This window comes from Burkholderia sp. RS01, from assembly GCF_039748055.1.
Taxonomy (GTDB): domain Bacteria; phylum Actinomycetota; class Actinomycetes; order Actinomycetales; family Micrococcaceae; genus Arthrobacter.
Map to the genome: position 1 here is coordinate 1 of NZ_JBDLAK010000016.1, position 113,084 is coordinate 113,084.

The following is a 113,084-nucleotide window of genomic DNA, read 5'->3' on the forward strand; positions in this document are numbered from 1 at the left end:
CCGCCTCTTGGTGGCGGAACAGACCGTGGCCCGGCAACCCACGAACCTCTTTGAACCCGAGGTTCCAGTCCTACATCAGGGACCGGCCCGCCACACTTCATATCGTCTAGCGGGCAGCGGCGGGCTCCGGCAGCGGCGCCCCGCCCTTAGTGTCGGGCTCGGCACCGGTACCGGCGTCGGCATTGCCCGGCAGCGGATCCAGGTGGCTGATTCCGGAGGGCGTGATCTGCAGAACCCGGGCCGTGGCGATGTCATAGAACAGGCCGGTGACGTGCACCTGGTCGGCAAGGAGTGCCTTCGCGAGGCCGGCGTGGCGCTGCAGCAGCTCCAGCTGGACGGCCACGTTGACCATGGCCAGCTGGTCCACGGCTCCGTAACCGGCCTCTGCTGCGGCCGCCTGCACCGGGTGGCCAGCGCGGACTGCCGCCAGGCTGGGCCGGCCGTGCTCCAGCCACGCTTCGACGGGGCTGCGGTCCGCCGCCTCGGCGGGGCCGGCCCCGGCCAGCAGTGCGGTCATGGCGCCGCAGCCCGAATGCCCGCAGATGACCACCGATTTGATGGACAGCTCGTCGAGCGCGAAGTCCAGGGCTGCTTCAACGGAGGGGTCAAGGCTTTCGCTTCCCACCACGTTGCCCACGTTCCGCACCGTAAACAGGTCCCCCGGACCGCTGCTCGTGATCAGGTTCGGCACGAGCCGGGAATCAGCGCAGGTGATGAACAAGGTGTCCGGGTCCTGGAACGTGGACAGTTCCTGGACGTGGGGCCGGAGCAGGTGTGCGTGGCGGCGGTGGTAGCTGTCCACGCCGGTGAGCACCGACCGCACCGGTGCCGGAATCCGCTCCCCCGCGGCGCCTGCGGTTTCTGCCACGCCGTCGCCCTGCCAGCTGCGCCAGGGGGCAAACCCGCCGCGGAGCGCGGAGCGTGAGTTGCCCCGCACGGGAGGGCCGGCCTGCGCCTCATGGAGCCTTGCGGTGCCGCTTTCCTCAATCTCCACGGTGCCGCCGTTGCCCACGTGCCGGAGGCGCCAGGCATCCAGGGTGTCGTGGACCGGGTGGTCAAGGAAATCGACGTCCAGTTCGACGGTCACCCGCGAGGCCGGCGGCACCGAGGCCAGCACCTTGCTGAGGCGGGGAAGCGAGAGGAAGCTGCAGGAGCCGTCAATGACCACGCGCCAGCGCTGCCCGTCGGATCCGCCCAGCGGCTCTGCGTGAATCCTGGCGCGGACCACGCGCCAGAGGACCAGCAGCACGGCCAGGCCCAGCCCGGTCAGCACGCCGGCCAGGAGGTTGACGAACACCACGGTGAAAAGTGTCAGCGCATAGACGGTCATGTCACCTGTCAGCCGGGCGGTCTTGAAGTCGGCCACCTTCACCAGCCGCAGGCCGATAATGATGAGCAGGCCCGCCAGCACGGCCTCCGGAACCAGCTGGATCAGCCCGGCGAGCAGCAGCGAGAACACCAGGACCCAGATGCCGTGGAGGACGGCGGATTTGCGGGTCCGCGCCCCGGCTTCGAGGTTCGTCGCGCTGCGCACGATCACGCCGGTGACGGGCAGGCCGCCGAGCAGGCCGGATGTCACGTTGGCGGCGCCCTGGCCGAGGAGTTCACGGTTGAAATCCGTCCGCTCGCCGTGGTGCATCTTGTCCACGGCGACGGCGGAGAGCAGCGACTCGACGCTGGCCACCAGGGCGATGGTGATGACGCCCACGACGACGGCGCCCCACTCCCCTTGCGGAACATGGGGGATGGACAGCGCGTCCAGGAGGGAGCCGTCGAAGGTGATCCGGTCGACGTCGGTATTGAACGGCAGCGAAAGCGCCGTGCCGGCGATCACCGCAACCAGCGGGCCCGGGACGCGGCGGACAGGCGCAGGCATGTGCTTCCAGGCGAGCAGCAGGGCGATGACGACGGCACCGAGGAAGGCTGCCTGCGGGTCAAGGGCGGCGATGCTGGCCGGAAGCGACGCGAGGTTCTGCCATGCCGCCTCGCCGGCCTCGGCACCGAGCATCACGTGCAGCTGCTGCAGGACGATGATGATGCCGATTCCCGCCAGCATGGCGTGCACGACGACGGGGGCGATGGCGAGGGCCACGCGTCCCACCCGGGCCAGGCCGAGGAGCGCCTGCAGGACGCCGGCGGCCGCGGTGATGGCACAAGTGGCGGGCCAGCCGAACTGCTCGATCAGGCCCGCGACGATGACAGTCAGTCCCGCGGCGGGGCCGCTGACCTGCAGTGGCGAGCCGCCGAGGCTGCCGGCCACAATGCCCCCGACCGCCGCCGCGATGAGGCCCGCCATCACCGGCGCGCCGGACGCCGCGGCGATTCCGAGCGACAGCGGAACGGCAACGAGGAAGACCACAAGGGACGCCGGAAGATCCCAGCGAAGTCCGGATTTCAGGAGCGTCAGGAGCGGGGGCCGGCTGTTGGTGGCGGAGCGGGAATCGGGATCCGTGGTGGCTGGGGCAGGCATATCAGTCCTTGGTTCGTTCGAAGGTTCCCCATCCACGCTATGGACGCTCCAAGGACGGCCGCAAGGGTGCCCCACGGTGAGAAGAAACACCGCCTTCAGCCGCAACAAAGCGCTTAACACAGCGCAAATCCATTCGTTTGCATAAAGCGCCCGGACGGGCTGCGCCCGCGGGACATGCCCGAACCGCGGGTGGCGGAAAACCGGGGCCGGTTCAAGTCAAGTCCGCCGCCGGCGTCCCGGCAGGCCGGCCATCCCGAAGATATTTTTCGCGCCATGCCGTGCGCCGGGGACCTTCACCAGGGTGGAGCGGCGGATGTGCTGATGCAACAGGACGGCGTTCGGCAGCGGCGTCAGCCATGCGGTCGACGTCCGCGCTCAGCAGTGCATTCATGGCGGCGGCATTGCCTTCCCCGCGGGTTCCCTCCCGCCGCTCGTTGCCGCAAGGAACAGTGCCTGCAGGCTTTGCGGGTAGTCGATGGCGAGCCACTGGGCGATGCGTCAGGCCGTCGAGTGGCCATAGACGTGTGCGGCCCCGACCCCTGCGGTTTGAGGACTGCGGCAGCATCGGCCGCGAGCAGCCGCTCTGCGCCCGCTCACAATCATGTCAGCGGGCGCAGCGCACGGACGCTGCCTAGCGCTTGACTGCGTCGAGCTTGAGCATTTTGGCGATGACGCCGTCCAGCTCGGAGTCGTCGAAGATCTTCTTCCAGTCGTCCTTGATGATGGTGTTCTTGCCGTACTGGATGGCGATTTCGCAGGCCTCGGAGAACGGGTTGGAGCCGCGGAGGGCATTGGTCAGGGCAATCTGGATGTGACCGAACAGCATGGCCTTGGCGGCTTCCTCCGGGACGCCGGCGGTGTGCACGGTCTCGTGCAGCGCCTCGTTGAGCAGGGTGCCGATCATGCAGGCCACCGTCTCCACCAGGGTGGGCTCGAGGATGGCCAGCTGCTTGACGGTGACCCAGTGCACGTCGATCACGGGGGCGTAGATGGTGCGGATGACGGCCTCGGCCGAATCGCGGGTTACTGCCGGGGTGTTCTCGTCGATCGCGGCAACCACGTTCTGCGGGGCGCCTTCGCCGCCGAAGGTGTCGGCCCATTCTTCCTTGGTGGTGCGCTCCAGGAACACGGACGGGTGGCACGGGTGCGCCACGGCCTGGACCACGTCTGCGCGCTTGGCCAGCAGGCCGGCGTAGGCGGCGGCGGGGTCCAGGGTGAGCAGGATCGCGCCGGACTTCATCTGCGGCACGACGCCTTCGGACACGACGCCCAGGACGGTGTCCGGGACGGCGAGGATCACCACGTCGGCGCCCTTCACGGCGTCATCCGTGCTGGTGATGTCGCGGCCTTCGGCGCGGACGCGATCCTGGCCGGCGGGAGAGTTTTCGCTGTAGAAGACGGTGTGGGCGCTCTTCTGGAGGTTCCGGGAAACGCGCATCCCCATTTTGCCTCCGGCTCCGATGACGGCGACGGTCAAGTTTTCTGCTGACATTTCATTTGCTCCTTAGGAAATCGAGGCTCTGCTGGGTCCACTGGTTTTCGAGGCGGACGGTGTCCGCTTCGGAGTCCTGCCACGGCAGCCAGTGTTCGACGATCTGGTTGATGTTTCTTTCGTGGGGCTGAAACTTTCCGGCCATGTAGTCATAGTCGAGAAGGCCTTCGCCGAGCGGCGCGCCGGAGTATGTGAACCCGACCCACCCCTCCTTGCGGCTGAACGCAAAGTCTTTGATGTGCATGTTCAGGACATAGGGCGCGACGGCGTCAATCACCTCGCGCGGCATCTCCAGTGCCGCGACCGTGTTGGCCGGGTCGCTGCAGATGCCCAGGAACGGGCTGTCCACGCGGCGGACCACGTCCAGGATCCGGGCGGTGGGCACCTGTTCGTAGGTTTCGACGGCGATCTTCACTCCGGCTGCCTCGAACTCCGGCAGGACCTCGGTGAAGATCGCCGCTGCCTCGTCCGCCGTCGGGGTGTGGCCCGGGACGTTGAACATGGTCCGCAGCAGCGGCGCGCCAAGCAGGCCGGCGATGTGCAGGAACTTGCGGAGGTGCTCCGGACGGATGCCCTTGGTGCCCAGTTCGAGTGCGATGCGCAGGCTGTCCGCCGTGGCCCTGATCTCCTTGAGTTCCGCGTCCGTCATCTCCTCCAGCGGTGCATAGTCGCAGATCTGGAAGAGCTCCACGCCCAGGGCCGCGGTTTTCTCCAGGACCTGGTGGATGGTGAGGGGTTCGGCGACCTTGTCCGACAGCTGCCAGAAGAAGGCGTAGGAACTGAGTCCGATGGTTGAGCTCATGCCCTTCCTCCCACGGGTTCCAGCAGGCCGAGCCGTTCGGCGGTCTCGTCCAGGATCTCCCGGAGTGCTGCCGGGTTGTGCGCGAAGCGGCCCAGGAACAGGCCTGCGACGGACATGTCCAACTGGCTGATGAGGCCGGGCCCGGCGCTGCCGCCGTAGATGACCCGGCTTTCGGCCTGGCCCGGCAGGGCGCGCAGGTGCGCATCCAGCCCGGCGATGACGGCGCTGATGTACGGCGGTGTGGCGGGTTCCGGGGCGCCGATGGCCCACTGCGGCTCATAGGCCACGATGGTCCGGCGGGCAGGTCCGAGGGACTGCGCCCCGTTCAGCGCACCGTCGATCTCGGCCGTGCAGCGGGTGATGGCTTCTTCCACCGATCCCTGCTGCAGCTCACCGACGCACAGGACCGGGGTGAGGCCGTTGCGGTAGGCGGCGGCCGTCTTGAGCCCGATGATCCTGTCATCCTCGCCAAAGATCCGGCGGCGCTCGGCGTGGCCGATTTCCGCGTACCGGCCGCCGAGCTCGGCCACGGCCGCGCCGCCGACCTCGCCGGTAAAGGCGCCCTGGTCCTCCCAGAAGATGTCCTGGGCGCCGGCCGCCGCCCCGGCGGCGCCGAGGATCCGGGCCGCTTCTGGGAGGACGGGAAGGATCGGCAGGACGAAGAGTTCGATGTCACCGCTTTGCACTGCGGGGTGGGCCAGCGCGATCGTGGCCACCTCGCGGCAGTAGTCGACCGAGCGCTGGTAGCCGAAGTACATCTTCAGGCTGACGCCGATGATGGCCTTTGGGCCCGTGGTGCCGGCTGCGCACGTCCCGCCGGCGGCGGTGTTAGCAGGAAGTGACACCCTCGTAGTCCTTAATCATGGTGACTTTCTCGGCCGAGGCGGAGCTTTCGTCAAACGTGTAGGTGAGCCATTCGCGGGCGAGCCGGCGGGCCAGTTCCAGGCCGACGACGCGCTGGCCGAAGGTGAGGACCTGGGCGTTGTTGCTCAGCACGGAGCGTTCCACCGAGAAGGAGTCGTGGGCGGTGACGGCGCGGACGCCGGGGACCTTGTTCGCGGCGATGGCCACGCCGAGTCCGGTGCCGCAGACCAGCAGCGCACGGTCGGCCTTGCCGGCGGCGATGAGCTCGGCGGCAGCGATGGCCACGGACGGGTAGGGGGTGTGGCTGGTGGCGTCCACTCCGACGTCGGTCACGGACTCGACCAGGTCGGAGGCCTCCAGGTCAGCCTTCAGGGCTTCCTTGTATTCGAATCCGGCGTCGTCGGCTCCGATGACCAGGCGCAGTTTGGCGCTCATGCGTTTTCCTTAGCTGTGGTGTTTACGGCGGGGGTGTTCACGGTGGGGGTGTTCACGGTGGGGGTGTCCTCGGACAGGGTGTTGTGGATGGCCCGGACGATCAGCGCCATGGAGACGGCGCCTGCGTCGGGGGTGCCGAGGCTCTTCTCGGCGTGCGGGCGGGCGCGGCCCATGAGGGGCAGCAGCTGGGCGGTGTCCTCGGCGGCCTGCTGCGCCACGGAGGCGGCGGTGGCCCAGGCGTCCGTGAGGGACTTCCCGGCGTCCACGCCGGCGGCCAGGGAATCGCGGAACGGGACCAGCACGTCCACGAGGGTCTTGTCCCCGGGCTTGGCCTTTCCGAAGTCCATGATCGCGGCGGCGGCCTGCGCGACTCCGGCGGCGACAGCGCCGGCGTCCGGCGCGTTGCTGTCGCCCACCGCGTCTCCGACGGCCCGAAGGGCCATGCCCCAGAGGGCGCCAGAGGTTCCGCCGGCCTTGTCGGCCCAGGCGTCAGCCGCGAAGTGCAGGGTGGTGCCGGCTCCTGCACCACGGGCGACGGCGTCCGTTGCGGCGCCGACGGCGGCGCGGACGCCGCGTTCCATGCCGATGCCGTGATCGCCGTCGCCGGCAATCGCGTCGATGCGGCCCAGTTCGTCGGCGTTGGCGTCCACCACATCCTTCGCGGCGCCCAGCGCGGCGAGGACCCGGGCGGCACCGGCGCGGGACTCCTCCGTTGCGTCGGGGATGGAAAGTTCGACGTCGGCCAGCGCGCCGTTGTCTGTGCCTCCGGCACCAGCTTCCAGTGCCGCTGCGGTGACGGCGCCGCGGCGGAAAGCCGGGGCGTCGGCGGGAGCGTTCCAGAGCGACTCGAGTTCGTCGTCGAGCCAGAACAGGGTCAGCGAGGTGCCCGCCATGTCGAAGCTGGTGACGAGCTCGCCCACCTGCGGGTCCACGGCTTCCAGGCCGGCGTCGGCCAGGAGCCGGGCGACGCGGCGGTAGACCACGAAGAGCTCCTCGTACTTGACGCTGCCCAGGCCGTTGAGGATGGGGACCACGCGGGTGCCGGCTGCTTCTCCTGCGATGGCGATGCCGTCGGGGATTTCGGTGAGGAGCTTGGCGACCAGCAGTTCGGCGAGTTCGTCCGCCGTCGGGATGTCCGTCTCGCCGATGCCGGGTTCGCCGTGGATGCCCATGCCCACGGCCATCCGGCCCTCGGGGACGGAGAACAGCGGGTGGTCGGCGCCCGGCAGGGTGCAGCCGGTGAAGGCGACGCCGAAGGAGCGGGTGCGGTCGTTGGCGCGCGCGGCGATTTCCACCGTGGCGTCCATGGAGTAGCCGGCCTCCGCGGCGGCGGCGGCCACCTTGAACACGGTCAGGTCGCCGGCGATGCCGCGGCGCTTGCCGCGTTCCTCGGGCGGGGCGGAGGAGACGTCGTCGGTGACGGCGATGCTGCGGCAGTCGATGCCTTCCTTGCGGAGGCGGTCCTGGGCCTGATTGAAGTGCAGGACGTCGCCGGCGTAGTTGCCGTAGCCGAGCAGCACGCCGGCTCCGTTGTTGGCGGCCTTGGCCACGTTGTAGACCTGCTGGGCCGAGGGGGACGCGAACAGGTTCCCCATCGCCGCGCCGTGCGCCAGGCCCTGGCCCACCAGCCCGGCGAACGCCGGATAGTGGCCGGAGCCGCCGCCGATCACGAGGGCAACCGTGTCCGGGGTGCTCTGCGTGTTGCGGACGACGCCGCCGGAAACGCGCCTTACCCAGCGGCCGTGGGAGGCGACGAAGCCTTCGATCATCTCGTCGGCGAAGGCTGCGGGTTCATTGAACAGGCGGGTCATGCGGAGCTCCTGGGCCTAACTGGGGAAGTCGAGATTCGGTGGTTGGTGCGGGGGCGTCCCCTGGTAAAGGGGGACGCCCCCGGGTCGGTTACGGCTCGGCGTGGTGCCCGGCTCCCGCAGGATCCAGGGCCTCGGCCGGGATGCCCTCGCTGACCTTGCCGGAGCGGCTCAGCACCACCATGAGGACGGCGGACAGGAGCATGAAGCCGCCGACGACGAACATCGGGACCGTGTAGCCGCCGGTCCAGTCCTTGAGCCAGCCCGTGACGTACCCGGCGCTGAAGCCTGCCAGGTTGCCCACGGTGTTGATCAGGGCGATGCCGGCCGCGGCTGCTGCTCCGGTGAGGAACTGGGTGGGCACGGTCCAGAAGTTGGGGAGTGCGGCGAAGATCGACATGGCCGTGACGGTGATGACGGCGATCGTTGCGGCCGGTGAGCCGGCGAAGAGCGCCAGGGGGATGCTCAGGCCGCCGATGAGGGCCGGCAGGGCGATGTGCCAGGTCTTGACGCCGCGCTTGGTGGCGTCCTTGGACCAGAAGTACAGGGCGAAGGCCGCGGGCAGGTACGGGATCGCGGTGATCAGGCCTTTCTGGAGCACGTCGAACTTGGTGCCGTAGAGGCCTTCGAAGCCGGCGATGATGGTCGGCAGGAAGAAGCCCAGGGCGTACAGGCCGTAGATGAAGCCGAAGTAGATGGCCGACAGCATCCAGACCCTGCCGTTGCCGAACACGGTGCGGACGCTGACGTGCTTGTTGCTGGCGGCCGTTTCCGACTTTTCCTTCTCCAGGGCGCCGGTCAGCCAGGTCTTTTCCGCGGCGGTGAGCCACTTGGCCTTGGCCGGGGAATCGGCGAGGTAGAACCAGGCAATGATGCCGACGATGATGGCCGGCAGTGCTACGCCAAGGAACATGACACGCCAGCCGGAAAGGCCGAAGAGACCGTGCTGCTGGATGAGGAGGCCGGCCAGCGGGGCGCCGATGACGGTGGTCAGCGGCTGTGCCAGGTAGAACAGGGCGAGGATCTTGCTGCGGTGCCGGGACGGGACCCAGAGGCTGAGGAAGAGGATGGCGCCGGGGAAGAAGCCAGCCTCGGCCACGCCGAGGATGAAGCGGAGGATGTAGAGGTGCTCCACGCTGCCCACCCACGTGAACAGGAGGGAGACGATGCCCCAGCTGACCATGATGCGGGCGAGCCAGCGGCGGGCGCCGAACTTGTGCAGTGCCAGGTTGCTGGGGATCTCCAGCAGGATGTAGCCGATGAAGAAGACGCCGGACGCGAAGCCGAACTGCGCTGCCGAGAGGGCGAGGTCGGTGTTCATGCCGTTGGGGCCTGCGAAGGAGATGGCCGTCCGGTCCAGGTAGTTGATGAAGAACATCAAAGCGACGAACGGCACCAGCCGGATTGCCACTTTCCTGATTGCGGATTTTTCGACCACCGATTGTGTGGTGTCCACGTTGACTCCTAGATGTTGATGTCCCGGCCGCATCCTGCACTGGAGGCGGGGGGTTGGTCTCAATGCCGTCCGCCGACAGAGGACCGGCAGTGGTTTAAGCGTGTGAGATCAACCATAGGTCCGGAACCGCAAATTGGTCAACCGGTTGACGTGTTTTTCCTTTTGCGGCCGTCCGCGCCGGAAAGTGGCCGACCGGTTGCTAGGCTTTGGGGGTGTCCGAAAATTCCGCAGCCGCGACGGCTAAGATCAGTGCCGCCCTCGGTTCAATGGAACAGGGGTCCGTTGTTTCGGAGGTGGCGGAGCGCCTGCTGGCCTATTTCACCAGCGGCGAGATCGCCGTCGGAACCAGGCTGCCCGCCGAACGCCAGCTCGCGGCCTCGTTGGGAGTCGGCCGGTCGGCCGTGCGCGAAGCCCTGGCGGCGCTGGAAATCCTGGGCATCGTGATTGTCCGCCCGGGATCCGGGACGTACCTGCGTGACGGCATTTCCGAGCTGCTGCCGCGCACGCTCAGCTGGGGCCTGATGCTCGGTGCACCCCGGACGCGCGAACTCGTGGAGCTCCGGAGCGGCCTGGAAGTGCAGGCCGCGCAGCTGGCAGCGGAACGCATTGACGACGACGCCCTCGGCCGCATGCGCGCCAACCTCCAGACCATGGCGGACAACCTCGAGGACCTGGCCGCCTTCGTGGAGGCGGATGCCGCGTTCCACCGCGAAATCGCGGTCAGCTCGGGCAATCAGGTGCTCCGGGAGCTGCTCCAGAGCATCCGGTCGCTGTTGCGCATCTGGGTGGACCGCGCACTCACCGACGAAGGCCACGCCGCAGCCGCACTGAAGGAACACGGCGAGATTTTCGCCGCCCTCGAAGCGCACGATCCGGCCGCCGTCACGGAAACGATGCGCTCACACATGGCCACCGCTTCCCGGCGGCTGCTCGCCGGATTCGACGCCGCGCAGTAGCCGGCGGCCCTTCGCCTTCGGCGCCCTAGGCGTCGTCGTGCCACCATCCTGCCCAGGCAGCGGACGTCAACTGGCCACTGGGGAATTCGGAGCCGGCGCCGCCAAATTCGTGGCGGTCACTGCGGTGGGAGTCAAGAAAGAGGGTAAGGCTGTTCCAGATCATCATGGCTGTGTCCTTCCATTCGCCGTCCCGACGACGGTTTCCAAGTAGGCATCAGCGTAGCCATGCAGTGTTTCGCGGCGGCGACGCCACGTTTCGGATGTGTATCTGGAATCTATCGTTGCGTGCAGGGCCTCGTCCGGGCCCGTTGGGGACGGGCGGTTTTCGCCGAATCCCGTGCCGGGGGAAGTGAGGCCCGACCCCGGCTGCTCACCGCACCCACCCGCTCACCGGCCCCGGCTGCTCACCGTACCGGCCCAGAGCACGCGGGAACCGGGGGCGGCGCTGGCAACCGCCCCCGGCTTCAACTCACGAGTCAGGCCGTCACGTGGTCCGCGGCGGCGGACATCCGGCGGCGGACATCCGGCGGCGGCGGGATGGCGTGGCGGCGATGAGCAGGGCAGCGATGGCCACGGCCGCGCTCAGGATGAGGCCGGGACGGTACTGTTCCAGCATCTCCGCCGCGTTCACTACGGCGCCTCCCGTGCCGGCGTCGGCCGCGTTGCCGTGACCGCTGACCATCGCCGTGGTGACGGCAAGCACCAGGGCGGCCCCCACCTGCGTGCTGGTCTGGATCAGGCCGGCCGCGAGACCTTGTTCCGAATTCCGGATGCCGGCGGTGGCCTGGACGTTGATGGACGGGAATGCCAGCGCGAAGCCAACGCCCAGCAGCAGGACCGACGGCAGGATATCCGTCACGTAGTTGGGTGAGGTGCCCACCCGCAGGAACAGTACGTAGCCGAGCGCCAACGCCGCCAGACCGGTCAGAATCAAGCGCGGGGCGCCAAACTTGTCGATGAGCCGGTCCGCGAAGGGAGCGCTTGAGGCCACCAGCAGGCCGGTGGGAAGAAGCGCCAGCGCCATGCCCAGCGGGCTCCATCCCAGCACGGACTGCAGGTAGAGCGTCAGGATGAACTGGAAACTCAAATACGAGCCGAACAGCCCCACGGCACTCAGGTTGGCGCGGGCAACCCAGCCTTCCCTGAGGATGCTGAACCGGATCAGGGGGTGCCTGACGCGGTTTTCGATCACCGCGAACGCTGCCAGCACCGCCGCGGAGGCCACGAATCCGGCGATGGTTGCCACAGATCCCCAGCCGTTCCCGGGTGCCGAAACCAGCGTATAGACCAGCCCCAGCATGCCGGCCGCGAGCGTCACGGCACCCCAAATGTCATGTCCGCTGGTTTGATCCTTGCCTTCGGCCTGGCCGGCGGCGCCGTCCCGCGGGATGTACTTCAGGCCAAGAATCACGACGGCGACCGCCACGGGTACGGAGACGAGGAAAGTCCAGCGCCAGCTCATGGCAGTCATGAGGCCTCCGACGACAAGGCCGAGTGAGAAGCCGCTTGCGCCGAAGGTGGTGAAGATGGAGACAGCGCGGTTGCGTTCACGCCCTTCCGCGAAGTTGGTGGTGATGATGGAGAAGCCGGCAGGAGCCGTGAAGGCGGCGGCCAGTCCTTTGACGAACCGGGTGGCGATCAGCAGGGCGGGGTCATCCACCAGGCCGCCGAGCAGGGAGGCGGCGGCGAACACGCTGAGCGCAATGAGGAAGATGCGCCTCCGGCCGAGCAGGTCCGCCATCCGCCCGCCCAGCAGGAGCAGACTTCCGTAGCCGAGCACATAGGCGGAGACGATCCATTGGAGGGATTCGGTGCCCAGGTGGAGTTCGGTGCCGATCGAGGGCAGCGCCACGCCGACCATGGAGACGTCCAGCGCATCGAGCGCCAGGACGGTGCACAGGACCAGGAGCAGCATCCACTGCGCACGGGTCCAGCGCACGGGTGCCAGCCGTTCGCCGGCAGATCTTTCAAGGGTGGAAGTTGAAGTCATGGCTCCAACTTATATGACACGTCATTGAATGACAAGGAATATTATGACGTGGACTTTTAATTCGTCATCAACTAGAATCGCTGCATGGCAACACCGCAGGACCGCCAGCTGGTTGAGCAATGGCGCAGCATCCAGAGCACCTACTTCCGCACCGCGGGTGCGATCGATCGCGCCCTGGAATCGCGCTTCAGCATCGGGCTGACCGAGTTCGAAATCCTGGACCTGGTGGCCGAGAGCACGGACGCGGCGTGCAGGATGAAGCAGCTCGGCGAGCGGACGCCCATGACCCAGAGCGCGATGTCCAAGGTGGTGGACCGGCTCGAGAAAGCCGGACTCATCTCCCGCCGTTCCTGTGCGGATGACCGGCGTTCACTGTTCCTGGAACTCACCGACGCGGGCCGCGCCCTGCACGGGGAAGCGGCCGTCGCACACCGCGCCCTGCTGAAGGAAAACCTGGCCTGAGCGCATCACAGGCTTTTGCGTCACCCATAAAATCGCAGCCTGACAAACCTGAACGGATGAGCGCATGACGAGATTACTGATCATCGGCCCTCCGGGGTCGGGCAAAGGCACCCAGGCCCACCGCATCAGCAAACAGCTGGGCATCGTGGAGATCTCCACGGGAGACATGTTCCGCACCCACCTGGCCGACCGCTCCCCCTTGGGTGTCGAGGCCCAGAAATACCTCGATGCCGGCGACCTCGTGCCGGACCATCTCACCACGGCCATGGTGCGCGAACGGCTGCAGGAGCCGGACACGAAGGCCGGCTTCCTCCTGGACGGCTACCCCCGCACGCTCAGCCAGCTGGCGGATCTGGACGGCCTCCTCGAGGAGACCGGCGGCGCCCTGGATGCTGTCCTGGAAATCTCGGCGGACGACGACGAGATCGTCCGCCGGCTCCTGCTGCGGGCCGAGGCCGAAGGGCGCAGCGATGACACCGAAAGCGTCATCCGGCACCGCCTGGAGCTTTACCGGAAGGAAACGGAGCCGGTCATCTCGCGCTGCGCCGAGCGCGGCCTGCTGGTCCGGGTGGACGGCACCGCCGACGTCGACCACGTCACCGCGGACGCGCTGGAAGGCATCGAAACCGCCTTGGCGGGCCGGGCCGAGTAGCTGCCTGCACCGCCAGGCGTCACATGCTCTTCCAGGCATACCGGCGTTCGGGGCGCCCGACGCCGTACTTGAGGGTCACGTCCACCATCCCCTCGTCATTGAGGTACTCAAGGTAGCGCCGCGCGCTCACCCGCGACGTGCCGACGACGACGGCCAGTTCTGCGGCCGAAAGATCCCCCGTGGAGGCGAGCAGCGCCCGCTCCACGAGCTGCAGCGTCTCGGCGCTGCAGCCTTTGGGCAGCGGCCGGTCGCCGCGCTCCAGCCCGAAGACCCGGTTGACGTCGGCTTGTTCCGCCACGTCCTTTGAGGAAGCCAGGCTCTGATAGGTGGTCCGGTAGTGCTCCAGGCGCTCCTGCAGGTCCGTCTGGGAGAACGGTTTGATCAGGTAGTGCACGATGCCGCCGCGGAGTGCCCGGCGCACCGTATCCACCTCCCTGGCCGCACTGATCACCAGCACGTCCAGCTCGGGCGCGACGTCCCGCAGCTGATGCATCAGGTCCAGCCCGTTGATGTCGGGGAGGTGGATGTCCAGCAGCACCAGGTCCGGCTGCAGCCGCTGCGTCTCCAGCACTGCCTGCGCGCCGGTATGGGCCACGCCGACGACGGCGAACCCCGGCGTGCGCTGGATGAACCCGGCGTGGACCTTGGCCACCATGAAATCATCATCAACGATCAGGACGCTGATCATGGCCGCTTCCCCTCAGAGATCTGTTTGGCGCTGCCGTGTTGGGCACTGCCGTGTTGGGCCCGCTTGGGGCCCGCACCGGACAGTTCCGCAGTGAACACCGCGCCGCCGTCGTTGTGCACGCTCAGCCGGCCGCCGCGGCGCTGGCAGACCACCCGGGCGAGCGCCAGGCCGTAGCCGCGGCCTCCGTCGGGCGAATTCTTGGTGCTGAACCCCTGGCGGAAGATGTCCTCCATGACGTCCGCCGGGACCCCCGGTCCGGAGTCCCGCACCACAACCTGCACCCCGCCGTCGTCCTCCTCGATGAGCACCTCCACCTCGGCGCCGGCAGCGGTGTTGGTGACCGCGTCGAGCGCGTTGTCCACGAGGTTTCCCACCACGGTGGTCAGGTCCCGGGACAGTTCCTCATCAATCCGGCCGAGCCGGGACTCGTCGGCCAGCTGGAGGGACACGCCGCGCTCCGTGGCAAGGCTCGATTTGGCGATGAGCAGGGCGGCCAGCGCGGGGTCGTGGATCCTGCTGGTGACTTCGTCGTTGAGGCGGGTGCGGTTCGAGGTGGTGCCGTTGACGAACTGCACCACGGCGTCATACTCGCCGATCTGGATCAGCCCGGAAATGGTGTGCAGCTGGTTGGCGAACTCATGGGCCTGGGCGCGGAGGGTGTCCGTGGCTGTCCGGGTGGTGCCCAGTTCCCGCTCCAGGGAAGCCAGTTCCGTCCGGTCACGCAGCGTGGTCACCGAGCCGATGACGCGGCCGTGCGAGCGCATGGGCATCCGGTTCAGGACCACCAGGCTCTCGCCGACCAACACCAGCCGGTCCGGGCCGGGCTGGTCCTGCGTGAGGACTTCCTTGAGCGCGGGCTGCACGGCAAGGCTGCGGAGGTCCTTCCCGACGCAGTCGTCGGGGAGGCCAAGCAGGCGCCGGGCGCTGTCGTTGACCACGGTGATCCGCTGCTGGGGATCCAGTGCCACCACCCCCTCCTTGAGCCCGTGGAGCATGGCTTCCCGGTTCTCGACGAGCCCGGTGATCTCGTCCGGTTCCATGCCGAGCGTCTGGCGCTTGACCCGCCGCGCAAGCAGCAGCGAACCGGCCACGCCCAGGACACTCGCCACCCCCAGGTACGTCAGGAGGTTCGGCACGGCATCGACCAGCCGCTCCAGCACGGACGGGAAGTTCCTGCCGACGGCGGCGATGCCCACCATCTTCCCGCCGTCGTCCAGCACAGGGACGTGGGCCGAGAGCGCTTCGGCGCCGCCGGTGTCCACCAGGCCGGTCCAGGCCCGCCCATCCATCACGACGCTGTCACCGAGCTGCATCTCGCGGCCCTCCTGTGAGGGGTCCGAGGAGGTCACCACCGTCCGGTCGGCGCGGGCCAGGGCGACGTGCGAGGAGCCTGAGATGGTCCGCACGGATTCGGCGACGGCGGGCAGCGCGGACCCGCTTCCCGGTTCGGCGTTTGCCAACAGGCTGCGGACGGCCGGGTGCGCCGCAAGAGTTTCTGCCGCCGACAGCGCGCGGCGGCCTTCGATGCGTTCGAATGCGGCGGCGGACTGCGCCAGCGAGATCGCCACCACAGCCACCAGAACGGCCAGCACGATCAGCAGCTGCAGCCGGAGATACTGCCCCGCAAGGGACATTCCTCGACGTCGAGTCATGTGCTGCTGTCTTTCTGTGCGTGTGGGCCGCCGGAGTGCGGTACGTGGAGTGCGGAGGCTGTCTGCGAGCCTGTTCGCCGTGCCCCGCGATTTCCGCGCCGTTTCCGTGGCGGTGGGGTGAACTATACCGCACCTGTGACGGCGGATTTTTTGCGGGGTGCGGAGGCGAACCTGGCTACTGATCGTGCCGTCGGCGCACCATCTCGGTGATCCAGACGGGCGCGAACGGCGAGGTGCAGTTGGGAGGAGTCGGGTAGTCCTTGAGCACCTCCAGGCGCTCACCGATGCCGATTGCACGGGCGCGGTGCTCGGCGTGCTCGATCCCGATCTGGGCCAGGCACTCGTTCATCGCCCACTGCAGGCGGTCCGGGGCGTCTTTCATCTCCGCCTCAAGGACGTCGAGCAGTCCTGCGAGGTCGAGGCCCTCGGGCTTCTCCGCCACGCGTTCGGTGGTGAGCGCCCAGCCGGCACTCGCAACCACCGGATCCGGGTCGGCGGACCAGGCGAGGCGCAGCTCTTCGGAGTGCGGGGTCTTCTTCACCACGTAATTCACGAGCCAGCCGTGCACCTTGGGCGTGCGCGCCTGGCGCAGCATGACGTCCAACTCGTCACGCCCGAACGCCTTCGGGCGGCAAATCAGGATCGCCAGCAGTCTCGCCGCGGTGTCGCCCGTCTCCCAGAGCCGGCATGCGAGTTCCTGCTGAGTCTTCAAGCGCTTCGCGACCGCGCGCAGCTTGCCGAGGTTCACCCCGTGATCGTCACCGTGTTTCTCGTTCACCTCGCGTGCCCTCGGGTCCTCGAGCGCAGCCAGCTCGGCCATCACCTCGGCCACCATCGGCTCCGTCACCGTCGTCTCTGCCATTGGGCCCTCCTCTCCATCACGTGCGGGATTCAGCCTACGACGGAGGTGGCCCCCCTCGGGTCCGTCCGGGCCTCCGGTGGTGCCCGGGCCCGTGCTTTTTGCAAAGCACGGGCGGTTCACCGGTTCACCGGACCAGCGCGTTTTTCTGGCGGGCGTTGATCACTGACATCTGTCCGCAGTTCGAGCAGGTGATGCGATAGGACCTGGAGGTGGTGAAAACGGGAATGAAGAAGAGCGTGAATTTGGTGGCGCGCTCCTCGAGGTGATGATGGACGAACGACCCGCAGGACTGACATGTGGCTGCCCGTCCAGGCAGGGGGCGCAGAACGGTCTTGAGACCAAAGAGCAGAAGCATCGTTTGTACTTTCTAACGTCGAAGTTGCCGCTCACGCGGTGGTTGAATGGCCCGGCGACGGGAGGCGTGCGGCCAGGCCGGAGAGCAGGATACTCAGGCCCTGGTCCAGTTCGGCCGCTCCGTCGTAGTCGGCGAGGACCGGAGCCAACGCGCGCAGGCGCGGAAACTCCTTCGGCGGCAGGCGGTGCAGGCCAAGACGGAGCAGGGCCTCATTTTCTTCGGGATCGACGATGAATTCCTGCAGTTCATTGAGGATGTGCCCGTACAGGAACCCGTAGTAGGCCCGGTAAACATGGAGCGCTTCGCGGGGTTGGAATCCCGCGTCGATAAGCAACGACAGGATCTGCTCCAGCGGACGCAAGGTCCCCAGCGGCCGCAGGCCCAAGGGCGTGGACAGCGGCCGGGTGACCAGCAGCGGCACGACGTTCGGGTGTCGCAGCGCAAGCAGGCGTAAGTCATGGGCAATGCGCCTTAGCTGCGATTGCCAGTCCGGGTCATCAGGAATGATCGCCAGCTCGTTCAAGACCAGCTCGGACACTCCGTCCAGCAGTGCGGCGCGGTTGGCTGCGTAGCGGTAAAGACTCATCGGGTCCCGGCCGAGTTCCTGCCCCAGTCGGCGCATGGTCAGCGCATCGAGTCCGTCTGCATCCACCAGCTCCAACGCAGCGGAGAGCACCACCTCCCGGCTGAGGCGCTTCTTCGTGCCGGGGGCGGCTGCCACCGGATTCTGTGCGGGCACCATGGGTTCCCTCCTAAAGGACGGGCAGGCGTGCTGCCGATGAAGGTAAGCATGCTTGCTTTACTTGGTAGTCTACGGGTAACGTCTACGTTGTAGAGAATTTGTTATCACCGGTTTTAGAAGCGGGACCCTGGTGGCATGGCCGTTCCGGCCGCTCACACCACCAAGGAGTAACCAATGACATCCCACGCGCAGTCCGCCCACGCTGAAACCACGCGGAACACCAACAACATCAAAGCCTCCGTCAGGACCGTCGAATTCGCCGTCTACGTCGCCGCGGTGCTCGCCACGATCATCACGTCCGCGGTTGTCGGGGACAACGCCAGCGAAAACGGCGTCGATGTCTTCAACGCCAGCCAGGCCATGCAGTACATCACCTGGCTCACCGTCGGATTCATGATCGCCCGCGGACTGGCCAAGGCCGGCAACCGCGCACACACCCACGCATAACCACCGGCGTCACCATGCTCGACCCACCGGCCCCGCAGAAATTGCGGGCCCGGAACCGCTTCAACGCCCCGTGCAGGCCTTGAAGCGTCAGCCGCTGTAGCCTCACGGCGGCACCAGACGCACCCCGCGGAAAAGAGCCACTCTTGGCAACTTCGCAGTACGACCAATTCCTCAACGAAGCCACCGCCGCCGACGGGTCCGGCTCGACACTCGGGCAGGACTGCCTCTACGGCCTGTATACGAGCTGGTGCTTCCTGCATCAGCGGACGCCCCGGCCCGAAGGCGCCTTCTGGTCGGCCATGAAAAAGAAGCACGTCCATCCCCGCCACAACAGGCTCCGCATGAAGGGCCCGGCCGCCGCTGACTACATCCTGGCCAGCTACCCGGGGCTGGTCTGACCAGTGAGTACTTTCGCCAGCACCTACATCCCGCGGGACGCCCAACAGCCCCGGGGAAAGCAGCCCTGGTGCTCGACCTGCGATACGGACTTGCACCTCGTTGTGGACTCCATCGCCGTCATGGACAGCCGGAGGGAAAGCCTCGCCGTTGCCTTCAACTGTGAGAAGTGTGGCGGAACCCGGGTTCTGTCCACCACGGCAGGTTTCGTCGCTGCAGTTTTGGCCCGGTCGACCCACAACGATGACGTCATGCACCTGGGCACCGAGTACATCCACTGCGGCGAACCCATGTCCCCGACCGATCCGGAGCTCAGGAACTCCCGTACGCCGGTCGCCACCCATCCGCGGCCGGCGGATTTCCTCGGCGCCTACCTTCGGACCCGGGTAATTCGGTGCCGGTGCGGCTTCCAAATGGAAATCCCGCACTAATTCCAGATACCCCACCCCGGTCTTTAGCCCCCACGGCTAAAGACTGCATAGGAGAACAATGAAGATCCCTGAACCACGTGGACCCGTCAGCTCCGGGGTGCTGGGCCTCCTTTCCGGACGGCCCGGGGCCGAGCCGGCGGCACAGGCGCACCTGCACGAACTGGTCACAGCGCAGATGCGCGACATCGGGGACATCATCGAGGACGATGACCTCCAACTGGCCCTGTTTTGCCTCTACGAGCTTCACTACGGGGGTTTGGACGGTGTGGATGACCTGTGGGAATGGAATCCCGGATTGCTCGGGATCCGTCAACTGCTCGAGGCACCGTTCGAAAAGGCGCTGCGCTCGGCAGCGCACCGCTGCGCCCCGCAAACCAGTTTGCCTCCGGCGGAAACCCTGAGCAGCGATGACGTCGCTGCCATCCTGTTCGAACTCGCGGCCCGGGACAGCGGACCCAGCGTGTCCCGCTTTATCGCCAGGAAGGCGTCCGTCGAGCATCTCCGTGAGTTCCTGATCCACAAGTGGCGATTTACGAAATGACGTCCTCCCGGCCGAACCAACTGTACGGCCAGGGGTTCCGGCGCCTCGGCTTCGGCGCAGAGGTGACAGCATACTTCGACGAGCATGTGGAGGCCGACGCGGTCCACGAGCAGATCGCCGGAAGGGATCTCGCCGGCGGCCTGGTGGAGGCGCAGCCGGACCTCCTCGCCGACGTATTGTTCGGCGCCACGGCCGTCCTTGCGATCGACGGGCGGCTCTCCTCCCTGGTCACGGACGCATGGGACAACGGCAGGTCCTCCCTGCGAACCGCTGTCCCGGCTGGCCTGTGACGCTCTCGGAAACTCTGCGCGCCCAGCACGCGTGCCACGGCAGCCACTCTTTCCTTGCCCTACCAGATCGGGATTACACATGAATCAGAACCAGCAGGAGTCTCCCGGAAACGGCTCGATCGTCCTCTGTCCCGACGGCCCGATCCTGGTCCGCGGCGACTTCGACATCGTCGCATCGTCGGGGGAACCTGTGCCCCGGCAACGGCGGACCGTAGCCCTTTGCCGGTGCGGGGCCTCCGCGATCAAGCCCTACTGCGACGGCACCCACAAAATGATTAAGTTTCGGACCGGTTACCCGTCCGCTCCGGAGGATTCAGATCAATGATCGGAAGGTGGCCGTCGGTTCGGATGGCGTCACCCCCGCCGTTGCGATGGTGATAGCCAGTCGAGAAGTTCCTGATGACATGCACTGATTCGACCGCGTTGGCCGCCCGCAGGGTGTCGATGATGAAATCGCGCTCTTCGTCGGTGCGGTCGGCGATTTTGTGGGTGATCTGGAATGTGAAGAGGGAAAGACCGACACTTCTGTCGTAGGTTCCGGCGCCCACCCAGTCCACCGCAATGCCGCCGGGCAGCATCCACGTGTCCGGGCATCTCCAAAACCGCACGTGATGCCGTTTGCGGGGGTTGCCATCGATTTCCCGCTGAAAGGCCAAATGCTCCTGGCGGTCGTCAGCCCGGGCGTGGTCCGGTTCCGCCGGAACGTCCCCGCAATCCTCCCCTGACATCACTTCGCAGTCCCCTTCCACCAAGAGCACACAGTCTAGAGGTAGTCGCCGGCTTGTTCGCGGGCGATTTCAAGCAGTGTGGAGTGGAAGGCGACCTCAGCCGGAGCGTAGACCTTGTCCTGGCGCTGCGCCAGCAGAATCCGCCGCAGCGGGGCGGCCGGACCGAGGCTGAGCACCCTCACGTCGGGGTGCTGGAGAGCTACGGCGGTCTTGGGCACCATGGCCACCCCCATCCCGACGCTGACCATGGCCTGCGCCTCTTGGTAATCGTTGGCCAGGAAGCCAATGGTTGGTTCGAACCCGGCTTCGTGCGCGGAACGCTGCAGCACCTCGACCACCGGGTGGGCCTCCGCGCGCACGATCCACGATTCGTTGCGCAGATCCTCCATGCTGACCTGCTCCCGGCCGGCGAGCGGATGGTTGCCAGCCACCAGGATCACAGTTCTCTCGAGGAAGACTTCGGTTACCCGGATCGACTCGTCGTGGAAGCGATTCCAAGGGTAATCCCACAGCAGGCACAATCCGGTGACCCCGGACTCCAGGTCCGCCACGAGTTCGTCGAAGCGTGCGCTGCGCAGCGAGAGGCTGATGGCCGGGTAGCGCTTCTTGAAGGTCCTGATGACGATGGGCAGGAAGGACCCGGCGAGCGTGGGGAAGGTGCCGACGGTCAGGGACCCGCGCTTGAGGCCGGCGATCTGGTCCAGGTCGGATTGGGCTGCTTGCATCTGCCGCACGATCTTGCGGGCGTGGCCGGCCAGCACCTGGCCGGCTTCGGTGGGTACCACCCCGCGGGAGCGCCGGTTGAGCAGAGGCTGCCCGACCTCTTGTTCGAGCTTGCGCAGCTGTTGGGAGACGGCGGAGGGCGTGTACATCATTAGTTCCGCCGCTGCCGTGATTGATCCCTGTTCGACGACCTCCAGCAGCAGGGCCAGCCGGCGCATGTCGAACAAAGACTGGTTCTCTTCGTGAAGCAACGGTTTACCCTTCTTTGGATTTGGTTCATTCCCTGCATGCACACTCATATCTGCGGGATGACGGGCCACTTCTAGGGGCCGTGAATGCCGAACCATGCGGCCATCATCCTTTTCGGAACAGTGACTTAAGCAATGCTACATCCCTCCTAAAAAATCGAACATTGTCTTACTTTGTGATCTGGCTCAATCTTTTCTCAGGCCCAAAGCAAAGTTGAGGCACGAGGAGATGTGGGAAACGCGATGAAGCTCGAAGCAGAATTAATGCGTGGAGGCACCAGTAAGTGCTGGGTGTTCGAAGCCGAGCATCTGGACGAGTGCGGCACCAGCCCTGATGTGCTGCTGCCGCGGCTGTTCGGCAGTCCCGACCCCCGGCAGATAGACGGGGTCGGCGGGGCGACCTCGACGACCAGCAAGGCCGTTATCCTGCACCGCCCCGACGACGAGAATATCGACGTCGACTTCACCTTCGCCCAGGTGGGCATCGAAGAGGCCGCAGTGGACTGGGGCAGCAATTGCGGCAACTGCTCGGCGGTTGTAGGCCTCTACGCGATCGAGAAGGGATGGGTGATCCCCAGCGGCGACATCACCCGGATCGTCACCCGCAACACCAACACCGGCCAGGTCATCGTCCAACGCGTGGCCACGCCCGCAGGTGCCCTTCCCATCGTTCCGGACGCCCGGATGCCCGGGGTGCCCTTCCCCGGATACCGGGTCGGGCTCGGCTTCCAGGACCCTGCCGGCAAGACCACCGGCAAGTTGCTTCCCACCGGGTCAGCTTCAGACAGGATCACCGCCGGCGGAACCCGCTGGACCGTCTCCATGGTCGACGCCGGAGCGCCGGTAGTGATTCTCCGTGCCGAGGACCTTGGCCTTGACCCGGAGCGCTACGACAGCTGGCTCGCCGGGGTGGAGCTGCAACTGGAAACCCTGGAATACGTCCGTCGCCAGGCCGCAGTGCGTATGGGGCTGGCAGCGACCACGAGCGAAGCTGCCCGCGCCGTCCCCAAGGTCGCAATCGTGGCTTCGCCGGCCCAGTCCGATCCGGACAGCGACGTCAGCGTCATGATGCTCTCGATGGGCAAGCCGCACCCGGCCTTGGCCATCACCGGCAGCATCGCACTGACCCTCGCCGCCCGCACCCCGGGCACCGCACTCAACGACATCACCGGCGACACCCTTCAGCCCACCCTGCGGCTGCGCACACCGGCCGGGGTCATCGAAACCTGGTGCGAGGAACGGGACGGATCGCTGCTCGTCGGCGTCGACCGAACGGCCCGCACCATCGCCACCACCATCATCCACCTCCCCGAGGCCTTCGGCAGCGCCGTCGAGGCCTCCTTCGCCAGCGCCACTCAATGAGGAGACAGCATCATGACTAAGACCGCAGAACAAACTGCACCCCTGGAAAGCGACACCCGCGACGACGGCTCACAGCGTCCCAACCGTCGCGGCCGTATCCTGCTGATGACGGTAGCCGCCATCACTATCCTGGGTCTGGCCGCCCTCCTGTTCGGGGGTGTCTTCAATCCAGCGGCCGCCTCGGGATCGGAGCCGACCATGACCGCCACCCAGATCATCCCGCTCGTCATTCTCGTCGTGATGTTCGTCGTCGCCACCAAATGGCCGCTGAACATCGGCGTCATGGGGCTGGTGGCATCCTTCGGCGTCGGCTACTTCATGCTCGGAATGAGCGACAAGGAAATCCTTGAGGAGTTCCCGGCCAGCATCGTCCTGACGATCATCGGCGTCACCTACTTCTTCAGCATGGCCCAAAGAAACGGGACCATCGACATCATCGTTCAGACCTGCGTGCGCCTGGTCAGGGGCAAGACAGTGCTCCTGCCATGGGTGTTCTTCCTCATGGCTGCCGCGCTGACCGCTCTGGGCACCTTCTCACCGGCCGCCGTCGCACTGCTGGCACCGGCGGCCCTCGGACTTGCCTACGAGTCACGCATCCACCCTGTCCTCATGGGCGCCTTCGTCATCAACGGGGCCCACGCGGGCGGCTTCTCCCCGCTGTCCGTTGCGGGCGTGCTGGTGCACGACATCGCACTGAAAAACGGATTCCCCATCTCCCAAGGCGCGCTTTTCACGGCCAGCTTCGCCCTCAATCTCATCCTTTCAGCCCTGACCATCGTGCTGTTCGCCCTTTTCGGCAAGCTGCACGATAACCACGTCAACGAGTACGCCGGTCTCGACACAACCCGCGTCGGACGTCCGAAGGGTCAACAGATCTTTACGCTGGCGTTGATCGCTGTGATTCTCGTGTGCACCCTGGGCTTCCACATGCCCATCGGATTCGTCGCTCTCTCGGCCGGCCTGCTTCTGGCATTCGTCAACATCAAGGAACACAAAACGTTCATCGGCGGCGTTTCCTGGTCCACGGTCCTCCTGGTGGCCGGCATGATCACCTACGTCTCACTGCTCCAGCACGTAGGTGTCATCGACACCCTCGCCGAGCAAGCCCTCGCACTGGGTGCACCCCTGCTGATCGCCCTGGTGCTCTGCTACGTCATTGGCGTAGGCTCAGCCTTCGCCTCCTCCACGGCATTGCTGACGGCATTCATCCCCCTGGCCGGTCCCCTCTTGGCATCCAGTTCGCTGAGCGCTTCGGGAACCGTCGCTGCACTCGCCATCGCCGCGACAGTGGTGGACGTCTCCCCCTTCTCCACCGACGGCGCCCTCGTTGTAGCCAACGCCCGGGAGAACGACCGCCAACGCGTCTACAAGCAGCTAATGATGTACGCCGGCGGAGTGGTCCTGGTGGCCCCCGCGCTGGCATGGGCCCTGCTGGTACCCACCGGCATCATGTGACCCGGATCCCGCACCTCGGCCACCGGTCAGCCAAGACTGTGACCACGCCGATGTGTGAAATCTGCCGGACTCAACGTCCGGCACGCGCGCTGCCGTTCCCGCACTCCATCGCAACAGGTAGCCCGACGGACGGGCGCGGGAACTCCGCAGCATGCAAAGGAGGCAGGGTGACCACGACGTCGCCCTGCCTCCTCCCATAATGGATCAGCGTCAGGAGTGCTCCGATGGATTCCGCTCAGCCGGTATCGCGGCCACTACTTCGTCGCCGATAGACCAGAATGCCGATTAGCCCAAGGGGTGCGACGTCGGTCTCGCGCGTATTCGCCGATCGCCCGAGCGTTTCCCTGATCTGCAACTTTACCAATCTTCACTTTGGCTGGAACGGTCCATCCGCGACAGTCAACTTGCGGCGAACGTCCAACAGGACCCCGCATGCATTCCCGTCGCGGTCGCGGAAGCACTCAGGGATCTGTAATTCTGTGATGCCAGGGAACAGACAAGGACACTCAGGCCTTCCAGCCCATCCTGCCCAAAAACTATCCGCACCACATCGGCAATGCGGTCAGCCCCGAAACATGGGTTGGGAAATTCCTCCGCTGCCATTTCTGTCAAAGCCAGGGCAGCATCATGGGGATTGGAGCAAGGCGTCATACCGAATTCACCGTTCTTTTTTCTCTGCGAGACAGTTGTGGGGACCTACCCCACTCGGAAGCGCCCAAGGTACTGAAGACACAGCAAGACGATGGCGTGCCGAGGTCAGAAGGTTAACGAGACGGCGGCTGCGCTAACAACAGCCGGTTCCGACGCTGAACGTCCAAGTGCACTGCGCAAATTCCAACCGATGGGCCGAAGTCTAGAGGGGTGGTTCGGCGTGCCCTTTCTGGGGTAGGTGCGGCCGCCCAGTCAGACCAGCCGTCACGTGCTACTAATGTGCTGACGTTTGGTACTCCATCGGAGATCTCCACTCCGGCTTTAGGCCATGTGGACTCACTGACCACAAGGGCGGCACCCGCTTGTTCGTATTCATCTTGGAGAGTGCCGGTATCGAAGCGGACTTAGATCGCCCGTGTATCGTCCCATGGTGCGAGCAGGGCGTGGGCATTCCGGTGATGAAATCCGTACACCGTACTCTCCCATAGGTCGCTCCCTTTCTCGGCCGATGCGATAAGCGCGGCCCCCGTCTGGCCGTGTCCGCGTCGGACGCGACCACGCTCCGCTTACCCAGGAGATCGCGGATCTAGGGTGCTTATTCGTATGGTCCTGCGCAAATAGATCTTCACTGGATCACCGGATAGAAAGGCATTCCAGAATTCGTATGTCGCGGAACTCATCCGATGTTTGATACTGCTGGGCTGTGATCATCGGGGTGTTCCTGAGCATATCGGGGGCCGGCCTCGCCCTTCTTGAGACGTTTCCGCAACGCCAGCAGCCACCAGATCGCCGCGAGTGCCATGAAGCCGGCGAAAACGTAGGCGTTGCCGGCGAATGCGGGGAGGAAGATGAGCGCAGCTTCCACCAGCAGGAAGACGATGAGGCTGACAATCAGGAGCGGCACGCGTGCCCGGCCGAGATCGAATGTGCCAGGCTCGGCTGCTGGAATCCGGCCACGGGCTGCAGCATTGAGAAGACCGATGGTCTGCAGCACGTAGGTTGTGAAGAACGCCAGGGTCGCGATGCCCAGGAAGTAGTTGAACGCCTGCTGATTGATCAAAGCGGACAGCAGAAGCAGCACGGACACGACGCCGAGCGAAACAACTGCTGTCGAAGGCGTCTTCCGCTTTGATGCGACGTGCCGAAGCGCGTGCGAGAACGGCATCATGTTGTCACGAGAAAGTGAGTACAAAAGTCGAGTTCCCACGAGCACGTTGGACAGCAGGCAGACAAGGATGTTCGTCAGTGCGATGGCAACGACCATGCGTGCGAACACTGGCCCGAGCTGCCCAGAGATGATCTCTTCGATCGGGGCGGGCGAATCCGCCAGCGCGGCAGGGTCCTTGATCGCGAGCACGTACACGAGGTACATGAAGAACTCAATGACGCACGACACCGCAAAGGCATAGAACATGGTGCGTGGAATTACTCGTCGCGCGTTCTTCGTCTCTTCTGCAACATCGGCAACAGCCTCGACGCCGACCAAGCCAAAGAAGGGGCCGAGCGATGCGGAGAACCAGGCAAGGATGTAAGGCGTCGACTCGTCGGCGCTGCGCCCGACAAAGAGTGAAGAGATCGGTTGCGCGTTGTCCGGGATAACGATGAGTAGTACGGCGATGACTGCGGTGACACCGACCGTCACGACGATTTCCAATCCGACACCGATGTTGTTAACAAGGGTTGCCAGACGTACGCGGTATGCGTTGATGAGGACGCACACGATGACGACGCCGACGGCGATGAGGATCTGCTGGGGTTGGGTGAGCTGCCAATCGAAGACGCTCCCGAAGTACCCGGCAAAAATGTATCCGAGGCTGGTCATGCCGCTGATCCAGCCGATGAGGGCGCTGACGCCGGTGAACCAGCCGAAGGTGGAGCCGTTCAGCCGGCTCGTCCACTGATAGGCATAGCCGGCGAGCGGAATCTTCGCGGCGATATCCGCGGCAATCAGCGTCCAGAGCAGGAACACCGGGATGGCGAGGAAAAGGGTCCAGATGAATGGCGACCCGGCATTGAGGTACCCGGCGGAAAACCCGGTGAACACCGCCGTGGTGGCGCTGATCGTTGAGAAGCCGATAGCGAACGATGCGATCCGGCCGACGGAACGGTCCAGCTTCTGCTTGTAGCCGAACTCCTCGAGGCGCGTGTCTTCGTCCTCGCCCACTACCCGCGGTGGCGGTGCAAGCGATGGATCCTGATGTGTTTTCGATTCGGCCATGGTGTTTCTCCTCGCGTCATTGCTGGACGGGTCCGGAAGACCTGTTATTGATCAATGAAGCCAGCAGAGGGGACGGCGCGGAAGGTGAAAGTTTCTATTTATTGATAAGCACGGCTGATAAGTCAGGCGGACTTTCGGGGAACCAGTCGGCCGAGCATGTGCTGCACCAATGGGCGCATGGCCGTTGAAAGACGCTCCGGGCGCCAGGCGACCGCGGTGAAGCTGGTTGGTCTGTCGATGATCGGAACGAACTTAATACCCGGCCGATCGTACAAACGAACCATTGAGGACGTCGTGAAGCTCAGTCCGACTCCGCGGGCTACCATCGTGGTTTCCGCTTCGTATGTTGCGGCCTCGGCCGCAACTATTGGGGGCTTGCCTTGGCGTGCGTCCGCAGCGAGCCAGTAGTCGCGCCAGCGTCCTGCGGATTGCGGTGCCACGATGATTGGTTCATCCAGGAGCTCTTCGATGCGTAGCTCGGACCTGTTCGCCAGGCGGTGAGAGCGTGGAAGGCATGCGACCCAGGACTCTTCGGCGACAACCGCCATCTCCAGGCCCGGTACGTCGACGGGTGGTCGTAGCAGGGCAATGTCCGTGGCTCCGGATGCGAGCCCGGCGCTTGGATCAGAGAAGTCGTACTCGACGGTTTCGATGGTGATATCGGGGAAGGCACGATCTGCCCCATCGAGGAGCTGGAACAGTAGATCTGCGCCGGTGCCGATCAGATAGCCGATGCGCACGTGCGCATGGTCGACGAGCATCGCCACAGCCTCGCGTGCCAGGTCAACTTCAGCGAGGGCCTTCCGCACATAGGGCAGCCAGTCTCGCCCGAGCTTCGTGAGAGCAACCGAACGAGTATCACGGTCAAACAGGCGATCACCGATGGCCCGCTCGAGCTGCTGGATTGCCCCGGACAGGGCCGGCTGCGTGATGAACAGTTTCTCGGCCGCGCGCCGGTAGTTCAGCTCGCTGCCCAGTACCTCGAAGTACCGCAGCAGCCGCAGGCTCACGTCGGGTAAGGACCGCATGTCACCAGCTCCATTGATAAGCAGTAGTTATCTCTTCAGTGTAACTTCGACCTTCCGTCCCCCGGAACGCGGCCACAAACTGGATCAGAGTCTTCCGGATGCATGAAAGTAGGAACCCCCAATGGCCAGTCAGAGCCGATCGATCACCCTTGAAACTCCCGCACGGCAGGAGTTCTTCGATGTGACGTCCCAGCTAGAGGACTTCGTTCGGGACAGCGGGGTGTCCGATGGGATCGCGATCGCCTATTCACCACACACCAGCTGCTGCGTGGTGATACAGGAGGAGTCCGAAGACACCACTTACTACGGCACTCAGCTGCTCCTGCAGGACACTTTGAACGTGTTCGCCAAGATCGCGCCGACGACGCGACATGAGGGGCAGTACCTTCACCCGGGGCCGATCCACATCCGAAATGCCGGCGAACTGCGCAGCGAGTTGCCGGAATGGGGGCTCAACACCGATGGGCATATCATCTCCTCAATCCTCGGCCGTTCAGAGGTCATCCCGATCGTCGAGGGAGAGCTTGTGCTCGGAGAGTTTGGGCGCGTGTACTTCGGGGACCTCGACTCTGTTCGGGCGCGTACACGCACGGTGCACTTCCAGATTCTGGGCAGCTGACGGTGCTGGTTTATGCAGTGGACGTCGGCACCACCAACCTGAAGGTGGTGCTCTACGACGACCAGCTGCGCCGGCTTGGGACCGCTTCGGCGCCCGCCGTGTACGCTCGTGACGGCGTTCGGGTCGAGTTCGATCCCGAACAGCTGTTCGACACCGTGCTCGATCTGATCGGCCAGTGCGCGGCGAACTGCGACGATGTTGCCCGACACGAGGCCGTCATTGCCATCACCGGGCAAGCTGAGTCGCTCGTGATCAACGACCGGAGGGGCACGCCCGTGCGTCCGGGGATGTCCTGGCTTGACGATCGTGCGGTGGCCGAAGCAGCCGAACTCGCCGAACGGTTCGGGACTGATTACGCGTTCGCGGTCACGGGTCAACCCTTCCCATCTGCGACCTGGCCGGCCGCGAAGCTGCGCTGGCTTGGGCGGCACGAGCCAGCGACGCTCGACTCCGCTCGATCGGTGCTCATGATCAAGGACGACTTGGTCAGGCGTTTTACCGGGATCGCCGTCGGAGAGATCACTACTCGTGGTTTCACCTACTTCTGGGACGTGCCGAACGGCATGTACTGGCACGAGATGCTTGATTTCTGCTCGATTCCAGGCGGCTCTCTCCCGGAGGTGGTACCGGCCGGGACTGAGGTGGGCCAGGTTTCCGAGGACGTCGTGACCCGGCTGCCGGGCGCGAGCGGGTACCGTGTCAACGTGGGGGCGCTCGATCATTTCTGCGCCATGGCCGGCACGGGTTCCTATGCAGCTGGCATCGTCAGCGAGTCCGCAGGGACGGTTCTTTCCCTCTCTCTGCTCGATCACGAGTGGTCGTTCGACGCGGACCGGAAAGTTTCCTTCCATTCTGGCCTCCGCCCCGGTGACACGGTCCTGTTCAGCGGCGTCGACGGTGGCGGGGCAGCCTTGGAATGGTTCCGAGGCCATGGCCTCGCCGGCATGTCCTACGACGAGCTCGAGCAGCGGCTCGGATCCCGGGAATACCGCGAACCGCCAATCTTCCTGCCCTATCTCACCGGGGTAAACCCACCGGACTACTTCCCGGACGCCAAGGGCGCGTTCCTGAATCTCGACCTCGGCCATGACCAGATCGACATGGCCTTCGCTGTCGAGGAAGGAATCGCGCACCTGCTCCGGCGCAATGTCGAGTACCTCTCGCCTGAGCCCGCACACGGGATGGTCTCGACAGGCGGGGGTGCCGCTTCCGCGTTCTGGAACCAGCTCAAGGCGGACGTCTGCGGAGTGGACGTGCTCGTCCCGGACGAGCACGAGGCAACGTGCCGCGGCGCCGCAGTGCTGGCCCTTGTCGCCGGCGGAAAGCTCAACCGGCTCGAGGACGCGAACCAGCTGCATGCACCCGCCACGGTCCGGTACCGGCCGTCCCAAACGGAAACACGGCAGGCACGTTACCGGCTCTTCGCAGACTATCTGCGCCGCCTTTACCAAAGCTGATCACGACGGAGGACACATGAAAACGCAGGACACGATGAAAACGGAGGAGACACAGATGAAGTTGTGCTGTTCGTCCCCCATGGTGCCGGGGACAACACTGACCGAGAAGGCTGAACTGCTCAAGCAGTGGGGCTACGAGGGGATCGCAGTGTTTCAGCCGCTCGATACCTGGGATGACAAGACCCGACGTGAGCTGACCTCGCTGCAGAGCCGCACCGGTGTTCGGCCGGTGGAATTCGTACTGACGGACGATGTCTACGGTAAGGCCATGTCCCCGAACGCGGCGCTCAGAGAGCAGTGCCGGGCAATGTACCGGGAATCGGCAGCGGTCTGCGCCGAGATCGGAGCTGTCACCGAGATCGAATTCGAATACGGCTCGCAGAACCCGCTGCCGCTCTTCGAACCTTTCCAGCAGCTGAACACCCAGCAGCACGAGGAGTTCCTCGCTTTCTACCGAGAGATGCTGGACCTCGTGGCCGGATCGGAGGCACACATCCTGCTGGAGCCAATCAACCGGTACGAGAGCCGGTACCTGAACCAGGTGGCAGACAACATCAGGATCATCGATGACGTAGCGCACCCCAACGCCGGTCTGCTGCCTGACCTGTTCCACATGTCGATCGAGGAAGCCGACCCGGCGCAGGCGCTGCGTGATGCCGGAGACCGGACCGTCCATGTGCATCTCGGGGACAGCAACCGCCTGCTGCCAGGCCACGGTCACCTCAACTGGCCAGAGATCTTCGCGGCGCTACGCGACGTGGGCTATGACGGATACCTCAACCTCGAATGCTCAACCATGGGTGACGCATCGACGACGCTGCCCGCGACCGCAAACTATCTCCGGAAACTTGTCGAGGCGTGAAGGCCGCACTGACCGCTCCGTTCTTCGAGATCGGGCCGAAGAACTTCCTCCGCCGCGCCGAGCTGGAAGCGCTTGCGCACGCCGCTGGGCGCGCGGGCAGCGAGTTCGACGTCGCAGTGGTCCTCACGGTGCCGATAGCGCTTGTCGCCCCGATCGCCGATCTTCGCACCGGCGTTCTCGTCTTCGCGCAAGGCATGGACGCGGATCTGCCGGGCGACTCCGTAGGACGCGTGACCGCTGAGTCGCTCGTCGACGCCGGTGCCGCTGGAGTAATGCTCAACCACGACAGCAACCCGCTAGACAACGACAGCTTGGCCCGCACGGTTCACCGGGCCCAGGCCGTTGATCTACAGACAGTCGTATGCGCGGGAACAGAAGCCGACGCCTTCCGGTACACCACCCTGGGTCCAACCGCAGTCCTCTTCGAACCCCCCGAGCTCATCGGAACCGCCGGCAACGCCGTCCGGGCATGGATTCCCGGCACCACTGCAGTTATGCGGGAAGCACACCCGGATGTGCTCGTCATGCACGCGGGCGGCGTCGCGTCACCATCGATTGCCCGGGCCATCATGGCCGCCGGCGCCGACGGCACCGGCTCGACCAGCGGCGTCCTCACGGCGGACAACCCATGTGCCGCCGCACGGTCGTTCATCGCCGCCGCCCGAGCCGGATGGGACGACGCCCAAACCGACGCCCCGGCGCCGACCAATCATCAACACCAATAAGGAGAAACAGAATGGAAACCAACCTCAACGGCAAGACCGCTGTCATCACCGGAGGAGCGCGCGGCATCGGCCTGGCGATCGCTCGGTCGCTGGCATCGGAAGGCGCCAACATTGCCCTGCTCGATCTGCTTGACAATGTTGCAGAAACCGCGCAAGAGATCGCTGATAAGTACCATGTACGAACTTTAGGGCAGCAACTCGATGTCACCGACCAGGACGCGACCGCAGCTGCCTTCGACGCAATCAGTGAGGGGCTCGGTGTCCCGCAGGTCCTCCTGACCGCAGCGGGAATCGAAATCAACGGCGATTCAGTGGACGTTTCAGCCAATGAATGGCGCAAGGTCATCGACGTGAATCTGACCGGGACATTCTTCGCGGCCCAGTCATTCGGCCGTGGCTTACTCGCGGCCGGCTTGCCCGGGAGCGCAGTATTCATCTCGTCAATGTCGGGATCCATCGTGAATGTGCCTCAATGGGCGGCGTCGTATAACGCGTCAAAGGCTGCGGTCGCCCACCTCGGTAAGTCTTTGGCGGTCGAGTGGGCGGCGGCAGGCATCCGAGTCAACTCGATTGCCCCAGGGTACGTTCTCACTGACCTGACTCGGCAAATCATCGAACGCGAACCGTCCCTCGAAGCCGACTGGATCTCTCGAATTCCTCAAGGCCGTATGGCCACACCCGAGGACCTTACAGGGCTCGTGAGGTTCCTTGCTTCGGACGTTTCCAGCTATCTGACTGGCCAGGAGATCATTATCGATGGCGGGTACACCGCGATCTAGCTTCAGAAAGCTGTCCGGGTGATGCGCGTTGCCTGCTTAGTTGCCAGCAACGCGCAGACCCGGACAGCGAACTGCCTGCTGTTGAATGCCATCATCATCGGAACAGGAGTCGACGAGGTGATCCCCACCCCGAGAGCGTTCACCGCCTGGACCGACGCTCTGGCCTTCTCCGGCGGCGGCTTCAGCGGAATCGTCGCATCCAACGGAGCTACCCCCACTGGCCCAAACCCGGCACATTTCTGAACCTTTCATTGGCCGGGGAGGCACCGCATGATAGGCGCATGACCCAAACCGCATCAGCCGACGAAACCTCCGTATCCAGCGCACATCGCGAGCTCCAGGAGGCCGGCGTCCGCGCCGTGATCGGCACGGTGGTGAATGCTGCGGGCATCACGCTGGCCAAGAGCGTTCCGTTGGCCCGGCTCGGAGCCTTCCACGAATCCGGGATGGGTGCCGCCCCTGTCTGGCATGTCTTCACCATCGACGGCGGAATAGCGTTCACGGACAGCATCACCCCCGTAGGCGATATGCGCCTCAAGATAGACATCGCGGGACTCCGCGTCCTGCGGGGCGGCCGGGCATGGGCACCAGCCGGCCTTTTTGAACAAAACGGAGCCGCCTCCCCTGCCTGCACCCGCAGCGTTCTGGCCGGTGTCGACGGCAGTCTCAACGGCGCCGGATACCAGGCGCTCGTCGGCCACGAACTTGAGTTTTTCCTGGTCTCCCCTGATGGTTCAGCGCTGGAAACCACGCCCTGGGTTCCGTACGGGGCCACCGGGCTCCTGGACCGCTCGGAATTCCTTGACGATCTGCTGTCGGCGCTGAACCGGGCCGGCATCCCCATGGAGCAGATCCACGCCGAGTACGGCAGGAACCAGTTCGAGTTTTCCCTTCCCCCCGCCCCGCCCGTTCAGGCCGCGGACACTGCGGTCCTCGCCAAGATCATCGTTGGCATCGTCGCCAGGGCCCACAGCATGCAGGCCTCGTTCTCCCCCTCGCCCTTTCCCGGCACGGTCGGAAACGGCGCCCACCAGCACTTTTCGCTCCGAAAGAACGGCCTGCCGCTGTTCTCCGGCGGCCGCGGACCGCACGGCATCTCCGGCGAGGGAGGCGCCGCCATCGGAGGAATCATCGCAGGACTCCCGGATATGCAGGGTTTCCTCACGGGATCAGTCCTGTCCGGAAGCCGGCTGGCGCCCGGCACGTGGTCGGGTGCCTACTTATGCTGGGGCCTGGAAAACCGGGAAGCCTCAGTGCGCTTTCTGAACGAGGGCACGAGCAATCCGCACGGAGCCAACGTCGAGGTGAAAATCATCGACCCGTCGGCCAACGTGTACCTGGCCTCCGCGGCCATCCTCGCGCTCGCCCTCGACGGCATCCTCGGCGGTCGCGAGCTTCCGGCGGAGGTACCGGACGACCCGGGACGGCTTTCCGAAGACGAGCGGCACCGGTCCAACGTCCGTTTGCTCCCAAACTCCCCCGCCGCCATCATCGACACGCTGGACAAGTCACGCCTTGCACGCGGGCTTCTCGGCGACGCCGTCGTGGATGCCACGGTGGCCGTGCGGCGCTATGAACAGCGGACCTTCGCGGAACTCGCGCCTGACGTACTTGCCGAACGCTTCCGCCTTGCCTGGTCAATCTGATGGCGGGCAATTCCTTTCCGGACTTCGTCGAACACGTCAGCCTTATTGACCACCACGTGCATGGCGCGTTTCATGCCGACGGTGATGAGTCACGCTTTCAGAACGCGCTCAATGAGGGGAACACCGAGCCTCTGGCCAACCCTGGGGACGCCTACAACACGCAAATCGGGCTCGCCATCCGCCGCTGGTGCAGCGGCATTCTCGATCTGCCACGGCACGCCTCAGCGGCTGACTACTGGAGACGGCGCTCCGAGCTTGCAGAACTCGAGGTCAGCCGGCTCATGACCCGGGCTGCCGGCGTGAGCGACTGGCTGATCGATACAGGATTGGATACCGCTGACTACCTCGGCATGGCCGGGATGGCCGCCGCCTCCGGCGGGCGAACCCACGAGATCGTTCGGCTGGAAGCGGTCGCCGAGTCATTGATCCAGGAGATTTCCGACCCGGCAGGTTACGTCGATGAGTTCGGCCAGCGGCTGCACGAGCTCACGCGCAGCGCCGTGGGCGTCAAAACAGTTCTCGCCTACCGCGCAGGATTCGACCAGAATCTCAGCCGGCCCACCCCCGCCGCGGTCGCCGAAGCAGCCCGGCGCTGGCAGGAGCGCTGGCACGAGAAAGCGGGCGCCGGCATCAGGGCGAAGCTCACCGACGTGACCCTCATGGCCCACGGGATGCATACGGCGGCGTCCATGAAGCTTCCGCTGCAGTTCCACGTCGGATTCGGTGACCGCGACCTGGACCTCCACAAAACCAATCCCCTGTACCTCCTGGACTTTCTCCGTTCCCCCGAAATCCGGGGCACGCCGATCATGCTGCTCCACTGCTATCCGTTCGAGCGCGAGGCCGGCTATTTGGCGCACGCTTTCGAGAACGTCTACATCGACATCGGCCTTGCCCTGAACTTCACCGGGGCACGGAGCCCGGACCTCGTGGCCCGCACATTCGAACTGGCCCCCTTTCCAAAAATCCTCTACTCCTCCGACGCATACGGCCCGGCCGAACTCCACTACCTTGGGGCGAGACTCTGGCGGAACGCCATCACCAAGGTGGTCGGCGGATGGATCGACGACGGCGACTGGTCGGAGGCGGACGCCCGCAAGATCGTGCAACTCATCGCACGCGATAACGCCCGCCGCGTGTACGCGCTCCCCTGAGCCGCCGGCCCGAGCCGGCCCGAGAAGGGCCGAGCCGCCCCGAGCCGCCCCTGGAAGGGCCGCAATTGGCCACGGATTGCCCGCCGTGCGCCCCCGGAAACGTGAACGCAATGAACTTAACGTTCTCTGGTTACACAAGAGTGAGCGGCGTCACTTTCGGCCCTAGCATCGGAGAACCCCAATCAAACGGACCAACGAGAAGAGGAACAACATGCGCGGATTGAGCGCATTGCGCGTGGCTGCAGTCGCGGCAGGCATCGCCCTGATGGCGTCAGGCTGCGGAGCAACCGGGAAGCCTGCCGCCGGCCCCTCCACGAGCGGAGCCAGCACCGCCCCCCTTGCCGGACTTCGCATCATGGTGCCGAACACCCCCGGCGGCGGCTACGACACCACGGCCCGTGCAGCGGCGAAGGTTCTCGAAGACGAGAAGCTTGCCACGAACCCTGAGGTCTTCAACCTCGCCGGCGCCGGCGGCACCGTGGGCCTGGCCCGCATCGTCAACGAAAAAGGCAATGGCGATCTGGCCATGCTCATGGGCCTTGGCGTCGTTGGCGCAAGCTATACGAACAAGTCCGAGTCGAAGCTGACCCAGACCACCCCGTTGGCCCGCCTCATCGAAGAGCCTGGCGCCATCATGGTCTCCAAGGACTCCCCGTACAAGACCATTGACGATCTTGTAGCCGCTTGGAAGAAGGACCCGTCCAAGATCAGCGTCGGCGGCGGCTCCTCGGCCGGCGGCCCGGACCACCTCCTGCCCATGCAGCTCGCAGGGGCCGTGGGCATCGACGCCAAGAAGGTCAACTTCGTTTCCTACGACGGCGGAGGCGACCTGCTCCCGGCCATCATCGGCAACAAGCTCGGCTTCGCGGCCTCCGGAGCCGGCGAATACATCCAGCAGATCCAGTCCGGCGACATCCGAGTGCTGGCGACAAGCGGTGAAAAGCGCCTTGAAGGGGTAGACGCCCCCACGCTCAAGGAATCCAACATCGACCTGGTGTTCACCAACTGGCGCGGCATGGTAGCTCCCCCCGGCGTCAGCGACGCTGACCGCGACGCCCTGATCGCCACCCTGGAGAAGATGCATGAGTCAGCGGCGTGGAACGAGACGCTGAAGACGCGCGGCTGGACCGACGCCTTCATCACCGGCGACGAATTCAAGTCGTTCCTCACCGACCAGGACAAGCGCGTTGCCGACGTCTTGACGAAGCTCGGCCTGGCGTGACCTCCTTGTCTTCCCGCCTCAAAGGCCGCTCCGAGCTGGGCGTCGCAGCCCTGCTCGGGGCGGCCGGCGCCCTGGTCCTCCTCGACGCAGCGCGCCTGGTTGTGCCCTACTCCCAGTCGGATCCGGTAGGCCCCAAAACGCTGCCCATCGTCGTGGGGGCACTCCTGCTCATCTGCGCCGTGATGCTGGCAGTGAACGTTGTGCGCGGCGGCCGCGGCGAGGCCGAGGCCGGCGAAGACGTCGACCTGACCCACCCGGCCGACTGGAAGACAGTCCTCCCGCTGGCCGGCGCCTTCATCGCCAACATCCTGCTGATCGACTGGGCCGGCTGGGTCATCTCCGGAACGGTGCTCTTCTGGAGCAGCGTCTGGGCGCTCGGAAGCCGCCACTACGTCCGCGACGGACTCATTTCCCTGGCGCTGGCGCTCTTGACCTTCTACGGCTTCTACCTCGGCCTGGGCATCGCCCTTCCGGCCGGGCTCCTTGAAGGGATTCTCTAAATGGACATCCTGTCCTCACTCATGGCCGGGTTCGCGACGGCGCTGACCCCCATGAACCTCCTGTACGCCCTGATCGGCGTCATCCTGGGCACCGCCGTCGGCGTCCTGCCCGGCATCGGCCCTGCCATGACCGTAGCGCTGCTGCTCCCGGTGGCCACCGTCCTCGAACCGACCAGCGCGTTCATCATGTTCGCCGGCATCTACTACGGCGGCATGTACGGCGGTTCCACAACGTCCATCCTGCTCAACACTCCCGGCGAATCGTCCTCCGTGATCACCGCGATCGAGGGCAACAAGATGGCCAAAGCCGGAAGGGCCTCCCAGGCCCTGGCGACGGCGGCCATCGGCTCGTTCATCGCCGGCACCATCGGCACCACCCTCCTGGTGGTTTTCGCACCGATCGTGGTCCAGTTTGCGGTCAGCCTCGGCGCGCCGAGCTACTTCGCCATCATGGTCCTGGCCCTGCTCGCCGTGACCGCCGTCCTGGGTTCGTCGCGGCTCCGCGGTTTCGCGTCCTTGGGCCTCGGCCTGGCCGTCGGCCTCGTCGGGCTCGACTTCGTCTCAGGCCAGGCCCGCCTCACCTTCGGCCTGCCGCTGCTGGCCGACGGCCTCGACGTCGTGGTGGTCGCCGTCGCAATCTTCGCCGTCGGTGAAGCCCTCTGGGTGGCGGCGCACCTGCGCCGCACGCCGCTGCAGATTATCCCGGTTGGCACTCCGTGGATGGGCAAGAAGGACTGGAAGCGGTCCTGGAAGCCCTGGCTGCGTGGCACGGCCCTCGGCTTCCCGTTCGGCGCGCTGCCCGCCGGCGGCGCTGAAATCCCCACCTTCCTCTCGTATGTCACGGAGAAGCGGCTGTCCAAACACCCCGAGGAGTTCGGCAAGGGCGCCATCGAAGGCGTTGCCGGGCCGGAGGCTGCCAACAACGCCGCTGCGGCCGGCACCCTGACCCCTATGCTGGCCCTCGGCCTGCCGACGAACGCCACCGCCGCCGTCATGCTGGCCGCCTTCACGCAGTTCGGGATCCAGCCCGGACCGCTGCTGTTCAAAAACGAGGGTCCCCTGGTCTGGGCGCTGATTGCCAGTCTGTTCATCGGCAACTTCCTCCTGCTGCTGGTCAACCTTCCCTTGGCCCCGGTCTGGGCGAAGCTGCTCCGACTTCCGCGCCCGTACCTGTACGCCGGCATCCTGTTCTTTGCCACGCTGGGCGCCTACTCGGTGAACCTGCAGGCGTTCGACCTGGTGATCCTGATGGTCCTGGGCGCACTCGGCTTCATGATGCGCCGCTACGGGCTTCCCGTCCTGCCGCTCATCCTCGGCGTGATCCTGGGACCGCGCCTCGAAAAGCAGCTACGCCAGGCACTGCAGCTGAGCGCGGGCGACGTGTCCGGCCTATGGAGCGAGCCGATCGCCATCGTGGTTTACATCATCGTGGCCCTGGTCCTGGCCTGGCCTCTGGTGGCTAAGCTCTGGCGCGCCCGGCGGCCCCGGACGTCCGGGCTGGCCATGGCCGGCGCCCCTGCTATTGACGGACCCCTTGTTGAGGGCACTCGCGCTGACAGCCCTGCTGTTGCTGTGCCTGCGAACGCTGAGGCGGCCGAAGTCCCGGACGCCACCCCCGCCAACCACGGACAGGAGAAATCGTGAGCATCATCGTCGGCTACGTCCCCACCGCAGAAGGCTCGGCAGCGCTCGACCGCGCCATCAGCGAGGCGCACAAAAGCCAGAGCCGGCTGGTCATCATCAACTCGTCGCGGGGCGACGCCGTCGTGGACAAGCGGTACGCCCAGGCGCAGGACATCAGCGAGGTCACGGACCGGCTGGAGAAGGAAGGCATCGAGCACCTGGTCCTGCAGCCGGTCCGAGGCAAAACGGGCGTTCCGGCTCAGGCGGCGATGGCTTGCCGGGCGGCCCGTCCCGGCTCGATTCCAAGTGCAGCAAACGTTTGCGGATCGATGTCGATCCAGCACGCGACAACCAGACGACCGTCCACCTGCTTCGGCGGCCCTGCCCGGTGCGCGTGCACGCCGATCCGGCGGAACAGCCGCTCCATGCTCGCGAACGTCACGCCGATCAGCTGCCGCGCGCCCAGCTGCGCCGCGCATTCGACGACCGCGGCGAGCATCGGGCGGACGGCCCACTCGGCATTGCCCGGACCGCCTTCGTCGCCGGTCGCCGCGAACCGCGACAGCTCCCAGACGGCAGCCGATTGCGGCAGCGGGACGCCTTCGGCGACCAGGTCGGCGAACAGCGACTTCAGCAGATACGGGCGGGTGGTCGGCAACAGGCGCGCACATCCGCACACGTCGCCGCCGGCGTTTCTCGCGAACACGTAGACGGTATCGTCGCGATCGAACTGATCGCGCTCGAAACTCTCGTTCGCCGACGGAAGCGCCCAACCGAGCTGTTCGACGAATACACGACGCCGATAGCGCCCTAAATCCGCTGCAAGTTCGTGCGGCAACCGCCCTTCCTCGTGAACGAAGGTTCGCATGGGTGTCCTCGGATTGATCTTTGTATGCACGCATTACAGCGCGCGTCCCGAGGAGGCGGTAACTGGTAACTCTTACAGGTAGACGTGCGCCGACGCGATTCGACCGGTGGTAACGGTTTCTTGATCGGCGGGATTGAAATACGGGCGGCTTTTGCTTATAAAGAGCGCCAGTCTTGAGGAAATGTCAGAGGAAAGCGTGGCAGATTGTCACTGGAGCGTGGGACCGGCATGATAGGTGTCATTGCGGCCGAGCAGCGCCGATGCGACGGCGGCGGGCCAGTCGATGCCAGCGAGCCGCGCGACGAGCGCGGCGGCGGTGCGGAACATGCCGAGGTCGGCGCCGTTGGCGTCCACGGCCATGATGTTGCTGCGGACGTCGCCGCCCGCGATCACGAACGTGCCCGTTGCACGTTCGAGATACCAGTCCCAGCCGACCGTCAGGTATGCGACGCCGGCACTGGCCGGGCGGTGCCATTCGGTATAGCCGGCCAGGCGCGCGTCGATGGCGCTGTCGCGCAGTTCCGCGAGCAGCGATGCATCGAGGTCGCTGGCGACATGGTCGAGCGCGAGCGCGGCCAGTGCGTTTTCGGACAGCCGTACGTAGCCGTCCGGAGACGGGCCGCGGACCGGGTGCAACAAAGGTGAAGTCATGCGCGGAATGTATCAGCCCCGAACCGGCGCTGGCACCTGACAGGTATGACAGCGTGACGTTGTCGGAGAAATAATGGAATTACGCTGGCAGGATGCCTACCAACAATTCAGTGCCGCGGAAGACGAGCAGCAGCTCTTCCAGCGGATCGCTGCCTATTCTAAACGCCTCGGCTTCGAATATTGCTGTTACGGCATTCGCGTGCCGCTGCCCGTATCGAAGCCGGCCGTCGCGATCTTCAATACCTATCCGGACGGCTGGATGGCGCGCTACCAGGCGCAGAACTACATCGAGATCGATTCGACGGTTCGCGACGGCGCGATGAGCACCAACATGATCGTGTGGCCGGACGTCGACCGGATCGACCCGTGCCCGTTGTGGCAGGACGCGCGCGACTACGGGCTGTCGGTGGGCGTTGCGCAGTCGAGCTGGGCGGCGCGCGGCGCGTTCGGGCTGCTGAGCATCGCCCGTCATGCGGACCGGCTCACGCCGGCCGAGATCAACATGCTGACGCTGCAGACGAACTGGCTCGCGAACCTGTCGCATTCGCTGATGAGCCGCTTCATGCTGCCGAAGCTGTCGCCGGAGTCGAGCGTCACGCTGACCGCACGCGAGCGCGAGGTGCTGCGCTGGACGGCCGAAGGCAAGACCGCGTGCGAGATCGGCCAGATCCTCAGCATCTCGGAGCGCACGGTCAACTTCCACGTGAACAACATCCTCGAGAAGCTCGGCGCGACGAACAAGGTCCAGGCGGTCGTCAAGGCGATCGGGGCCGGACTCATCGACACGCCCTGACGCGGCACCGGCGGCGGGGCAGTCCCGCCGCCGGATCGCATGAACGGCCGCTGCCGCTCACTCCATCAGCGGCTCCGCTTCCTTCGCGGTCCAGCTCACGCTGGAAATGCTTTTCTCCATGCATGACGCAGCCAACGAGGTCCTGGACGCCGCGGAGAAATACCGGGCGGAACTGATCGTCATCGGCCTCAGGAAGCGCACCCCCGTGGGGAAACTGATCATGGGCAGCACGGCGCAGCAGATCCTGCTCGAAGCGTCGTGCCCTGTGCTGGCGGTCAAAGCCGGCGCCTGACGCTGCAGCGGAGCACTCATCAGTCCGCGCCACCCACCACGTCAACAACCTCGCCCCCGAACTCCGGGCCCGTTCAACGTGGCCGCCCCGCGAACCGGTAGCCAACTGGGCAACGTTGTCCCTGGCTGACGAGTTGGGCCCGTCCGATACCGTAAAGCCATGAACCAGTACCGGCTAGCCATCCTGGACGACTACCAAGGGGTCGCGGAGGACTTCACCCCGTGGAGCTCCCTGGAGCAGCGGGGCGTCGCCGTCGTGGTGTTCGGCGGTCATTTTGGCTCGGAGGCCGAAACCGCTGCGGCCCTCGCGGACTTTGACATCGTCATCGCCATGCGGGAGCGCACTCCGTTCCCCCGCAGCGTCATCGGGCAGCTGCCACGGCTGAAACTGCTCGTGACCACCGGCGCCGCCAACGCGGCCATTGACCTGCAGGCGGCGGCCGACCACGGCGTGGTGGTGTGCGGAACCGGCGGCTCTCCCACAGCCGCGCCGGAACTTACGTGGGCCTTGCTGCTGGCTTTCGCCCGGAACCTGACCGCCGAGGAGGCCGCCTTGCGCTCCGGCCGCTGGCAGACCGCCGTCGGGTTCGAGCTGTCCGGAAAGACCCTGGGTATCGTCGGGCTGGGAAAGATCGGGACGCGCATCGCCGCCTACGGCCGCGCCTTCGGGATGGACGTGCTGGCCTGGAGCCAGAACCTGACGGAGGAAACCGCCGCGGCGGCCGGGGCCCACAGGGTCGGCAAGGAAGAACTCTTCACAGAGTCCGACGTCGTGTCCCTGCACCTGCGCCTGTCGCCGCGTTCGGAGGGAATCGTCGGCGAACGGGAACTGCAGCTCCTCGGCCCCGACGGCGTCCTGGTCAACACCGCCCGCGGCCCGCTCGTCGACCAGACGGCCCTCGTCTCCGCCCTGCAGGAGGGGTGGATCCGCGGGGCGGCCATTGACGTTTTCGACGAGGAACCGCTTCCGGCCGGGCACGCCCTGCTGGCCGCGCCCCGGACACTCCTGACGCCCCACCTGGGCTATGTCACGCAGGAAAGCTACCGGGCGTTCTTCGCCGGCGCGTTCGAGGACGTGACGGCGTGGCTGGACGGCGCACCGGTCCGGACACTGACGCCGTAACCGAAAAACGGGCGTTCCGGCTCAGGCGGCGATGGCTTGCCGGGCGGCCCGTCCCGGCTCGATTCCAAGTGCAGCAAACGTTTGCGGATCGATGTCGATCCAGCACGCGACAACCAGACGACCGTCCACCTGCTTCGGCGGCCCTGCCCGGTGCGCGTGCACGCCGATCCGGCGGAACAGCCGCTCCATGCTCGCGAACGTCACGCCGATCAGCTGCCGCGCGCCCAGCTGCGCCGCGCATTCGACGACCGCGGCGAGCATCGGGCGGACGGCCCACTCGGCATTGCCCGGACCGCCTTCGTCGCCGGTCGCCGCGAACCGCGACAGCTCCCAGACGGCAGCCGATTGCGGCAGCGGGACGCCTTCGGCGACCAGGTCGGCGAACAGCGACTTCAGCAGATACGGGCGGGTGGTCGGCAACAGGCGCGCACATCCGCACACGTCGCCGCCGGCGTTTCTCGCGAACACGTAGACGGTATCGTCGCGATCGAACTGATCGCGCTCGAAACTCTCGTTCGCCGACGGAAGCGCCCAACCGAGCTGTTCGACGAATACACGACGCCGATAGCGCCCTAAATCCGCTGCAAGTTCGTGCGGCAACCGCCCTTCCTCGTGAACGAAGGTTCGCATGGGTGTCCTCGGATTGATCTTTGTATGCACGCATTACAGCGCGCGTCCCGAGGAGGCGGTAACTGGTAACTCTTACAGGTAGACGTGCGCCGACGCGATTCGACCGGTGGTAACGGTTTCTTGATCGGCGGGATTGAAATACGGGCGGCTTTTGCTTATAAAGAGCGCCAGTCTTGAGGAAATGTCAGAGGAAAGCGTGGCAGATTGTCACTGGAGCGTGGGACCGGCATGATAGGTGTCATTGCGGCCGAGCAGCGCCGATGCGACGGCGGCGGGCCAGTCGATGCCAGCGAGCCGCGCGACGAGCGCGGCGGCGGTGCGGAACATGCCGAGGTCGGCGCCGTTGGCGTCCACGGCCATGATGTTGCTGCGGACGTCGCCGCCCGCGATCACGAACGTGCCCGTTGCACGTTCGAGATACCAGTCCCAGCCGACCGTCAGGTATGCGACGCCGGCACTGGCCGGGCGGTGCCATTCGGTATAGCCGGCCAGGCGCGCGTCGATGGCGCTGTCGCGCAGTTCCGCGAGCAGCGATGCATCGAGGTCGCTGGCGACATGGTCGAGCGCGAGCGCGGCCAGTGCGTTTTCGGACAGCCGTACGTAGCCGTCCGGAGACGGGCCGCGGACCGGGTGCAACAAAGGTGAAGTCATGCGCGGAATGTATCAGCCCCGAACCGGCGCTGGCACCTGACAGGTATGACAGCGTGACGTTGTCGGAGAAATAATGGAATTACGCTGGCAGGATGCCTACCAACAATTCAGTGCCGCGGAAGACGAGCAGCAGCTCTTCCAGCGGATCGCTGCCTATTCTAAACGCCTCGGCTTCGAATATTGCTGTTACGGCATTCGCGTGCCGCTGCCCGTATCGAAGCCGGCCGTCGCGATCTTCAATACCTATCCGGACGGCTGGATGGCGCGCTACCAGGCGCAGAACTACATCGAGATCGATTCGACGGTTCGCGACGGCGCGATGAGCACCAACATGATCGTGTGGCCGGACGTCGACCGGATCGACCCGTGCCCGTTGTGGCAGGACGCGCGCGACTACGGGCTGTCGGTGGGCGTTGCGCAGTCGAGCTGGGCGGCGCGCGGCGCGTTCGGGCTGCTGAGCATCGCCCGTCATGCGGACCGGCTCACGCCGGCCGAGATCAACATGCTGACGCTGCAGACGAACTGGCTCGCGAACCTGTCGCATTCGCTGATGAGCCGCTTCATGCTGCCGAAGCTGTCGCCGGAGTCGAGCGTCACGCTGACCGCACGCGAGCGCGAGGTGCTGCGCTGGACGGCCGAAGGCAAGACCGCGTGCGAGATCGGCCAGATCCTCAGCATCTCGGAGCGCACGGTCAACTTCCACGTGAACAACATCCTCGAGAAGCTCGGCGCGACGAACAAGGTCCAGGCGGTCGTCAAGGCGATCGGGGCCGGACTCATCGACACGCCCTGACGCGGCACCGGCGGCGGGGCAGTCCCGCCGCCGGATCGCATGAACGGCCGCTGCCGCTCACTCCATCAGCGGCTCCGCTTCCTTCGCGGTCCAGCTCACGCTGGAAATGCTTTTCTCCATGCATGCACGCAGGCGCCGGCTGGCCTCCGGCCGCCACCGGCGGCTGAGTCATGCTTCGGCGCGCTCCACCGTGACGGTGCCGGCGTCGCCGTCGACCCTGACCCGCTGGCCGCTCGCGAGCCGCTGCGTGGCCACGCCGGTGCCCAGGACGGCCGGGATGCCGTACTCCCGGGCGACGATCGAGCTGTGGCTCAGCGGCCCGCCCACGTCGGTGACCACCCCCGATGCCATGGCGAACAGCGGAGTCCACGCGGGCGTGGTCATGCGGGCAACCAGGACCTCGCCCGGCCGCATGCTGGCGAAGTCCTCGGGGCCGCCGAGGAGGCGTGCCGGCGCGGTCACCTGCCCTGAGCTGGCGCCGACTCCCGAGATCGTGTCTCCACGCTGGTCCTGGGAGCCGGCCGGCATCATCTTTCCAAACGCCCGATCGGCCCAGCGGCTCTCGGGCAGGATCTGGGGCGCGGCTGCCTTCCGCTGGCCGCGCCACAGCATCTTGCGCTGCTCCACGGCGTCGGCCCGCACCGGCCGTGCGGCGCCGGTGATGGCTGCCCCCGGGGTAGCGAGGCCGAAATCGATGGCGTTGCGGAGCTCACCGAGCCGCAGCCAGAAGATGTCGGCGGGTTCGGCGATGATCCCCGAGTCCACCAGCCGCCGGCCGAGCTCCAGCAGCATCCGGCGCATCAGCGGCCACGCCAAGCCAATGTCGGCCAGCGCATCCTCACGGACGGGCGCCGCTTTCTGCGCCCAGCGCAGCAACCGGGTAAAGACGGCGCGGCGTGCGGGGCCGAGCCTGTCGCGGATCGCCCGGCCCTGGCCATCCCGGCGGTCGGCCGAACGCCGCTGGCGCTCATGCGGGTCGTTGCCCTCCCCGCGCAGGAAGAACTTCAGGGTTTCCAGCAGGGCGGATGGGTCGTCGGCGGGCACCGGGTTGACGAAGTCGAGGTTGTACACGGCGTGTCCGAACCGGTCCAGATGCCGCTGGAAGCGCGTCCGCCATTCCTCCCAGTCCCCCGCCTCGACGCCGTCGGGCCTGTCTCCCGTCCGCAACGACGCCGCGATCGATGCGGCCGGTCCTGAGGTCAGCGCTGCGGCCAGCCCGGGATGTCCGCGGGTCCACGCTGCGAGGTTGTACAGCGACTTCTCCGCACGGATGGGCTCGCTGTCGTACCCGAGCAGGAACGTCTGCCCCGGCGGGTCGCCGGCACGGCGGACCAGCCGGTCGTAAAACGTCCGGAACGCGATCTCGCTCGAAGCCGCGATCGGGATGACGGACTGCACCGCCGTGTAATAGGAGGTTCCGGCGTCGAGCAGTTCGGAGATCCCGCCCAGCAGCTCCGCGGACGGAAGGTCCTTCAGCGGTTTGGCGGCCCAGCGCCGCACCAGCCCGCGGTAGCGGGGGTGGGAGTAGTCCCGCCAGCCGTTGATGCCCATGTGCGCCTTGCCCCGTGCCAGGGCACTCATCGCGGTCAGCGACTTGCCCATCAGCCGCCACATCCCGCTGGACGTGTAGTAGTAGTACGCGTAGCCGTTGATCGTGGGCAGGGAGATGTCCCCCTCCCGCACCACGTCGCTGCCGACGGCCTGCGCCATCAGGGCCTTGATCGAGCGCGTCACCGAGCCGTCAATGAGGTCGGCGAACAACGGCGAGAGCGGATCGGGCAGCTGCTCCACAATGCTTGCCCGGAAGTACAGGCCCTTCGGAAAGGGCAACGGCCATTCCGTCGGGGCCTCGGCCGAGGGTTCGGGCAGCGCGGTGACGGGGCGGGACTGGACAATGGAGAACTCACCGGCGGAAAGAGCCCATTCGATGTCCTGCGGCGAGCCGAAATGCTCCGCGATGGCCACGCCCTGCCGTGCCAGTGCGGCCGCCGCCGCGTCATTTAACACCGGCTGGCGGCGCTGCCGCTCGGGAACCGGGAGCTCCGTGGTGCCCTGGTCCGAGTAGGCGGTCATGACCTGCTTATCCGCGGTCAGCCGGGACGCCACGCGGCCGGTGGCGGGATCCACCACGACGTCGTCGGTGGTGACGGCTCCGCTGACCACGGATTCGCCCAGGCCCCAGGCGGCACTGATCACCACCTGGTCGCGGCGGCCGTTGGAGGGGTTGGCGGTGAACATGACCCCGGCGGCGTCGGACTCGACCATCCGCTGGACCACCACCGCCAGGCGGACCGTGGCGGGATCGAGCCTTTCACGGGACCGGTAGGCCATGGCGCGCGCGGTCCACAGGGACGCCCAGCAGTCGATGACCGCGGCCGTCACGGCGTCAGGGCCCTGGACGTTCAGGTAGGTGTCCTGCTGACCCGCGAAGCTGGCAGAGGCGAGGTCTTCGGCGGTGGCCGAGGACCTGACGGCCACGGACGCATCTGCCCCGGCGTCGCCGTCGCCGCCGTCGATCTGGGCCGCGGACCTCCGGGAGAGCCCGCTGTACGCCTCACGCAGCTCGCGGGCGATCTCCTCCGGCATCACGCCTCCGGTGAACAGCGCTCGGATCCGCTGCGACGCGGCATCGTAATCGGTCCCCTGCGCACCGGCGGGAAGGGCGGCAAGTTCCAGGATCCGCGGGGCGATGCCGTTGGCCTCGACGAAGTCCGCGTACGCCGCGGTGGTCAGGACGAAGCCGGGCGGAACCGGAAATCCTGCCTGTAGCAGTTCCCCGAGGTTGGCGCCCTTGCCGCCGGCCATGCCGACGTCGCCGCGCCCCACCTGGGCAAAGTCCTTGATGTAGGTCATGACAGTGCGTCCCTTCTGCCCGGGCCCAGGTTAGCGTGCCGCCCAGTTCGCAGCGCTGCGCCTGGTTGACCCCATTTTGGCACGGCCGGACGCACTGTCCTATGGCCCGGCGTGACCCCTCAAATGCGGGCAGGTCCGTGAAATGCCCTCTAGTCCCGGCTGTGCGGGCGCCATACCACCACGGCCTGGGACCTTGCCCGCGGCCGCTGTCCACGGGTCAGGCTGACCACGTCACCGGCCGTGCCGGCGGCGAAGATGCGGGAGTCCAGGGGCTGGCGACGGCGGCCCAGCTCCTCGGTCAGTTCGCTCACCCGCCGCTGCAGCGCGGCCACCTGGTTCTCCAGCTCGAGGATCCGTTTGATCCCCTCGAGGGAGACGCCCTCGTGGGAGAGCCGCTGCACCTCCCGGAGCATGGTCACGTCCCGCTGGGAGTACCGGCGGGACTTGCCCGGGGCCCGGCTGGGCGACACGATGCCCAGCCTGTCGTACTGGCGGAGGGTCTGCGGGTGCATGTCAGCGAGCTCGGCTGCCACCGAGATGACGAAGATCGGCTGATCGAAGTTGATGTCCACGGCTGACGCCCGTCGCTAGAGCTTGGCCTTGGCTGCCAGGCCCTCGCGGACATCCGCGCCGGCGGTGGCGGCTGCGAATGCTTTCACGGCCTCCTCGGCTTCCTTGCTCAGGTTCCGCGGAACGGCGACATCGATGGTCACCAGCAAATCGCCGGTGCCCTTCGAGGTCTTCACGCCGCGGCCCTTGACCCGGAGGGTGCGCCCGGACGGGGTGCCGGCCGGCACCCGGACCCGGACGTGTTCGCCGTCGATCGTGGGGACTTCGATGTCGGCGCCCAGGGCGGCCTCGGGGAAGCTGACCGGCACGTGGATGCGGAGGTTGTCGCCGTCCCGCGTGTAGAAATCGTGGGGCTTGACGTTGACCGTCACCATCAGGTCGCCGTTGCCGGAGGGGCTGTACTGCCCCTTGCCGCGGACGCGGACCTTCTGGCCGTCCTTGATACCGGGCGGGACGCGGACGTCGATGACATCGCCGTCCGGCTCGCGCAGGCCGATCGTCGTGCCGCGGATGGACCCGGCGAAGGAAATGCTGGTGGTGGCCGTCCGGTCGGCGCCCTTCTGGGGCGCGCGCTGGTAGCCTGCCGGCCCACCGGCGCCGCCGAAGCCGCCGCCGAACAGGTCCGCGAACTCGGGCGGGATGCCGCCGGCGGTGCTGTATCCGCCGGAGTGCCGTCCGCCGCCGCCGGTGAACAGGCCGCCGAAGAGGTCTTCGAACCCGCCGTTTGCGGTGCTGCCCGCACCGTGGGGCGCGAAGCGGGCCCCGCCGCCCATGGCGCGGATGGCGTCGTACTGCTGGCGCTCGTCGGGGTCGGACAGCACGGAGTAGGCCTCGGAGATGTCCTTGAACTTCTTCTCCGCAGCCGCTTCGCCGGAGTTCGTATCCGGATGGTACTGCCGTGCGAGCTGCCGGTAGGCCTTCTTGATATCAGCGTCGGAAGCGTCCTTGGCAACACCAAGGATCTTGTAGAAGTCCTTGTCCACCCAGTCCTGGCTAGCCAATGGCGTTTCCTTTCAAAAGTAATGGGCCGGTGGTTGAGCTTGCCGAAACCGGGTTTCGACAGGCTCAACCACCGGTGATAAAACTACGCCGGAACGGCCACAATCACTTGTGCCGCGCGGAGGACGCGCTCGCCCGACTTGTAGCCGGAGCGGAGCACCTGGCTGACGGTGTCAACCTCGATGTCCTCGCCAGGCTGCTGGATGAGAGCCTCGTGGATGGTCGGATCGAACTCCACGCCGGTCTCATCAATACGGCTCAGGCCGTACGTCTTCAGCGCGTTTTCCAGCTTGGCGGCGATCGCGGCGAACGGGCCGTCCGCGAGGTCACCGTGCTGGCGGGCGGCGTCGACGTCGTCCAGCACCGGAAGCAGCGAGTTCAGGACGCCGATGACGGCCATCTCCCCTGCCACGGCGCGGTCGCGCTCGACGCGCTTGCGGTAGTTGACGTATTCGGCCTGCAGGCGCAGCAGATCGTTCTTCAGCTCCGCGGCAGCGGCGGCTTCAGTTCCCTGGGCCACCGATTCCTCCGCCGGCACCTCCACCTGGTTGAGGATTTCCTCAGCCTGGGCGAGGGCGTCGCCGTCGGAATCCGCGGCGGCCTCGACAGGCTCGGCCGCCGGTTCGCTGTGGTGCTCGCCCTGCGGGTGCCGTGCCTGCCCGGTCACCGGGTCCACCTTGCGGTGGTCCCGGATGACCGGTTCGTCACGCTTGCTGCCCTGATCGCGGGAAGAATCGTGCTCTTCTTCGTTACCGTGATGCGGCATGGTTACTTCTTCTCGTCTGCGGCGTCTTCGTCAACGATCTCGGCGTCGACGATGTCCTCGTCAGCCTTGCCGCCGGCGGGAGCGCCTTCAGCACCGGATGCACCCGTGGCACCGTCCGGCGAGCCGGCCTGTGCGTAGATGGCTTCGCCGAGCTTGGACTGGGACGCCTGCAGCTTCTCGAACGCGGCCTTCACGGCTGCGTCGTCGGTGCCTTCGAGCGCTTTCTTGAGGGCGTCGACGTCGGCCTTGACCTCGGTCTTGACCTCTTCCGGCAGCTTGTCGCTGTTGTCGGCGATCAGCTTGTCCACGGAGTAGGCGAGCTGCTCTGCCGTGTTGCGGGTGTCCGTTGCCTCGCGGCGGGCCTTGTCCTCGGCTGCGTGCTCCTCGGCGTCCTTGACCATCCGGTCAATGTCTTCCTTGGAGAGCGCGGTGCCGCCGGTGATGGTCATGGACTGTTCCTTGCCGGTGCCCTTGTCCTTCGCCGAGACGTGCACGATGCCGTTGGCGTCGATGTCGAAGGTGACCTCGACCTGCGGGACGCCGCGGGGAGCCGGGGCGATGCCGGTCAGTTCGAACGTGCCCAGCGGCTTGTTGTCGCGGGTGAATTCACGCTCGCCCTGGAAGACCTGGATGGCCACGGACGGCTGGTTGTCGTCAGCCGTGGTGAAGGTCTCGGACCGCTTGGTGGGGATGGCCGTGTTGCGCTCGATGAGGTGCGTCATGACACCGCCCTTGGTTTCGATGCCCAGGGACAGCGGGGTGACGTCGATGAGGAGAACGTCCTTGCGCTCGCCCTTCAGCACGCCGGCCTGCAGGGCAGCGCCGACAGCCACGACCTCGTCCGGGTTGACGCCCTTGTTGGGCTCCTTGCCGCCGGCCAGTTCCTTGACCAGTTCGTAGACGGCGGGCATGCGGGTGGAACCGCCCACGAGTACGATGTGGTCGATCTCGGAGAGCTTGATGCCGGCTGCCTTGATGACGTCCTGGAACGGCTTCTTGGTGCGCTCGAGCAGGTCCTTGGTGAGGTCCTGGAACTTGGCGCGGGTCAGCTGCTCGTCCAGGTGGACCGGGCCGTCGGGGGTGACGGAGAGGTACTGGAGCGAAACGTTGGTGCTCGAGGAGGAGGACAGTTCCTTCTTGGCCTGCTCGGCAGCTTCGCGGAGGCGCTGCAGGGCGATCTTGTCCTTGGACAGGTCGATGCCCTTGACCTTGAGCTGGTTCAGCAGGTAGTCAACAACGCGCATGTCCCAGTCGTCGCCGCCGAGGTGGTTGTCACCGGCGGTGGCGCGGACCTGGATGGTGGAGAAGTTGTCTTCATCCTTGCCGACTTCCAGCAGGGAGACGTCGAACGTTCCGCCGCCGAGGTCGAACACCAGGATGAGTTCGTCTTCCTTGCCCTTGTCCAGGCCGTAAGCGAGCGCGGCGGCGGTGGGCTCGTTGACAATGCGGAGGACGTTGAGGCCTGCGATTTCGCCGGCTTCCTTGGTGGCCTGGCGCTGGGCGTCGTTGAAGTACGCCGGAACCGTGACCACTGCGTCGGTGACCTTTTCACCGAGGTAGGACTCGGCGTCGTTCTTCAGCTTCATCAGGATGCGCGCGGAGATTTCCTGCGCGGTGTACTTCTTGTCGTCGACCGGGACGCTCCAGTCAGTGCCCATGTGGCGCTTGACGGAGGCGATGGTGCGGTCGATGTTGTTGACGGCCTGGCGCTTGGCGATCTCGCCGACCAGGACTTCGCCGGACTTGGAGAACGCAACGACGGACGGCGTGGTGCGGCCACCCTCGGCGTTGGCAATAACGGTGGGCTCGCCACCTTCGAGAACGGAGACGACGGAGTTGGTGGTTCCGAGGTCGATACCTACTGCACGTGACATGTGTTGCTTCCTTCTTTCCTTGGAAACTTGTTGCCCCGATCCTGCGCCGGCGGCCGGGCTTTGACCCGGCGGAGGACCGCAGGCCCGCTGACCGGACCTGCCTGGATCGGGGTTCGCTCACTCCTTGAGCGATCTGCACTCAACTCTACTCAGGACCGGATTTAAGTCAATCCAAACTTGAGTCAAACACGCTCAACTTTGGTTTTGGGGCAGTCTGCATCCAAGGAAAAGCCCCCGGTATTCCGCGGATATCCGCGGAATACCGGGGGCTGGGACTACGGCGCCACCACAGTTTCGCTGAGCGTGAACTGCGGGCGGGGAGCTACGCGCCAGCGGGAGCGCCGCCGTCGTCCTTCCGTGGTGCGTTGACCTGGCCGTCCGTCAGTTCATCCTTGAGGTCATCGGCCGTGCCGCGCTCCGGGGCGGTTCCGGCGGCACCGTAGTCGCCTTCCGGGTACTCCCCTTCTTGTTCGGCGCGCAGTTCCTGGCCCACCGTGCCGGCCTTCCCGTAGTCGCCCTCGGGGTAAGTGCCTTCCTCGGCATCGGCAGGGACTTCCACCGTTCCGGCGTCGCCGTAATCACCGGTAGGGTATTCGCCTTTCGCATCTGCGCGAGCATCGTCACCCACCACGCCGGCGTCGCCGTAGTCGCCTTCAACATACTGGCCGCTCTCATCCTCGAGCGCCGGTTTCCCTGTGCTGTTGGCGGCCTTTCCCGGGGTTTCAAACTCGCTGTTTTCGGTCATCGCGTGATCACTCCTTCGGAGGACTGGGCGCGCCCATCCAGGCGCATTGGCAGTCTACTCAGCCGGGGCAGGCCGCAACAGGGGCCCGAACGGGGGCCGGCCGGTGCGGCTCAGGTCCCGGCGAGGCCAGTGGTGGCCACGCCCTTGATGATCTGCCGCTGGAAGAACAGGAAGACGACGATCAGCGGCAAGGCGGCCAGCAGCGCGGACGCCATGTTCTGGGCGTACTGGATGCCGTAGGCGCTCTTGATGGTCTGCAGGCCCACCGGAAGGGTCAGCAGCGAACTCTCGTTGGTGGCGACGAACGGCCACAGGAAGTTGTTCCATGCACCGATGAACACGAAGATGGCCACGGCGGCCAGGATCGGCCGGGACAGCGGCAGCACAATGGTGGTGAAGATCCGCAGCCTGCCGGCGCCGTCCATCAGTGCCGCTTCCTCGAGTTCACGCGGGATCTGGTCAAAGAACTTCTTGAGCACGAACACCATGGGCGAATGGATCACCTGGGGCAGGATCAGCGCCCAGTAGGTGTCGATCAGGCCGAGGGACTGCATCTGCTGGAACAGCGGGATGAGGAGGACCGGCGGCGGAATGATGATGGACGCCACGATCACGCCCATCAGCATCCTCTTGCCGCGGAAATCGATCCGCGAAATGGCGTAGGCCACCGACGCGGAAATCACCAGCGTGATGGCGGTGATCGCCGCTGACGTGAACAGCGAGTTGAGCGTCCAGGTGGGGATGTTGCCGCTCTGCAGCACTTTGGCAAAGGCATCGAGAGTGAAGCCCGACGCCGGTATCCAGCTGATGGGGGTGGACGCGGCATCCGTTTCGGTCTTCAGCGCGGTGGCGGTGGCCCAGGCGAAGGGCACCAGCCACGCCACAGCGAGGGCCGACACGACGACGGTGGCCAGGACGCGGCACAGCGGCGGCTTCGGGCGGCGGTTTGGCACGGGTTCGGCGGAGCCCTTGATCCGGAGTGCGGGCTTGGACAGTGTGGTGGTAGCCATGGCTAGGCGCTCCTTTTCCGTGTGGTGAAGACCTGGGCCAGCGCAATGAGCAGGATCAGGCCGAAGAAGATGTAGGAAATGGCTGCCGAATAGCCCAGCCGGTAGCCCGTGAATCCGGCCTCGAAGATGTACTGCACGATGGAGCGGGTCGCTCCGCCCGGTCCGCCTTCGGTCATCTGGTAGATCTGGTCAAAGACCTTCAGGGACGCGAGGATCTGCAGGATGACGATCATCACCGTGGTGGGTCCGAGTTGGGGAAGACTGATGGAGAAAAACTGCCGCCAGCCGCCCGCGCCGTCGAGTGAGGCCGCTTCATAGTGCTGCTGCGGGATGTTCTGCAGGGCGGCCAGGTACAGCAGGAAGTTGAAGCCCACGGTCCACCAGACCGTTGCAATCACCACCGCCCACATCGCTACCGAGGGATCGTTCAGCCACGCCACCGGCGGAATGCCCAGGTTTGCGAGCATGTCGTTGAACAGCCCCAGCTCCGGGTTGTACATCCAGGCGAAGAAGAGCGAGACCACGGTGGAGGCGAGCAGGAACGGGGAGAAAAAGGAGAGCCGCCACAGCCACTGCGCCGGAAGGCCCATGTTGACGAGTGCCGCGAGTGCCAGGGCGATCACCACCAGCGGCACGGTGCTGATCAGCGTGAAGTACAGGGTGTTACCCAGCGACCGCCACATGTCCGCGTCGGCGAACGCCTCGGTGTAGTTGGCCAGGCCGATGAACCCGCTGTTGGCGCCCGTGAGCGACTTTCCGGTGAGGCTCATGACCGCCCCGGAAATCATGGGCCAGACCAGGAACGTCAGGAAGAAAACCAGGAACGGGGCGGAGAAGGCCCAGCCGTGGATGTTGTCGCGCCTGGCGCGGGGCGATTTCGCCGCGGGCGCCGGGGCGGGCGATTGGACCTGCGCTGGAATGTCGTCGCGCCGGATGCGGGATGATTTCCCGGCGGGCGCCGTTGTGGGGGCGGTGCTCATGAGGACTCCTTTGTCACGAACGGGTCGGTGCTCAAACGGGGTTCGGCGGCCATGCGGGATCGCTGCTCACACCGGGTTGGGCATGGCGAGGACTGAGTTGATGCGCTTCATGAAGGCGTCCCAGCCGTCTGCGGCCTTGTCCCGGTCCAGGAACACGTTCTGGACGTTCTCGGCGAAGTAGCTCTGGAAGTCGGATCCGGAACCGGTGAACCAGGCCTCGGGATCGTAGTTGATGATGTCCGCCGCGTGCGCATAATCCGCCTGCGGATGCAGTGCCGCGTACTCGCTGGACTTCACCACCGGCTGGTAGGCCGGAATGTGGCCGGCCTCCGCCCAGCTCAGCGAACCCTTGAGCATCGACGCAACGAACTGGTACACGCCGCGGCGCTTGGATTCGTCCAGCTGGGCCTGGTGCGGCAGCACGAACGAGTGCGAGTCGGCGAAGGCCGCCGGCGTTCCGAACAGGGTGGGGATGGTGCTGGCACCGAGCGGAACACCCGCCGTCTTCATGGTGGGTAGCTCCCAGACGCCGGTGAAAAGCAGCCCCGACCCCTGGCTGGCGAATTCCGCAATGGCCGTGCCGCCGTCGCCGCTTTTCGTGGAAATGGTGTTGTCCAGCAGCGACCTGATGAACTCCAGGCAGTCAATGGCCACGTCCCGCTCCACCTGGGCGGGCCTGCCGGGATCCAGGACGAAGTCCGCGCCGTGCTGGCGGTAGAGCGTATAGAACAGGCGCCACATCTGCGCGCCGTCGCCCAGGTATCCGTACGAGAGCCCGTGCTTGCCGGTGACGCGCTGCAGTTCACGGCTCACATCAAGGAACTGAGAGGGCGAGGAGATCCCGGCCAGCTTCCCGTTGCTCCCCAGCACGCCGGCCTTGTCTGCCACCTCCGTGTTGTAAAGCATCACGAACGGGTGCGAATCCAGGGCCAGCGAAAACACCCGGCCGTTGAACTGGCTCTTCTCCCAGATTCTCGGGCCGAAGTCCTCCGGGCGCACCCCGAACTCCGCCAGCAGGTCCAAATCCCAGGCATCAAGCAGTCCGCCCGGTGCGTAGCCGGGCACCCTGGCCGCATGCATGATGGCCACCTCGGGCGGCCGCCCGCCCGCCGAGGCCATGGCCAGTTTGGTGTAGTACGGAGTACCCCACGCCAGCACAGTGGGCTTGATCCTGAAGTCAGTGTGGTCCGCGTTGGCTTTGTCGATCATGGCCATCATCTTGATGCCGTCGCCGCCGGAGAGCAGGTGCCAGAAGCGGATGTCATTCCCGGCAGCCTGCGCGGACCCGCCGCATCCTGTCAGGCTTGCCCCGAGCGAAAGACTGCCAACCAGCGCACCTCCTCCCAGCAGCAGTTGCCTGCGGGAAAGATGCCTCGGGCCTGTATCAACTTGCTTCACCGTCACTCCTTTGGACGTAGCCGCTGGCAAATGGACGGCCCCGGCGACCACCGGGGCCAGGCTCAACGACTGTGGGCTGAAACACACTTTATATCGTTGTAAATTCACATACAAGACATTTTTGTTAGCGTTAACAAACTGATAGTGGCCACTCTTCCGGCACAGCAGTCCCTACTCGAGACCAGCGACGCCGGCCAGTATCTGCACGTGGTGCTCGAACAGCTCATCCCGCGCCGCGAAGGTGTCGGCACCGTACTGGCCGAAGACTTCAAAGCTGATGGCACCGAAGACCGACGTCCACGCCAGCGCGCCGCGGGCCAGCAGCGCCTCGGGAACAGCCAGCCCCAGTTCACCGCGGATTGCCTTAAGGTCCGCAGCCAGCGCGGGACCCACGGCGGCGGCGTCCGGCGCTGCCAGCTTGCCGGCCCTGTAGGCGGAATCCAGGATCCCCGTCAGGCTGATGACCACGCGCGTGCCGGGGCCCGTGGTCCGCTCTGCCGGGGCCTGATAACCGGGCACCGGACTTCCGAACAGGAGCGCGTAGCGGGCGGGTTCGCCGAGTGCCCATTTCCTGACGGCATGGGCCAGGGCGCCAAAGCGGCCCGTGAAGTCGCCCGCCGGGAGGGCCTCGACGGCAGCGTCCACCGCATCCCCCAACTCGCCATAGGCATCGATGAGCAGGAGCGTCAGGAGCTCGTCCCGGTTCTCCACGTACCGGTAGACCGCCGAGGACACGACGCCGAGGTCGCGGGCCACCGCGCGGAGCGAGAGGGCGGCGGCTCCGTGCAGGGCGAGATGCTCGCGGCCCAGCCTGATGATCTGCTCGATGGTCCGGATGCGGGCCTGTTCGCGGGGCGTCCGGGGCTTGGGGGATTCGGCCATTCCCCAAGGATGGCATGAAATAGAGCAGCGGACACAATTGTGAGCAGTGCTCTTGACTTTCAGACGCCCAGCGCCCATTCTGGATTCAGAGAGCACCGCTCTCATACGACTCCTCACGAAAGCGGGCACAACATGCCAGAAGAACTATGCGTCGTCACGGGCGCCGGGCCGGTGGGCTGGACGGTCGCCGAGCAGCTCGCCGGCCAGGGCCACCGCGTCCGCGTCCTGACACGGTCCGGCAGCGGTCCGGAACACCACCTGATTGAAAAGCGCGCCGTGGACGTGAGCGACCGGGCCCTGGTGGCGGATTCGCTGGCCGGCGCCACCGCCCTTTTCCATTGCATCCACGGCTCTGCCTACAGCGCCAAGGCCTGGGAGCGGGAACTTCCGCGGGCAGAAGAGGCCATCCTGGCGGCGGCAGGCGAGGCGGGCGCCGTCGTCGTCTTTCCCGAAAGCCTCTACTCCTACAGTGAACCCGACCGGGTGATGACGGAGAACGGCCCGCGCGAGGCCCAAGGCGGGAAGCGCAGGGTGAGGACGGCGCTGCTGCAGGCACGGGCGGCGAGCGCCACCAATACCGTTAGCGTGGTTGCAGGCGACTTCTTCGGGCCCCGGGTGCGGACATCGCACGCGGGTGAGCGCATGGTGCCGAGAATTATGGCGCGGCGGCCGCTGCAGGTGGTGGGCAGCGCGGACCAGCCGCATTCGTTCACGTTCGTGCCCGACCTGGCGGCGGCCATGATTAAGGCCGCACAAACGCCCGCGCTGTGGAACCGCGTGCTGCACGCCCCCACCAACCCGGCCCTGACCCAGCGGCAGCTCGCCGGCGCACTGGCTGAGGCGGCTGGCGTCCCCGGGCCCAAGGTCGGCGTGCTGCCGGGCTGGCTGCTGCGCGCGGTCGGAGTGTTCTCGGCCGATATCCGCGAACTCGCCGAGATGCTCTACCAGTTCCAGCGGCCGTTTGTGATGGACTCCGCGGCCAGCGAGGCGGCGCTGGACCTACGGCCCACTCCCCTGGCCGACGCTGCCCGGATGACCGTGGACTGGTGGAAATCGGAGGCGCCCGCAGGCGCCGCACACGGTACGGCTAACTGACGCCGGCACCCTGGACCTCGGCCCTGCCCGCACTTTCGTCCGCCGGGGGGAAGGGCTCCTGCTCCGTGCGCCCCGGTCCGCGCCCCAGCCTGCTGGGCCACCAGATGCGCCGGCCCAGATCGTAGGCCAGGGCCGGGACCAGCAGCGAGCGCACCAGCACCGTGTCCAGCAGCACGCCGAAGGCTACGATGAACGCGAGCTGGACCAGGAACATGATGGGGATGACGCCCAGCGCCGCGAAGGTTGCGGCGAGGACCACCCCGGCGGACGTGATGACGCCGCCCGTCACGCCGAGGCCGCGCAGGATCCCGGGCCGGGTGCCGTGCTTGAGCGATTCCTCGCGGACGCGGCTCATGAGGAAGATGTTGTAGTCCACGCCGAGGGCCACCAGGAACACGAAGCCGAAGAGCGGCACGGTGGCGTCGGCTCCCGGGAACCCGAAGATGTGGTTGAACACGAGGGCGGAGACCCCCATGGCGGCCGCGTAGGAAAGGACCACGGACGCCACCAGCAGGGCGGGCGCAAGGACGGACCGCAGCAACAGCATCAGGATGACCAGGATGACGCCCAGCACCACGGGGATGATGGTGAACAGATCCCGCTGCGCCGTGGTGTTGGTGTCCCGGGCCGTGGCCGTCACCCCGCCAACCAGCGCCGCCGGGTCCAGCCCCTTCATGTTATCCCGCAGCGCGACCACAGCATTTTCGGCCTCATTCGAGTCTGCGGCGAAGTCGAGGGTGGCGTTGATCAGTACCCTCCCGCCGCGGACGGCCGGGGCGGTGGGCGCACCGGGCGCGCCGGTAATCGGCACGCTTCTGTCGGCCAGCAGATAGGCGCTCCCCACGCCGTCGGCCGCCCTGACCTCCGCCAGCACCTCCGCGGCTTTGGCCTCCGAAGCCACAATGACCGCGGGGCTTCCGCTTCCGGCGTCGAAATGTCGGCCCAGCGCGCCCTGGCCGTCCACGGCGTTGGAGGCGTTGAGGATGACGTCGGTCTGCGGAACGCCGTGAGCCTTGAGCTGCAGGATGCCCGCCGAAGCGGCAAACAGCAGGAGGGCAGACGCCACCCAAACAATCCGCGGCCGCCGGGACACCAGGGAGCCGGCGGCACGCCACAGCCCCTTCTGGCCTTCCAGCCCCGTGGCCAGCCGCGGCCCGCGCTCACCTTCCGGCACCAGTCCGGGACGGAACGGCCAAAAAGCGCCGCGCCCGAGGAGCGCCATGAGGGCGGGCAGCAGGGTCAGCGCCGCAAAGAGGGCGCACAGGATGCCTGCTGCCGCCACCGGACCCAGGGCCTTGTTGGAGTTGAGGTCGGAGAACAGCAGGCAGAGCAGGGCAATGATCACCGTGGCTCCGGACGCCAGGATCGGCTCGAAGGAGGCCTTCCACGCCGTGAGGACGGCCGCGGTCCGGTCCGCGGTGTGGGTGAGCGCCTCGCGGAACCGTGCCACATAGAGCAGGGCATAGTCCGTGGCGGCGCCGATCACCAGGATCGACAGAATGCCCTGGCTCTGGCCGTTGAGCTGGATCCAGCCGAGTTTCGCCATGCCGAACACCAGCAGGATGGCCGCACACAGGGCGAACACCGACGTCAGGAGGACGGCGAGGGGCAGGAGCAGGGACCGGTAGACCGCCAGGAGGATGGCGAAAACCGCTCCAAGCGCCACGAGCAGCAGGATCCCGTCGATGCCGGCAAAGGCGCCCGCCAGGTCCGCCGCCAGCCCGGCGGGGCCGGTGACAAACGTCTGCGTTCCGCCCGGCGCTTTGGCGCGGACGGCGTCCCGCAGCTCCGCCACGGCGTCCTTCACTTCGCCGGACGACGAAATGGGCACGATGAACTGCACGGCCTTTTGGTCCTGGGAGGGCAGGGGCCCGATCACGGTACTGCCCGCCCGCAGCGCCTCCAGCGCGCCCTTGAGGGCTGCCGCCTCGCCCAGTTGGGCCCGGGTGAAGGCGGCACCGCTTTCAAGAACGACGACGGCGGGAACCTCATCGGAGTCCCTGAACTTTTCCTGCCAGTCGCGCGCCTCGGTGGCTTCCGCACCGGCCGGCAGGAACGACGCCTGGTCATTGGACGAGACTTCGTCCAGCCTGCCGAAGGTGGGCCCGCCGACGCCGGCGATGGCCAGCCACGCGAGGACGAGCAGACCCGGAATAAGCCACCGCAGCCAGAACGGGACGCGCGGCGCGGTGTGGATTCTCATCTTCATGGCGACCTTCGTTGATGGTGGTGGACCTCGGCTGGTATGGGCCGAAGCAGAATGAATCCAGCATAGACTATCTCCATCATAGAGATAGTTCCCACTCTGTAGTGGCGGCGCGCTGCTCCGCGTGGCACCGCTGGAGTAAACTCCGGAGGGCGTCAAAGGGAAAGGAGGCCACCGTGTCCGAAGAACCGGCTGACCGACCGCACCCCGATGAGCCTAAGGAGGCCTTGCCCGGCACACCACAGCCCCTGGTGCGGCTGCTTCAGGAGTTCACGCTCGAGGCCAACCGGTACGTCGATGCCGCCGGCGGCCGGAACGACATGCACCGCACCGACCTCAACGCGCTCGCCGTGATTATGCGGCACTCCGCCACGGATCAGGTGGTCACCCCCGGGACACTGCGCAAGGAACTCAATCTGAGCTCCCCCGCCACCACCGCGCTGATCGACCGGCTCTGCAGCTCGGGGCACGTCATCCGCGAGCGCCAAGGCCAGGACCGCCGGCAGGTCCAGCTCCGGATGACGGACAAGGCTTACCATGACGGCAGCGCCATGTTCCTCCCGCTTGCCCGGCACATGGGCGCGGCGATGGCCGGGTTCACGCCGCAGGAACTGGAGACGGTGACCCGGTTCATGAACTCGATGATCGAGGCCACCGTCCGCGCCGGCGTGGAAGCCTCCGGCAAAGCGCCGACTACCGGACCGTACGGCCCGCGCTAGGCTTCTGTGCCGGCACAGCTTGTTCAGCCGCAGCGCCGCTACGGACTTCGGCCTCTTTGCGCCGGCGTTGACCGCGCCCGCCGGCAACCAACGCCGCCGCGCCGAGGAGGACCGGAACCAGCAGCGCCCACCCGCTGAAAAGCAGGACCAGCACCATCACCGCGGCGGCAACGATCACGCCGTACCAGGCCGCCGTCCCCGGACGAAGCAGCCGGACGCCGGACGCAAGCCCGAACGCCGTCACCGCCGTGAAGCAGGCCGATGCCGCACCGATCTGGAACTGCATGCTGGCCAGTCCGGCCGCCGCCGCGCCGAAGGACACGAACGTCATCGCGGCCAGCAGCGCAAGGCTGGCGGCCGGCACCTGCCCCGGGGCTCCGCCGCGCGCCAGGCGCCGCGGCAGCACGCCGTCGGACGCCAGCTTCGCGCCCAAGCGGCTGGCGCCGGCAACGAAGGTGTTCAGCGGGCCGAAGGTGAGGACCGCCGCCGCGACCGCCGTAAGCGGGGCGGCCAGACCTCCGAGCCCTTTCTCCAGCAGGTCCGCCACGGGCACCGCACTGCCGGGCAGCCCGGGGCCGAGGACCGCGACGGCGGCCGCCACGACGCCGATGTAGACCACGCCCACCACGATCAGCGTGAACCAGGTGGCCCGTTTGAGGTCCCGCTCCGGGTGGCGGAACTCCGCGGCCAGATGCGTCACGGCCTCCCAGCCGGCGAAGCAGAAGAAGAGCAGGCTCGCGGCGCCGCCCACAGCCCAGTAGCCGTGCGGAGCGAAAGGCTCGAAGTTCTCCGCCTTCGCGTGCGGCGCCGCGACGGCCACGGCCAGCGCCAGTAGCCCCACGAGGACCACCATGAGCGTCAGCTGGATGCGGCTGGAGAGCTTGATTCCGGCGGCGTTGCTCGCGAACCCTGCCGCCAGCAGCACCGCTGCAGCGGCCAGCGCCGTTCCGCGGCAGCCGCCCAGGGCGTGGGCGATGTAGTTGCCGCCGATCACCGCGGTGGCGGGAGCCCCGAACGGGATGGCGAAGTAGAAGAGATAGCCGGCCACGGCGGAGGCGCGCCGCCCGAATGCCCGCGTCACGAAGTGCGCTATCCCCCCGGCGTCGGGCTGCTGACGGCTCATTTCGGCGAAACTGAACGCCACCGGAGTGCAGAACACCAGCAGCAGCGCCCACGCGAGGAGCGACGCCGGACCCGCCTCCCGGGCCGCGATGGCGGGGAGCACCAGCACGCCTGACCCGAGGATGGCACCGACATAGATCCCTGTTGCCCGGAAGACGCCGAGCCCTGCTTTGTTACTGATCCTGTTGTTCTCCACCCCTCTAATCATCCGCAGAAGCCGGGCCGGCAGAAGCGGGGAAACAGACGGCCGACGACAAAAAACTGCCGGTCTTGCTCCGGCCCATCCCCGGCGCGGAGGAGTAGCGTTTCCCTATGAGTGCGCAGCAGCCAGAAGATGTATATACGCATGGCCACCACGAGTCAGTGGTCCGCGCCCATGCCTCGCGGACGGCGGAGAACTCCGCGGCGTTCGTGATTCCGCACCTCACCCCCGGGGTGTCGGTGCTGGACGTCGGGTGCGGGCCGGGCAGCATCACGTGCGACTTCGCCGGACTGGTGGCCCCCGGGAAGGTGACCGGGCTGGACCGTTCCCCGGACGTCATCGCCCACGCGCGGGAACTTGCGTCCGATCGCGGCGTGGAGAACGTCGAGTTCGTGGCCGGCAACATCTACGACCTGGACTTCGAGGACGACACGTTCGACGTCGTGCACGCCCACCAGGTCCTGCAGCACCTGACCGATCCCGTGGAGGCGCTGCGCGAGATGCGACGGGTGGCCAAGCCGGGCGGCATTGTGGCTGTGCGCGACGCCGATTTCCACGGCATGAGCTGGTACCCCGCCATCCCCGAACTCGACGAGTGGATGGACCTGTACCAGCGGATCGCCCGGAGGAACGGCGCCGAACCCGACGCCGGACGCCGCCTGGTTTCCTGGGCGCAGGCGGCAGGATTCACGGACGTGGCGCCCACGAGCAGCAATTGGCTTTACGCCACCGGGCAGCAGCGGCGCTGGCAGGCCAGGGTGTGGGGCGAGCGCGTGCTGCACTCAGCCTTCGCCGAACAGGCCCTCGAGTACGGGTTCGTGCAGGAGGCAGACCTCACCCGCATCTCGGCAGGGTGGCACCGTTGGGGCTCCACGAACGACGGCTGGTTCCTCATCCCCAACGGCGAGGTCATCGCGCGCGCCTGAACCTGGGCCCGGCCCGTAGGCCCGCCGCCTCCACCGATTCACCAAAAATGGCCGACCAGGGCACCGTCCGGGCGGCCATTTTCGGCGAATGGCCGCGGGCGCAGCCCACCGGCAGGCCGCACTAAGCTTGTTTGGTGCAAATCTCCCTGTGGCTGGCCCTCGCGGGCGCCGGCGTCCTCATCAGCTTCACTCCCGGCGCGGGCGCCATCAACACCATGAGCAACTCGCTGACGTCCGGCTTCCGCCGCTCCATCTGGGGGATCCTCGGCCAACAGGCCGCGCTGATCATGCACGTTGTCATCGTCGCACTGGGCGTCGGAGTCCTCGTGGCGGGATCCCCCGTTGCCTTCAACGTCATCCGCTACGCCGGGGCCGCCTACCTCGTGTACCTCGGGATCCGGCAGTTCCTGCACAAGCCGGACCTGGACCAGGAAAAGGCCGCCGCCCTCAGGAACGAGCCCGCCTGGTCCATGTTCCGCCGCGGCCTCTGGGTGAACCTGCTCAATCCCAAGGCGATCGTGTTCTTCCTGGCGTTCATGCCACAGTTCATCCGGCCCGAACAGCCGCTGCTGCCGCAATACGTCGCCCTCACGGCCACCGTGGTGGTCATCGACATCCTCGTCATGTGGTTCTTTTTCGCAGCGGCCGCGAAGTCGTTCCAGCGCTTTACCCACGATGTCCGGGGCCAGACGAGGCTCAACCGGATCTTCGGCGTCCTCTTCGTCGCCGTGGGCGTCCTGCTGGCGCTCATCCATTAACCGGGCGGACGCGTTTTCGCAAATGTGACCCCGCGGTCAGGCAACTTTACGGAATCCGTAGACCATAAGGGCACTTACTAGCCAAGCGGGACGGTCATCCTCCATGCTTAGCACCATGACCTCAATGACCAGCCCGTACCGGATCATCGCGGTCTGCACCGGCAACATCTGCCGCTCCCCCATGGCCGAGCTGATGCTCACCGAGGCCTTCGCCGCCGCGGGGCTCGCGGGGGACGTCGTGGTGGACTCCGCCGGCACCACCGCCTACGAGGCCGGCCGGCCCATCGACCCCCGGGCGGCGCGGAAACTGACTGCCAACAACCTCAGCTCGGACCACCACACCGCCAGGGAGTGGCGCGCCGAATGGTTCGCCGAACGCCATCTGATTCTTGCCCTGGACGTGGACCACTACGGCTGGCTGCGCGCGTCGGCGCCGGATTCGGAGTCGCTCGCGAAGGTCCGCATGCTGCGCAGCTTCGACCCCGCACTCGAGTCGAAGGACCCGCTGGAACAGGGCATCGAAGACCCCTGGTACGGCGGGCACGCGGACTTTGATGCCGTATGGGACCAGGTCCGGGCATCGGTGCCGGGAATCGTCGAGTACGTCCGTTCCGCCCTCGCTGCAGCCTCAGCCGATGACGCCCCGCTCCAGCTTCAGAACAGCGAGCAGGTACGCTCTATTTCATGACCCCCGCACCTGTGATCATCGCCATTGACGGGCGGTCCGGCGCAGGCAAGACCACGTTGGCCATCGAACTGGCGGCACGGCTGCGGAACCACCACAAGGTCTCCCTGTTTCACCTTGAGGACATCTATCCCGGCTGGAACGGCCTCGCCGCCGGCGTGGAGCGTTACGTGACCACGGTGCTGGCGCCCCTCCGGCGCGGCGAACCGGCAACCTGGGTCAGCTGGGACTGGGAACGGCATTACGACGGCGACGCCCGGGTCACGCTGCCCGCCGAGATCGTGATCGTCGAAGGCGTGGGAGCAGCTGCCGCGGCGGCCAGGCCGCACCTGGACGCCGTCATCTGGGCCGATTCGCCGGACAACGAACGCCGCAGCCGCGCCCTCGAGCGCGACGGTGATACCTATGAGCCCTACTGGGACCAGTGGGCCGCCCAGGAATCAGAGCTCCTTGCCGCGGACAACGTGCGGGAGTACGCGGATGTCCGGGTCCTGAACCGTGCCGACGACACCGCTCCGGCGGACGTGCTGCAGGCGCTCACTTACCTCCCGGCCCTCGCCACCGTGCTGGTTCCGGAGCTCTCCGCGCGCCGCGGCCTCCGGCTGCTGGCCGAACGCATCGACGGCCGCCCGGACGCCGCTGTCCTCTTCGAACGGCTATACGGCGCGTCGGCGAATGCCGTCTGGCTGGATTCGTCCCTCGTCCCGCCCGTCCCGGACAGCGCGGACTGGGAGGGGACGCCCGCCGCGGAGCGCAGCCGCTTCAGCGTCCTTGCAGACGACGGCGGCACGTTCGGCCAGTCGGTCCGGCACCGCTCGGGGACCAACCGGATCACCGCCGGCTGCGCCACGGCCGAGGTGCCCGGCACGTTCTTCCGCTGGCTGGAGACCGTCTGGGGCCGGAAAGCGCTCCGCGCCCCCGAGGGGTATCCGTGCGATTTCACCCTGGGCTGGCTCGGGTACCTCGGCTATGAGCTCAAGCGCGAAACCGGCGGATCCGACGTCGCGGCGGAGACCCCTGATTCGGCCCTGATCTTCACCGGGCGGGCAGTGGTCCTGGACCACGCTGAGGGCTCCGCATGGCTGCTCGCCCTTGACGCGCCGGATGCAGCCGACTGGCTCGCCGACGCCCGCGCCGCCGTAACCGCGGCCGGCACCGCACCCGAGGCGGGTGCCGGCAACCAGGCCGGCGGCAGCAACGGCGTCGTGCGTCCGGCGGTGCCGGCCTTCAGAAACCGGGACACCGAGGCCGGGTACAAGCGCAAGATCGCCGAGGCCCAGCACGAGATCGCCGAAGGCAACACCTACGAGGTCTGCCTCACCACCACCCTCACGGCCGAGGTTCCCGCCGGCGGCCTCGATCCGTGGCCGACGTACCTGGCGCTGCGAAGGCGGAACCCGGCGCCGTTCGCGAGCTACCTGCGCTTCGGCGGCCTGACGGTGGCCAGCACGTCGCCGGAGCGTTTCCTGCGGATAGCGTCCGACGGCGGCATGCGGGCCGAGCCGATCAAGGGCACCCGGCGCCGGGCTGCCGATCCGGAGCTCGACGCGGCCCTGCGGCGCGACCTGGCGACCTCGCTGAAGGACCGGGCCGAGAACATCATGATCGTCGACCTGCTCCGGAACGACCTGAGCCACTTTGCCGAACCGGGCTCCGTGACCGTCAGCCGGCTGTGCGAAATCGAAAGCTACGCAACGGTCCACCAGCTCGTGAGCACCATCGACGCCACCTTGCCGCCGGGGTCGCCGCGGGCCGAGGCGGTGGCCGCGTGCTTCCCCGCCGGCTCCATGACAGGCGCCCCGAAAATCAGCACCATGGCCATCCTCGACCGGCTGGAGGGAGCCCCGCGCGGTGTCTACTCGGGGGCTATCGGCTACTTTTCGCTCAACGGGGCCACGGACCTTGCGGTGGCCATCCGCACGCTGGTGATCCAGACGGACGGCAACGACGGCGGGACGGCCGGGCCCGGCGCCGCAGGAACGGACGCCGGCAGCACGGGCGCCGGCGGGAACGCCTCCGGGGGAGAGCGGCGGATGAAGCTCAGCCTTGGCATCGGCGGCGCGATCACCGCCGATTCGGCGCCCCGGGAGGAATACGAGGAAATCCGTACCAAAGCCTTCGGCGTGCTGTCCGCGCTGGGTTCGGAATTCCCCGGCGAATGAGCCGGCGGCCGGCCCGAATGCGGCCGCCACTGCGGCCTGGTTACTGCACCGTCGCTTACTGGACCGTCGCCGTGAGCCGGGCGACGTTGTCCACATACCTCGCCGCAAGCGGACGGCGCATCCAGTCCTCGAGCTTCAGCTCGTGGGAGATGTCCCGGTAGGTGTTCTCCACTGAGCGCATGCTGTCCACGATCTCCGCGCCCAGGAGCATCACGGAAACCTCCATGTTCAGCGAGAAGGAGCGCATGTCCATGTTGCTGGAACCCAGGACGGCCACTTCGTCGTCAATGGTGAAGTGCTTGGCGTGGAGCACAAATGGCGCCTTGTAGAGGTAGATCTTCACGCCGGCTTCGAGGAGCGCCTTGTAGTACGACTGCTGTGCGTGGTGGACCAGGAACTGGTCGCCCTTCTCGGAGACAAAGAGTTCGACGTCGACACCCCGCTGCGCCGCGGTGGTGATCGCATAGAGCAGCGAGTCATCTGGCACGAAGTAGGGGCTGCAGATGGAGATCCGGTGCTGGGCGGAGTAGATGAGCGTGTTGAACAGGCGAAGGTTGTTCTCAGTGCTGAACCCGGGGCCGCTGGGAACCACCTGCGCCGTGACATTGCCCGGGGCGGAATTGGCGGGAGGCTGCAGCTGGTCCTCGAGCTGCGCTTCCAGGGACTCGTCCGTCTCGCTGAGCCAGTCGGTCGCGAAGACCACGTTGAGCGTCGGCACGATGGGGCCCCGCAGCCGGGCCATCAGTTCCACCCATTCACGGCCCACCTTGCGGTGCTTGGGGTTGTTGTAGGACGGCTCGATCAGGTTCTGCGACCCGGTGAAAGCCACTTCGCCGTCAACCACCATGATCTTGCGGTGGTTGCGCAGGTCCGGCCGGCGCCACTGGCCGTGGATGGGCAGCAGCGGGAGCATCCGTCGCCACTGGATCCGGCTGGCCCTCAGGCGCCTGAGAAGCCTGCGGTAGCCCTTGATCCGGAGGGTGCCGATGTGGTCAAACAGCACGCGCACTTCAACACCGCGGTCGGCGGCCTCTTCCAGCGCCGTGAAGAGTTCATCCGTCACGTGATCCGTGCTCATGATGTAGAACTCGGCGTTGACGAACCTCTTGGCGTTGCGGACGGCTTCGGTCATGGCCGCGATGGAATCGGGGTATCCGGGGATCAGCTCCACGGAGTTGCCGTCCACCATGGGAATGGACCCTAGCCGGTGGTTGAGTTCGGCCGCGGACTTCACCCATTCCGGCCCCGGGTATTCGCTTGCGGCGTCGGTCAGAACGGACGTGCGGGCCCGCACCCTTTCGCTGACCAGCTGCTGCTGCTCCACGCGGCGCCGGGAAAGCCGGAAGTTGCCGAAGAGCAGGAACAGGATCAGGCCGACGGACGGCACGAAGAAGATGCCCAGCAGCCAGGCCATGGCGGTGGTGGGCCTGCGGTTGCCGGGAATGATGCCCACCGCGAGGATCCGGATGATGAGGTCAGCGGCGCCCAGCAGCAGGATCAACCAGGACGGCAAGGTCCCGGCAAGCGGAAATGGCCACAACACAGGCGAACCCCCGATATTTCGTACCCTCGGAGCCGTTCCGGAAGGCGCTGACCTGCCCAGCCTATCGGGCGCGGCCCGCACTAAGCTGGAAGCATGACTTCTCCTGCCCTCGCCACCGTGCTGGTATTCCTCGACCCGGACTACGAATATGGCCGGATAGCCGACCCCACGCAACCGCAGCTGATGGCCACCGACCAGGGCGCCACGCGCGGCGACGGCGTATTCGAATCCATGCTCGCCGTCGCCGGCCGGACCCGGAAGGTCCAGGCGCACCTGGACCGCCTGGCCGGGTCCGCGCGGGCCCTGGACTTGGAAATCCCCGGTGAGGATGTGTGGCGACGGGCCATCGAAACGGGCGTCTCGGCGTTCCGTTCGGACAACCCGGCCTCCTCTCCCGATGAGGATGAGGCCGTAGTCAAGCTCCTGGTGACGCGCGGCGTGGAGGGCGCCTCCTCCCCCACGTGCTGGGTGCAGGTGTCCGCTGTCGGCGCGGCCGGCCGCCGGCAGCGCGAAGCGGGCGTCGACGTCATCTTCCTGGACCGCGGCTACGACAGCGATGTTGCCGAACGCGCTCCGTGGCTGCTGCTCGGCGCCAAGACCCTGTCCTACGCGGTGAACATGGCAGCGCTCCGCCACGCGCACAAACAGGGCGCTGACGACGTCATCTTCACCTCGTCCGACGGCCGCGTGCTGGAGGGCCCGACGTCCACCGTCCTGCTCGCCCACGTCGAAACGGGCGACGGCGGCGCAACGGTCAAGCGGCTCATCACGCCGCAGCTGGACAGCGGCATCCTTGCCGGCACGTCGCAGGGAGCCCTGTTCGCCGCAGCCAAGGCAGCCGGCTGGGAGCTCGGCTACGGCCCGCTGGAGCCCCAGGACCTGTTCGACGCCGACGCCGTCTGGCTGATTTCCAGCATCCGGCTGCTGGCGCCGGTCAACCACATCGACGGCCGCGAAATCGGCACGCCCGCCCTCCGGAAGCAGCTGACCGCCGAGCTGAACGAGCTGTTCGCCGGGATCGAATAGGCACGCCTGCCGTTGTGGTGCTGGCCGGCCCGGAGGAAAATAGCGAACCATGGCCAGCACAGTGGAAATCGACGGGCACCCGACATGGGTCGAAGACCGTGGCGGTTCAGGCCCACCGCTGCTACTGCTGCACGGTGGCCTGAGCAACAGTGACGAGCTACTCAACAGCATCGGGCGCGGCCTCTCCGAAAGCTACCGCGTTGTCGCCTTCGACCGCCGCGGCCACGGCTATACGGCAGACTCCGACGCCGACTTCCACTACGCGGACATGGCTGCCGAAACCATCGGCGTGCTGGAAAAGGTAGTGGGCGGGGCGGCCCACCTGGTGGGCTGGAGCGACGGCGGGATCATCGCCCTGCTCGTCGCCTTGCAGCGGCCCGACCTGGTTCGGAAGATGGTGGTCATCGGGGCGAACTTCCACTATGACGGCATGGTGCCCGTGGAGATGGACCCCGATTCGCCGATGGCAAAGGAACTGGGCAGGGCCTACATCGAACGCTCCCCTGACGGCGCGGAACACCTGGATGAGGTCTTTAGGAAGAGTCTCGCGATGTTCTCCGCAGAGCCGACACTCACCGCCGCGGACGTCTCGCAGATCGGCAGTCCGGTGCTCGTGTTGTCCGGCGACGACGACCTCGTCTCGCTGACCCACACCGTCGCCCTCTACGAAGCGCTGCCTGAGGGCCAGCTCGCCGTCGTACCGGGCGCATCGCACGCGCTTCCACTCGAGCAGCCGGACGCCGCCACCGCCCTCATCCTCAAGTTCCTTGGTGCTGCAGGGTCGCCGCAGACGCTGTTCCCGATCCGCCGCGCACGCCCGGCCAACGCATAACTCCAAGCCCGTTCCTTCCCGGACGCATTAAAGGTATCGTCTGGCACAGCGACTACTACTGCTTCATGTCCCTGGCGGACTTCATGGCGTGGATAGAGGAGGACGGCGGCAGTGAACCGAACATGTCCTACACCCGGGAACGCGCCAGGTAGCCGGTGGGGCACGGGCCGTGGTTGAGCGGCCTGCGGATGGGCAACCCGGGGGCAAGCCCCTTTCCCTCTGGGTGGCAACGGCAGGGGCCACCGCCTATGCCTCCCTGGACGCCGACATTGACGTCGACGTTGCCGTGATCGGTGGCGGCATCGCCGGACTCACGGCGGCGTTGGCCCTCAAACGCGCGGGCCAGACGGTTGCGGTGGTCGAGGCCGCACGGGTGGGCACCGGAGTCACCGGACACACCACCGGGAAAGTCACCTCGCTGCACCGCCTCGCCTACACGGAGCTGGCCGGCAGCCACGGAGAAGCCGCCGCCCGCACCTATGGGGAGGCCAACCAGGCCGCGATCGAACACATTGCACGCACGGTTGCCGGGGAAGGCATCGACTGCGGCTTCCGCCGCGTCGACAACTACACCTACGCCGAGACCGACGACGCCCTGGCCCGCGTGCGCGACGAAGCCTCCCTCGCGGCCCGGCTCGGCCTTCCGTCCGCCTATACGTCCGATGTCCCCTTGCCCTTTTCCGTCAAAGGCGGCGTCCGCTTCGACGGCCAGGCACAGCTCCACTCGGTGAAGTACCTTCAGGGCCTGGCGGGCGCCGTCCACGGCGACGGCAGCTTCGTGTTCGAGGAGTCGCCTGCGGTCTCGCTGCAGGACGGGTCACCGGCCGTGGTCAGCACCGAGCGGGGCTCTGTCCGGGCGCGGGACGTCATTGTGGCCACGAATGTGCCGTTCGCCGACCGGGGCGCCTTCGACGCCCGCTGTTATGCGCACCGCTCATACCTCACCGCCAGCCTGGCCACCGGGCCAGTCGATGATGCGTTCAGGAGTTCGTCGTTCATCAGCGTCGACGAGCCGATGCGCTCCATCCTGACCGTCGATGTGGACGGAACCGGTTACATGCTCACCGGCGGTGAAGGCCACCGGGCGTCCGACATCGGCGACGCCGCCGAACGGTACGGCCGGCTCGCCGCCTTCGCCCGGGACCGCCTCGGCGCCGGCGAGACGGCATTCCGATGGTCAACGCAGGACGCCATGCCCGTGGACGGGTTGCCGTACGTCGGGCTCATGCGGCCGGATGCCCGCCACGTCCACGTGATCACCGGCCTGCGGAAGTGGGGCCTGACCAACGGCACTGCCGCGGCGATCATCCTCACGGACGCCCTCTGCGGCCGGCACAACGCGTGGGCCGCCGTGTTCGACAGCAACCGGCCCACCCCGGTAACGGAGGCACTCCAGCCAGCCCCTTCCGCCGCCGCGCCGACGGCCGGCGCGGGCGCCCAACCGGCCGGCGCGCCCAGCCAGCCGGCGGGCGGGCGCGGCCCCGCGTTGCCGGCTCCGGGTGAGGGGAAGGTCATGGACGTGGGCGGGGAGCCCACAGCCGTCTACGCCACCACGGGCGGCCAAATGGAAGCGGTCTCGGCCGTCTGCACGCATCTGGGCTGCACCGTCGGGTTCAACGCGGCCGACCTGAGCTGGGACTGCCCCTGCCATGGTTCCCGCTTTGCCACCGACGGCACGGTTATCCAGGGCCCTGCCACGAAGAATCTCCCGCCCAGGCACCTGCCCTAGCGTCCAGATGCCGGTGCTGGCCGGGCGGAGCAAACGCGGCGCAGCGCACAAAATTCGCAGTGCGCAAAAATGAGACACGTCAGTCTTTCCCGTTGTACGCTTCTACCACGGCCATCCCGTCAGCGCCCCGCGGCGAAGCGGCAGGACGGCCCGGTTCCGGGCTCAGCCGGAATCGTGAACCTATAAAGGAATAGCCGATGTCTAGGGACGAGACCTCCCTTCCTCCGTTGACAAACTCACTACCCACGGGTCTGGGGGCCCAGGCAAAGCTGCCGGGGGATGTGGGTGGCATAACTGTGCGCTGGCAGGCGCAAGAAATCATCGACGAACTGCTGTCCGAGTCCGAACCGGACAGCCAATGGACGCGCACCCAACTGCGCGAACTCGTGGCGGCGCATCCGGACAGCCCTGAACAGGCACTCTTGGAGCACCTCACCGCCACCACCGCGCTGACGAACGCCCCGGATAACGGCGCACCTGGTATTCAAGCCGATCAGCCGCTGCAGGCGCCCGCCCCCGTTCCCTTTACCAGGCGCAGCAGGAACCGCATTGAAGCCGTCCTCGGCGACAAGATGCTCATGACTGCCTTCCAGCCTGTCCGCCGGATTCCGGCGGGGCACGTGATCGGCGTCGAAGCCCTGACCCGGTTCGTCAGCGACGACGGCGCCAGCGCTGACCACTGGTTCAGCGAAGCCCAGTCGGTGGGCCTCGGCACTGACCTTGAAATCGCCGCCCTCCACCGGGCCCTTACGGCGGCGCAGGCTGTCCCCGAGCACCTGTTCATCGCCCTGAACCTCACTCCCGCCACATGCATGGATCCTCGGATCCAGGGATTGCTCGAGCACTCCCAACTGGCGATGGACAGGATCGTCATCGAGCTGAACGGGAACGTCCCGGCCGATCAGTACGCGTCACTCACGGCCGCGCTGGCACCGCTCCGCGGCCGCGGACTGCGGATCGCCGTGGACGGAGCCGATGCGGGGTTCACCTCGATGGACCAGGTGCTGGCACTCCACCCGGACATCATCAAGCTGGGCCGCAAGTTCATTGACGGAATCGAAAACTCCGAGTGGCAGCGGCTGCGCGCCGCCGCAATGGGTGAGCTCGCCCGGCACATCGGCGCTGTTCTGGCAGCGCAGGGCGTCGAAACCCAGGAGGAACTGGCCGCGGTGACGGACCTCGAGATGGCTGCTGCGCAGGGTTATCTCCTGGGCCGCCCCACCGTGCATCCGCTGGACTGGAACGCCTGGACACAGTCGGAAAGCGAAGCCGCTCCCAGCGGTTCCTGACTCCGGCCGGCACCGAAAGACCGGCCGGCACCGAAGGACGGAAGGATCAGTCCTCGGCAGTGTCCGTGGCAAGGCGGATGTGGTTGTCCGCCAGCCACTCCGGGTTGAAGGCCTTGCTCAGGTAGTTACTGCCCGTGTCGGGGGCTATGGCCACCACCACGGACCCGTGCGGCGCCGCCCGCGCCACCCGGAGGGCCGCTGCCACGGTCAGCCCGGATGACGGCCCCAGGGACAGGCCCTCCTCGTTGAGAAGCCGGTGCACGGTGGTGTACACCTCGTCGTTGGGAATCCGAAGGAACCGGTCCAGCAGGCTGCGGTCAAAGACCCTCGGCCAGTCCGGCTTGGGCCAGGAATTGCCGACGCCGTCCACCAGGATCTGGCCCGGGTGCCCGCCGCTGTACACCGAGCCGTACGGGTCCGCGCCGATCACCTCCACATGCCCGGCCGATTTCTCCTTCAGGTACCGGCCGTTCCCGGTGATGGTGCCGCCGGTTCCCACTCCGGCCACGAAGTGCGTCACCCTTCCGGCCGTCTGTTCCCAGATTTCGGGAGCGGTGCCCTCGTAGTGCGCCTGCGGATTGGCGGGGTTGTCGAACTGCAGCGGCCGCCAGGCTCCCGGCGTTTCCGCGGTGATGCGGGCGGCGACGGCCCTGGCGTTGGCCGGTGAATCCGAGGGTGCGGTCCAGTCCGTGAACACCACGCGGGCGCCGTACCGGTGCAGCAGCTCCAGCTTTTCGGCGGAAATGGAGTCTCCGGTCACCACCACCACCGGATGGCCGGTCAGCGCCCCAATCAGCGCCAGCCCGATCCCCGTGTTCCCGGACGTGCTCTCCACGATGGTTCCGCCGGGCTGCAGTTGCCCGCTGCGCTCGGCCGCCCGGACCATGCTCAGCGCGGTCCGGTCCTTGATGGAGCCGCCGGGATTCTCCGATTCCAGCTTCACGAAGACCTTGCTGCCCAGCCCGCGGCTGAGAACGTCCAGGGGGACCAGGGGCGTGTTGCCCACCTGCGCCAGGACAGCCCCGGCGTCGGCCGCAAGGTCCAGCGCGGGCGCCGCATGCCTGGGCGGCCGGTTTTGGCCGGTCACGGTGCTCATGCCTCTCCTCTCACATCGTCGTCCTCGGGTGCCGGCGTGCGCAGCTCGGGCATCCCGGAAAGCAGCTCCCCCAGCTCGTCCCTGGCCCTGTCAACCAGCACCGCCGCCGGCAGCTGTTCCGCCAGCAGCACGGCGAGACGGTCCACGACGGCGCCTGTCCCCTTGCCGAGCGGCCTCGCCTCGCCCGCGGACTGGCTTCCCCCGGCCTCCGCGCCCTGCGCCTCGGCCAGGAGGTACGCGGCCGTCAATGCCTCGATCGTCAGCAGCTTCCCCGCGGTTTCCACCGCCCGTTCCAGCTGCTGGAGGGCCAGCGGCGCCAGGGTGGAGTGGTCCTCCACGTCGGCAGAGAGGGTCGGGGCGCCGAGCGTTGCCGGGGCGGCGAGGAACTTGAGTTCGGCCAGCAGCCCCGCGGCCGAATACCACAGCAGGCCGGGAAGGTCCTCGGCCGCCAGCGGGGTGCCGCTCCGCGCGGCCTCCAGGTTGAGCTGCCGGATAAGCCGCTGCGGCGGATAGAGCTTCGCAATCCGCCGCTCGCTGCTGATCCCCACGTGCGCCAGTCCCAGCCGCAGCGCTTCGAAGGCCAGGGCAAGCTGCATCGGCTGGAAATTTCCGCCGGAGACCATCCGGCCGGAGACCAGGTCCGTCAGAGGATTGTCGCCGCGGCCGTTGAGTTCCACCTCCAGCGCCTCGGCGAGCGCCGTCACCTGGGCCCTGAACGCCCCGTGCGTCTGCGGTGCCGCGCGGAAGGACAGCGCGTCCTGCACCGAGGCTTCGCGCCGCGGGTCCTCCAGCCAGCCGCCCCGCAGCAGGCACCGGACCTTGGCGGCCGAAACCCTCTGGCCGTCCACGGCCTTGGCCGCCTGCACCGCAGGCGAAAACGGGCTGAGGTTCCCGCCGCCGTCGTACCTTGCGGTGGCCTCCAGGGACAGCGCGAGCGCGGTGTCTGCGAGGTCGGCGAGCCGCAGGAGCCGGCCGAACTGGAGCGCGCCCGCGCCGATGGAGTACGCGTTGGCGCTGACCAGCGCGAGGGCCTCGCCCGGTGCCAGGACCAGCGGTTCCAACCCTGCCCTGGCGAGCGCCTCGGCACCGGTCACGACGGTGCCGTCCTCTGCGAGCGCCTGCCCTTCGCCGATGGCGACGGCGGCCACCGCGGCCAGCTGCGTCAGGTCCGATGAGCCCACGGAACCGTCACGCGGAATGGCCGGAACCACGCCCCTGTTGAGCAGTTCGGCATAGAACCGGGCCGTGTCCGGGCGGACTCCCGAACCGCCGCGGGTGAAGCCGATGAGCCTGGTCAGGATCACGGCGCGCACCTCGTCGCGGGCCAGCAGTGCTCCCACGCCGCTGTGGTGGTACCGGATCACCTGGATCTGGTAGTCGAGGATGGATGCCTCCTCGACGGCGGTGTCCCGGCCGGAGCCGAGCAGGGTGTTGAGCCCGTACACCTTGTGGCCGGAGTCGATGGCCGCCTGGACCACATCGCGGGACAGCCCCATCAGCTCCAGGGCGTCGGCGCTCAGGACAACCTCGACTGCCGGATCCGCCGCGGCCCTGGCCACCTCCTCCGCCCGGATATGCGCCGTGCCGATCAGGAAAGCAGCCGGCCGAGTGCCCGGCCGGAGGTCTTCGGAAGCTCTGGCCCCGTCCATCGCGCTAGAAGTCCAGCAGGTTCCGGCGGAACCCGCCGTCGCCGTAGCTTGTGCGGAGCAGCCCCCGGCGGCGCAGCACCGGCGCCAGTTTGTCCAGCACGCCGTGCACGGTGGCAGGGTCCACGAAGCCGGAGAACAGGAAGCCGTCCCCGCCCACCGCCGCCCCGGTCTCCTCAAGGTGGTCGGCGATTTCCTCGGCGGTGCCGATGATGCTGTCGCCCGCGCCGCCGCTCCTGGCCTGCAGGAGCTGGCGCAGCGTGGAGCCGGGCGGACCGGACTTGGCGAAGTGGTCCAGGGTGCCCTGGTTGCTGTTGGTGGTGAGCTCCGGGAGCGGTGCGTCGAGGTCGAACTGCTTGAAATCGATCACGGAGAGGTAGGAGATGGAGTTGAGCTGGCTGTCGATGTCCCGCTGCGTGAGCTCCCGGCGCGCGGCCCGGAGCTCCTCAGCCTCGGCCCGGGATCCCACCACCGTGGGTTTGAGGACGAAGAGGACCTTGACGTCGTCGGGGTTCCGGCCGGCGGCCGCGGCCTCGGAGCGGATGGAGTCGCGGTACGCCTTCATGCCGTCGGCACCGCGGGCCAGGGCGATCGCCACGTCCGCGTTGCCTCCGGCGAAGGCCTTGCCCCGCGGGGAGGCGCCGGCCTGCACCAGCACGGGCTCCTCCGGCAGCGGTGCCGTGTTCAGCGGGCCGCGGACCTTGAAGAATTCGCCGCTGTGGTTGATGGGGCGGACCCTTGTATGGTCCGCGAAGATCCCGGCCCCGGCGTCCTCCACGATGGCGTCCGGCGCCCAGCTGCGCCAGAGCTTCCGCACGACGTCCACAAACTCCTCCGCCTTCTCGTACCGGAGGTCGTGTTCGATCTGCTGGTCCAGGCCGTAGTTCTGCGCGGCCAGGTCGCTGCCCGAGGTGACCACGTTCCAGCCGAGCTGCCCGTTGGAGAAGTGCTGCAGCGTGGCCAGGAGCCGGGCCGCGGTGAACGGCGGGTAGAAGGAGGCGCTGACGGTGGGCACGATCCCGAGGTGCTCCGTGGCGGACAGCAGGTACGGCACCAGCGCGAGCGGATCGTGCTTCGGGGCGAAGGACGCCTGCGCCAGGGACACCTCGGCACTGCCGCCGTACGTGTCCGGCACCGTGAGGGAGTCCTCGATGATGAACAGGTCCAGGCCCGCCCGCTCGAACTCCCGCACGGCGTGCTGGTACAGCGCGGGTTTCTTCCAGTCGTATCCGATCCCGTAGCCCGGCGTCCCCCAGCCCTGGACTCCGAAACCGTGGCCCACAAACCATCCAAAGTGCAGCATGGGACTGACTGTATTGCGGTTCGACTCGTTCACTGTTGCCTGGTTTCATCCGGCGTTACGGTGGTTCATCTCCCGTCATTATCCTCCCGGGCGGCGGCATTGTTACCGCGACGCGGGGTCACTTACGGCCGCTTCCGCAGCCTCGATTGGGCCGTAAGTGACCCCGCGTTGCTGTTTGATGCGTTACGCAACATGACGACGACGGCGGTGCGCGCCGCCGTCGTCGGTGTTACGTTTTTGGGGAGTAATGAGAACCGGCGCCAAGCCCTGACTGGCCGGTCGGCAACCCTCCCTTTCGCGGCGGGGTGCCTCAGGTGAATACTCGGCATATCGACCACTTCGAGCTGCAAGCGTGAGAGAAGGAGATCCGTCATGACGGACGCCCCCGCCGGCACAACCCTGCCGTCCCCGCAGGACCAACCTGAGGAAAAACTGTCATACCGCCTGATCACGGGCCCGGACGACCGCACCTTCTGTGAGCGCATCTCCACGGCCCTGGCGGAGGGGTACGTGCTGCACGGCAGCCCCGCCGCCGCGTACAACGGCATCAATGTGATCGTGGCGCAGGCCCTTGTGCTGCCCGCCGCCATCGCCAGCGCTGACGCCGCGGTGGCCACGGCCGTGGACCGACTGGACTCGGACGACGACCTCAACGCCGAAGCATTCGAGGGGCACGCATGAGCTACGCCGGAGACCTGACCCCGCCGGATGCGTGGGCCAAGCTGGAGCAGGGCGCCATATTGGTGGACGTCCGCACCGAGGGCGAGTGGGCCCACATCGGCATTCCGGACACCAAGGCCACGGAGAACGACCCGCTGTTCATCCAGTGGACCTTCCCCGGCGGCATCCCCAACCGCGACTTCATCGAGCAGCTTAAGCAGCAGGCCCCCGAGGACACCGCGGTGGAGCTCATCTTCCTGTGCCGTTCGGGCCAGCGCTCCATCGCCGCCGCCATCGCCGCCACGCAGGCCGGCTTCACGGCCTACAACGTCCTTGAGGGTTTCGAGGGCGAGCCGGACCGCTACGGCGAGCGCACCGTCAACGGCTGGAAGAACCGCGGCCTGCCAACGAACGTGGGAAAGAACTAAGTGACCTTCAATCAAGACGCCGCAGGCTGGAGCCCGGAGACCCAGGCCGTCCGCGGCGGGCTGGACCGTACCAACTTCCAGGAAACCACGGAGCCCGTGTTCCTGAACTCCGGGTTCGTTTATGAATCCGCCGCCGCCGCCGAGCGCGCCTTCACCGGCGAGGACGAACGCTTCGTCTATTCCCGCTACGGCAACCCGTCCGTGGCCACCTTCCAGGAGCGTCTGCGCCTGCTGGAGGGCACCGAAGCGTGCTTTGCGACGGCGTCCGGCATGTCCGCCGTGTTCACCGCCCTCGGCGCGCTGCTCGCCGCCGGGGACCGCGTGGTGGCGGCCCGCTCGCTGTTCGGCTCCTGCTTCGTGATCCTCAACGAGATCCTGCCGCGCTGGGGCGTGGAGACGGTGTTCGTTGACGGACCGGACCTGGACCAGTGGCGCGAGGCCCTCTCGGGGCCCACCACGGCCGTGTTCTTCGAATCGCCGTCGAACCCCATGCAGGAGATCGTGGACATCGCCGCGGTCAGCGAACTGGCCCATGCCGCGGGAGCCACCGTCGTCGTCGACAACGTCTTTGCCACCCCGCTGCTCCAGCGCTGCGGCGAGCTCGGCGCGGACGTGATCGTCTACTCCGGCACCAAGCACATCGACGGCCAGGGCCGGGTCCTGGGCGGGGCGATCCTGGGCACCAAGGAATTCATCGATGGACCGGTCAAGCAGCTCATGCGCCACACGGGGCCAGCCCTGTCCGCGTTCAACGCCTGGGTGCTCACCAAGGGCCTGGAAACCATGGCCCTGCGCGTGAACCACTCGTCGGCCACAGCGCTGCGCCTCGCCGAATGGCTCGAGGACCAGCCCGCTGTCAGCTGGGTCAAGTACCCGCTGCTGAAGTCCCACCCGCAGTACGAGCTGGCCGCGAAGCAGATGAAGGCCGGCGGCACCGTGCTCACGCTGGAACTCGCGACGACGGCCGGCCAGTCCGGCAAGGCCGCCGCCTTCGCGCTGCTGGATGCCCTGAAGATCATCGACATCTCCAACAACCTGGGCGACGCCAAGTCCCTTATCACCCACCCCGCCACAACGACGCACCGGGCCATGGGCCCGGAGGGCCGGGCGGCCATCGGCCTCAGCGACGGCGTGGTGCGCCTGTCGGTGGGGCTGGAGGATCCCGAGGACCTGATCGGTGACCTGGAGCAGGCACTCAAGCAGATCTAACGAGAATGGCACGGCGTAACGCCAGGCCGACCGGTTTTACTTAGGTAAGCCTTAACTAATAAAATCTTCCGGGTGACCACACAGCTCGATTTCGAGCGGGTGTCCTTTGCCTCGGATCTTGCGAGCCACGGGGACAGGCCCGCCATCCTCGCCGGCGACTTCGCCCTGACCTACCGGGAGCTTGCCGACCGCGTCGATGCCCTCGCGCTCCGGCTCGGCACCGAGCGGCGCCTGGTGGCGTTGGCCGCCGCCAACGACGTCGATTCGCTGATCGCCTACCTGGCGGCCCTAGTCTCCGGCCACCCGCTGATCCTCCTGCCGGAGGACAAACCCGCAGCCCTGGACTCCATCGTTGCGGCCTACGAGCCCGACGTCATTCTGCGCTCCGGAGACGGGCAGCCCGTGCTGGAGGAGCGCCGCCCCGGCACCCGGCACGAGCTGCACCCGGACCTTGCGCTCATGCTCAGCACGTCCGGCTCCACGGGCTCCCCCAAACTGGTGCGCCTGTCCCACGCCAACCTGCAGGCCAACGCGGAGTCCATTGCCGGGTACCTGAACATCGGCCCGGATGACCGCGCGGCCACGACCCTGCCGATGTCGTACTGCTACGGGCTGTCCGTGATCAACAGCCACCTGCTCCGCGGGGCAGGCCTGGTGCTCACGGACGTGTCCGTGGTTGATCCGTGCTTCTGGGAACTGTTCCGCAGCCGCCGGGCGACGTCATTCGCGGCCGTTCCCTACACCTTTGAGCTGCTGGAACGGGTCGCCTTCGCTGAGATGGATCTCCCCAGCCTGCGCTACGTGACCCAGGCCGGCGGCCGCCTCGCACCCGAGATGGTGCAAAGCTACGCCGGGCTCGGCCGCCGGCGCGGCTGGGAACTCTTCGTGATGTACGGCCAGACGGAGGCCACGGCCCGGATGGCCTACCTTCCTCCCGATCTGGCAGCCACGGTCCCGGGTTCCATCGGCGTTCCCGTGCCCGGCGGGGCGTTCCGCATCGACCCCGTGCCCGGCCTGGAGCACGGCGAACTCGTCTACACCGGACCCAACGTCATGCTCGGGTACGCCGAGAGCCCTGCGGACCTCGCCGCGGCCAGGACCATCAGCGAACTCCGCACCGGCGACCTCGCCCGGAGGCATCCCGCCGGTGTCTACGAAGTGGTGGGCCGGCGCAGCCGGTTCGTCAAGATCGTGGGGCTCCGGGTCGACCTCGGGCAGGTGGAACGGATCCTGGCCGGCCTTGGCGTGCAGGCGGCGAGCGCCGGCACCGACCAGGGCGTCGTGGTCGCCGTCGAGGGCGACCACGACACGCACCTGCTGGCCAAGGTCCTCGCGCAGGGAATCGGGCTGCCCCGGGCGGCACTTGAGCTGCACGCCGTCGAGCATCTCCCCCGCCTGGCCACCGGCAAACTGGACTATCCGGCGGTCCTTGCGCTGTCCGGAAACGGCGTGTCCCACAGCAACCGGCCCGGAACTGAGCCGGCGGCGAGCTCTTCGGGGGCCGCCGCCGGGCCCGACAACGTCCTCAGCATCTTCCAGGACACGCTGGAGCTCACGGAGATCGCGCCCGGCGATACGTTCGTCTCGCTGGGCGGGGACTCGCTGTCCTATGTGGCGGCGTCCGTCAGGCTGGAACAGGCGCTGGGGCACCTCCCGCAGGACTGGCACGTCACCCCTGTCCGGGACCTGGAACCGCGACTGCGCGATGTGCCGGAGCGCAGCCTGCCGGGGCGGAGCGGTGTGTCGGGGCGGAAGATGCGGCGCTTCTTGGTGCCGCTGGAAACCAGCATCGTGCTGCGGGCTGTGTCGATCGTGCTGATCGTCAGCACGCACGTCGGATTCTTCAGCTGGCAGGGGACAGCCCACGTGCTCATGGCGGTGGCCGGCTACAACTTCGCGCGGTTCCAGCTGTCCGGGGAACAGCTGCCCCGGCTCCGGCGGCAGCTTGCCAGCCTGGCCAGGGTGGTGGTCCCCAGCATGGCGTTCATCGCGTTCGCCTACCTCATCACCGACAGGTACAGCCTCGCCAACATCGTGCTCCTCAACGCCGTTATCGGGCCGGAGGCGGTGACCACCCAGTGGCACTTCTGGTTCATTGAGGTGCTTGTCTACCTGCTTGCGGGCATGACCGCCCTGCTCGCGATTCCCTGGGTGCACCGCGCCGAGCGTCGCCTTCCGCTGCTCTTCCCGCTCGTCCTCACCGGGGCAGGGCTGCTCACGCGCTACGAGCTGGTTGATCCCGGCGTGCCGCACACCGCGCCCGCCCTGTGGCTCTTCGCCCTGGGCTGGGCCGTCGCGCGGTCCCGGACCGCGGTTCAGCGCTGCGTCGTGTCTGCCCTTGCCGCCGCGACGGTTCCCGGTTTCTTCGAGAATGCCACCCGGGAGCTTACGGTGGTCGCGGGGATCCTGCTGCTCATCTGGCTGCCAACCCTGCCGGTGCCGAAGGTCTTCGGCCGCCTGACCATGCTGCTGGCCAGCGCCTCGCTCTACACGTACCTGGTCCACTGGCTGGTCTACCCTCCGCTGGCCGGGATCAGCCCCGCCCTGGCCGTGGCGGCATCGCTTGCCGCCGGCGTGGCCTACTGGGCGGTGTGCACACGGGTGATGGGCACGGCGCACCGGTGGAAGACCAACCGGCGGCGGCAACGTGCCGGCAGGATCCGGCCTCAGACCGCCTGAAGCGCCCGGGGCGTCGGCAGGGCACGCGACGCCACGGCCGAGACCAGCATGGACCCGGCAGCCATCACCGGGTCGATGACCGGAATCCCGAGCCTGCTCCGCAGGACGTCCGCCATGCCGATGCTGGTCAGCCCGGTGCTGGCCTCCACGATGACATCCGCGCCGGCGTCCACCAGCATGTGGGCGGCGGCCAGGGCGTCGAAGATCCCCGTCGGCATGAGGAACCCTTCCGGAGTCTCCACGCTCTCCGGGCCGTCGATCAGCAGCATCCGCTCCCCCAGGGCGTCCGAGATCGGGCTCGGCACCGAGTCCTTGAGGCCCAGCACCCCCACCCGGCCGCCGAACGTGAGCGCGGCAGCAGCAGCCGCGGAACCGGCACCGATCACCGGAACGTTCACCAGGCCGCGCACCTCCGCCAGGCCCGGATCGGCGGCGCAGCTGACGATCAGGGCATCAACGTCGCCGGCCATGTCGAGCGCCAGTTCCACGACCTTCGGAACGGCGCGCTGCAGCGACTCGGCGTTGTGGACCCCGGACGGCTGGTCCGGGACGCACCGGGACGTTACCTCGAAGCCGAAGGTTTCCTGCAGCAGCCTGCCGTGGGAGTTCAACAGTCGCCGGTCCGACGTCGTCAAAACCCGGATGATTCCTACGCGCATGGTCCATGCCTTCCCCGAGTGGATCATTTGGTTCCACAGTAGCCAGCCAATATTTCGGCTGGTTTACCGCGAAATGACCATCGGAAACATCCCCGCCCCTTTGAGCGCGAACGAACATTTGGGCAACGGGATCAGGACTGGCGCACGCGCAGCAGCTCCGGCACAGGCACCGTGTCCGCGTCGTCCGCGTAACCCGCCGCCCCGCGCAGCGTGGCCCGCACGGCATGCCCGACGACGGCACCCAGCCCGCCGTCGTCGGGCTCTGCCTTTTCCATCACGGTTTCCCGGACGGTGCGCTGCTCCGCGGCGCCGGTACCGCGCGCAATGATCTCCTCGACGCCCTGCCTGGCGAGCTCGAGCTCACCGTTCTCGGCCAGGACCGGCTCGAGGAAATCGACGAGCGAGCGCGCTACGTCCGCGGCGGGTGCGGGCCGGAAGCTGCCGAAATCCAGCAGCTCGCCGCGCAGGCCGAAATTACTGGCCTGCCACGCCGCCATGCGCAACAGCACGGTGGGGACCGGTGCCGGCTCCACGCCTTCGCGCCATTCCCTGCCGGCGGACTCCACCAGCGCGCGGACCAGGACGGCGATCAGCGCGGCGTCCTCGGCACGGAGGCAGACGTCGGCCACCCGGACCTCCACCGTGGGGTGGTTCCGGGAGAGCCGCGCATCGAAGTAGATCATGCCCTCATCCAGCAGCACACCGCTGTCCAGCAGGCGGGTCACCACCCGCCGGTACGCCGACAGGCTGCCGTAGATGGCGGTGGGGCCGGACGTCGGCCAGCGGTTCCAGGCCTGGGTGCGGTAGCTCTCGAACCCGGTTTCCACGCCCTGCCAGAACGGGGAGTTGGCGCTGAGGGCAATCAGGACAGCCAACTTGTCCCTGATCCGGTCCAGGACCGCCACGCCTTCGTCCTGGGATTCGATGAAGGTGTGGACGTGGAAGCCGCAGGTCAGCTGTTCCTGGGCGGTCAGGCCGAAGCGCTCGAGCATCCGGGCGTACCGCGGGTCCGGGGTCGTGTGGCTTGCGAGGGACAGCGGGGAGGTTGCCAGCGCCGCCACCCGCGCGCCCTGCCGCTGGGCGGCATCATCCGCCATCGCCCGGCCGGCGCCGATCTGGCGGAGCAGTTCCGCATAGTCCAGGCACGGCCGGGTCTGGGTTTCGATCTGTTCGAGCTTGAGTTCAGCGCTCAAGCCCATTTCGTCGTCGCAGGCGGGTTTGGTCTGCTTCTGCAGCAGCCGGGGCTTGTCCGGAGCGTCGTCGGCCGCGAGTTTGCGGCCGGCCAGCAGCGCATCGGCGAGCGCGAGCGGTTCGCCGCTGTCCGGATCCACGATCAGCAGTTCTTCCTCGACCCCAAAAGTCCGCATGCCTACATTGTGCGCCAGACCGGCCAAATCGTCCCCGACATGACGAAGCGCGAACGAGCACTTGTGGCCCTCAAATCCTCCCGGAGCGGTCGTTGTCTGCCAGTTCGCGCCCTCGGGCGGGGGCTTAAGTGTCCGTTCGCGCCCTGCGTTAGTCCTGGAAGTACTCGATCTTGGCGCCGATCGTGTTGAGCCGCTCGGCCAGGTCCTCGTAGCCGCGCTCGATCACATAGATGTTGCGCAGTTCCGACACTCCCCGCGCCGCGAGCATGGCCAGGAGCAGGCAGGCTGCCGGGCGGAGGGCCGGCGGGCAGCCCACCTCGGCGGCCCGCCAGCGGGTGGGGCCGTTGACGTAGATCCGGTGCGGATCCAGCAGTTGCACGCGGGCGCCCAGCTTATTCAGCTCCGTGAGGTAGATGGCACGGTTCTCGTAGACCCAGTCGTGGATCATGGTCTGGCCCTCCGCGTTGCCCGCAATGACAGCGAAGAACGGCAGGTTGTCGATGTTCAGCCCCGGGAACGGCATCGGGTGGATCTTGTCCTCCGGCGCGCGCAGTTCGGAGGGCCTGGTGGTCACGTCCACCAGCCGGGTGCGTCCGTTGCGGGCCATATACTCCCCGGAAACCTCCAGCTTCTGGCCCATCTGCTCCAGGGTGGCAAGCTCGATTTCCATGAATTCGATGGGCACCCGGCGGATGGTCACCTCGGAATTGGTCACGATGCCGGCAGTGATGAGGCTCATCGCCTCGATCGGGTCCTCGGAAGGGAAGTATTCGATGTCGACGTCGATGGACGGCTTGCCGGTGATCTTCAGCGTTGTGGTGCCCACGCCGTCGATCTCCACGCCGAGCCTCTGCAGGTAGAAGCAGAGGTCCTGCACCATGTAGTTGGGGCTGGCGTTCCGGATGATGGTGCTGCCGCAACGGTGGGCGGCGGCCATGATGGCGTTTTCCGTGACCGTGTCCCCGCGTTCGGTCAGCACGAAGGACCGGTCAAAGCTGTCCGACGGCGGCGCCTGTACGGTGTAGAAGCCGGCGGTGGCCTCCACCGACAGCCCGAACTGGCGCAGCGCCTGCATGTGCGGCTCCACGGTGCGGGTGCCCAGGTCGCAGCCGCCGGCGTAGGGAAGCCGGTACTCGGCCGACTGGTCCAGCAGCGGCCCGAGGAGCATGATCACGCTGCGGGTCCGGCGGGCGGCCTCGACGTCCATGGACTCGAGGTCCAGGACTGCGGGCCGACGGAGCTGGAGATCGTTGTCGTTGAGCCAGATGCATTCGACGCCGATGCTGGTGAGCACCTCGACGATCCGGTTAACTTCCTCAATCCGGGCCAGCCGGCGCAGGGTGGTGGTGCCGCGGTTGATGAGGCTGGCGCAGAGCAGCGCCACGCCGGCGTTCTTGCTCGTGTTGACGTCAACAGAGCCGGAGAGCGTCCGGCCGCCTTCCACACGGAGGTGGGTCATCTGGGACTTGCCGAGCTGGACGATGCTCCGGCCAAAGATCGCCTCGAGGCGCTGGATCATTTTCAGGCTCAGGTTCTGCTTGCCCTGCTCCATCCGGGCAACGGCACTTTGGCTCGTCCCGAGCTCGGCCGCAAGCTGCCCCTGCGTCCAGCCGTTCTGCCCCCGGGCGTCGCGGAGCATGAGGCCGACCTGTTCAGCAGTCTGTTGTGTCATGATGAAAAAATATCACTAATGATGTATTGCTACCGAGGAAACGCCTAAAGTGCCGTAAATGTCACATTCATACCCGCTTCATGCGATAAAAGTAATCCTCCCGTTATCTGACCTGCGCCAGCAGCAACGCGTCCCGGCTCGGCACGCCGGGAGGCCTTGACCGGAGGAGGCATCCGGAGCAAGCTAACGCTACCGGCTGGGGTCGTTATCGGAACGGGAGGCCGCATTGTTCACCTTCACCTCCGCGGTGTTCAGCAAGAAACGCCCTCCCCGGCCGCAGGCGTCCGTGATGCTCTCCTTCGTGATCACAACCGTCCTGGGCCTGGTGCCCGGACCCCGCGTGGATGGAGGTCCGGTGCCTGCGGGAGACTGGCCCGCTGCCCAGTCGTCTACCGCCCAGCCTGCCGTCCCGCCGTCGTCATCTCCCTCCCCCCTGGCCCAGCCGTCGGGCGCACAGCCCCCCGGCGCACAGCCCTCCGGGGCTCAACCATCCGGGGGCGGCGGGGTCCTGCTGGGCAACGACGTTTCCTGGCCGCAGTGCAACAAGGCCCTGCCCGAGGACGCGGCGTTCGCAATCGTGGGCGTCAATAACGGGCTGGCTAACACCACCAACCCGTGCCTGCACCAGCAGCTCGACTGGGCGGATGACTCGCTCGGCGGAACCGGCCAGCCCACCGTGGCCCTGTACGTCAACACCGCCAACCCCGGCACGGCCGGGACCTGGTGGCCCACCAGCAACGAATATGGCGGCAAGACCGTAGCGAACCCGTACGGCGAGTGCACGGAAGGAAAGAAGGACGCACCGTGCTCCTACATGTACGGCTACGCCAAGGCCTTCGACGACGCCTACCTCCGCAGCATAACCAACCCCGAGGACTACCTCTGGTGGCTTGACGTCGAAACCGGGAACACGTGGTCCGGGGACAAGACCGCCAACCGGGCGGACCTCGAGGGCATGACGGACTTCTTCCAGAGCATCGGGGCGACCGTGGGCATCTACTCCACCGGGTCCCAGTGGGGGCAGATCGTCGGCCAGGTCACTGCGGACAGCAGCCTGTATGACCTCCCGAGCTGGCTCGCCGGTGCCCGCACTGCGACCGGGGCCAAGAACAACTGCGCCGCCTCACCCCTCACTCCGGGCGGCAACGTGGTCCTCACCCAGTTCGTCGCCAAGGGCTTCGACTACGACTACTCCTGCCTCTAGCGGGGCACCGGCCGCTAGAATCTGGCCATGCATACCATCGACGGCGTCCGGCCAGCCGAACCAAGCGAGGCCGAGGCCCTGGCCCGGCTCCATCTTGAGTGCTGGCGCGAGACGTACTCGGGGCTCCTGTCCCCCGCATTCCTCGCGGCACAGCGCGTGGAGGAACGGCTGGCCCTGTGGCAGCGCCTGCTGGCCGGCCCGCACGCGGAGCGTCAGTTCGTGGCCATGAGCGGCGGACGCCCGGTGGGATTTGCCGGCTCACTTCCGCCGGCGGAAGGCCGGGACGTGGCCGAACTCTGGGGCATCTACCTCCTGAAGGCTCACCACGGCACGGGGCTGGGCCAAAAGCTCCTGGACGCAGCGCTCGGAGCCGGGCCGGCGGCGCTCTGGGTTGCGGAAGACAACCCGCGCGCCCAGGCGTTCTACCGCCGCAACGGCTTCACCTTCACCGGCGCCCGGGAAACCATTGACGAATGGGAGGGGCTACCCGAGCTGCGGATGGCTCGCTCCTGAAGCCCCTGGGCCTAGGACCCTTCGAGCCACACCATGTTCCACGTGCCCGCCCACAGCGCGGCGCTCACGGCTCCTCCTGCGATCAGGGCGCCGCCCAGCAGTACCCAGATGTCCAGCCCGCTGTACGTTGATTCGCGGGCCCAGGTCCGGCTGGCGCCGCCGAAGCCGCGGGCTTCCATGGTGACGGCCAGGCGGGTTGCCCGGCGGATGGCCTGCACCAGCAGCCCGAAGCTCTGGCCCAGGGTGGCGCGGAGCCGCTGCCACGGGTTGCCGCGGGACCCCACTCCACGGGCCCGGCGCGCCATGCCGATGGTCTGCCATTCCTCCGCCATCAGCCCCACCAGCCGCATCGCCGCGAGTGTGCCGAGCACGAAGCGGTGCGGCAGCCTCGCCTTCTGTGCCAGCGCGTCGGCGAGGTCCGTGGGGTCGGTGCAGCTCATCAGGAGCACCGCGGGCAGCGCGATGGCGAGGCCGCGGAGCAGGAAACCGAGCCCCAGCTCCAGGGAACCTTCGCTCATGGACCAGAGTCCGACGTCGAGCAGCACCTTGCCGCTGTCCGGCGCCAGGATGGAGGTGCTCCAGCCGCCGACGGCCGCCGCGAGGATCAGCGGCCAGCCGCGCTGCCACAGCAGCGTGAAGGTCAGTCCGGCCAGCGGGAACAGCAGGATCTCGCACACCAGCGCCACGGACGCGGACATCCAGTCGATGGACAGCGCCAGGACCAGCGTGATGAGGAAGACCGCCGCGAATTTGGCCAGCGGGTTGGCCCGGACCAGCACGGCCTGGTTGCCGGCGAGGGTCAGCGCGTCCCTCATGGCGCGGCCTGTTCAGGAGCCCTGAGTTCACGGCTGCCCAGCCGGAGCTCGGTGCCGCCCAGGACGTGGGTGAACTCCTCGTCGTGCGTCACGGAGACCACGGCGGTTCCGGCGTCGAGCAGTTCGGACAGGAAGGAGGCGAGCTCGGCCCAGGTGTTGGCGTCCTGGCCGAAGGTGGGTTCGTCGAGGACCAGGACCTGCGGGTGCGCCGCCAGGACGGTGGCCACCGAGAGCCGGCGCTTCTCTCCGCCGGAGAGGGTGTATGGGTTGGCGTCCACGAGCTCGGTCAGGCGGAGCCGTTCCAGCAGCTCGTCCACGCGTTCCTCGCCGTGGCCCAGGTGCTTGGGGCCGAACTGGAGCTCGTCCAGGACCCGGCCCGTGACGAACTGGTGCTCGGGTTCCTGGAACACCGTTCCAATCCTGGCGATCAGCTGCTCCGCCTTCCATTTGTAGGGGTCGATCCCGGCGCCGCGGCTCAGTTCCACTGCGGCGGACACCGTGCCGGCCACGGGCGGAAGCAGTCCGGCGAGGGTCAGCGCGAACGTGGACTTGCCGACGCCGTTTGGTCCGGTGACGGTCAGCGCCTCACCGGCGCGGACCTGTGCCGCGACGTCCCGCAGGACGGGAACGGGCGGGACGGACTTGAAGCCGCGGCGGCGGGGACGTTCGCGCGAAACCGCCAGGTCCTCGGCGGCGAGGAGCAGCTGGCCGGAGGCAACGGCCAGCTCCCCCGGCATGTTGGCGGCAGCAAGGCCCGCGGCTGCTGCAGTGCCGCCAAACGTCCGCAGCCGCGTGGCCGGAACGTAGCCCGGCACCCAGACCCCGGCGGCGGTGAGCATGCCGCGTGCCTGTTCCAGGACCTGGTCCGGGGGGCCGTCGATCAGCACGGCCGGCCGCGTGGCGGACCCCGGCTGCAGGACCACGATCCTGTCCACGAGGTCCTTCCACACCGCCACCCGGTGCTCCACGACCACAAGCGTGGCGCCCGTCTTGTCGAGGCAGCGCCCCACGGAGTCCCGGACTTCCAGCACACCGGCCGGGTCAAGATTGGCCGTGGGCTCGTCCAGCAGGATCAGCCCGGGACGCATCGCCAGGATGCCGGCCAGCGCAAGGCGCTGTTTCTGCCCGCCGGACAGCGCCGACGTCGGATGGTTCAGCGGCAGGTGCACCAGCCCGACGTCGTCCAGCGCCTCGTGCACGCGCGCCCAGATCGCGTCGCGGGGAACCGAGAGGTTCTCCGCGCCGAACGCGACGTCGTCGCCGAGGCGGGAGAGCACCACCTGGGTTTCGGGGTCCTGCTGCATGAGGCCGGCGCGGCCCCGCCGGGTGTGCGGCGGCTCGCCGTCGATCAGGAGGCTGCCGGATTCGTCCGCGTCGTCGCTGTCTGGGGTGCCGCCGTCGGCTGCTGTCACGTTTCCGGAGGTACTGTCGCCGAGCACGCCGGCGAGGGCGTGGAGCAGCGTGGATTTGCCGGCGCCGGAGGGGCCCAGGAGCAGGACGCGCTCCCCGGGACGGATGTCCAGGTCCAGCCCGTGGACTGCCGGCCTGATTCGTCCGGCGTGGCGCCAGCCCCAGCCGCGGGCGGTGACCGCGGCGGGGCGGACACCGCCGTCGTGAGGTGTGGGCATCAGGAGAAGACGGGCTCCGTGGCTGCCTTGCGGGACGCGAACGAGCTCAGCACGCCGGTTTTGGCCAGGGCGCGGGTGGCGACCCAGGACAGGGCGCCGGCAATGATCGCGCCGGAGATGGAGGTGAAGATGATGTACGCGAGCTTGTCCCCTGCCGTGTAGGCGATGTTCCAGCCCCACGGGAGGAACGAATCGTTCAGGCCGCAGAACAGGCCGGCGCCGGCTCCTGCCAGCAGCGACCCGGGCAGGTTGAATTTCTTGTACATGAAGGCGGCGAACACCAGCTCAGCGCCGAGGCCCTGCAGGACGCCCGAGATGAGCACCGTGGTGCCGTACTGGGATCCCATGATCAGTTCACCGGTGGCGGCAACGGTCTCACAGAACAGCGCCGCGCCCGGCTTGCGGATGATGAGCATGCCGAGCACGGCCGGGATCATCCAGCCGCCGGCGTAGAGCCCGGAAAGGGGCGGGTAGACCGCGTTGACCGGAGCGGAAATGAGGTTGGCGCCCTGGGACCAGGCCCAGAAGATCACGCCGCCGGCAACGGCGATCAGTGCCGCCACCACGATGTCCGTCACGCGCCAGTTGTAACCGGTCTTCTTGATTGCTGCAGTTGTCATAATGTCCTCCTGAGGAACAGGAGGGGAAAGCGCTCCCCGGCTGCGGGTGGTTGGGCCGCCAGCTGCCGGACACTTTGAGAACTCGACTCCCTTGCGCCGGTACTAGCCGGATCAGGTTCGAGGGTCTGCGGCTGTCCGCACTCTCAGCGCCCATCCGCGGTTCGGCTGGCAGTTGCCAGTGATCCCCGACGGCGGCGCTCCCCTGTCGTAATAAATCTGCCCTTGTGGGCTGATCCAGTTTACACCGGGACGGCCCCGGAAGACCGGGGGCAGGTGTCACAATCCGGGAGTTTCCGGCGCCTGCCGGTTACCGGTCCGGAGTACATTGGGGCCATGACACAACAGGACTCCGTCATTGGCGCAGCGACCGGCTTCGACCCCGACTCCCCCGACGAACAGCCCGCAGGTTCCCTGGAGGCGCTGATCGCCGAGATCGAGGCGCAGATCGCCGCGCTGCAGTTTCCCGCCTTCAGCAAGGACGACGCCCTCAACCTGGGCCTCCTGCTGGTTGAACTCGGCAAGAAGGGCAACCTGCCCATCGCCATCGACATCACCAAGGGCGAACAGGTCCTGTTCCACGTGGCGCTCGAAGGCGCCACGCCGGACAACGAGGGCTGGGTCAAGGCCAAGCAGCGGACGGCGGCACGCTACGAGGAACCGTCGCTGCTGGTGGGCCTGCGCGGCAGGGTGGGCGGCGGCCGGATCGAGGACAACGCCTGGTTCGACCAGTCCACCTATGCGGCCCACGGCGGCGCCTTCCCCGTCTATGTGCGCGACGTCGGCGCGGTCGCCATTGTCACGGTGTCCGGGCTGCCACAGAAGGCCGACCACGATCTGGTGGTTCAGGCGCTGACGGAAATCCACCAGTCCATGCGGCTAGGCTAGGGGAAGTCCAGAATTCAAGACGCTAGGAGTCCCTGAATGAATTTCTTCATCAAGCTGCTTGGTACGGGCGTCAGCCTGCTGGCCGGGTTCGCCGGCACCAAGGCCGTGGATACCATCTGGGAAAAGACCACCGGCCGGAAGCCGCCGAAGGGCGGCAAGGACGACGTCCCCACCACGCTGCGTTCGGCGCTGACGTTCGCGCTCATTTCCGCATCCGTGAGCGCCGTCATCCAGGTGCTGGCCAACCGCGGCACGCAGCGGGCCATCACCCGCTTCGCCAAGAGCCAGGACATCGTCTAGCCCACGCTGGTTGAGCCGGCCGCTGGTTGAACCTGCCGGAACCCGCGGGCCGCGCTCAATCGGCGGTGCGGTTCCCGCCGTCGCGCTTCGCGTCCTTGGCCGCCTGGGCGGCCTTCAGCACCACGGCTTCCAGCTCATCGCTGCTGAGCAGCTCCCTGTGGAGGTGCTTGGTGCGGTAGCCGGCCCGGCCCACCATGTGGGCGGAAACCGGCACCGTCAGCAGCTGGAAGATCCACGCCACCAGCAGCACCGGCCACACCCACCAGGTGCGCAGCTGCAGCCCCACCGCGGCCAGCAGCAGGAACAGCCCCAGCACCTGCGGCTTGGTGGCCGAGTGCATGCGGCTCATGAGGTCGGGGAAGCGCAGCAGGCCAATGGCTGCGGCCAGGGACATCACTGCCCCCACGATCATGAAGACGGCCGAAACCGCGTCGATCACAGTGTCCACGGTGGTGGCCTCAGGATTCATTGGTCTGCTCCCGCCGGTCGGCCACGAACCGGGCCACCGTGACCGAACCGATGAAGCCGATGATGGACACGGCCACGAGCAGCATCAGGTTGTTGAGGTGCCTGTTCACGGCCATGTCGATGCACAGCGCCGCTCCGAGAATGGCCAGCAGCACGTCGGCCGCCAGCACCCGGTCCAGCAGGGAGGGGCCGCGGGCGATGCGCACGATTGCGCCTGCCGCGGCGAGGGACAGGACCACTGCCGTGACGGTCAGGACCAGCTCCATCATGCGCCAACCTCCTGGTTCAGGGCGGCAAGTTCTTCTTTGGATCCCATGACCCGGATGAGCCCTGCCTCGGTGTCCCGGACCTCCTTGCGGAGCTTCTGCACGTCGTCGGCGTTCCGGACGTTCAGCCCGTGGATGTACAGCGTGGACGTGGACCTGTCGACTTCCACCACCAGTGATCCGGGGATCAGGGAGATGACGTGGCCGGTGGCGGTCACCATGAGGTCGGAATGGCTCCGCAACGGCACGGCGACGACGGCGTTGGTCACCTTGGGCCCCTTGGCCACGGCCAGGTAGAAGACCTGGAAACTGGCGGCCACCACCCTGCCAAGGAACATGACGGCGAACGGAACCGCCCGGAGAACGTTGAACCGGCCGCTCAGCTCCACGGGCGGCAGGTAGAAGAGGCGCGCAACTGCGGCGGCCAGCAGGGCTCCGAACAGCAGGTTGCCCGGGCTGAAGTCCTGCCAGAGGGCGCCCCAGACGATCACGAGCCACACGAGCAGCGGCAGTTCCTGCCGCAGGGAGATTCGCTGCCGGCTCATTTCCCACCGCCGCCCAGGGCAAATCCCGGAACAGGCGCGTTCTCGCCTAGCACCGACTGGATGTAGGCTGACCTGTCCAGCATGACCGCCGCGGACTGGTTTGCCAGGTCAAACAGCGGGCCTGCGAAAACGGTCAGCGCCACGCCCAGCACCACGAGCCCGAGCGTGGAGCCCACCATGGTCCTGGGCAGCAGCGTCACGTTGGACCTGCCCGCGCGATCGCCGGTCGCTGAGTCCTTGGCCTCGGCGAGCAGCACGGGATCCGGGTGCTCGGCGTCCTCGGGTTTCCGCCAGAACGCACGGTTCCAGACGCGGGCAACCGCCAGCAGGGTCAGAAGGCTGGTCAGCGTCCCTCCGATGACCAGTGCGTAGGCCAGTGGGGTGCCCAGCCCGATGCCTGCCTGCATCAGCCCGAGTTTGCCCAGGAATCCTGAGAACGGCGGAATGCCTGCCAGGTTCATGGCGGGCACGAAGAACAGGAGGCCCAGGAGCGGGGACAGCTTGGCCAGCCCGGCCAGCCGGTCCACGGAGGAGCTTCCGCCGCGCCGTTCAATCAGGCCGGTGACCAGGAAGAGGCTGGTCTGGATGGTGATGTGGTGCGCCACGTAGTACACGGCCGCACCGAGCCCGGCCACGGAGGACAGCGCGAGGCCGAACACCATGTAGCCGATATGGCTGACCAGCGTGAACGAGAGCAGACGCTTGATGTCGCTCTGGGCGAGGGCGCCAAGGATTCCCACCACCATGGTGAGCAGCGCGGCCACCATCAGCGGCGAATTGAGGCTGTCCCCGGGGAAGAGGAGGGTTTCGGTGCGCACCATGGCATACACGCCCACCTTGGTCAGCAGGCCGGCGAACACGGCGGTCACGGGCGCGGGAGCCGTGGGATACGAGTCGGGCAGCCAGAAGGACAGCGGGAAGACGGCCGCCTTGATCCCGAAGGCGACGAGCAGCATGACGTGCAGGAGGGTCTTGGTGCCTTGGTCGAGCTCCCCGAGCTTGATGGCCAGATCGGCCATGTTGATGGTGCCGGTGGCGCCGTAGATCATCGCGATGGCGATGAGGAACAGCACGGAGGAGACCACGGAGACCACCACGTACGTGACGCCGGCCCGGATGCGCGGGCCCGTGCCACCCAGTGTCATCAGGACGTAACTTGCCGTCAGCAGGATCTCGAAACCGACGTAAAGATTGAACAGGTCCCCGGAGAGGAAGGCGTTGGAGACGCCCGCCACCAGGATGAGGTACGTGGGGTGGAAGATTGAGACGGGGGCGTCCTGGTCGCCGTCGGCCATGCCCTGGCCGGTGGCATACACCAGGACCGCAAGGCTCACCGCGGAGGAGACCACGAGCATCAGCGAGGAGAACTGGTCCACCACCAGGACGATTCCCCAGGGCGGCAGCCAGCCGCCGATGTTGACCGCCTCGGTGCCGCCGCCCCAGACAGACGCCAGCAGCCAGCATTCCAGCAGGAGCGTGAGCGACAAAAGGGCGATACTGACGGTGCGCTGGGCGTGGGAATGCCGGATCAGCAGGAACGTCAGCGCGGCGCCCAGGATGGGAAGTACGACGGCGAGCGGGGCAAAGCTTGCGATGTTCACTTCACACCTCCTTCGGGGCCGGGGTGGACGTTGGCGGAGCCGGGTTTTTCCTCGAGGGCGGCGTCCTCTGCGGGAATCGTCTTCGCGCCGGCCTTGACGGTGGCCGACGAGGCGCTGCCTGCGGAGTCGCCGTCCGCCGCGTCGCCGGCGGACGAATCTGTCACGCCGGTTCCGTCGGAGCCGAGCATGGTGAGCGGAAACTCCGAGGTCTCCACGGGGATGACGGCGTCGTCCTCCGCGTCGAAACTCGGTGTTTCCGCCACGCGGCGGTCCTCGACGTCGTCCTGGATCTCATCCTGGCGGGCCAGCACCCAGGTCCGGTAGATGATGCCGAGCATGAAGGCGGTCACGGCGAAGGAAATCACGATCGACGTCAGGATCAGGGCCTGGGGCAGGGGATCGTTGTAGGCGCGCGGGTCCGTGTCCTTGCTGAAGAACGGAGCCAGGCCCGCGTAGCCGCCGGTAGCCAGGATCAGCAGGTTGGTGGCGTTGACCAGCAGCATCAGGCCCAGAAGCACACGCGTCAGGCTGCGTTCCAAAATGAGGTAAATGCCGCAGGCGTAGAGCGCGCCCATGACCGTCAGCAGGGTCAGGTTGACGCTCATGCCTTGCCCCTTGCCGTGGTTTCGGCCGGGATGCCGCCGGGCTCCCGCTCATCGGGCGGCTGGTCTGCCGGTTCCCCGTCCCGGCCGGGCTGGTCCGGCTGTTCCTCAAAGTGTTCGTCGATCTCCGCGCCCAGGCTCCGCAGCACATCGAGCACCAGCCCGATCACCACGATGTAGACGCCGATGTCGAAAATGGTGGACGTGACGAACTTGATGTCGCCGAAGACCGGCAGCCAGAACTGGAGGATGGCGCTCTGGAAGACCTCGCCGCCCAGGAGGACGGGAGCAACGCCGGAGGCCGCCGCCGTCGCCAGTCCGATTCCCAGCAGTGTTCCCGCGCTGATGGGCGTGGCCTCCCGCAGCTCAAAGCGGCCGCCGGCCAGGTACCGGAGCGTCAGCGCCAGGCCCGCCATGAGCCCGCCGGCGAAGCCGCCGCCTGGAAGGTTGTGGCCCGCCAAGAGCAGGTACAGGGAAAAGATGATCATCGAATGGAAGATCAGCCGGGTGACCACCTCGAAGATGATGGAGCGCCGCTCCGGCGCGAGCGTGCGGCCGGCAACCAGCCAGGCGTCCCGCGTCGAGTCGGCAAATTTCCGGCTCAGGGCCAGTGCCGCGCCGTCCCGGGAAGACTTGTCGACGCCGGTCCGGCGGCCAACGGTGCCCTCGGCAACGGTCGACGACGTGCGGATCCGGTCACCGCGGCCCCTGACGAAGATCAGGCTGGCGACGCCCGTGGCGGCCAGCGCCAGCACGGAAATTTCGCCGAACGTGTCCCACACCCGGATGTCGACGAGGGTGACGTTGACGACGTTCAGCCCGCCGCCGCCCTCATAGGCGAGTTTCGGGAACTCCAGGGACACCGGAGTGGCGATGCGGGCGCCCATGGCGTGGATGGCGACGAAGATCATGGTGACGCCGAAGGCCAGCCCGATGATCACGCGGACCACCCTGTACTTGCCACCGGTGCGGTCCCGCAGTTCGGCGGGAAGGCTGCGCATGGCGAGCACGAACGCAACGAGGATGATCGTTTCCACGAGCATCTGCGTCAACGCGAGGTCAGGCGCACCCTGGAGCGCGAACATCAGGGCGATGCCGTACCCGGTCACCGAGACCATGAGCACCGCGAGGAACCGCTTGTTGGCCCGGACGGCGGCCAGCGCCCCGATCACGATCCCCGCTCCCGCCACCAGCTGCAGCGGGGAGTTGGGATCCACGAAGTACAGGCCCTCCGGCAGCGGCTTGTTCGCCGCGATCAGGGCGGTCAGCGGGAGCACGAAGGCGACGCTCAGGATCACGGCGAGGTAGAAGTACAGCGAACCGCGCTGCGTGCGTCCGGTGATCCAGACGGCGACGTCGTCCAGGGCGCCGATGGTCAGTTGGTAGCCGCGGTCGGCGTCGACCCATGCCGGGACGGCGCTCTGTGCGCGGTCAACGAGCACGCGACCGTAGAACATGGCCGCGCCGAGCGCGAACGTCACCGCCGTCAGCCCCAGCGCGGGGGTGAATCCGTGCCACAGCGACAGGTGGCCCGCGGCGGCTGCCGCAGTGCCGGCGTCGGACGCTCCCCCGGCGAACAGCGCCGCATACGGCTGGATCCAGCCGTCCACCGGAGCTGGCCAGAGACCGTAGGCGACGGTCAGGACGCTCAGGATGGCCGGCGCCGCCAGGAAGGACGGCCTGATGGGTGTGAACGGCGTGCGGTCCACTCCGGGTTTCACGGCGAAGGCGCCCCACATGAACCGCGCGCTGTAGGCAAACGTGAGCACCGAACCGGCCACCACACCTGCGAGCACCACCGCGCCCCAGGGCCCGTAGTCCGGATCGCCGGCGAAGTGGACGAACGCTTCGAGCACGGACTCCTTGGCCACGAAACCGCCCAGCAGCGGCACGCCGGCCATGGACGCGGCGCCGACCCCGGCCACCACGGCGAGGGCGCGGGAGGACCGGAAGACGCCGGAGAGCTCGCGGATGTCGCGGGTGCCGGCCTGGTGGTCGATGATTCCGACCACCAGGAACAACGTGGCCTTGAAGAGTCCGTGGGCGAGCAGCATGGCGAGGCCGGCGAGCGCCGCGTCGGGTTTTCCGAGCCCGACGACCATGGTGAGGAAGCCGAGCTGGCTGACGGTGCCGTAGGCCAGGATCAGCTTGATGTCCGTCTGGCGCAGGGCCCGGTAGCCGCCCACCAGCATGGTGGCCAGCCCTAGCCCCAGGACCATGGGCAGCCAGAACGCGGTGTCGGTGAACCCCGGGGCCAGGCGGGCCACGATGTAGACGCCGGCTTTCACCATGGCGGCCGCGTGCAGGTAGGCGCTGACGGGGGTGGGTGCCGCCATGGCTCCCGGGAGCCAGAAGTGGAAGGGAACCAGCGCGGACTTGGTGACCGCACCGATCAGGATCAGAACGACGGCGGCGCCCACGGCGCCTGCTGCCTCCCCGGTCACGAGCTCCGGCGCCCGCGCCAGGATGGCCGAAATCCGGTAGGTCCCCGCGCTGGTGCCAAGCATGATCAGCCCGACGAGCATCGCCAGGCCGCCGGCAGTGGTGACCATGAGCGCCTGCAGGGCGGACCGGCGGGCCGCCAACCGCGTGCGTGCGTACCCGATCAGGAGGTAGGACAGGACGGTGGTGAGTTCCCAGAAGATGAAGAGCATCAGCAGGTCATCCGCGGTGACCAGCCCGAACATGGCCCCGGCGAAAGCCAGGAGCTGGGCACCGAACCCGCCCAGGTAGCTGTCCTTGTTCTTGAAATAGCCGGCGCAGTAGACCAGCACCAGCGCGCCCACACCGAGCAGCAGGAGGGACATGACCCACGCGAGGGCATCCATGCGGAACGCGAACTCGATGCCGAGGCCGGGAATCCAGGGGATGGTTTCGGCAGATTGGCCCGCGCCTGCTCCGGCGGACTCCGCGGCGGGCCCGTAGACGGCGCCGTACTGAAGGAGCAGCCACACGAAGGAACCGGCAGGCACGGCGGCCAGGGCGTAAAACGAACTCCGGCGGAATTTCCGGAAGATGAACGGCGCCGCAGCAGCCACTGCAAAGTGCACGGCAAGGACTGTGATCACTGGTATCTCCGCAAAGTCAGAAATTCGATTGTCAAAGGTTGGAGCAGGCGGTCATTCGTTGGGTTCGGTCCGGACAGTTTATCAAGGGGGCACGGACAGTTTTCCCGCCGGGGCGCGAAGTTAGCCCATGTTTCGCCAGCCCACGGGAGAGTTTCCGTCCCGTGTTCGCCGCGGGCGGATAGCATCGCCGTATGAACTCCGCCGCCGCGCCCGAAGCCACGCAGCCGTCCTCGGAACTCGAAGCCGGGAACCAGGCATCCAGCAAGGGACGCATCCTTGCCTGGGCGGCGTGGGACTGGGGGTCCGCCGCGTTCAACGCGGTCATGACCACGTTCGTCTTCACCGTGTACCTGACCTCCAAGGCCTTCGGCGGCGAGGACCAGGCCTCGGCGGTGCTTGGCGGGGCGCTGGCCGTCGCAGGGGCGGCGATCGCCCTGCTCGCACCCGTCACCGGCCAGCGCTCGGATACCGGCGGACGGCGCAAGCTGTGGCTGGGAGTCAACACGGCCGCCGTCGCCCTCCTGACCGCCCTGTGCTTTTTCGTGTTTCCCCGGCCGGAGTTCCTCCTCCTGGGGGTTTCACTGATCGCCCTGGCCAACGTGTTCTTCGAGTTCGCGGGCGTCAACTACAACGCGATGCTGGCGCAAATTTCCACGCCGCGGAACATCGGCAAAATCAGCGGCTTCGGCTGGGGCATGGGCTACCTGGGCGGCATCGTGGCCCTGCTGATTGTCCTCCAGCTCTTCGTCCAGCCCCGTTTTGAATGGTTTGGCGCCTCAACCCAGGACAGCCTCAACATCCGGCTCGTGGCGGTGTTCTCTGCCCTGTGGTTCTTCATCTTCGCGCTGCCCGTGCTCTTCGCGGTCCCGGAGCTGCCCAAGCCCCAGCGCGGTGCCCGCCTCGGGTTCCTGGCCTCCTACGGGCTGCTGGGCCGGCGGATCAAGGCGATCTACCGGACCAGCCCGCACACCATCTTCTTCCTGCTCGCCAGCGCCATCTTCCGCGACGGGCTGGCCGCCGTGTTCACGTTCGGCGGGATCATCGCGGCGGGAACCTTCGGCTTCGAGCTGTCGCAGGTCATCTTCTTCGCCATCTTCGGCAATGTCGTGGCGGCCGTGGGCGCCATCATCGGCGGCTTCCTGGACGACAGGGTCGGCCCGAAAGCGGTGATCCTTGGATCGCTGACGGGGCTGCTGGTCGCGGGCAGCGTGATCCTGGTGCTGGGCAACGGCGATTACGTCTTCTTCGGGATGGAGTGGGCAGGCAGCACCACGTTCTGGGTGTTCGGGCTCTTCCTCTGCCTGTTCGTGGGCCCGGCCCAGGCGTCCTCCCGCGCCTACCTGGCCCGGCTGGCCCCACAGGGCGAATCCGGCGAACTTTTTGGCCTGTACGCGACGACGGGCCGGGCCGTCAGCTTCCTGGCGCCCACACTGTTCACGCTCTGCATCGCCGTGGCCACTCCCCTGGTGGCCGAAGGGAAGGCCCAGCGCTGGGGCATCCTGGGCATCATGGTGGTGATCCTTGCCGGGTTCCTGGTCCTCCTCCCGGTGAAGGCGCCCAGCGAAACCGAGATCGCCGTCGTCCCCCAGTCCTAGCGCGAAGTCCCGGCGCCAACGCCGGGCGCGAACGGACACTTAAGCCTCCGTTTCCGGCGCGAATCGGGCCGTAAATGTCCGTTAGCGGACTAGGCTGATGCTATGAACGTGGAAGAGACGGATCTCCCGGGCCTCGGCAGGCGCAAAGATTTCATGACAGCCTCCGGCCGGAGGATCGGAGTGGTGGAACTCCGCGAAGGCCAGACAGAATTGTTCATTTCCACCTGGGACGATCCCGACACCTGCCAGGCCTCGATTCCGCTAACCGGCGATGAAGCCGCCACGCTGGGCAACCTGCTGGGCGGCCAGCACCTGGCCATGAAGCTCACCGAGGCGCACCGGGAAGTCCCGGGCATCGTCACCCGGCAGTTCTCCATCGCCCCGGATTCGCCCTTCCAGAACCAGCCCATGGGCAAGGCATGCATCCGCACCCGGTGCGGCGTTTCGATTGTGGCGATCATGCGGGAGGGTGAGGTGGTCCCCTCGCCCGGGCCCGACGTCGTCCTTCACTCCGGCGATCTCCTCGTCGCAGTCGGCACGCAAGAAGGCCTTGATTCAGCGGCCGATATCCTGCGCAACGGCTGAGCGTCATGGACCGCCTGGCCCTGACTCTCATCGAACTGGGGGCGGTCGTGTTCTGCCTCGGCCTGCTGGCCAGGCTGGCCGGCCGGATCGGAATGTCCCCCATCCCCCTATATCTGGTGGGCGGCCTGTGCTTCGGGGCCGGCGGCTTTGTGGAACTCAGCGGCATGAAGGAGTTCGCCCATCTGTCCGGCGAAATCGGCGTCATCCTGCTCCTACTTATGCTCGGTTTGGAATATACGGCCACTGAGCTCGTGACCGGACTGCGGAGGTCGTGGCAGGCCGGCGTCCTGGACCTGGTCCTGAACTTCCTCCCGGGCGCGGGCCTTGCCGTGCTGCTCGGCTGGGGCCTGGTGGGGGCCATGGTGATGGGCGGGGTCACGTATATTTCATCGTCCGGCATTGCGGCCAAGGTCATCACCGACCTTGGCCGTATCGGCAACAGGGAAACTCCCGTGATCCTCTCGATCCTGGTGTTCGAGGACCTGGCCATGGCGGTTTACCTGCCCATCCTCACCGCCACCCTTGCCGGCGTCAGTTTCCTGGGCGGCCTGCAGACCGTGGGCATTTCACTGGCCGTCGTCACGGTGGTGCTGCTGGTTGCGCTGCGGCACGGGCACCGTGTGTCGAAGGCCGTGCACAGCGAAAATTCCGAGGTTTTCCTGCTCAACCTGCTGGGCGCCGCGCTCCTGGTAGCCGGCGTGGCCGCGGCCCTGCAGGTCTCGGCAGCGGTGGGTGCGTTCATGCTCGGCATTGCGATTTCCGGAGCCACGGCGCACAGCGCGACCCAGATCCTTGAGCCATTGCGCGACCTGTTCGCGGCCATCTTCTTCGTGGCCTTCGGTCTCAACACCGATCCCGCGTCCATTCCGCCGGTGCTCGGCTGGGCGCTGGTCCTGGCCGTCATCACCGCCGCGACGAAGATCATCACTGGAGTCTGGGCGGCCAAACGGGTCGGGATTGCACGGCCCGGCCGGTTCCGTGCCGGTGCGGCACTGATTGCACGCGGCGAATTTTCGATCGTCATCGCAGGCCTGGCGGTGACCTCGGGGGTGGTTGAGGCGGAGTTGGCGGCCCTTGCCACGGCGTACGTCCTGCTCATGGCGATCCTCGGTCCGCTGGCCGCCCGCTACATCGAGCCTGTGGTCAAGAAGTTCACGCGGCGCGCGCGTCCGGAGCCGGTCCCGGCCTAAGCCCCGCTCATCGATGCGTGAGGTCCCGCGACTTACACAGAGCCTAAGTGCCGAGATCTCACCTCTCGATGCACCAACCCCTGCGGACCAGGGCGTCCAGGACCCGGTGCGCGCTGCCGTCAAAGCCCCACGCCTTCACGTGGGCCGCGGTCACCGTCACCGACGTCCAGCCGATCGCGGCTATCGACTCGTCCCGCCGGATATCCAGGTCCCGCTGGCGAGGTTCCAGGTGGTGCCGGCCATCGTAGTTCACCGCGACCTTGAACTCCGGGAAAGCCAAGTCCGGCCAGGCAAGCTCCCAGTCCGTGGAATCCGTGATCACGTAGCCCAGGGCAGGTTCAGGAAGTCCAAGCCTGCCGATGGCCAAGCGGAGTTTCGTCTCCGGCGCGGAGTCTGCCCCGGCGCGTGCCAGCTCAAGCGCGGTCTTTGCCTTCCGGATGCCCCGGGCACCACGGTTGCCTTCCACCTGGCTTCGGAGATCAGCCAACGAACAGAGAGCCAGACGGTTTCGACCGAAACTCCGGGATTGGCTGCAGATGAAGAAGTCCGCAGCGGCCACGAGGTCCTCTATGTCCAGGACCGAAGCCAGGTCGAGCCAGGTCCTCGCCGGACTGGTGAGGGGAACGCCGTCGAGCTTTGTGACGTCCTCGGCCCGCAGCTCCAGGCGGTGACCGGCTACTCCCTTCCGCACAGGCCGCGTTCCGCCATCCACCCGGGCCAGATGCACGCGAAGGTCATTCTGGATGTTCCATGGCAGCGGGCATCGGAGGAGCAAGCCCGCTGTGCCGAGGCAGCAAGCGGTTGACGGACAGATTCCCGTGAGTAGGCGGCAGGTGTGCAGGAGGCTCTGTTCTGCCGCCCACGGTACGCGCACGCCGCGGCTCGCCACACGGATATCGCTGCTCCATGCGCGGTGCGGCGCCACGCCGGCAGCAAGCTGCTCTGCCAATGTGAAGGACCTGCCCGCGAGCTCGTCGGGCAAGGGTCGCGGCTTCCTCATGGCCCATTCTGGGCACACTCAGACAGTCTCGTTCCGGTTATCCACAGTGGGGAGGAGGAGTGCCCCGGGCCGGCGCCTCATCGATGCGTGAGGTCTCGGGACTTACACGGAGCCTAAGTGCCGAGATCTCACGCCTCGGCCACAAGAAAGCCAGAAGCGGAGCTAGATGTCCGTGCGGTGGAAGTTCAGGTGGCTGCGGCTCGCCGTGGGTCCGCGCTGGCCCTGGTAGCGGTTGCCGTATTCGCCGGAACCGTAGGGGTGTTCCGCGGCGGAGGTCAGCCGGAAGAAGCAGAGCTGGCCGATTTTCATGCCGGGCCACAGCTTGATGGGCAGCGTGGCCATGTTGGACAGCTCCAGCGTGACGTGGCCGGAGAACCCGGGGTCGATGAAGCCGGCAGTGGAGTGCGTCAGCAGGCCCAGCCGGCCGAGCGAGGACTTGCCCTCGAGCCGGGCGGCGATGTCGTCCGGCAGCGTCACGGTCTCATACGTCGAGCCGAGCACGAACTCGCCGGGGTGCAGGATGAACGGTTCGCCCTCGTCCACTTCCACCAGGCGGGTCAGATCGGGCTGGTCTTCCGCGGGGTCGATGTGCGCGTACTTGTGGTTGTCGAACAGCCGGAAAAACCGGTCAATCCGGACGTCCACCGAGGACGGCTGCACCATCGCGGAGTCGTAAGGGTCCAGGACGATCCGTTCGGAATCAATTTCGGCACGAATGTCGCGGTCAGAGATCAGCACGCCTTCCAAAATAGCATTGCTGGCGCCCCCGCCTCCCATTAGTGTTGCCAGAACAATCCGGCCGACGGTCTCACGTCACACGGCCAAAATAGAGCTGGGGATATTTTGAAGAAGATTGCGGCCCACGCCGTCGTGGCGATCATGTGCGCCCTCGCACTGGCTGCTCCGGCAGCGGGAGGGCATCCGGCACCTGCATCAGCCGGAGCGCCGGCGGCGTCACTCACCTCCGGACCTTCCCCGGCCATGTCCGACGACGGCGGAGCGGCCGCCGCTTCTCCCTCACCGGGGCAGCCGCCCGCCTCAGCTCCCTCACCGGGGAGGCCGCTGGCCGATACGGCCAACACGGCCGGCTCGGGGGCCGACCCCGCCGGCTCCCCGGCCGCGCGCTCGTCCTCGGTCCTGTCCGCAACGGCAGCATCACCTTCCGCGGCAACGCAGCCAGCACCGTCCTCCCCACCGGCCAGCACAGAGACGCCGGCGGTCGACGCGGCAGGCGCGGTCGATGCAGCAGGCGCGGGCGCCGCCGGTATGCCTGAACCGGCATCCATCCCGCCGCTGTCAGCACCAGAGGGCGCCCTTCCCTCCCCGCCGACGGCAGCCCAGCCGGAACCAGCCCAGCCGGGGCCCACCGGATCGGCACCGCGGACGCTGGCTCTAGAGGCGCTGGTGCCGGAAAGCAACGCGGCCCAGGTCGCTGCCGTCTTCAACGCGATCAACACGTACCGGGCATCCCTGGGCCTCCCCGCCGTGAAGTACCACGCCACTGTCGCGGGCATGGCGCAGGAATGGTCGGACAGCATCGCCTCCCGCGAGGTCATCGAGCACCGGTCCAGCTTCTGGACCGATGCACGGGCGCTCAGTCCGAACAACGGCGCGGGTGAGGCCATCGCCGTCCGCTGGGACCGGGACGCCGCGCAACTGGTCGAGTGGTGGAAAGGCTCCCCCGCCCACAACGCCATCCTCACGGATCCGCGGTTCAACGTGGTGGGCATCGGCATCTCCTTTACCGACGGCAACTGGCAGACCACCCCGGGCCGCTACACCATGTGGGGCGTGGTGGACTTCTTCGGCTACAGCGCCCTTCCGTCCGGGACCACCGCCGGCCCGGGCGGCACCACCACGGTCCCGGTCCAGCCAGCCGACGTCTGCGAACCCCTGGTCAAGCACATGCCGCCGACCCTTGACCTGGCCACGGCGGCCATCAGGAGTGCCGGCGACCTGCTGTCCGTGGACGCTGCGGGCCAGTTGATCAACCGGCCGTCGCTCGGGAACGGGCTGTTTGGTCCGGCGGAAGTCGCCGGTTCGGGATTTGCCGCCGCCCAGGCCGTTTATGTCACGGACTGGGAGCGCGACGGCATCTTCGATGTGCTGGCGCAGTGGGCGGACGGCCGCCTGACGCTGCATTCGGGCTCGCTGGCAGGCGGTTTCCTGGCACCGGTTACGCTCGGCCAGTCCGGCTGGGCGGGACTGACGCTGGCAGTCGGCGGGTGGTGCTCGGCCAACCGGCTTCCCCAGCTCCTGGCCCTGGACTCCGCGGCAAACCTCTGGCTGTATCCAAACCGGGGCAGCGGCGACCTGGTTCAGCGCACGCTGATCGCGTCCGGCGTCTCGGCGACGCGCCTGGCGATGGTGGATTTCGACGGCGACGGTTTCCAGGATCTGCTGGCCCGCCAGGGCGACGGGAACGTTCTCCTGTACCGGGGATCCGGCACACCGTGGCCCACGGTCGAGGCCAGGGCCGCGGTGGCCAGCGGCTGGGGCGATGTGACCGCCATCCGCTCCCTGGCGGACGTCACGGGCGCCTATTCCGCCGGACTGGCCCTGCAGAGGACCGGCAGTTCCGTTCAGTACCTTGGCCTCAGCGGCGGCATCCTGAGCCCGCCGTCCGCGGTTCCAGGAATCTGGACCGGCCAGCGGCTCGCCCAGTAACCCCGGCCCCGCCGCGGAGTCCTAATCCGCCGTCGGACGCTCTTCGAGCACGGCCTTGAGCCGCTCGAGCTGGGCGACCCGCTCCTGCAGCCTCCGCTGGACGGCCGGCCGGCCGAGACCCCGGAGGCCTTTGAGCGGGGCTTCGAGGGCGAAGCGCACGCGCGTGCCGGCGCCCTCGGTGCTGAGGTAGAACCCGCCGCTCGGCAACGAGGGGCCGGCCACCACCTGGAACCTGATTTCGGCCCCCGGCCGTGCGTGTGAGATCTCAAAGTCCGCCGCGACCGGACGGCCCCGCGGCCCCGTGAGTGTCACCTGATACCGGGCGCCGGCGCTCCCCGCGCTGCCCGAACTCAGGCTGATGCTGCGGATACCCGGCTGCCAGGCCGCGAGGTTCAGCCCGTTCAGCAGGAAGATGTAGACCGTCATCGCATCGCGCTGCACGAGGACCTCGTGTTCTGCAAATGCCATCGGATCCTTTTTCCAGCGTCGGGCGGTTCTCGTAGCCCGTATCCCCGTTCCGCGGCTAACTGGACTCAGGATAGCCAGCGGCATGAAGCCGCGGGGAAAGCTGACCGGGCCTTTACCGAAGAGTTACGGGAGACAGCCAGCGGGGCCTGCCCGGAGGACGCGCGAAGGGCACGGACCGCCGGTGACCTGGCCTGCCACGCAACTGCGCTAAGCTAGGTTTTGCGCCGGCGAAATCCGGGGCACTGCGGCTGTAGCTCAATGGTAGAGCGCTAGCTTCCCAAGCTCGACACGCGGGTTCGATTCCCGTCAGCCGCTCCATTTTCCCCGGCCCGCCGCCCGGGAAGTTCGGCGCCAGGCCCGCCCACTTCCCCGGGGCCCATTAGGCAGCTACCTGTATGGTCAGAAGTCAGGAACCTCTTCGGTTCCGCTACAGGAGCAACCATGGCTGACAAGTCCCCCCGTCAAGCAGCATCCAAAAAATCCGGCAAATCCATCAAGGAAAAGCGCGCCGACAAGAGAGCCGCCACAGCACCGGCCAGCTCACTGGACAAGACCAGCGCTAAGCCGGTGGCGGCAAAGAAGAAGTGACCGGCTCGCCGAACCATCTCACCCTCGGGGTTGTCTCGTCGTCGCGAAAACCGGATGAACGCCGCCTGCCCCTGCACCCCCTGCACCTTGAGCGCATCGCCCCGGAGTTGCGCCAGCGCATGATCCTGGAGCACGGCTACGGCGAACGCTTCGGCTTTTCCGACGCCCAGCTCGCCCCGCTGGTGGGCAGCCTGGCCAGCCGCGACGAACTGGTGGCGAAGGCCGACGTCGTCCTGCTGCCCAAACCGCAGCCGCAGGACCTCGCGGAACTGCGCGACGGCCAGGTCCTCTGGGGCTGGCCGCACTGCGTCCAGGACCGCGCCATCACCCAGCTGGCCATCGACAAGAAGCTGACACTGATCGCCTTCGAGGCGATGAACCACTGGGCCAGCGACGGCGGCTTCGGCCTGCACGTGTTCCACAAGAACAACGAACTCGCAGGCTACTGCTCGGTGATCCACGCCCTGGCCCTCACCGGGTCCACCGGCGATTACGGCCGGCGGCTCAGCGCCGTCGTCATCGGTTTCGGGGCCACGGCCCGCGGCGCGGTCACGGCCCTGAACGCGCACGGCATCCATGACGTGCAGGTGCTGACCAACCGCGGGGTTGCCGCGGTTGGCTCCCCCATCCACTCGGTGCGGATCGCGCAGTTCGACCACGACGACAAGGCGCCGTTCCTCAGCCAGGTCATCACCGAACGCGGCCGCGTCCCGCTGGCCCCGTTCCTGGCCGAAAGCGACATTGTGGTCAACTGCACCCTGCAGGACCCCAACAATCCGCTGACGTACCTGCGCACGGAGGACCTGGGCGCATTCCGGCCCGGCAGCCTGATCGTGGACGTCTCCTGCGACGAGGGCATGGGGTTCAGCTGGGCCAGGACCACCACCTTCGCCGAGCCGATGTTCACCGTGGGCGACCACATCGACTACTACGCGGTGGACCACAGCCCGTCGTACCTGTGGAACTCCTCCAGCTGGGAAATCAGCGAGGCTCTCCTGCCGTTCCTGGAGACCGTCATGTCCGGTCCCGCCGCGTGGGAGGACAACGACACCATTGCCCGCGCCATCGAAATCCGCGACGGCGCTGTCATCAACAAGGACGTTCTGGAGTTCCAGCACCGGGCGGCTGACTACCCGCACGAGGCGCTGCCGGAAAGCTAAGGCTTAGGCGGCCCGCTGCACCACACGCAGCAGGCGGCGGTCCCGGAAGTCCACCTTGAGCTTCAGCTCACCCTTGCGGGCGAGGACGACGGCGACCGTCGCAGCCGCGAGCACCGGCACCCCGCCTGCCACCAGCAGGGCGGTGTGCGGATCCAGGTGCTCGGCAATGGACCCGATCATGGGTCCGCCGATCGCCTGGCCGCCGATCAGCACCATGATGTAAAGGCTCATCACCCGGCCGCGGATCCCCATGTTGGAGCTGATCTGGACCAGCTGGTTGGACGCCGTGAGGAACATCAGGCACCAGAAACCTGAGAGCACCATCGCGGTGCCGAACCAGGCCAGGGACGGCGCCAAGGCGGACAGGCACAGCATGAGCCCGTACATCCCGGCGCCGAGGACCACCGACCGCAGCCTCAGCTGGCGGCGCCGCGTGGAGGCGACCGCGCCGGCCAGCGCGCCCAGTGCCACGAGCGCGTTCAGCATCCCGTAGCCGCCGGCACCGATGCCGTAGACGCGGTCCGCAAACGCGGCGAGCAGCACCGGCAGGCTCATGGCGAACACCGCGATGAACCCTGCCATCAGCCACGGCCAGTAGATGGTGGGCTTGCTGAGCGCGTACCGCAGCCCCTCGCGCAGCATGCCCTTCCGCTTCGGCGCCGGGGCGCTGACAAACAGCTGGTCCTTCCGCAGAAGCAGCAGCATGGACACCGTGGAGCAGCAGGCCACCGCGTTGGCGGCGAAGGCCCAGCCGGCCCCGACCGCGGTGAGCAGCACTCCGGCGAGTGCCGGGCCGATGAGTCCGCCGAGCTGGAACGTCGTGGAGTTCACGCTGATGGCATTGCGCAGGTACTGCGGCCCCACGAGCTCATGGACGAACACCTGCCGCGCAGGCTGGTCCAGCACCGTGACCAGTCCCAGGACAAACGCGATGACGTACACGTGCCAGACCTCGATCACGCCGCCGAGCGCGAGTACAGCAAGGGTGGCCGCCAGGACGGCGGCGACGGACTGGCAGATGATCAGGATCTTGCGTTTCGCGAACCGGTCCGCCACTATCCCGCCCCACGGGCCGAGCACCAGCGACGGCATGAACTGCAGGGCCACGGTGATGCCGACGGCGGTGACGGATCCGGAGAGCTGCAGCACCAGCCAGTCCTGGGCGATGCGCTGCATCCAGATGGCGATGACGGCCACGAAATGGCCAATCGCGAAGATCCGGAAGTTGGGGACTCGGAGGGAAATGAAGGTGTGGCGCCACGGAAGGCGTTCACTGACGACGGCGACGGGCTGGGTGACGGTGGCCGTTGACGGCGGTGGGGGTGTCACAGGAGTTCCTCAGGAGAGCGGGTCGGCGGGGATGCCTCTAACGCTAGGGCTGCGGGGAACGATCATGTAAGACTATTGGTCGTATAACTAGCATTGCGGATCGTAATGTCGGCCCCGCAGCCATCTTCTGCTCGGGGCGCAACCCAGGAGGACGCATGTTCGAACCGGCGCAGCTCCGATCGTTCCTCGCCGTCGCCGAAACGCTGAGCTTCACCAAGGCCGCGGACCGGCTGGGTCTCGCCCAGCCGACCGTCAGCCAGCATGTGCGCAAACTCGAAACGGCGGCCAAGCGGATGCTGATCACCCGCGATACGAGGGACGTCCGGCTGACGGACAACGGCGACGCGATGGCCGGGTTCGCCCGCAGCATCCTCGCGGCCCACGACGCCGCCGCGCGGTACTTCTCCGGTTCGGCCATGCGCGGCCGGCTGCGGTTCGGCACCGCGGACGACCTGGCCATCACGGGACTTCCGCGCATCCTGCGGGAGTTCCGGCAGATCTATCCGCAGATCAACCTGGAGCTGACGGTCGGCCAGAGCGACCAGCTGTACAAGAGACTCAACTCCGGTCAGCTGGACCTGGTCTTCGTCAAATGGGTGGCCGGGGCCAAGGACGGCACGGTAGTCCAGCATGATTCGTTTTCCTGGGTGGGACTCGAGCAGACCACCCTGGAGCCCGGCCAACCGGTTCCGCTGATCGCCTACCCGTCGCCCAGCCTGAGCCGGAAACTCGCCATCGACGCCCTCGAATCCGTGGGCCGGACCTGGCGCATCACGTGCACCACCAAGCAGATCAGCGGCGTACTGGCGGCCGTCCGCGCGGGCATCGGAGTGGCGGTCATGCCCTCATCGCTGGTGCCCGAAGACCTGAAAATCATCACGCGCCGTTTCGAGCTGCCGCCGGTGGGGGACGTCGATTTCACCCTGATTCGGAACCCGCTGGCCAACGCCGAGGTCATCGATGCACTGACCCAGGCCATCATGGGAAGGACGCTCAAGAAGCCGGTTTGAGCCGCGCCAGTCCGGGGTGCGGACGAAAAATCATTGATAACCGTTCGCAGCGGGCCTATGCTGGCTCTGTTGGAGGTCATGAAGCGGCTGATAACAATAAGGTTTCGATGACGAACTTGCCAGGCAACGACGCCCGCACTGTTCGGGATAGGTACGCCGTGACCACAGCCGCAAACCACCGCCACATCCCGCACCACTCTACGACCCACCACCCTATGACGCGCCACTCTATGACCGTCGACACGGAATATGTCGGCAAGCCCAACTGCGAAAAGTGCGGAACAGACGAGTTCGTTTACCTCGAGTCGTTCATTCCGCCGAAGTACCGCCATGACGGCACCGTCAGGACGCTGGGCGAAGTCGCCTACACCTGCACACGGTGCGAGGACTTTTCCGCTCACAGCGTCCCCGCGTCCTGGGCTCCGCCCGGCTGGTACCTGGGCTAAAACTGCACGATTAAGCTGCACGAGCACATTCCGCCAGCAAACTAACGGGCGGGCACCGGATGGTGCCCGCCCATTGTTCTGCCCGCCTTAGGCCCGCATGGAGGCTAGATCAGCGAATCGGACAGGTGGTTAGGCGTTCCGAAGCGGTGCGCGGTGATGCTGACGGCCTGCTCGTGCAGGAACGGAAGCATCTCGATGCGGCCAGCCTCCGTGACCTGGTGCGCGTAGATGGCCAGGTCCGGGCGGCCGCCCGTTGCCTCGGCCAGCGCCGCCGCCGAACCGCCAATCAGGCGGATGCGGGCGCCGGACAGTTTGCCGGCAGCCGCGAGCCTGCCCGCGGAGGCCAGCCACGCGGCATCGTCCTCCGCCGTGACGGCGATGTCCAGGCCGGTCAGCACCGCCCGCAACTGCGCCGGGAGTTCGACGCCGGTGGAGACCGTCAGCCGCGATCCGGCAAGCACGCCGGCGGCTACTGTCCGGACGAGCGCCGGGAGCTGTTCGCCGTCGGACAGCCGGACGGTGACCGGCAGGGCACGGTACCGGAAGACGTTCCGCTCGGCGGCCAAGCCGGAGACGTCCTTGGCGGCGCCGAACTCGTCCGCCCAGGCCAGGGCGTCGGAGCCCAGCGCCCGCTGCAGCTTGTCCAGCTCTGCGGCGTCGAACTCGCCGTTTACGGCATTCACGAGGCGCCGCACGCCGGGGCTGGAGATGCGCGCCGTTGAGCCCTGCGTGCTTTCCTTGCTGGTCCAGTCGCCGAGGCCGGCGAGGTAGTTGGGGCCGCCCGCCTTGGTACCGGCGCCGACTGCGGACTTCTTCCAGCCGCCGAAGGGCTGGCGCTGCACGATGGCCCCGGTGATGCCGCGGTTGACGTAGAGGTTTCCGGCCTGGATGGTGTCCAGCCACAGGCCGAGCTCGTCCGCGCTGAGGGAGTGCAGGCCGGCGGTGAGGCCGTATTCGATCTGGTTCTGGATGGCGATGGCTTCCTCGAGGGTTTCCGCCGTCATGACGCCCAGGACCGGGCCGAAGAATTCGGTCAGGTGGAAGTAGGACCCGCGCCGCACGCCGTGGCGGACGCCGGGGCTCCACAGCCGGCCGGTGCCATCCAGCTTCCGCGGTTCGACGGCCCAGTTCTCGCCTTCACCGAGCGTCGTGAGGGCATTGAGCAGCTTGCCGCTCGCGGGTTCGATGATCGGGCCCATCTGGCTCGTGGGGTCTTCCGGGTAGCCCACTTTGAGGGACGTCACGGCGTCGATCAGCTGGTTGTGGAACCGCTTGGACTTGGCAACGGAGCCCACCAGGATCACGAGCGACGCGGCCGAGCACTTCTGCCCGGCGTGCCCGAACGCGGAGTAGGCCACGTCCTTGGCTGCCAGGTCCAGGTCCGCGCTGGGGGTAACGATGATGGCGTTCTTGCCGCTGGTCTCGGCCAGGAGCGGAAGGTCCTTGCGGAAGGACCGGAACAGCTCAGCTGTCTCGTAGCCGCCGGTGAGGATCACGCGGTCAACGGACGGGTGCGAGATCAGCTGCTGGCCGAGCTCACGTTCGCCCAGCTGCACCATGGTCAGCACGTCGCGGGGCACGCCGGCCTCCCACAGCGCCTCGATCATCACGGCACCGCTGCGGCGTGCCTGCTTGGCGGGCTTGATGACGACGGCGGAGCCGGCGGCGAGCGCCGCGAGGGTGGAACCGGCGGGGATGGCCACCGGGAAGTTCCACGGCGGGGTCACCACGGTGAGCTTCGCCGGAACGAACGTGGCGCCGTCGACGTCGTCGAGCTTGCGTGCCGACTCGGCGTAGTAGTGGGCGAAGTCCACAGCCTCGCTGATCTCGGGGTCGCCCTGGTCGATGGTCTTGCCGGTCTCGCTGGCCATGACCTCAAGCAGGTCCGCACGGCGGGCCTCGAGGGTTTCGCCGGCGCGGTGCAGGATCTCGGCGCGCTCGGAGCCGGAGAGTGCGCCCCACGCCTTGCCCTTTTCGACGGCGGTTTCGATCACCGTGTTAAGGGTGGCTGCGTCCGAGATTGTGGCGGCCTCCACGGCGGCGTTGCCGAGCGTGGACGTTGCGACGCGGCCCAGGATGGCGCGGCCCCAGTCGCGGTTGGCGGGCAGGGACGGGTCCGTGTCCGGGGTGTTCCGGAAACCGTCGTGCGGCATGGGCTCTGCCGGGAGGCTGCGGTTCTGCCGGCGGCTGGGCCCCGGAACCTCGTCGTCGAGTTCTGCCAGGGAGGAAAGGAAGCGCTGCTTTTCGCGCTCGAACAGTGCCTCGTTCTCGCTGAGTTCAAAGACTGCGGACATGAAGTTTTCCTGGCTGGCGCCCTCTTCGAGGCGGCGGATCAGGTACGCGATGGCGACGTCGAACTCTGCCGGGTGCACCACGGGGGTGTAGAGCAGCAGCGAGCCGACGTCCTTCTTGACGGCTTCGGCCTGGCCCTGTGCCATGCCGAGGAGCATCTCGAACTCGATGCCGGATTCCACGCCGCGCTGCTTGGCGAGCAGCCAGGCGAATGCGATGTCAAAGAGGTTGTGGCCGGCCACGCCGATCCGGATGTTCCGGATCCGCTCCGGGTGCAGCGAGTAGTTGATGACCCGCTTGTAGTTGGTGTCCGAGTCCTGCTTGGTGCCCCACGTGGCCAGCGGCCAGTCGTGCAGCGAGGATTCCACCTGTTCCATGGGCAGGTTGGCGCCTTTGACCACGCGGACCTTGATGGCGGCTCCCCCGTTGGCCCGGCGCGCGGCGGCCCAGTCCTGCAGGCGGATCATGGCGGACAGGGCGTCCGGGAGGTAGGCCTGGAGCACGATGCCGGCCTCGAGGTTCTTGAACTCCGGCTTGTCCAGGATCCTGGTGAAGACC

At 67.1% G+C, this 113,084-nt stretch carries 108 protein-coding genes, 1 tRNA gene and 2 riboswitches (1 of these 111 running past the window's edge); of the genes, 53 read left to right on the forward strand and 56 right to left on the reverse strand.

All coding sequences use genetic code 11. From position 1 onward, the window contains the following. Nucleotides 1-106: 106 nt before the first annotated feature. From ABFP37_RS14990 to ABFP37_RS15020, 7 genes are all read right to left on the reverse strand, one after another. The gene (locus ABFP37_RS14990; protein WP_347034039.1) at nt 107-2,470 is read right to left on the reverse strand and encodes a bifunctional SulP family inorganic anion transporter/carbonic anhydrase; all 2,364 of its coding nucleotides are present in this window, start codon (nt 2,468-2,470) and stop codon (nt 107-109) included. Nucleotides 2,471-3,101: 631 nt separating this feature from the next. After that, complete coding sequence (locus tag ABFP37_RS14995; protein ID WP_347034040.1) at nt 3,102-3,962, reverse strand: phosphogluconate dehydrogenase C-terminal domain-containing protein; 861 nt, start codon at nt 3,960-3,962, stop codon at nt 3,102-3,104. Nucleotide 3,963: 1 nt separating this feature from the next. Then, the gene (locus ABFP37_RS15000; RefSeq protein ID WP_347034041.1) at nt 3,964-4,764 is read right to left on the reverse strand and encodes a TIM barrel protein; all 801 of its coding nucleotides are present in this window, start codon (nt 4,762-4,764) and stop codon (nt 3,964-3,966) included. Further along, entirely contained in the window at nt 4,761-5,609 is an 849-nt protein-coding gene (locus tag ABFP37_RS15005) for a triose-phosphate isomerase family protein (protein ID WP_347034042.1), read from the reverse strand. The genes ABFP37_RS15000 and ABFP37_RS15005 overlap by 4 nt, the downstream gene beginning before the upstream one ends. Next, nucleotides 5,593-6,063 (reverse strand): ribose-5-phosphate isomerase, encoded by a 471-nt coding sequence (locus ABFP37_RS15010; protein ID WP_347034043.1) that lies wholly within the window; start codon nt 6,061-6,063, stop codon nt 5,593-5,595. The genes ABFP37_RS15005 and ABFP37_RS15010 overlap by 17 nt, the downstream gene beginning before the upstream one ends. Then, nucleotides 6,060-7,874: a dihydroxyacetone kinase family protein gene (locus ABFP37_RS15015; RefSeq protein ID WP_347034044.1), complete on the reverse strand. Its 1,815-nt coding sequence runs from the start codon at nt 7,872-7,874 to the stop codon at nt 6,060-6,062. The genes ABFP37_RS15010 and ABFP37_RS15015 overlap by 4 nt, the downstream gene beginning before the upstream one ends. 88 nt (nt 7,875-7,962) lie before the next feature. Then, on the reverse strand, nt 7,963-9,327 hold the full coding sequence (locus ABFP37_RS15020; protein ID WP_221937597.1) for an MFS transporter: 1,365 nt from the start codon (nt 9,325-9,327) through the stop codon (nt 7,963-7,965). A gap of 212 nt (nt 9,328-9,539) precedes the next feature. On the opposite strand from ABFP37_RS15020, the gene ABFP37_RS15025 reads away from it, so the two are divergent. Then, entirely contained in the window at nt 9,540-10,283 is a 744-nt protein-coding gene (locus tag ABFP37_RS15025) for a FadR/GntR family transcriptional regulator (RefSeq protein ID WP_347034045.1), read from the forward strand. A 25-nt stretch (nt 10,284-10,308) separates the two neighbouring features. On the opposite strand, the gene ABFP37_RS15030 is transcribed toward ABFP37_RS15025, so the two are convergent. Next, nucleotides 10,309-10,449 (reverse strand): hypothetical protein, encoded by a 141-nt coding sequence (locus ABFP37_RS15030; protein ID WP_185982375.1) that lies wholly within the window; start codon nt 10,447-10,449, stop codon nt 10,309-10,311. Nucleotides 10,450-10,767: 318 nt separating this feature from the next. Continuing rightward, nucleotides 10,768-12,273, reverse strand: coding sequence for an MFS transporter (locus tag ABFP37_RS15035; protein ID WP_347034046.1), 1,506 nt, complete (start codon nt 12,271-12,273; stop codon nt 10,768-10,770). An 84-nt stretch (nt 12,274-12,357) separates the two neighbouring features. Between ABFP37_RS15035 and ABFP37_RS15040 the strand changes: the two genes are divergently transcribed. Together ABFP37_RS15040 and ABFP37_RS15045 are read left to right on the forward strand one after the other, a co-directional pair. Next, nucleotides 12,358-12,735 carry a MarR family transcriptional regulator gene (locus ABFP37_RS15040; protein ID WP_078026997.1) on the forward strand — a complete coding sequence of 126 codons (378 nt, stop codon included), beginning with the start codon at nt 12,358-12,360 and terminating at the stop codon, nt 12,733-12,735. Nucleotides 12,736-12,799: 64 nt separating this feature from the next. Further along, on the forward strand, nt 12,800-13,387 hold the full coding sequence (locus ABFP37_RS15045; RefSeq protein ID WP_078026996.1) for an adenylate kinase: 588 nt from the start codon (nt 12,800-12,802) through the stop codon (nt 13,385-13,387). 19 nt (nt 13,388-13,406) lie between these two features. On the opposite strand, the gene ABFP37_RS15050 is transcribed toward ABFP37_RS15045, so the two are convergent. The 5 genes from ABFP37_RS15050 to ABFP37_RS15070 form a co-directional block, all read right to left on the reverse strand. Then, entirely contained in the window at nt 13,407-14,075 is a 669-nt protein-coding gene (locus ABFP37_RS15050; RefSeq protein WP_078026995.1) for a response regulator, read from the reverse strand. Further along, nucleotides 14,072-15,727, reverse strand: a complete 1,656-nt coding sequence (locus ABFP37_RS15055) for a sensor histidine kinase (protein ID WP_347034047.1) — start codon at nt 15,725-15,727, stop codon at nt 14,072-14,074. Before ABFP37_RS15055 ends, ABFP37_RS15050 begins: the two co-directional genes overlap by 4 nt. Before the next feature lie 175 nt (nt 15,728-15,902). Next, nucleotides 15,903-16,589, reverse strand: coding sequence for a DNA alkylation repair protein (locus ABFP37_RS15060; protein ID WP_078026993.1), 687 nt, complete (start codon nt 16,587-16,589; stop codon nt 15,903-15,905). 124 nt (nt 16,590-16,713) lie between these two features. Next, nucleotides 16,714-16,944, reverse strand: coding sequence for a zinc-ribbon domain-containing protein (locus ABFP37_RS15065; protein WP_078026992.1), 231 nt, complete (start codon nt 16,942-16,944; stop codon nt 16,714-16,716). 31 nt (nt 16,945-16,975) lie between these two features. Next, nucleotides 16,976-17,686, reverse strand: a complete 711-nt coding sequence (locus ABFP37_RS15070; protein WP_078026991.1) for a TetR/AcrR family transcriptional regulator C-terminal domain-containing protein — start codon at nt 17,684-17,686, stop codon at nt 16,976-16,978. 174 nt (nt 17,687-17,860) lie between these two features. Between ABFP37_RS15070 and ABFP37_RS15075 the strand changes: the two genes are divergently transcribed. From ABFP37_RS15075 to ABFP37_RS15100, 6 genes are all read left to right on the forward strand, one after another. Further along, on the forward strand, nt 17,861-18,133 hold the full coding sequence (locus ABFP37_RS15075; RefSeq protein ID WP_078026990.1) for a hypothetical protein: 273 nt from the start codon (nt 17,861-17,863) through the stop codon (nt 18,131-18,133). Nucleotides 18,134-18,276: 143 nt separating this feature from the next. Beyond that, nucleotides 18,277-18,531, forward strand: a complete 255-nt coding sequence (locus ABFP37_RS15080) for a hypothetical protein (RefSeq protein WP_078026989.1) — start codon at nt 18,277-18,279, stop codon at nt 18,529-18,531. A 3-nt stretch (nt 18,532-18,534) separates the two neighbouring features. After that, nucleotides 18,535-18,960, forward strand: a complete 426-nt coding sequence (locus ABFP37_RS15085; protein ID WP_139362700.1) for a hypothetical protein — start codon at nt 18,535-18,537, stop codon at nt 18,958-18,960. A gap of 58 nt (nt 18,961-19,018) precedes the next feature. Next, a complete protein-coding gene (locus ABFP37_RS15090) occupies nt 19,019-19,501 on the forward strand; it encodes a hypothetical protein (protein WP_347034048.1) in 483 nt (160 codons plus the stop codon). After that, the gene (locus tag ABFP37_RS15095) at nt 19,483-19,791 is read left to right on the forward strand and encodes an iron-containing redox enzyme family protein (protein WP_347034049.1); all 309 of its coding nucleotides are present in this window, start codon (nt 19,483-19,485) and stop codon (nt 19,789-19,791) included. The genes ABFP37_RS15090 and ABFP37_RS15095 overlap by 19 nt, the downstream gene beginning before the upstream one ends. 79 nt (nt 19,792-19,870) lie before the next feature. Beyond that, nucleotides 19,871-20,116: a CDGSH iron-sulfur domain-containing protein gene (locus ABFP37_RS15100; RefSeq protein ID WP_078026986.1), complete on the forward strand. Its 246-nt coding sequence runs from the start codon at nt 19,871-19,873 to the stop codon at nt 20,114-20,116. Here the strand turns inward: ABFP37_RS15100 and ABFP37_RS15105 are convergent. Then, entirely contained in the window at nt 20,067-20,519 is a 453-nt protein-coding gene (locus tag ABFP37_RS15105; RefSeq protein ID WP_347034050.1) for an LssY C-terminal domain-containing protein, read from the reverse strand. The two genes, ABFP37_RS15100 and ABFP37_RS15105, sit on opposite strands and share 50 nt — an antisense overlap. A 35-nt stretch (nt 20,520-20,554) precedes the next feature. Then, on the reverse strand, nt 20,555-21,493 hold the full coding sequence (locus tag ABFP37_RS15110; RefSeq protein ID WP_078026985.1) for a LysR family transcriptional regulator: 939 nt from the start codon (nt 21,491-21,493) through the stop codon (nt 20,555-20,557). Nucleotides 21,494-21,733: 240 nt separating this feature from the next. On the opposite strand from ABFP37_RS15110, the gene ABFP37_RS15115 reads away from it, so the two are divergent. Together ABFP37_RS15115 and ABFP37_RS15120 are read left to right on the forward strand one after the other, a co-directional pair. After that, entirely contained in the window at nt 21,734-22,852 is a 1,119-nt protein-coding gene (locus tag ABFP37_RS15115) for a PrpF domain-containing protein (protein WP_078026984.1), read from the forward strand. Nucleotides 22,853-22,864: 12 nt separating this feature from the next. Beyond that, a complete protein-coding gene (locus ABFP37_RS15120) occupies nt 22,865-24,307 on the forward strand; it encodes an SLC13 family permease (RefSeq protein WP_347034051.1) in 1,443 nt (480 codons plus the stop codon). A gap of 1,327 nt (nt 24,308-25,634) precedes the next feature. Here the strand turns inward: ABFP37_RS15120 and ABFP37_RS15125 are convergent. Both ABFP37_RS15125 and ABFP37_RS15130 read right to left on the reverse strand, forming a co-directional pair. After that, nucleotides 25,635-27,176, reverse strand: coding sequence for an amino acid permease (locus tag ABFP37_RS15125; RefSeq protein ID WP_078026982.1), 1,542 nt, complete (start codon nt 27,174-27,176; stop codon nt 25,635-25,637). Between the two features lie 122 nt (nt 27,177-27,298). Then, the gene (locus tag ABFP37_RS15130) at nt 27,299-28,204 is read right to left on the reverse strand and encodes a LysR family transcriptional regulator (RefSeq protein ID WP_221937596.1); all 906 of its coding nucleotides are present in this window, start codon (nt 28,202-28,204) and stop codon (nt 27,299-27,301) included. Nucleotides 28,205-28,325: 121 nt separating this feature from the next. Between ABFP37_RS15130 and ABFP37_RS15135 the strand changes: the two genes are divergently transcribed. From ABFP37_RS15135 to ABFP37_RS15185, 11 genes are all read left to right on the forward strand, one after another. Continuing rightward, complete coding sequence (locus ABFP37_RS15135; protein WP_078026981.1) at nt 28,326-28,823, forward strand: secondary thiamine-phosphate synthase enzyme YjbQ; 498 nt, start codon at nt 28,326-28,328, stop codon at nt 28,821-28,823. 2 nt (nt 28,824-28,825) lie between these two features. Beyond that, entirely contained in the window at nt 28,826-30,280 is a 1,455-nt protein-coding gene (locus ABFP37_RS15140; RefSeq protein ID WP_185982374.1) for an FGGY family carbohydrate kinase, read from the forward strand. A 16-nt stretch (nt 30,281-30,296) separates the two neighbouring features. After that, nucleotides 30,297-31,142, forward strand: a complete 846-nt coding sequence (locus ABFP37_RS15145; protein ID WP_185982373.1) for a sugar phosphate isomerase/epimerase — start codon at nt 30,297-30,299, stop codon at nt 31,140-31,142. Further along, the gene (locus ABFP37_RS15150) at nt 31,139-31,867 is read left to right on the forward strand and encodes a triose-phosphate isomerase (RefSeq protein WP_078026978.1); all 729 of its coding nucleotides are present in this window, start codon (nt 31,139-31,141) and stop codon (nt 31,865-31,867) included. The genes ABFP37_RS15145 and ABFP37_RS15150 overlap by 4 nt, the downstream gene beginning before the upstream one ends. 11 nt (nt 31,868-31,878) lie before the next feature. Next, the gene (locus ABFP37_RS15155) at nt 31,879-32,646 is read left to right on the forward strand and encodes an SDR family oxidoreductase (protein WP_078026977.1); all 768 of its coding nucleotides are present in this window, start codon (nt 31,879-31,881) and stop codon (nt 32,644-32,646) included. An 18-nt stretch (nt 32,647-32,664) separates the two neighbouring features. Beyond that, on the forward strand, nt 32,665-32,889 hold the full coding sequence (locus tag ABFP37_RS15160; protein WP_139362699.1) for a hypothetical protein: 225 nt from the start codon (nt 32,665-32,667) through the stop codon (nt 32,887-32,889). 38 nt (nt 32,890-32,927) lie between these two features. Next, the gene (locus tag ABFP37_RS15165) at nt 32,928-34,292 is read left to right on the forward strand and encodes a glutamine synthetase family protein (protein ID WP_347034052.1); all 1,365 of its coding nucleotides are present in this window, start codon (nt 32,928-32,930) and stop codon (nt 34,290-34,292) included. Further along, nucleotides 34,292-35,446 (forward strand): amidohydrolase family protein, encoded by a 1,155-nt coding sequence (locus ABFP37_RS15170; protein ID WP_078026974.1) that lies wholly within the window; start codon nt 34,292-34,294, stop codon nt 35,444-35,446. Before ABFP37_RS15165 ends, ABFP37_RS15170 begins: the two co-directional genes overlap by 1 nt. A 211-nt stretch (nt 35,447-35,657) precedes the next feature. Beyond that, complete coding sequence (locus tag ABFP37_RS15175) at nt 35,658-36,668, forward strand: tripartite tricarboxylate transporter substrate-binding protein (RefSeq protein ID WP_078026973.1); 1,011 nt, start codon at nt 35,658-35,660, stop codon at nt 36,666-36,668. Further along, nucleotides 36,665-37,168, forward strand: coding sequence for a tripartite tricarboxylate transporter TctB family protein (locus tag ABFP37_RS15180; protein WP_347034053.1), 504 nt, complete (start codon nt 36,665-36,667; stop codon nt 37,166-37,168). Before ABFP37_RS15175 ends, ABFP37_RS15180 begins: the two co-directional genes overlap by 4 nt. After that, a complete protein-coding gene (locus ABFP37_RS15185) occupies nt 37,169-38,812 on the forward strand; it encodes a tripartite tricarboxylate transporter permease (protein ID WP_347034054.1) in 1,644 nt (547 codons plus the stop codon). It abuts the gene before it with no gap. 13 nt (nt 38,813-38,825) lie between these two features. On the opposite strand, the gene ABFP37_RS15190 is transcribed toward ABFP37_RS15185, so the two are convergent. The 3 genes from ABFP37_RS15190 to ABFP37_RS15200 form a co-directional block, all read right to left on the reverse strand. Then, a complete protein-coding gene (locus tag ABFP37_RS15190; protein WP_347034055.1) occupies nt 38,826-39,002 on the reverse strand; it encodes a hypothetical protein in 177 nt (58 codons plus the stop codon). Between the two features lie 48 nt (nt 39,003-39,050). Next, entirely contained in the window at nt 39,051-39,659 is a 609-nt protein-coding gene (locus tag ABFP37_RS15195; RefSeq protein ID WP_126225651.1) for an acyl-homoserine-lactone synthase, read from the reverse strand. A 207-nt stretch (nt 39,660-39,866) separates the two neighbouring features. After that, complete coding sequence (locus ABFP37_RS15200) at nt 39,867-40,310, reverse strand: DUF4902 domain-containing protein (RefSeq protein WP_006762267.1); 444 nt, start codon at nt 40,308-40,310, stop codon at nt 39,867-39,869. Nucleotides 40,311-40,383: 73 nt separating this feature from the next. Between ABFP37_RS15200 and ABFP37_RS15205 the strand changes: the two genes are divergently transcribed. The 3 genes from ABFP37_RS15205 to ABFP37_RS15215 all read left to right on the forward strand — a co-directional run bounded on the left by ABFP37_RS15205 (nt 40,384) and on the right by ABFP37_RS15215 (nt 42,517). Further along, nucleotides 40,384-41,103: an autoinducer binding domain-containing protein gene (locus ABFP37_RS15205; protein WP_011659109.1), complete on the forward strand. Its 720-nt coding sequence runs from the start codon at nt 40,384-40,386 to the stop codon at nt 41,101-41,103. Nucleotides 41,104-41,221: 118 nt separating this feature from the next. Next, a complete protein-coding gene (locus tag ABFP37_RS15210; RefSeq protein ID WP_347034056.1) occupies nt 41,222-41,395 on the forward strand; it encodes a universal stress protein in 174 nt (57 codons plus the stop codon). 159 nt (nt 41,396-41,554) lie between these two features. Then, nucleotides 41,555-42,517 (forward strand): D-2-hydroxyacid dehydrogenase family protein, encoded by a 963-nt coding sequence (locus tag ABFP37_RS15215; protein ID WP_347034057.1) that lies wholly within the window; start codon nt 41,555-41,557, stop codon nt 42,515-42,517. A gap of 21 nt (nt 42,518-42,538) precedes the next feature. Here ABFP37_RS15215 and ABFP37_RS15220 read toward each other — a convergent pair whose 3' ends face one another. Then, nucleotides 42,539-43,147 (reverse strand): acyl-homoserine-lactone synthase, encoded by a 609-nt coding sequence (locus ABFP37_RS15220; RefSeq protein ID WP_126225651.1) that lies wholly within the window; start codon nt 43,145-43,147, stop codon nt 42,539-42,541. 207 nt (nt 43,148-43,354) lie between these two features. Next, the gene (locus ABFP37_RS15225; protein WP_006762267.1) at nt 43,355-43,798 is read right to left on the reverse strand and encodes a DUF4902 domain-containing protein; all 444 of its coding nucleotides are present in this window, start codon (nt 43,796-43,798) and stop codon (nt 43,355-43,357) included. Nucleotides 43,799-43,871: 73 nt separating this feature from the next. On the opposite strand from ABFP37_RS15225, the gene ABFP37_RS15230 reads away from it, so the two are divergent. Then, nucleotides 43,872-44,591 (forward strand): autoinducer binding domain-containing protein, encoded by a 720-nt coding sequence (locus tag ABFP37_RS15230; RefSeq protein WP_011659109.1) that lies wholly within the window; start codon nt 43,872-43,874, stop codon nt 44,589-44,591. A gap of 168 nt (nt 44,592-44,759) precedes the next feature. On the opposite strand, the gene ABFP37_RS15235 is transcribed toward ABFP37_RS15230, so the two are convergent. The 10 genes from ABFP37_RS15235 to ABFP37_RS15280 all read right to left on the reverse strand — a co-directional run bounded on the left by ABFP37_RS15235 (nt 44,760) and on the right by ABFP37_RS15280 (nt 56,668). Continuing rightward, nucleotides 44,760-47,444 (reverse strand): PEP/pyruvate-binding domain-containing protein, encoded by a 2,685-nt coding sequence (locus ABFP37_RS15235; protein WP_347034058.1) that lies wholly within the window; start codon nt 47,442-47,444, stop codon nt 44,760-44,762. Between the two features lie 149 nt (nt 47,445-47,593). Then, nucleotides 47,594-48,016: a helix-turn-helix transcriptional regulator gene (locus ABFP37_RS15240; RefSeq protein WP_144275897.1), complete on the reverse strand. Its 423-nt coding sequence runs from the start codon at nt 48,014-48,016 to the stop codon at nt 47,594-47,596. Between the two features lie 15 nt (nt 48,017-48,031). Continuing rightward, nucleotides 48,032-49,015 (reverse strand): DnaJ C-terminal domain-containing protein, encoded by a 984-nt coding sequence (locus ABFP37_RS15245; RefSeq protein WP_347034059.1) that lies wholly within the window; start codon nt 49,013-49,015, stop codon nt 48,032-48,034. 83 nt (nt 49,016-49,098) lie between these two features. Next, entirely contained in the window at nt 49,099-49,779 is a 681-nt protein-coding gene (locus tag ABFP37_RS15250) for a nucleotide exchange factor GrpE (protein ID WP_078026969.1), read from the reverse strand. Nucleotides 49,780-49,781: 2 nt separating this feature from the next. Then, nucleotides 49,782-51,653, reverse strand: coding sequence for a molecular chaperone DnaK (gene dnaK, locus ABFP37_RS15255; protein ID WP_078026968.1), 1,872 nt, complete (start codon nt 51,651-51,653; stop codon nt 49,782-49,784). A gap of 322 nt (nt 51,654-51,975) precedes the next feature. Further along, entirely contained in the window at nt 51,976-52,398 is a 423-nt protein-coding gene (locus tag ABFP37_RS15260) for a hypothetical protein (protein WP_347034060.1), read from the reverse strand. A gap of 110 nt (nt 52,399-52,508) precedes the next feature. Then, the gene (locus ABFP37_RS15265) at nt 52,509-53,408 is read right to left on the reverse strand and encodes a carbohydrate ABC transporter permease (RefSeq protein ID WP_347034061.1); all 900 of its coding nucleotides are present in this window, start codon (nt 53,406-53,408) and stop codon (nt 52,509-52,511) included. A gap of 2 nt (nt 53,409-53,410) precedes the next feature. Next, nucleotides 53,411-54,388 (reverse strand): sugar ABC transporter permease, encoded by a 978-nt coding sequence (locus tag ABFP37_RS15270; RefSeq protein ID WP_347034062.1) that lies wholly within the window; start codon nt 54,386-54,388, stop codon nt 53,411-53,413. A 66-nt stretch (nt 54,389-54,454) separates the two neighbouring features. Further along, nucleotides 54,455-55,786 carry an extracellular solute-binding protein gene (locus tag ABFP37_RS15275; protein ID WP_347034063.1) on the reverse strand — a complete coding sequence of 444 codons (1,332 nt, stop codon included), beginning with the start codon at nt 55,784-55,786 and terminating at the stop codon, nt 54,455-54,457. Nucleotides 55,787-55,957: 171 nt separating this feature from the next. Beyond that, entirely contained in the window at nt 55,958-56,668 is a 711-nt protein-coding gene (locus ABFP37_RS15280) for a TetR/AcrR family transcriptional regulator (protein WP_078026963.1), read from the reverse strand. A gap of 132 nt (nt 56,669-56,800) precedes the next feature. Here ABFP37_RS15280 and ABFP37_RS15285 point away from each other — a divergent pair, with 132 nt between their 5' ends. After that, entirely contained in the window at nt 56,801-57,763 is a 963-nt protein-coding gene (locus tag ABFP37_RS15285) for an NAD-dependent epimerase/dehydratase family protein (RefSeq protein ID WP_078026962.1), read from the forward strand. Here the strand turns inward: ABFP37_RS15285 and ABFP37_RS15290 are convergent. Then, nucleotides 57,756-59,972 (reverse strand): MMPL family transporter, encoded by a 2,217-nt coding sequence (locus tag ABFP37_RS15290; RefSeq protein WP_078026961.1) that lies wholly within the window; start codon nt 59,970-59,972, stop codon nt 57,756-57,758. The genes ABFP37_RS15285 and ABFP37_RS15290 overlap by 8 nt on opposite strands. Before the next feature lie 173 nt (nt 59,973-60,145). On the opposite strand from ABFP37_RS15290, the gene ABFP37_RS15295 reads away from it, so the two are divergent. Next, entirely contained in the window at nt 60,146-60,688 is a 543-nt protein-coding gene (locus ABFP37_RS15295) for a MarR family transcriptional regulator (protein ID WP_347034064.1), read from the forward strand. On the opposite strand, the gene ABFP37_RS15300 is transcribed toward ABFP37_RS15295, so the two are convergent. Then, complete coding sequence (locus ABFP37_RS15300; RefSeq protein WP_347034065.1) at nt 60,663-62,006, reverse strand: APC family permease; 1,344 nt, start codon at nt 62,004-62,006, stop codon at nt 60,663-60,665. The genes ABFP37_RS15295 and ABFP37_RS15300 overlap by 26 nt on opposite strands. 116 nt (nt 62,007-62,122) lie before the next feature. On the opposite strand from ABFP37_RS15300, the gene ABFP37_RS15305 reads away from it, so the two are divergent. From ABFP37_RS15305 to ABFP37_RS15320, 4 genes are all read left to right on the forward strand, one after another. Then, on the forward strand, nt 62,123-62,938 hold the full coding sequence (locus ABFP37_RS15305) for a class I SAM-dependent methyltransferase (RefSeq protein ID WP_078026958.1): 816 nt from the start codon (nt 62,123-62,125) through the stop codon (nt 62,936-62,938). Nucleotides 62,939-63,072: 134 nt separating this feature from the next. Next, the gene (locus tag ABFP37_RS15310) at nt 63,073-63,696 is read left to right on the forward strand and encodes a LysE family transporter (protein ID WP_347034066.1); all 624 of its coding nucleotides are present in this window, start codon (nt 63,073-63,075) and stop codon (nt 63,694-63,696) included. 115 nt (nt 63,697-63,811) lie between these two features. Then, a complete protein-coding gene (locus ABFP37_RS15315) occupies nt 63,812-64,384 on the forward strand; it encodes a low molecular weight protein-tyrosine-phosphatase (RefSeq protein WP_347034067.1) in 573 nt (190 codons plus the stop codon). Continuing rightward, nucleotides 64,381-66,543: a chorismate-binding protein gene (locus ABFP37_RS15320; protein WP_347034068.1), complete on the forward strand. Its 2,163-nt coding sequence runs from the start codon at nt 64,381-64,383 to the stop codon at nt 66,541-66,543. Before ABFP37_RS15315 ends, ABFP37_RS15320 begins: the two co-directional genes overlap by 4 nt. 55 nt (nt 66,544-66,598) lie before the next feature. Here ABFP37_RS15320 and cls read toward each other — a convergent pair whose 3' ends face one another. Further along, complete coding sequence (gene cls, locus ABFP37_RS15325; protein ID WP_347034069.1) at nt 66,599-68,056, reverse strand: cardiolipin synthase; 1,458 nt, start codon at nt 68,054-68,056, stop codon at nt 66,599-66,601. A 123-nt stretch (nt 68,057-68,179) separates the two neighbouring features. On the opposite strand from cls, the gene ABFP37_RS15330 reads away from it, so the two are divergent. The 4 genes from ABFP37_RS15330 (at nt 68,180) to ABFP37_RS15345 (ending at nt 72,962) form a co-directional block, all read left to right on the forward strand. Next, nucleotides 68,180-69,112 (forward strand): aminodeoxychorismate lyase, encoded by a 933-nt coding sequence (locus ABFP37_RS15330; protein WP_078026956.1) that lies wholly within the window; start codon nt 68,180-68,182, stop codon nt 69,110-69,112. 49 nt (nt 69,113-69,161) lie between these two features. Next, complete coding sequence (locus ABFP37_RS15335; RefSeq protein ID WP_347034070.1) at nt 69,162-69,944, forward strand: alpha/beta hydrolase; 783 nt, start codon at nt 69,162-69,164, stop codon at nt 69,942-69,944. Nucleotides 69,945-70,113: 169 nt separating this feature from the next. Then, nucleotides 70,114-71,673, forward strand: coding sequence for an FAD-dependent oxidoreductase (locus ABFP37_RS15340; RefSeq protein WP_347034071.1), 1,560 nt, complete (start codon nt 70,114-70,116; stop codon nt 71,671-71,673). Nucleotides 71,674-71,954: 281 nt separating this feature from the next. After that, nucleotides 71,955-72,962, forward strand: coding sequence for an EAL domain-containing protein (locus tag ABFP37_RS15345; RefSeq protein ID WP_347034072.1), 1,008 nt, complete (start codon nt 71,955-71,957; stop codon nt 72,960-72,962). A 46-nt stretch (nt 72,963-73,008) separates the two neighbouring features. Here the strand turns inward: ABFP37_RS15345 and ABFP37_RS15350 are convergent, their stop codons facing one another. Genes ABFP37_RS15350 through ABFP37_RS15360 form a run of 3 tightly spaced genes read right to left on the reverse strand, consistent with a single transcriptional unit; the run spans nt 73,009 to nt 77,007 of the window. Next, entirely contained in the window at nt 73,009-74,058 is a 1,050-nt protein-coding gene (locus ABFP37_RS15350; protein WP_139362697.1) for a cysteine synthase family protein, read from the reverse strand. Next, a complete protein-coding gene (locus ABFP37_RS15355) occupies nt 74,055-75,707 on the reverse strand; it encodes an aromatic amino acid ammonia-lyase (protein ID WP_347034073.1) in 1,653 nt (550 codons plus the stop codon). The genes ABFP37_RS15350 and ABFP37_RS15355 overlap by 4 nt, the downstream gene beginning before the upstream one ends. Nucleotides 75,708-75,711: 4 nt before the next feature. Next, complete coding sequence (locus ABFP37_RS15360; protein ID WP_347034074.1) at nt 75,712-77,007, reverse strand: NtaA/DmoA family FMN-dependent monooxygenase; 1,296 nt, start codon at nt 77,005-77,007, stop codon at nt 75,712-75,714. A 243-nt stretch (nt 77,008-77,250) separates the two neighbouring features. Next, nucleotides 77,251-77,366: riboswitch (SAM riboswitch) on the forward strand. A 13-nt stretch (nt 77,367-77,379) separates the two neighbouring features. On the opposite strand from ABFP37_RS15360, the gene ABFP37_RS15365 reads away from it, so the two are divergent. From ABFP37_RS15365 to ABFP37_RS15380, 4 genes are all read left to right on the forward strand, one after another. Next, the gene (locus ABFP37_RS15365; RefSeq protein ID WP_078026952.1) at nt 77,380-77,688 is read left to right on the forward strand and encodes a DUF1737 domain-containing protein; all 309 of its coding nucleotides are present in this window, start codon (nt 77,380-77,382) and stop codon (nt 77,686-77,688) included. After that, nucleotides 77,685-78,095 (forward strand): rhodanese-like domain-containing protein, encoded by a 411-nt coding sequence (locus ABFP37_RS15370; protein ID WP_078026951.1) that lies wholly within the window; start codon nt 77,685-77,687, stop codon nt 78,093-78,095. Before ABFP37_RS15365 ends, ABFP37_RS15370 begins: the two co-directional genes overlap by 4 nt. Further along, a complete protein-coding gene (locus ABFP37_RS15375; protein WP_078026950.1) occupies nt 78,096-79,304 on the forward strand; it encodes an O-succinylhomoserine sulfhydrylase in 1,209 nt (402 codons plus the stop codon). 72 nt (nt 79,305-79,376) lie between these two features. Further along, complete coding sequence (locus ABFP37_RS15380; RefSeq protein ID WP_347034075.1) at nt 79,377-81,983, forward strand: AMP-binding protein; 2,607 nt, start codon at nt 79,377-79,379, stop codon at nt 81,981-81,983. Here the strand turns inward: ABFP37_RS15380 and ABFP37_RS15385 are convergent. From ABFP37_RS15385 to ABFP37_RS15395, 3 genes are all read right to left on the reverse strand, one after another. Further along, nucleotides 81,971-82,642, reverse strand: coding sequence for an aspartate/glutamate racemase family protein (locus ABFP37_RS15385; protein ID WP_347034076.1), 672 nt, complete (start codon nt 82,640-82,642; stop codon nt 81,971-81,973). The genes ABFP37_RS15380 and ABFP37_RS15385 overlap by 13 nt on opposite strands. A 131-nt stretch (nt 82,643-82,773) precedes the next feature. Continuing rightward, complete coding sequence (locus ABFP37_RS15390; RefSeq protein ID WP_347034077.1) at nt 82,774-84,009, reverse strand: glutamate--cysteine ligase; 1,236 nt, start codon at nt 84,007-84,009, stop codon at nt 82,774-82,776. Between the two features lie 148 nt (nt 84,010-84,157). After that, entirely contained in the window at nt 84,158-85,681 is a 1,524-nt protein-coding gene (locus ABFP37_RS15395) for a UDP-N-acetylglucosamine 1-carboxyvinyltransferase (RefSeq protein WP_078026947.1), read from the reverse strand. Between the two features lie 226 nt (nt 85,682-85,907). On the opposite strand from ABFP37_RS15395, the gene ABFP37_RS15400 reads away from it, so the two are divergent. Both ABFP37_RS15400 and ABFP37_RS15405 read left to right on the forward strand, forming a co-directional pair. After that, complete coding sequence (locus tag ABFP37_RS15400; protein ID WP_078026946.1) at nt 85,908-86,885, forward strand: hypothetical protein; 978 nt, start codon at nt 85,908-85,910, stop codon at nt 86,883-86,885. Between the two features lie 27 nt (nt 86,886-86,912). Next, nucleotides 86,913-87,398, forward strand: a complete 486-nt coding sequence (locus tag ABFP37_RS15405; RefSeq protein ID WP_078026945.1) for a GNAT family N-acetyltransferase — start codon at nt 86,913-86,915, stop codon at nt 87,396-87,398. Between the two features lie 11 nt (nt 87,399-87,409). Here the strand turns inward: ABFP37_RS15405 and ABFP37_RS15410 are convergent, their stop codons facing one another. The 3 genes from ABFP37_RS15410 to ABFP37_RS15420 are packed head-to-tail and all read right to left on the reverse strand — an operon-like array spanning nt 87,410 to nt 90,461. Continuing rightward, the gene (locus ABFP37_RS15410; protein WP_347034078.1) at nt 87,410-88,213 is read right to left on the reverse strand and encodes an energy-coupling factor transporter transmembrane component T; all 804 of its coding nucleotides are present in this window, start codon (nt 88,211-88,213) and stop codon (nt 87,410-87,412) included. After that, entirely contained in the window at nt 88,210-89,841 is a 1,632-nt protein-coding gene (locus ABFP37_RS15415) for an ABC transporter ATP-binding protein (RefSeq protein WP_347034079.1), read from the reverse strand. Before ABFP37_RS15415 ends, ABFP37_RS15410 begins: the two co-directional genes overlap by 4 nt. After that, nucleotides 89,841-90,461 (reverse strand): ECF transporter S component, encoded by a 621-nt coding sequence (locus ABFP37_RS15420; protein ID WP_347034080.1) that lies wholly within the window; start codon nt 90,459-90,461, stop codon nt 89,841-89,843. Before ABFP37_RS15420 ends, ABFP37_RS15415 begins: the two co-directional genes overlap by 1 nt. A gap of 70 nt (nt 90,462-90,531) precedes the next feature. After that, nucleotides 90,532-90,675, reverse strand: a riboswitch (TPP riboswitch). A 119-nt stretch (nt 90,676-90,794) separates the two neighbouring features. Between ABFP37_RS15420 and ABFP37_RS15425 the strand changes: the two genes are divergently transcribed. Next, on the forward strand, nt 90,795-91,346 hold the full coding sequence (locus tag ABFP37_RS15425; protein ID WP_347034081.1) for a heme-degrading domain-containing protein: 552 nt from the start codon (nt 90,795-90,797) through the stop codon (nt 91,344-91,346). Nucleotides 91,347-91,382: 36 nt separating this feature from the next. Beyond that, the gene (locus ABFP37_RS15430) at nt 91,383-91,646 is read left to right on the forward strand and encodes a DUF4235 domain-containing protein (protein ID WP_078026940.1); all 264 of its coding nucleotides are present in this window, start codon (nt 91,383-91,385) and stop codon (nt 91,644-91,646) included. A 55-nt stretch (nt 91,647-91,701) separates the two neighbouring features. Here the strand turns inward: ABFP37_RS15430 and mnhG are convergent, their stop codons facing one another. The 6 genes from mnhG to ABFP37_RS15460 are packed head-to-tail and all read right to left on the reverse strand — an operon-like array spanning nt 91,702 to nt 98,196. Continuing rightward, nucleotides 91,702-92,115 carry a monovalent cation/H(+) antiporter subunit G gene (gene mnhG, locus ABFP37_RS15435; protein WP_347034082.1) on the reverse strand — a complete coding sequence of 138 codons (414 nt, stop codon included), beginning with the start codon at nt 92,113-92,115 and terminating at the stop codon, nt 91,702-91,704. Further along, entirely contained in the window at nt 92,105-92,383 is a 279-nt protein-coding gene (locus ABFP37_RS15440; RefSeq protein WP_078026938.1) for a monovalent cation/H+ antiporter complex subunit F, read from the reverse strand. The genes mnhG and ABFP37_RS15440 overlap by 11 nt, the downstream gene beginning before the upstream one ends. Further along, nucleotides 92,380-92,925 (reverse strand): Na+/H+ antiporter subunit E, encoded by a 546-nt coding sequence (locus ABFP37_RS15445; protein WP_078026937.1) that lies wholly within the window; start codon nt 92,923-92,925, stop codon nt 92,380-92,382. The genes ABFP37_RS15440 and ABFP37_RS15445 overlap by 4 nt, the downstream gene beginning before the upstream one ends. Continuing rightward, the gene (locus ABFP37_RS15450; RefSeq protein WP_347034083.1) at nt 92,922-94,526 is read right to left on the reverse strand and encodes a Na+/H+ antiporter subunit D; all 1,605 of its coding nucleotides are present in this window, start codon (nt 94,524-94,526) and stop codon (nt 92,922-92,924) included. Before ABFP37_RS15450 ends, ABFP37_RS15445 begins: the two co-directional genes overlap by 4 nt. Next, nucleotides 94,523-95,131, reverse strand: coding sequence for a Na(+)/H(+) antiporter subunit C (locus tag ABFP37_RS15455; RefSeq protein ID WP_347034084.1), 609 nt, complete (start codon nt 95,129-95,131; stop codon nt 94,523-94,525). Before ABFP37_RS15455 ends, ABFP37_RS15450 begins: the two co-directional genes overlap by 4 nt. Continuing rightward, nucleotides 95,128-98,196, reverse strand: a complete 3,069-nt coding sequence (locus tag ABFP37_RS15460; RefSeq protein ID WP_347034085.1) for a Na+/H+ antiporter subunit A — start codon at nt 98,194-98,196, stop codon at nt 95,128-95,130. Before ABFP37_RS15460 ends, ABFP37_RS15455 begins: the two co-directional genes overlap by 4 nt. Before the next feature lie 191 nt (nt 98,197-98,387). On the opposite strand from ABFP37_RS15460, the gene ABFP37_RS15465 reads away from it, so the two are divergent. The 3 genes from ABFP37_RS15465 (at nt 98,388) to ABFP37_RS15475 (ending at nt 101,566) form a co-directional block, all read left to right on the forward strand. After that, on the forward strand, nt 98,388-99,791 hold the full coding sequence (locus ABFP37_RS15465; RefSeq protein ID WP_347034086.1) for an MFS transporter: 1,404 nt from the start codon (nt 98,388-98,390) through the stop codon (nt 99,789-99,791). 102 nt (nt 99,792-99,893) lie between these two features. Continuing rightward, nucleotides 99,894-100,376 (forward strand): cation:proton antiporter regulatory subunit, encoded by a 483-nt coding sequence (locus ABFP37_RS15470; RefSeq protein WP_078026932.1) that lies wholly within the window; start codon nt 99,894-99,896, stop codon nt 100,374-100,376. A gap of 5 nt (nt 100,377-100,381) precedes the next feature. After that, complete coding sequence (locus tag ABFP37_RS15475; protein ID WP_078026931.1) at nt 100,382-101,566, forward strand: cation:proton antiporter; 1,185 nt, start codon at nt 100,382-100,384, stop codon at nt 101,564-101,566. A gap of 58 nt (nt 101,567-101,624) precedes the next feature. On the opposite strand, the gene ABFP37_RS15480 is transcribed toward ABFP37_RS15475, so the two are convergent. Together ABFP37_RS15480 and dcd are read right to left on the reverse strand one after the other, a co-directional pair. Next, nucleotides 101,625-102,257 (reverse strand): hypothetical protein, encoded by a 633-nt coding sequence (locus tag ABFP37_RS15480; RefSeq protein ID WP_347034087.1) that lies wholly within the window; start codon nt 102,255-102,257, stop codon nt 101,625-101,627. A 471-nt stretch (nt 102,258-102,728) separates the two neighbouring features. Next, nucleotides 102,729-103,304: a dCTP deaminase gene (dcd, locus tag ABFP37_RS15485; protein WP_078027092.1), complete on the reverse strand. Its 576-nt coding sequence runs from the start codon at nt 103,302-103,304 to the stop codon at nt 102,729-102,731. A gap of 105 nt (nt 103,305-103,409) precedes the next feature. Between dcd and ABFP37_RS15490 the strand changes: the two genes are divergently transcribed. Further along, nucleotides 103,410-105,233 (forward strand): CAP domain-containing protein, encoded by a 1,824-nt coding sequence (locus ABFP37_RS15490; RefSeq protein ID WP_347034088.1) that lies wholly within the window; start codon nt 103,410-103,412, stop codon nt 105,231-105,233. A gap of 21 nt (nt 105,234-105,254) precedes the next feature. On the opposite strand, the gene ABFP37_RS15495 is transcribed toward ABFP37_RS15490, so the two are convergent. Continuing rightward, nucleotides 105,255-105,701 carry an SRPBCC family protein gene (locus tag ABFP37_RS15495; RefSeq protein ID WP_078026930.1) on the reverse strand — a complete coding sequence of 149 codons (447 nt, stop codon included), beginning with the start codon at nt 105,699-105,701 and terminating at the stop codon, nt 105,255-105,257. 244 nt (nt 105,702-105,945) lie between these two features. On the opposite strand from ABFP37_RS15495, the gene ABFP37_RS15500 reads away from it, so the two are divergent. The 3 genes from ABFP37_RS15500 to ABFP37_RS15510 all read left to right on the forward strand — a co-directional run bounded on the left by ABFP37_RS15500 (nt 105,946) and on the right by ABFP37_RS15510 (nt 107,449). Further along, a tRNA-Gly gene (locus ABFP37_RS15500) sits at nt 105,946-106,019 on the forward strand. A 123-nt stretch (nt 106,020-106,142) separates the two neighbouring features. Then, nucleotides 106,143-106,289, forward strand: a complete 147-nt coding sequence (locus ABFP37_RS15505; protein ID WP_185982369.1) for a hypothetical protein — start codon at nt 106,143-106,145, stop codon at nt 106,287-106,289. Beyond that, entirely contained in the window at nt 106,286-107,449 is a 1,164-nt protein-coding gene (locus ABFP37_RS15510) for a N(5)-(carboxyethyl)ornithine synthase (RefSeq protein WP_078026929.1), read from the forward strand. Before ABFP37_RS15505 ends, ABFP37_RS15510 begins: the two co-directional genes overlap by 4 nt. Before the next feature lie 3 nt (nt 107,450-107,452). Here ABFP37_RS15510 and ABFP37_RS15515 read toward each other — a convergent pair whose 3' ends face one another. Next, the gene (locus tag ABFP37_RS15515) at nt 107,453-108,778 is read right to left on the reverse strand and encodes an MFS transporter (RefSeq protein WP_347034089.1); all 1,326 of its coding nucleotides are present in this window, start codon (nt 108,776-108,778) and stop codon (nt 107,453-107,455) included. Nucleotides 108,779-108,933: 155 nt separating this feature from the next. Here ABFP37_RS15515 and ABFP37_RS15520 point away from each other — a divergent pair, with 155 nt between their 5' ends. Together ABFP37_RS15520 and ABFP37_RS15525 are read left to right on the forward strand one after the other, a co-directional pair. After that, on the forward strand, nt 108,934-109,788 hold the full coding sequence (locus ABFP37_RS15520; protein WP_078026927.1) for a LysR substrate-binding domain-containing protein: 855 nt from the start codon (nt 108,934-108,936) through the stop codon (nt 109,786-109,788). 107 nt (nt 109,789-109,895) lie between these two features. Continuing rightward, a complete protein-coding gene (locus ABFP37_RS15525; RefSeq protein WP_347034090.1) occupies nt 109,896-110,234 on the forward strand; it encodes a hypothetical protein in 339 nt (112 codons plus the stop codon). Between the two features lie 104 nt (nt 110,235-110,338). Here ABFP37_RS15525 and ABFP37_RS15530 read toward each other — a convergent pair whose 3' ends face one another. Beyond that, nucleotides 110,339-113,084, reverse strand: partial view of a bifunctional proline dehydrogenase/L-glutamate gamma-semialdehyde dehydrogenase gene (locus tag ABFP37_RS15530; RefSeq protein WP_347034091.1) — the 3' portion only. Its footprint extends 788 nt past the window's final position; only the last 2,746 of its 3,534 coding nucleotides appear in the window; its start codon lies beyond the right edge, outside the window; its stop codon occupies nt 110,339-110,341.

Coding starts and splice junctions, on each gene's coding strand:
- ABFP37_RS14990 (WP_347034039.1), bottom strand. CDS start 2,470: ATGCCTGCCCCAGCCACCACGGATCCCGATTCCCGCTCCGCCACCAAC.
- ABFP37_RS14995 (WP_347034040.1), bottom strand. CDS start 3,962: ATGTCAGCAGAAAACTTGACCGTCGCCGTCATCGGAGCCGGAGGCAAA.
- ABFP37_RS15000 (WP_347034041.1), bottom strand. CDS start 4,764: ATGAGCTCAACCATCGGACTCAGTTCCTACGCCTTCTTCTGGCAGCTG.
- ABFP37_RS15010 (WP_347034043.1), bottom strand. CDS start 6,063: ATGAGCGCCAAACTGCGCCTGGTCATCGGAGCCGACGACGCCGGATTC.
- ABFP37_RS15015 (WP_347034044.1), bottom strand. CDS start 7,874: ATGACCCGCCTGTTCAATGAACCCGCAGCCTTCGCCGACGAGATGATC.
- ABFP37_RS15030 (WP_185982375.1), bottom strand. CDS start 10,449: ATGATGATCTGGAACAGCCTTACCCTCTTTCTTGACTCCCACCGCAGT.
- ABFP37_RS15035 (WP_347034046.1), bottom strand. CDS start 12,273: ATGACTTCAACTTCCACCCTTGAAAGATCTGCCGGCGAACGGCTGGCA.
- ABFP37_RS15040 (WP_078026997.1), top strand. CDS start 12,358: ATGGCAACACCGCAGGACCGCCAGCTGGTTGAGCAATGGCGCAGCATC.
- ABFP37_RS15045 (WP_078026996.1), top strand. CDS start 12,800: ATGACGAGATTACTGATCATCGGCCCTCCGGGGTCGGGCAAAGGCACC.
- ABFP37_RS15050 (WP_078026995.1), bottom strand. CDS start 14,075: ATGATCAGCGTCCTGATCGTTGATGATGATTTCATGGTGGCCAAGGTC.
- ABFP37_RS15055 (WP_347034047.1), bottom strand. CDS start 15,727: ATGACTCGACGTCGAGGAATGTCCCTTGCGGGGCAGTATCTCCGGCTG.
- ABFP37_RS15060 (WP_078026993.1), bottom strand. CDS start 16,589: ATGGCAGAGACGACGGTGACGGAGCCGATGGTGGCCGAGGTGATGGCC.
- ABFP37_RS15065 (WP_078026992.1), bottom strand. CDS start 16,944: ATGCTTCTGCTCTTTGGTCTCAAGACCGTTCTGCGCCCCCTGCCTGGA.
- ABFP37_RS15070 (WP_078026991.1), bottom strand. CDS start 17,686: ATGGTGCCCGCACAGAATCCGGTGGCAGCCGCCCCCGGCACGAAGAAG.
- ABFP37_RS15075 (WP_078026990.1), top strand. CDS start 17,861: ATGACATCCCACGCGCAGTCCGCCCACGCTGAAACCACGCGGAACACC.
- ABFP37_RS15090 (WP_347034048.1), top strand. CDS start 19,019: ATGAAGATCCCTGAACCACGTGGACCCGTCAGCTCCGGGGTGCTGGGC.
- ABFP37_RS15100 (WP_078026986.1), top strand. CDS start 19,871: ATGAATCAGAACCAGCAGGAGTCTCCCGGAAACGGCTCGATCGTCCTC.
- ABFP37_RS15105 (WP_347034050.1), bottom strand. CDS start 20,519: ATGTCAGGGGAGGATTGCGGGGACGTTCCGGCGGAACCGGACCACGCC.
- ABFP37_RS15115 (WP_078026984.1), top strand. CDS start 21,734: ATGAAGCTCGAAGCAGAATTAATGCGTGGAGGCACCAGTAAGTGCTGG.
- ABFP37_RS15120 (WP_347034051.1), top strand. CDS start 22,865: ATGACTAAGACCGCAGAACAAACTGCACCCCTGGAAAGCGACACCCGC.
- ABFP37_RS15125 (WP_078026982.1), bottom strand. CDS start 27,176: ATGGCCGAATCGAAAACACATCAGGATCCATCGCTTGCACCGCCACCG.
- ABFP37_RS15130 (WP_221937596.1), bottom strand. CDS start 28,204: ATGCGGTCCTTACCCGACGTGAGCCTGCGGCTGCTGCGGTACTTCGAG.
- ABFP37_RS15135 (WP_078026981.1), top strand. CDS start 28,326: ATGGCCAGTCAGAGCCGATCGATCACCCTTGAAACTCCCGCACGGCAG.
- ABFP37_RS15145 (WP_185982373.1), top strand. CDS start 30,297: ATGAAAACGCAGGACACGATGAAAACGGAGGAGACACAGATGAAGTTG.
- ABFP37_RS15155 (WP_078026977.1), top strand. CDS start 31,879: ATGGAAACCAACCTCAACGGCAAGACCGCTGTCATCACCGGAGGAGCG.
- ABFP37_RS15165 (WP_347034052.1), top strand. CDS start 32,928: ATGACCCAAACCGCATCAGCCGACGAAACCTCCGTATCCAGCGCACAT.
- ABFP37_RS15170 (WP_078026974.1), top strand. CDS start 34,292: ATGGCGGGCAATTCCTTTCCGGACTTCGTCGAACACGTCAGCCTTATT.
- ABFP37_RS15175 (WP_078026973.1), top strand. CDS start 35,658: ATGCGCGGATTGAGCGCATTGCGCGTGGCTGCAGTCGCGGCAGGCATC.
- ABFP37_RS15185 (WP_347034054.1), top strand. CDS start 37,169: ATGGACATCCTGTCCTCACTCATGGCCGGGTTCGCGACGGCGCTGACC.
- ABFP37_RS15190 (WP_347034055.1), bottom strand. CDS start 39,002: ATGCCTTCCTTCTCCAGCCGGTCCGTGACCTCGCTGATGTCCTGCGCC.
- ABFP37_RS15195 (WP_126225651.1), bottom strand. CDS start 39,659: ATGCGAACCTTCGTTCACGAGGAAGGGCGGTTGCCGCACGAACTTGCA.
- ABFP37_RS15200 (WP_006762267.1), bottom strand. CDS start 40,310: ATGACTTCACCTTTGTTGCACCCGGTCCGCGGCCCGTCTCCGGACGGC.
- ABFP37_RS15205 (WP_011659109.1), top strand. CDS start 40,384: ATGGAATTACGCTGGCAGGATGCCTACCAACAATTCAGTGCCGCGGAA.
- ABFP37_RS15210 (WP_347034056.1), top strand. CDS start 41,222: ATGCATGACGCAGCCAACGAGGTCCTGGACGCCGCGGAGAAATACCGG.
- ABFP37_RS15215 (WP_347034057.1), top strand. CDS start 41,555: ATGAACCAGTACCGGCTAGCCATCCTGGACGACTACCAAGGGGTCGCG.
- ABFP37_RS15220 (WP_126225651.1), bottom strand. CDS start 43,147: ATGCGAACCTTCGTTCACGAGGAAGGGCGGTTGCCGCACGAACTTGCA.
- ABFP37_RS15225 (WP_006762267.1), bottom strand. CDS start 43,798: ATGACTTCACCTTTGTTGCACCCGGTCCGCGGCCCGTCTCCGGACGGC.
- ABFP37_RS15230 (WP_011659109.1), top strand. CDS start 43,872: ATGGAATTACGCTGGCAGGATGCCTACCAACAATTCAGTGCCGCGGAA.
- ABFP37_RS15235 (WP_347034058.1), bottom strand. CDS start 47,444: ATGACCTACATCAAGGACTTTGCCCAGGTGGGGCGCGGCGACGTCGGC.
- ABFP37_RS15250 (WP_078026969.1), bottom strand. CDS start 49,779: ATGCCGCATCACGGTAACGAAGAAGAGCACGATTCTTCCCGCGATCAG.
- dnaK (WP_078026968.1), bottom strand. CDS start 51,653: ATGTCACGTGCAGTAGGTATCGACCTCGGAACCACCAACTCCGTCGTC.
- ABFP37_RS15260 (WP_347034060.1), bottom strand. CDS start 52,398: ATGACCGAAAACAGCGAGTTTGAAACCCCGGGAAAGGCCGCCAACAGC.
- ABFP37_RS15265 (WP_347034061.1), bottom strand. CDS start 53,408: ATGGCTACCACCACACTGTCCAAGCCCGCACTCCGGATCAAGGGCTCC.
- ABFP37_RS15270 (WP_347034062.1), bottom strand. CDS start 54,388: ATGAGCACCGCCCCCACAACGGCGCCCGCCGGGAAATCATCCCGCATC.
- ABFP37_RS15280 (WP_078026963.1), bottom strand. CDS start 56,668: ATGGCCGAATCCCCCAAGCCCCGGACGCCCCGCGAACAGGCCCGCATC.
- ABFP37_RS15285 (WP_078026962.1), top strand. CDS start 56,801: ATGCCAGAAGAACTATGCGTCGTCACGGGCGCCGGGCCGGTGGGCTGG.
- ABFP37_RS15290 (WP_078026961.1), bottom strand. CDS start 59,972: ATGAAGATGAGAATCCACACCGCGCCGCGCGTCCCGTTCTGGCTGCGG.
- ABFP37_RS15305 (WP_078026958.1), top strand. CDS start 62,123: ATGAGTGCGCAGCAGCCAGAAGATGTATATACGCATGGCCACCACGAG.
- ABFP37_RS15315 (WP_347034067.1), top strand. CDS start 63,812: ATGACCTCAATGACCAGCCCGTACCGGATCATCGCGGTCTGCACCGGC.
- ABFP37_RS15320 (WP_347034068.1), top strand. CDS start 64,381: ATGACCCCCGCACCTGTGATCATCGCCATTGACGGGCGGTCCGGCGCA.
- ABFP37_RS15330 (WP_078026956.1), top strand. CDS start 68,180: ATGACTTCTCCTGCCCTCGCCACCGTGCTGGTATTCCTCGACCCGGAC.
- ABFP37_RS15335 (WP_347034070.1), top strand. CDS start 69,162: ATGGCCAGCACAGTGGAAATCGACGGGCACCCGACATGGGTCGAAGAC.
- ABFP37_RS15350 (WP_139362697.1), bottom strand. CDS start 74,058: ATGAGCACCGTGACCGGCCAAAACCGGCCGCCCAGGCATGCGGCGCCC.
- ABFP37_RS15355 (WP_347034073.1), bottom strand. CDS start 75,707: ATGGACGGGGCCAGAGCTTCCGAAGACCTCCGGCCGGGCACTCGGCCG.
- ABFP37_RS15360 (WP_347034074.1), bottom strand. CDS start 77,007: ATGCTGCACTTTGGATGGTTTGTGGGCCACGGTTTCGGAGTCCAGGGC.
- ABFP37_RS15365 (WP_078026952.1), top strand. CDS start 77,380: ATGACGGACGCCCCCGCCGGCACAACCCTGCCGTCCCCGCAGGACCAA.
- ABFP37_RS15370 (WP_078026951.1), top strand. CDS start 77,685: ATGAGCTACGCCGGAGACCTGACCCCGCCGGATGCGTGGGCCAAGCTG.
- ABFP37_RS15385 (WP_347034076.1), bottom strand. CDS start 82,642: ATGCGCGTAGGAATCATCCGGGTTTTGACGACGTCGGACCGGCGACTG.
- ABFP37_RS15390 (WP_347034077.1), bottom strand. CDS start 84,009: ATGCGGACTTTTGGGGTCGAGGAAGAACTGCTGATCGTGGATCCGGAC.
- ABFP37_RS15395 (WP_078026947.1), bottom strand. CDS start 85,681: ATGACACAACAGACTGCTGAACAGGTCGGCCTCATGCTCCGCGACGCC.
- ABFP37_RS15405 (WP_078026945.1), top strand. CDS start 86,913: ATGCATACCATCGACGGCGTCCGGCCAGCCGAACCAAGCGAGGCCGAG.
- ABFP37_RS15410 (WP_347034078.1), bottom strand. CDS start 88,213: ATGAGGGACGCGCTGACCCTCGCCGGCAACCAGGCCGTGCTGGTCCGG.
- ABFP37_RS15415 (WP_347034079.1), bottom strand. CDS start 89,841: ATGCCCACACCTCACGACGGCGGTGTCCGCCCCGCCGCGGTCACCGCC.
- ABFP37_RS15420 (WP_347034080.1), bottom strand. CDS start 90,461: ATGACAACTGCAGCAATCAAGAAGACCGGTTACAACTGGCGCGTGACG.
- ABFP37_RS15425 (WP_347034081.1), top strand. CDS start 90,795: ATGACACAACAGGACTCCGTCATTGGCGCAGCGACCGGCTTCGACCCC.
- ABFP37_RS15430 (WP_078026940.1), top strand. CDS start 91,383: ATGAATTTCTTCATCAAGCTGCTTGGTACGGGCGTCAGCCTGCTGGCC.
- mnhG (WP_347034082.1), bottom strand. CDS start 92,115: ATGAATCCTGAGGCCACCACCGTGGACACTGTGATCGACGCGGTTTCG.
- ABFP37_RS15440 (WP_078026938.1), bottom strand. CDS start 92,383: ATGATGGAGCTGGTCCTGACCGTCACGGCAGTGGTCCTGTCCCTCGCC.
- ABFP37_RS15445 (WP_078026937.1), bottom strand. CDS start 92,925: ATGAGCCGGCAGCGAATCTCCCTGCGGCAGGAACTGCCGCTGCTCGTG.
- ABFP37_RS15455 (WP_347034084.1), bottom strand. CDS start 95,131: ATGAGCGTCAACCTGACCCTGCTGACGGTCATGGGCGCGCTCTACGCC.
- ABFP37_RS15465 (WP_347034086.1), top strand. CDS start 98,388: ATGAACTCCGCCGCCGCGCCCGAAGCCACGCAGCCGTCCTCGGAACTC.
- ABFP37_RS15470 (WP_078026932.1), top strand. CDS start 99,894: ATGAACGTGGAAGAGACGGATCTCCCGGGCCTCGGCAGGCGCAAAGAT.
- ABFP37_RS15475 (WP_078026931.1), top strand. CDS start 100,382: ATGGACCGCCTGGCCCTGACTCTCATCGAACTGGGGGCGGTCGTGTTC.
- ABFP37_RS15495 (WP_078026930.1), bottom strand. CDS start 105,701: ATGGCATTTGCAGAACACGAGGTCCTCGTGCAGCGCGATGCGATGACG.
- ABFP37_RS15505 (WP_185982369.1), top strand. CDS start 106,143: ATGGCTGACAAGTCCCCCCGTCAAGCAGCATCCAAAAAATCCGGCAAA.
- ABFP37_RS15520 (WP_078026927.1), top strand. CDS start 108,934: ATGTTCGAACCGGCGCAGCTCCGATCGTTCCTCGCCGTCGCCGAAACG.
- ABFP37_RS15525 (WP_347034090.1), top strand. CDS start 109,896: ATGACGAACTTGCCAGGCAACGACGCCCGCACTGTTCGGGATAGGTAC.